Source organism: Rhizobium aethiopicum, assembly GCF_014197535.1.
Taxonomy (GTDB): domain Bacteria; phylum Pseudomonadota; class Alphaproteobacteria; order Rhizobiales; family Rhizobiaceae; genus Rhizobium; species Rhizobium aethiopicum_A.
Genome location: NZ_JACIFV010000019.1, coordinates 1 through 112885 on the forward strand (window position 1 = coordinate 1; position 112885 = coordinate 112885).

General features: G+C 61.1%; 112 protein-coding genes, 1 pseudogene and 1 riboswitch (1 of these 114 cut by a window edge). Of the genes and pseudogenes, 71 read left to right on the forward strand and 42 right to left on the reverse strand.

Annotated features, from left to right (window positions below):
• Positions 1–183: 183 nt before the first annotated feature.
• Positions 184–660 (forward strand): hypothetical protein, encoded by a 477-nt coding sequence (locus GGD53_RS22170; RefSeq protein WP_184459013.1) that lies wholly within the window; start codon positions 184–186, stop codon positions 658–660.
• A gap of 41 nt (positions 661–701) precedes the next feature.
• On the opposite strand, the gene GGD53_RS22175 is transcribed toward GGD53_RS22170, so the two are convergent.
• On the reverse strand, positions 702–1889 hold the full coding sequence (locus GGD53_RS22175; protein ID WP_184459014.1) for an acyl-CoA dehydrogenase: 1188 nt from the start codon (positions 1887–1889) through the stop codon (positions 702–704).
• 168 nt (positions 1890–2057) lie between these two features.
• Here GGD53_RS22175 and GGD53_RS22180 point away from each other — a divergent pair, with 168 nt between their 5' ends.
• Positions 2058–2396 carry a cupin domain-containing protein gene (locus GGD53_RS22180; protein ID WP_184459015.1) on the forward strand — a complete coding sequence of 113 codons (339 nt, stop codon included), beginning with the start codon at positions 2058–2060 and terminating at the stop codon, positions 2394–2396.
• Here GGD53_RS22180 and GGD53_RS22185 read toward each other — a convergent pair whose 3' ends face one another.
• On the reverse strand, positions 2397–3350 hold the full coding sequence (locus tag GGD53_RS22185) for a LysR family transcriptional regulator (RefSeq protein WP_184459016.1): 954 nt from the start codon (positions 3348–3350) through the stop codon (positions 2397–2399).
• A gap of 244 nt (positions 3351–3594) precedes the next feature.
• Here GGD53_RS22185 and GGD53_RS22190 point away from each other — a divergent pair, with 244 nt between their 5' ends.
• The 8 genes from GGD53_RS22190 to mmsB all read left to right on the forward strand — a co-directional run bounded on the left by GGD53_RS22190 (position 3595) and on the right by mmsB (position 11297).
• Positions 3595–3834, forward strand: coding sequence for a hypothetical protein (locus GGD53_RS22190; RefSeq protein WP_184459017.1), 240 nt, complete (start codon positions 3595–3597; stop codon positions 3832–3834).
• Between the two features lie 334 nt (positions 3835–4168).
• Entirely contained in the window at positions 4169–5374 is a 1206-nt protein-coding gene (locus GGD53_RS22195; RefSeq protein WP_184459018.1) for an ABC transporter substrate-binding protein, read from the forward strand.
• Between the two features lie 5 nt (positions 5375–5379).
• The gene (locus tag GGD53_RS22200; RefSeq protein ID WP_184459019.1) at positions 5380–6162 is read left to right on the forward strand and encodes an ABC transporter ATP-binding protein; all 783 of its coding nucleotides are present in this window, start codon (positions 5380–5382) and stop codon (positions 6160–6162) included.
• Positions 6162–6863 carry an ABC transporter ATP-binding protein gene (locus tag GGD53_RS22205; RefSeq protein ID WP_184459020.1) on the forward strand — a complete coding sequence of 234 codons (702 nt, stop codon included), beginning with the start codon at positions 6162–6164 and terminating at the stop codon, positions 6861–6863. Before GGD53_RS22200 ends, GGD53_RS22205 begins: the two co-directional genes overlap by 1 nt.
• A gap of 4 nt (positions 6864–6867) precedes the next feature.
• On the forward strand, positions 6868–7755 hold the full coding sequence (locus GGD53_RS22210; RefSeq protein WP_184459021.1) for a branched-chain amino acid ABC transporter permease: 888 nt from the start codon (positions 6868–6870) through the stop codon (positions 7753–7755).
• 1 nt (position 7756) lies between these two features.
• Complete coding sequence (locus tag GGD53_RS22215) at positions 7757–8746, forward strand: branched-chain amino acid ABC transporter permease (RefSeq protein WP_184459022.1); 990 nt, start codon at positions 7757–7759, stop codon at positions 8744–8746.
• A 64-nt stretch (positions 8747–8810) separates the two neighbouring features.
• On the forward strand, positions 8811–10406 hold the full coding sequence (locus tag GGD53_RS22220) for a GMC family oxidoreductase (RefSeq protein ID WP_184459023.1): 1596 nt from the start codon (positions 8811–8813) through the stop codon (positions 10404–10406).
• Positions 10407–10415: 9 nt separating this feature from the next.
• A complete protein-coding gene (gene mmsB, locus GGD53_RS22225; protein ID WP_184459024.1) occupies positions 10416–11297 on the forward strand; it encodes a 3-hydroxyisobutyrate dehydrogenase in 882 nt (293 codons plus the stop codon).
• 8 nt (positions 11298–11305) lie between these two features.
• Here the strand turns inward: mmsB and GGD53_RS22230 are convergent, their stop codons facing one another.
• The 9 genes from GGD53_RS22230 to GGD53_RS22270 all read right to left on the reverse strand — a co-directional run bounded on the left by GGD53_RS22230 (position 11306) and on the right by GGD53_RS22270 (position 20337).
• Positions 11306–12085: an ABC transporter ATP-binding protein gene (locus GGD53_RS22230; RefSeq protein WP_184459025.1), complete on the reverse strand. Its 780-nt coding sequence runs from the start codon at positions 12083–12085 to the stop codon at positions 11306–11308.
• Between the two features lie 161 nt (positions 12086–12246).
• Positions 12247–13005: a fumarylacetoacetate hydrolase family protein gene (locus GGD53_RS22235; protein WP_184459026.1), complete on the reverse strand. Its 759-nt coding sequence runs from the start codon at positions 13003–13005 to the stop codon at positions 12247–12249.
• Positions 13006–13086: 81 nt separating this feature from the next.
• Positions 13087–14457: an FGGY-family carbohydrate kinase gene (locus GGD53_RS22240; RefSeq protein WP_184459027.1), complete on the reverse strand. Its 1371-nt coding sequence runs from the start codon at positions 14455–14457 to the stop codon at positions 13087–13089.
• Entirely contained in the window at positions 14454–14774 is a 321-nt protein-coding gene (gene rhaM, locus GGD53_RS22245) for an L-rhamnose mutarotase (RefSeq protein ID WP_184459028.1), read from the reverse strand. The genes GGD53_RS22240 and rhaM overlap by 4 nt, the downstream gene beginning before the upstream one ends.
• The gene (locus tag GGD53_RS22250) at positions 14771–15781 is read right to left on the reverse strand and encodes an ABC transporter permease (RefSeq protein ID WP_184459029.1); all 1011 of its coding nucleotides are present in this window, start codon (positions 15779–15781) and stop codon (positions 14771–14773) included. Before GGD53_RS22250 ends, rhaM begins: the two co-directional genes overlap by 4 nt.
• Positions 15778–16779 (reverse strand): ABC transporter permease, encoded by a 1002-nt coding sequence (locus GGD53_RS22255; protein ID WP_184459030.1) that lies wholly within the window; start codon positions 16777–16779, stop codon positions 15778–15780. The genes GGD53_RS22250 and GGD53_RS22255 overlap by 4 nt, the downstream gene beginning before the upstream one ends.
• A 9-nt stretch (positions 16780–16788) precedes the next feature.
• The gene (locus GGD53_RS22260; RefSeq protein ID WP_184459031.1) at positions 16789–18321 is read right to left on the reverse strand and encodes a sugar ABC transporter ATP-binding protein; all 1533 of its coding nucleotides are present in this window, start codon (positions 18319–18321) and stop codon (positions 16789–16791) included.
• 160 nt (positions 18322–18481) lie between these two features.
• Positions 18482–19477: a rhamnose ABC transporter substrate-binding protein gene (rhaS, locus tag GGD53_RS22265; protein ID WP_184459032.1), complete on the reverse strand. Its 996-nt coding sequence runs from the start codon at positions 19475–19477 to the stop codon at positions 18482–18484.
• Positions 19478–19524: 47 nt separating this feature from the next.
• On the reverse strand, positions 19525–20337 hold the full coding sequence (locus tag GGD53_RS22270; RefSeq protein ID WP_085861619.1) for a DeoR/GlpR family DNA-binding transcription regulator: 813 nt from the start codon (positions 20335–20337) through the stop codon (positions 19525–19527).
• Between the two features lie 198 nt (positions 20338–20535).
• On the opposite strand from GGD53_RS22270, the gene GGD53_RS22275 reads away from it, so the two are divergent.
• Together GGD53_RS22275 and rhaI are read left to right on the forward strand one after the other, a co-directional pair.
• Positions 20536–22632 carry a bifunctional rhamnulose-1-phosphate aldolase/short-chain dehydrogenase gene (locus GGD53_RS22275; protein ID WP_184459033.1) on the forward strand — a complete coding sequence of 699 codons (2097 nt, stop codon included), beginning with the start codon at positions 20536–20538 and terminating at the stop codon, positions 22630–22632.
• 212 nt (positions 22633–22844) lie between these two features.
• A complete protein-coding gene (gene rhaI / locus GGD53_RS22280; protein WP_184459034.1) occupies positions 22845–24137 on the forward strand; it encodes an L-rhamnose catabolism isomerase in 1293 nt (430 codons plus the stop codon).
• A gap of 65 nt (positions 24138–24202) precedes the next feature.
• On the opposite strand, the gene GGD53_RS22285 is transcribed toward rhaI, so the two are convergent.
• Positions 24203–24661 (reverse strand): carboxymuconolactone decarboxylase family protein, encoded by a 459-nt coding sequence (locus tag GGD53_RS22285; protein ID WP_184459035.1) that lies wholly within the window; start codon positions 24659–24661, stop codon positions 24203–24205.
• A 108-nt stretch (positions 24662–24769) separates the two neighbouring features.
• On the opposite strand from GGD53_RS22285, the pseudogene GGD53_RS22290 reads away from it, so the two are divergent.
• Positions 24770–25639: pseudogene (locus GGD53_RS22290) on the forward strand (sigma-70 family RNA polymerase sigma factor).
• Positions 25640–25809: 170 nt separating this feature from the next.
• Positions 25810–27018: an amidohydrolase/deacetylase family metallohydrolase gene (locus tag GGD53_RS22295; protein WP_184459115.1), complete on the forward strand. Its 1209-nt coding sequence runs from the start codon at positions 25810–25812 to the stop codon at positions 27016–27018.
• Between the two features lie 21 nt (positions 27019–27039).
• Here the strand turns inward: GGD53_RS22295 and GGD53_RS22300 are convergent, their stop codons facing one another.
• The 3 genes from GGD53_RS22300 to GGD53_RS22310 form a co-directional block, all read right to left on the reverse strand.
• Positions 27040–27879, reverse strand: a complete 840-nt coding sequence (locus GGD53_RS22300; protein WP_184459036.1) for an IclR family transcriptional regulator — start codon at positions 27877–27879, stop codon at positions 27040–27042.
• Between the two features lie 153 nt (positions 27880–28032).
• Entirely contained in the window at positions 28033–28455 is a 423-nt protein-coding gene (locus GGD53_RS22305) for a type II toxin-antitoxin system VapC family toxin (protein ID WP_184459037.1), read from the reverse strand.
• The gene (locus tag GGD53_RS22310; protein WP_184459038.1) at positions 28455–28703 is read right to left on the reverse strand and encodes a type II toxin-antitoxin system Phd/YefM family antitoxin; all 249 of its coding nucleotides are present in this window, start codon (positions 28701–28703) and stop codon (positions 28455–28457) included. The genes GGD53_RS22305 and GGD53_RS22310 overlap by 1 nt, the downstream gene beginning before the upstream one ends.
• A gap of 115 nt (positions 28704–28818) precedes the next feature.
• Here GGD53_RS22310 and GGD53_RS22315 point away from each other — a divergent pair, with 115 nt between their 5' ends.
• Complete coding sequence (locus GGD53_RS22315; RefSeq protein WP_184459039.1) at positions 28819–29676, forward strand: SDR family oxidoreductase; 858 nt, start codon at positions 28819–28821, stop codon at positions 29674–29676.
• Positions 29677–29769: 93 nt separating this feature from the next.
• On the opposite strand, the gene GGD53_RS22320 is transcribed toward GGD53_RS22315, so the two are convergent.
• Entirely contained in the window at positions 29770–33378 is a 3609-nt protein-coding gene (locus GGD53_RS22320) for a hydantoinase B/oxoprolinase family protein (protein WP_184459116.1), read from the reverse strand.
• 85 nt (positions 33379–33463) lie between these two features.
• Between GGD53_RS22320 and GGD53_RS22325 the strand changes: the two genes are divergently transcribed.
• Positions 33464–33991, forward strand: a complete 528-nt coding sequence (locus GGD53_RS22325) for a winged helix DNA-binding protein (RefSeq protein ID WP_184459040.1) — start codon at positions 33464–33466, stop codon at positions 33989–33991.
• 54 nt (positions 33992–34045) lie between these two features.
• Here the strand turns inward: GGD53_RS22325 and GGD53_RS22330 are convergent, their stop codons facing one another.
• Positions 34046–34261, reverse strand: coding sequence for a hypothetical protein (locus tag GGD53_RS22330; protein WP_184459041.1), 216 nt, complete (start codon positions 34259–34261; stop codon positions 34046–34048).
• Between the two features lie 126 nt (positions 34262–34387).
• On the opposite strand from GGD53_RS22330, the gene GGD53_RS22335 reads away from it, so the two are divergent.
• On the forward strand, positions 34388–35011 hold the full coding sequence (locus GGD53_RS22335; protein ID WP_184459042.1) for a TetR/AcrR family transcriptional regulator: 624 nt from the start codon (positions 34388–34390) through the stop codon (positions 35009–35011).
• Between the two features lie 63 nt (positions 35012–35074).
• Entirely contained in the window at positions 35075–35275 is a 201-nt protein-coding gene (locus tag GGD53_RS22340; protein ID WP_184459043.1) for a hypothetical protein, read from the forward strand.
• A gap of 10 nt (positions 35276–35285) precedes the next feature.
• On the opposite strand, the gene GGD53_RS22345 is transcribed toward GGD53_RS22340, so the two are convergent.
• Positions 35286–35813 (reverse strand): A24 family peptidase, encoded by a 528-nt coding sequence (locus GGD53_RS22345; protein WP_184459044.1) that lies wholly within the window; start codon positions 35811–35813, stop codon positions 35286–35288.
• Between the two features lie 261 nt (positions 35814–36074).
• Between GGD53_RS22345 and GGD53_RS22350 the strand changes: the two genes are divergently transcribed.
• From GGD53_RS22350 to GGD53_RS22415, 14 genes are all read left to right on the forward strand, one after another.
• Complete coding sequence (locus tag GGD53_RS22350; protein WP_113543776.1) at positions 36075–36269, forward strand: Flp family type IVb pilin; 195 nt, start codon at positions 36075–36077, stop codon at positions 36267–36269.
• Positions 36270–36368: 99 nt separating this feature from the next.
• Positions 36369–37283, forward strand: coding sequence for a Flp pilus assembly protein CpaB (gene cpaB, locus GGD53_RS22355; RefSeq protein WP_184459045.1), 915 nt, complete (start codon positions 36369–36371; stop codon positions 37281–37283).
• Positions 37284–37338: 55 nt separating this feature from the next.
• Positions 37339–38829, forward strand: a complete 1491-nt coding sequence (locus GGD53_RS22360) for a type II and III secretion system protein family protein (RefSeq protein WP_184459046.1) — start codon at positions 37339–37341, stop codon at positions 38827–38829.
• Entirely contained in the window at positions 38813–39118 is a 306-nt protein-coding gene (locus tag GGD53_RS22365) for a hypothetical protein (RefSeq protein ID WP_184459047.1), read from the forward strand. Before GGD53_RS22360 ends, GGD53_RS22365 begins: the two co-directional genes overlap by 17 nt.
• A 93-nt stretch (positions 39119–39211) precedes the next feature.
• The gene (locus tag GGD53_RS22370; RefSeq protein ID WP_184459048.1) at positions 39212–40816 is read left to right on the forward strand and encodes a TadE/TadG family type IV pilus assembly protein; all 1605 of its coding nucleotides are present in this window, start codon (positions 39212–39214) and stop codon (positions 40814–40816) included.
• A complete protein-coding gene (locus tag GGD53_RS22375) occupies positions 40813–41292 on the forward strand; it encodes a TadE/TadG family type IV pilus assembly protein (protein ID WP_184459049.1) in 480 nt (159 codons plus the stop codon). Before GGD53_RS22370 ends, GGD53_RS22375 begins: the two co-directional genes overlap by 4 nt.
• The gene (locus GGD53_RS22380; RefSeq protein WP_184459050.1) at positions 41286–41906 is read left to right on the forward strand and encodes a TadE/TadG family type IV pilus assembly protein; all 621 of its coding nucleotides are present in this window, start codon (positions 41286–41288) and stop codon (positions 41904–41906) included. Before GGD53_RS22375 ends, GGD53_RS22380 begins: the two co-directional genes overlap by 7 nt.
• A 27-nt stretch (positions 41907–41933) precedes the next feature.
• A complete protein-coding gene (locus GGD53_RS22385) occupies positions 41934–43076 on the forward strand; it encodes a pilus assembly protein (RefSeq protein ID WP_184459051.1) in 1143 nt (380 codons plus the stop codon).
• On the forward strand, positions 43073–43636 hold the full coding sequence (locus tag GGD53_RS22390; protein ID WP_184459052.1) for a L,D-transpeptidase: 564 nt from the start codon (positions 43073–43075) through the stop codon (positions 43634–43636). Before GGD53_RS22385 ends, GGD53_RS22390 begins: the two co-directional genes overlap by 4 nt.
• A gap of 16 nt (positions 43637–43652) precedes the next feature.
• Positions 43653–45101 carry a CpaF family protein gene (locus GGD53_RS22395; protein ID WP_184459053.1) on the forward strand — a complete coding sequence of 483 codons (1449 nt, stop codon included), beginning with the start codon at positions 43653–43655 and terminating at the stop codon, positions 45099–45101.
• Positions 45098–46054 (forward strand): type II secretion system F family protein, encoded by a 957-nt coding sequence (locus tag GGD53_RS22400; RefSeq protein ID WP_184459054.1) that lies wholly within the window; start codon positions 45098–45100, stop codon positions 46052–46054. The genes GGD53_RS22395 and GGD53_RS22400 overlap by 4 nt, the downstream gene beginning before the upstream one ends.
• 7 nt (positions 46055–46061) lie before the next feature.
• Positions 46062–47006, forward strand: a complete 945-nt coding sequence (locus tag GGD53_RS22405) for a type II secretion system F family protein (protein WP_184459055.1) — start codon at positions 46062–46064, stop codon at positions 47004–47006.
• A 15-nt stretch (positions 47007–47021) separates the two neighbouring features.
• Positions 47022–48326, forward strand: a complete 1305-nt coding sequence (locus GGD53_RS22410; RefSeq protein WP_184459056.1) for an AAA family ATPase — start codon at positions 47022–47024, stop codon at positions 48324–48326.
• An 81-nt stretch (positions 48327–48407) separates the two neighbouring features.
• Entirely contained in the window at positions 48408–48977 is a 570-nt protein-coding gene (locus tag GGD53_RS22415; protein WP_184459057.1) for a hypothetical protein, read from the forward strand.
• A 108-nt stretch (positions 48978–49085) separates the two neighbouring features.
• Here GGD53_RS22415 and GGD53_RS22420 read toward each other — a convergent pair whose 3' ends face one another.
• Positions 49086–49607, reverse strand: a complete 522-nt coding sequence (locus GGD53_RS22420) for a tetratricopeptide repeat protein (protein ID WP_097600785.1) — start codon at positions 49605–49607, stop codon at positions 49086–49088.
• Positions 49608–49866: 259 nt separating this feature from the next.
• Here GGD53_RS22420 and GGD53_RS22425 point away from each other — a divergent pair, with 259 nt between their 5' ends.
• Positions 49867–50370, forward strand: a complete 504-nt coding sequence (locus GGD53_RS22425) for a hypothetical protein (protein ID WP_184459117.1) — start codon at positions 49867–49869, stop codon at positions 50368–50370.
• Between the two features lie 39 nt (positions 50371–50409).
• On the opposite strand, the gene GGD53_RS22430 is transcribed toward GGD53_RS22425, so the two are convergent.
• Together GGD53_RS22430 and GGD53_RS22435 are read right to left on the reverse strand one after the other, a co-directional pair.
• Positions 50410–50847, reverse strand: a complete 438-nt coding sequence (locus tag GGD53_RS22430) for a DUF1810 domain-containing protein (RefSeq protein ID WP_184459058.1) — start codon at positions 50845–50847, stop codon at positions 50410–50412.
• 108 nt (positions 50848–50955) lie between these two features.
• The gene (locus GGD53_RS22435) at positions 50956–51234 is read right to left on the reverse strand and encodes a hypothetical protein (RefSeq protein ID WP_184459118.1); all 279 of its coding nucleotides are present in this window, start codon (positions 51232–51234) and stop codon (positions 50956–50958) included.
• Positions 51235–51505: 271 nt separating this feature from the next.
• Between GGD53_RS22435 and GGD53_RS22440 the strand changes: the two genes are divergently transcribed.
• Both GGD53_RS22440 and GGD53_RS22445 read left to right on the forward strand, forming a co-directional pair.
• Positions 51506–52876, forward strand: a complete 1371-nt coding sequence (locus GGD53_RS22440) for an amidase (protein ID WP_184459059.1) — start codon at positions 51506–51508, stop codon at positions 52874–52876.
• Positions 52877–52941: 65 nt separating this feature from the next.
• On the forward strand, positions 52942–53802 hold the full coding sequence (locus GGD53_RS22445) for a TIM barrel protein (RefSeq protein WP_184459060.1): 861 nt from the start codon (positions 52942–52944) through the stop codon (positions 53800–53802).
• Positions 53803–53820: 18 nt separating this feature from the next.
• Here the strand turns inward: GGD53_RS22445 and betC are convergent, their stop codons facing one another.
• Complete coding sequence (betC, locus tag GGD53_RS22450) at positions 53821–55335, reverse strand: choline-sulfatase (RefSeq protein ID WP_184459061.1); 1515 nt, start codon at positions 55333–55335, stop codon at positions 53821–53823.
• A gap of 95 nt (positions 55336–55430) precedes the next feature.
• Between betC and GGD53_RS22455 the strand changes: the two genes are divergently transcribed.
• The 3 genes from GGD53_RS22455 (at position 55431) to GGD53_RS22465 (ending at position 57485) form a co-directional block, all read left to right on the forward strand.
• Positions 55431–56339 carry a choline sulfate utilization transcriptional regulator gene (locus GGD53_RS22455; protein WP_184459062.1) on the forward strand — a complete coding sequence of 303 codons (909 nt, stop codon included), beginning with the start codon at positions 55431–55433 and terminating at the stop codon, positions 56337–56339.
• Positions 56340–56427: 88 nt separating this feature from the next.
• A complete protein-coding gene (locus tag GGD53_RS22460; RefSeq protein WP_184459063.1) occupies positions 56428–56628 on the forward strand; it encodes a hypothetical protein in 201 nt (66 codons plus the stop codon).
• Positions 56629–56690: 62 nt separating this feature from the next.
• Positions 56691–57485: an HpcH/HpaI aldolase family protein gene (locus tag GGD53_RS22465; protein ID WP_184459064.1), complete on the forward strand. Its 795-nt coding sequence runs from the start codon at positions 56691–56693 to the stop codon at positions 57483–57485.
• Positions 57486–57487: 2 nt separating this feature from the next.
• Here GGD53_RS22465 and GGD53_RS22470 read toward each other — a convergent pair whose 3' ends face one another.
• The 12 genes from GGD53_RS22470 to GGD53_RS22525 form a co-directional block, all read right to left on the reverse strand.
• Positions 57488–58165 carry a spermidine synthase gene (locus GGD53_RS22470; RefSeq protein ID WP_184459065.1) on the reverse strand — a complete coding sequence of 226 codons (678 nt, stop codon included), beginning with the start codon at positions 58163–58165 and terminating at the stop codon, positions 57488–57490.
• Between the two features lie 70 nt (positions 58166–58235).
• Positions 58236–59135, reverse strand: a complete 900-nt coding sequence (locus GGD53_RS22475; RefSeq protein ID WP_184459066.1) for an ABC transporter ATP-binding protein — start codon at positions 59133–59135, stop codon at positions 58236–58238.
• Entirely contained in the window at positions 59132–59935 is an 804-nt protein-coding gene (locus GGD53_RS22480; RefSeq protein WP_184459067.1) for an ATP-binding cassette domain-containing protein, read from the reverse strand. Before GGD53_RS22480 ends, GGD53_RS22475 begins: the two co-directional genes overlap by 4 nt.
• Positions 59932–60810, reverse strand: coding sequence for an ABC transporter permease (locus GGD53_RS22485; RefSeq protein WP_184459068.1), 879 nt, complete (start codon positions 60808–60810; stop codon positions 59932–59934). The genes GGD53_RS22480 and GGD53_RS22485 overlap by 4 nt, the downstream gene beginning before the upstream one ends.
• 1 nt (position 60811) lies before the next feature.
• Positions 60812–61789 carry an ABC transporter permease gene (locus tag GGD53_RS22490; protein ID WP_184459069.1) on the reverse strand — a complete coding sequence of 326 codons (978 nt, stop codon included), beginning with the start codon at positions 61787–61789 and terminating at the stop codon, positions 60812–60814.
• Between the two features lie 58 nt (positions 61790–61847).
• A complete protein-coding gene (locus GGD53_RS22495; protein ID WP_184459070.1) occupies positions 61848–63494 on the reverse strand; it encodes an ABC transporter substrate-binding protein in 1647 nt (548 codons plus the stop codon).
• A 43-nt stretch (positions 63495–63537) separates the two neighbouring features.
• Entirely contained in the window at positions 63538–64560 is a 1023-nt protein-coding gene (locus GGD53_RS22500; protein ID WP_184459071.1) for a glycoside hydrolase family 3 protein, read from the reverse strand.
• 24 nt (positions 64561–64584) lie between these two features.
• Positions 64585–65064 (reverse strand): GNAT family N-acetyltransferase, encoded by a 480-nt coding sequence (locus GGD53_RS22505; RefSeq protein ID WP_184459072.1) that lies wholly within the window; start codon positions 65062–65064, stop codon positions 64585–64587.
• Between the two features lie 453 nt (positions 65065–65517).
• Positions 65518–66327 (reverse strand): bifunctional hydroxymethylpyrimidine kinase/phosphomethylpyrimidine kinase, encoded by an 810-nt coding sequence (gene thiD / locus GGD53_RS22510; RefSeq protein ID WP_184459073.1) that lies wholly within the window; start codon positions 66325–66327, stop codon positions 65518–65520.
• Positions 66324–66959 (reverse strand): thiamine phosphate synthase, encoded by a 636-nt coding sequence (gene thiE, locus GGD53_RS22515; protein WP_184459074.1) that lies wholly within the window; start codon positions 66957–66959, stop codon positions 66324–66326. Before thiE ends, thiD begins: the two co-directional genes overlap by 4 nt.
• Positions 66956–67759, reverse strand: a complete 804-nt coding sequence (thiM, locus tag GGD53_RS22520; RefSeq protein ID WP_184459075.1) for a hydroxyethylthiazole kinase — start codon at positions 67757–67759, stop codon at positions 66956–66958. The genes thiE and thiM overlap by 4 nt, the downstream gene beginning before the upstream one ends.
• Before the next feature lie 44 nt (positions 67760–67803).
• A riboswitch (TPP riboswitch) is annotated at positions 67804–67900 on the reverse strand.
• Positions 67901–68029: 129 nt separating this feature from the next.
• Entirely contained in the window at positions 68030–68614 is a 585-nt protein-coding gene (locus tag GGD53_RS22525; RefSeq protein ID WP_184459076.1) for a DUF1349 domain-containing protein, read from the reverse strand.
• A 218-nt stretch (positions 68615–68832) separates the two neighbouring features.
• Here GGD53_RS22525 and GGD53_RS22530 point away from each other — a divergent pair, with 218 nt between their 5' ends.
• From GGD53_RS22530 to aspA, 12 genes are all read left to right on the forward strand, one after another.
• Positions 68833–70359: an ABC transporter substrate-binding protein gene (locus GGD53_RS22530; protein ID WP_184459077.1), complete on the forward strand. Its 1527-nt coding sequence runs from the start codon at positions 68833–68835 to the stop codon at positions 70357–70359.
• Positions 70360–70442: 83 nt separating this feature from the next.
• Positions 70443–71384, forward strand: a complete 942-nt coding sequence (locus GGD53_RS22535; RefSeq protein WP_184459078.1) for an ABC transporter permease — start codon at positions 70443–70445, stop codon at positions 71382–71384.
• The gene (locus tag GGD53_RS22540) at positions 71384–72253 is read left to right on the forward strand and encodes an ABC transporter permease (RefSeq protein ID WP_184459079.1); all 870 of its coding nucleotides are present in this window, start codon (positions 71384–71386) and stop codon (positions 72251–72253) included. Before GGD53_RS22535 ends, GGD53_RS22540 begins: the two co-directional genes overlap by 1 nt.
• A gap of 62 nt (positions 72254–72315) precedes the next feature.
• Entirely contained in the window at positions 72316–72828 is a 513-nt protein-coding gene (locus tag GGD53_RS22545; RefSeq protein ID WP_184459080.1) for a RidA family protein, read from the forward strand.
• A 133-nt stretch (positions 72829–72961) separates the two neighbouring features.
• A complete protein-coding gene (locus tag GGD53_RS22550; protein WP_184459081.1) occupies positions 72962–74158 on the forward strand; it encodes an aminotransferase class V-fold PLP-dependent enzyme in 1197 nt (398 codons plus the stop codon).
• Positions 74159–74192: 34 nt separating this feature from the next.
• Entirely contained in the window at positions 74193–76049 is a 1857-nt protein-coding gene (locus GGD53_RS22555; RefSeq protein ID WP_184459082.1) for an ABC transporter ATP-binding protein, read from the forward strand.
• Between the two features lie 55 nt (positions 76050–76104).
• Positions 76105–76926, forward strand: a complete 822-nt coding sequence (locus GGD53_RS22560; RefSeq protein ID WP_184459083.1) for a bifunctional allantoicase/(S)-ureidoglycine aminohydrolase — start codon at positions 76105–76107, stop codon at positions 76924–76926.
• Positions 76927–77010: 84 nt separating this feature from the next.
• Positions 77011–77730 (forward strand): FadR/GntR family transcriptional regulator, encoded by a 720-nt coding sequence (locus GGD53_RS22565; RefSeq protein WP_184459084.1) that lies wholly within the window; start codon positions 77011–77013, stop codon positions 77728–77730.
• A gap of 47 nt (positions 77731–77777) precedes the next feature.
• Positions 77778–78485, forward strand: coding sequence for a FadR/GntR family transcriptional regulator (locus GGD53_RS22570; RefSeq protein WP_184459085.1), 708 nt, complete (start codon positions 77778–77780; stop codon positions 78483–78485).
• A 224-nt stretch (positions 78486–78709) separates the two neighbouring features.
• A complete protein-coding gene (locus GGD53_RS22575) occupies positions 78710–80182 on the forward strand; it encodes an amino acid permease (RefSeq protein WP_184459086.1) in 1473 nt (490 codons plus the stop codon).
• Positions 80183–80251: 69 nt separating this feature from the next.
• Positions 80252–81355, forward strand: a complete 1104-nt coding sequence (locus GGD53_RS22580; RefSeq protein WP_184459087.1) for an asparaginase — start codon at positions 80252–80254, stop codon at positions 81353–81355.
• A 100-nt stretch (positions 81356–81455) separates the two neighbouring features.
• Positions 81456–82883 (forward strand): aspartate ammonia-lyase, encoded by a 1428-nt coding sequence (gene aspA / locus GGD53_RS22585; protein WP_184459088.1) that lies wholly within the window; start codon positions 81456–81458, stop codon positions 82881–82883.
• A gap of 85 nt (positions 82884–82968) precedes the next feature.
• Here aspA and GGD53_RS22590 read toward each other — a convergent pair whose 3' ends face one another.
• Complete coding sequence (locus tag GGD53_RS22590) at positions 82969–83898, reverse strand: TauD/TfdA dioxygenase family protein (protein ID WP_184459089.1); 930 nt, start codon at positions 83896–83898, stop codon at positions 82969–82971.
• A gap of 302 nt (positions 83899–84200) precedes the next feature.
• On the opposite strand from GGD53_RS22590, the gene GGD53_RS22595 reads away from it, so the two are divergent.
• Entirely contained in the window at positions 84201–84608 is a 408-nt protein-coding gene (locus GGD53_RS22595; protein WP_184459090.1) for a carboxymuconolactone decarboxylase family protein, read from the forward strand.
• A gap of 78 nt (positions 84609–84686) precedes the next feature.
• Here GGD53_RS22595 and GGD53_RS22600 read toward each other — a convergent pair whose 3' ends face one another.
• The 6 genes from GGD53_RS22600 to GGD53_RS22625 form a co-directional block, all read right to left on the reverse strand.
• Entirely contained in the window at positions 84687–86348 is a 1662-nt protein-coding gene (locus GGD53_RS22600) for a GH32 C-terminal domain-containing protein (RefSeq protein ID WP_184459091.1), read from the reverse strand.
• Between the two features lie 111 nt (positions 86349–86459).
• A complete protein-coding gene (locus tag GGD53_RS22605; RefSeq protein ID WP_184459092.1) occupies positions 86460–87821 on the reverse strand; it encodes a NosD domain-containing protein in 1362 nt (453 codons plus the stop codon).
• A 53-nt stretch (positions 87822–87874) separates the two neighbouring features.
• On the reverse strand, positions 87875–89017 hold the full coding sequence (locus tag GGD53_RS22610) for an ABC transporter ATP-binding protein (protein ID WP_184459093.1): 1143 nt from the start codon (positions 89015–89017) through the stop codon (positions 87875–87877).
• Between the two features lie 13 nt (positions 89018–89030).
• A complete protein-coding gene (locus tag GGD53_RS22615; protein ID WP_184459094.1) occupies positions 89031–89867 on the reverse strand; it encodes a carbohydrate ABC transporter permease in 837 nt (278 codons plus the stop codon).
• Positions 89860–90741, reverse strand: coding sequence for a carbohydrate ABC transporter permease (locus GGD53_RS22620; protein ID WP_184459095.1), 882 nt, complete (start codon positions 90739–90741; stop codon positions 89860–89862). The genes GGD53_RS22615 and GGD53_RS22620 overlap by 8 nt, the downstream gene beginning before the upstream one ends.
• A 60-nt stretch (positions 90742–90801) precedes the next feature.
• Positions 90802–92061, reverse strand: a complete 1260-nt coding sequence (locus GGD53_RS22625; protein WP_184459096.1) for an ABC transporter substrate-binding protein — start codon at positions 92059–92061, stop codon at positions 90802–90804.
• Positions 92062–92232: 171 nt separating this feature from the next.
• On the opposite strand from GGD53_RS22625, the gene GGD53_RS22630 reads away from it, so the two are divergent.
• The 18 genes from GGD53_RS22630 (at position 92233) to GGD53_RS22710 (ending at position 109297) form a co-directional block, all read left to right on the forward strand.
• Positions 92233–93258, forward strand: a complete 1026-nt coding sequence (locus tag GGD53_RS22630) for a LacI family DNA-binding transcriptional regulator (protein ID WP_184459097.1) — start codon at positions 92233–92235, stop codon at positions 93256–93258.
• A 522-nt stretch (positions 93259–93780) separates the two neighbouring features.
• Positions 93781–94113, forward strand: a complete 333-nt coding sequence (locus tag GGD53_RS22635; protein ID WP_064695711.1) for a GYD domain-containing protein — start codon at positions 93781–93783, stop codon at positions 94111–94113.
• A gap of 724 nt (positions 94114–94837) precedes the next feature.
• On the forward strand, positions 94838–95581 hold the full coding sequence (locus GGD53_RS22640; RefSeq protein ID WP_184459098.1) for an IclR family transcriptional regulator: 744 nt from the start codon (positions 94838–94840) through the stop codon (positions 95579–95581).
• Positions 95582–95738: 157 nt separating this feature from the next.
• On the forward strand, positions 95739–96281 hold the full coding sequence (locus tag GGD53_RS22645; protein WP_184459099.1) for a glutathione peroxidase: 543 nt from the start codon (positions 95739–95741) through the stop codon (positions 96279–96281).
• 127 nt (positions 96282–96408) lie between these two features.
• On the forward strand, positions 96409–96933 hold the full coding sequence (locus GGD53_RS22650; protein WP_210303310.1) for a carotenoid oxygenase family protein: 525 nt from the start codon (positions 96409–96411) through the stop codon (positions 96931–96933).
• Positions 96930–97211 (forward strand): carotenoid oxygenase family protein, encoded by a 282-nt coding sequence (locus GGD53_RS32195; RefSeq protein ID WP_210303311.1) that lies wholly within the window; start codon positions 96930–96932, stop codon positions 97209–97211. The genes GGD53_RS22650 and GGD53_RS32195 overlap by 4 nt, the downstream gene beginning before the upstream one ends.
• Before the next feature lie 161 nt (positions 97212–97372).
• Positions 97373–98209 (forward strand): VOC family protein, encoded by an 837-nt coding sequence (locus GGD53_RS22655; RefSeq protein ID WP_184459100.1) that lies wholly within the window; start codon positions 97373–97375, stop codon positions 98207–98209.
• Positions 98210–98227: 18 nt separating this feature from the next.
• Complete coding sequence (locus tag GGD53_RS22660; RefSeq protein ID WP_184459101.1) at positions 98228–99079, forward strand: fumarylacetoacetate hydrolase family protein; 852 nt, start codon at positions 98228–98230, stop codon at positions 99077–99079.
• 74 nt (positions 99080–99153) lie between these two features.
• On the forward strand, positions 99154–100788 hold the full coding sequence (locus tag GGD53_RS22665) for a bifunctional 3-(3-hydroxy-phenyl)propionate/3-hydroxycinnamic acid hydroxylase (RefSeq protein WP_432443425.1): 1635 nt from the start codon (positions 99154–99156) through the stop codon (positions 100786–100788).
• Positions 100789–100818: 30 nt separating this feature from the next.
• Complete coding sequence (locus GGD53_RS22670) at positions 100819–102570, forward strand: thiamine pyrophosphate-binding protein (RefSeq protein WP_184459103.1); 1752 nt, start codon at positions 100819–100821, stop codon at positions 102568–102570.
• 2 nt (positions 102571–102572) lie between these two features.
• Positions 102573–103340 carry an SDR family NAD(P)-dependent oxidoreductase gene (locus tag GGD53_RS22675; RefSeq protein ID WP_184459104.1) on the forward strand — a complete coding sequence of 256 codons (768 nt, stop codon included), beginning with the start codon at positions 102573–102575 and terminating at the stop codon, positions 103338–103340.
• Entirely contained in the window at positions 103340–103777 is a 438-nt protein-coding gene (locus GGD53_RS22680; RefSeq protein WP_184459105.1) for a VOC family protein, read from the forward strand. The genes GGD53_RS22675 and GGD53_RS22680 overlap by 1 nt, the downstream gene beginning before the upstream one ends.
• Position 103778: 1 nt before the next feature.
• Entirely contained in the window at positions 103779–104558 is a 780-nt protein-coding gene (locus GGD53_RS22685; protein ID WP_348647446.1) for an SDR family NAD(P)-dependent oxidoreductase, read from the forward strand.
• A gap of 72 nt (positions 104559–104630) precedes the next feature.
• Positions 104631–105944, forward strand: a complete 1314-nt coding sequence (locus GGD53_RS22690) for an ABC transporter substrate-binding protein (RefSeq protein WP_184459106.1) — start codon at positions 104631–104633, stop codon at positions 105942–105944.
• Between the two features lie 72 nt (positions 105945–106016).
• Positions 106017–106748 carry an ABC transporter ATP-binding protein gene (locus GGD53_RS22695; RefSeq protein ID WP_184459107.1) on the forward strand — a complete coding sequence of 244 codons (732 nt, stop codon included), beginning with the start codon at positions 106017–106019 and terminating at the stop codon, positions 106746–106748.
• Positions 106735–107442 carry an ABC transporter ATP-binding protein gene (locus GGD53_RS22700; protein WP_184459108.1) on the forward strand — a complete coding sequence of 236 codons (708 nt, stop codon included), beginning with the start codon at positions 106735–106737 and terminating at the stop codon, positions 107440–107442. Before GGD53_RS22695 ends, GGD53_RS22700 begins: the two co-directional genes overlap by 14 nt.
• Positions 107442–108302 carry a branched-chain amino acid ABC transporter permease gene (locus GGD53_RS22705; RefSeq protein WP_184459109.1) on the forward strand — a complete coding sequence of 287 codons (861 nt, stop codon included), beginning with the start codon at positions 107442–107444 and terminating at the stop codon, positions 108300–108302. The genes GGD53_RS22700 and GGD53_RS22705 overlap by 1 nt, the downstream gene beginning before the upstream one ends.
• Positions 108290–109297, forward strand: coding sequence for a branched-chain amino acid ABC transporter permease (locus tag GGD53_RS22710; RefSeq protein WP_246717857.1), 1008 nt, complete (start codon positions 108290–108292; stop codon positions 109295–109297). Before GGD53_RS22705 ends, GGD53_RS22710 begins: the two co-directional genes overlap by 13 nt.
• A gap of 374 nt (positions 109298–109671) precedes the next feature.
• Here GGD53_RS22710 and GGD53_RS22720 read toward each other — a convergent pair whose 3' ends face one another.
• A complete protein-coding gene (locus tag GGD53_RS22720) occupies positions 109672–110274 on the reverse strand; it encodes a TetR/AcrR family transcriptional regulator (protein WP_184459110.1) in 603 nt (200 codons plus the stop codon).
• A 94-nt stretch (positions 110275–110368) separates the two neighbouring features.
• On the opposite strand from GGD53_RS22720, the gene GGD53_RS22725 reads away from it, so the two are divergent.
• Together GGD53_RS22725 and GGD53_RS22730 are read left to right on the forward strand one after the other, a co-directional pair.
• Positions 110369–111835, forward strand: a complete 1467-nt coding sequence (locus GGD53_RS22725) for a carotenoid oxygenase family protein (RefSeq protein ID WP_184459111.1) — start codon at positions 110369–110371, stop codon at positions 111833–111835.
• Between the two features lie 300 nt (positions 111836–112135).
• Positions 112136–112885, forward strand: partial view of an aldehyde dehydrogenase family protein gene (locus GGD53_RS22730; protein WP_432443149.1) — the 5' portion only. The gene runs 726 nt beyond the window's last position; 750 of the gene's 1476 nt are visible here — the first part of the coding sequence; its start codon is at positions 112136–112138; its stop codon lies beyond the right edge, outside the window.

A 112885-nucleotide genomic window follows, 5' to 3' on the forward strand; every position in this document is an offset into this window, starting at 1 on the left:
CATTCGCGGCGATCCCTCCGACTCGAGATGTGGTAGCTCCAGTCTCCTCGATCCGCTCCGAATGGACAACCTCCCGAAAGCTCACACCTAGAGCCGCTCATCGGACTTCTTCAATCGGAGAAATCAAGCGAGCGGCAGCGCGGGGCTCGGTATCTCGATGAAGCTGACCCGCCGGCCGACCGTATGGCCGATGTCGTTATCAAGCTGGCCGATGACCCGGTGAGCAACTGCCGATGGAGGTTTGTGTCTTATGTGACAAACTCCAGGCTCTATAGCGATGCCATTGCGGATCGTCTCGCCGCTTGCCTCCTGGACCTCGATCTCTACGTGAGAGCGGAAACGATCTTCTGGGCTGTAGTGGCCAATGACAAGAACTTTGCTCACTTTTCGGAAGCAGTGCTCACCGGCGCCGGTACAATGCTGTATAAGTTCAGAAATCCCGAGAGTGCCGGATTTTGGCGGGATTCGGAGCGCAAGCGTGCAACACGAGGTATCGAAATCGCTCAGCGTCTTCGCGCCGGAGAATTGGTTGCGAGCATTCGTGAAAGCATGCCCGAGGAAGACAGTTTCAGTTTCGACAAGCTGGCCTCTCTTAGTCACGCAATAAAACGCGCCCTTGAACGCAGAGCCGCAGAAGCTGGCGCTGCCATCGGCCCATGATGTGAGGCCAGACCAACGAACGATTCACAACTCAACAGACCCTAATTCGCAAAGGCGGCGATGCCGGTGATCGCTCGGCCGATGATCAGCGCATGGATGTCGTGCGTGCCCTCATAGGTGTTGACCACTTCGAGGTTGACGAGATGGCGAGCGATGCCGAATTCGTCGGAGATGCCGTTGCCGCCGAGCATGTCGCGGGCGGCGCGCGCCATATCAAGCGCCTTGCCGCAGCTGTTGCGCTTGAGGATCGAGGTCAGCTCCACCGGCGGATGGCTTTCCTCCTTCATACGGCCGAGCCGCAGGCAGCCCTGAAGGCCGAGCGCGATTTCCGCCGCCATGTCGGCGAGCTTCTTCTGGATCAGCTGGTTGGCGGCGAGCGGCCGGCCGAACTGCTTGCGCTCCAGCGTATATTGCCGGGCTCTGGCATAACAATCCTCGGCGGCACCAAGTGCGCCCCAGGCAATGCCGAAGCGGGCCGAGTTGAGGCAGGTGAACGGCCCCTTGAGGCCGGTGACGCCGGGCAGCAGGTTCTCCTCCGGCACGAAGACCGCGTCCATCACCACTTCGCCCGTTATCGAAGCCCGCAAGCCGACCTTGCCGTGGATGGCTGGCGCCGAAAGCCCCTTCCAGCCCTTTTCGAGAATGAAGCCGCGGATCAGCCCATCCTCGGTCTTTGCCCAGACGACGAAGACATCGGCGATCGGCGCATTCGAGATCCACGTCTTCGAGCCGGTGAGGCTATAGCCGCCGTCGACCTTCCTGGCGCGCGTCGCCATCGAGCCGGGGTCGGAGCCATGATCGGGCTCGGTGAGGCCGAAGCAGCCGATCCATTCGCCGGTCGCCAGCTTCGGCAGGTATTTCAGCTTCTGCGCCTCGGAGCCGAAGGTTTCGATCGGCACCATGACCAGCGAGGACTGCACGCTCATCATCGAACGGTAACCGCTGTCGACCCGTTCGACCTCGCGAGCGATCAGGCCGTAGGCGACATAACCCAGACCGGCGCCGCCATAATCGGGCGAAATCGTCGGGCCGAGCAGGCCGAGTTCGCCCATTTCGCGGAAGATGGCGGGATCGGTCATTTCATTGCGAAAGGCGTCGAGAACACGGGGAGCGAGTTTTTGCTGCGCATAGGCATGGGCGGTATCCTGCACCATGCGCTCCTCGTTGGTCAGCTGCTCCACCAGGCGGAATGGGTCGGCCCAGTCGAAAACCTCGCGCGTATGCTGCATGGCAGCGTCTCCTCATTCAGGCTTGCCTCGCTCAAGGTCGCATAGACCCGCCAGCCGAGCGCGTCAACAACAAGGCGGCCCTGTCGAAAAGACAGGGGCCGCCATCTTTTCAAACGCCCCGGCATGATCCACTTTGCCCGCGTTCGATTCTGGAATGAGGAGGCGGAAATGTCGTCAAGCGATCTGTTCATATCGGCCGAAGACGCCGAGTGGGTCAATCCGGAACCCGGCGTCACCAGGCGCATCATGACCTATCTGCCCGAAATGATGATGGTGGAAGTGGCGTTCGAGAGCGGCGCCGTGGGTGCTGCCCATTCGCATCCGCACATCCAGGCAAGCTATGTTGCCGAAGGCAGCTTCGAGGTGACGATCGATGGTCGCACCGAGGTGCTGCGGCAGGGCGGCAGCTTCATCGTGCCGCCCAATCTCGTCCATGGCGTCAAGGCGCTGGAAAAGGGCCGGCTGATCGATAGCTTCACCCCGCATCGGGCCGAGTTTCTCAAGTAATCAACTTCCGGATTCTAACCGGCGAGGGGAACTGGCGGCGACGATATAGGGCGGCACGAAGCGCGCATCTTCCCCGCGCACGGCCTCGCGCAGGAAGTCGATGACGGCGCGCACGCGCGGCGCCTGTTTCAGGTCGCGATGGCAGGTGATCCAGTACTGACGCTTGAGATCGATCTCCTCGGGCAGCACGCGGACAAGCTCCGGATAACGGCTGGCGAAGAAATAGGGCAGGATGCAGAGACCGAGGCCGTTTCGCGTAGCGGTGAGCTGCGCGAAGATGCTGGAGCTCTGGAATTGCGGCTTGATGCGCGGATGCACATCGCTGAGATAATCCAGGCCCGGCGCGAAGATCATTTCCTCGATATAGCTGACGAAGGGATGTTCAAGCAGATCTTGGCGGCAGGTGATGGCAGGCGCCTTTGCCAGATAGTCCCGCGAGCCGTAGATCTGCAGGTGATAGTCGGTCAGCTTCTCGGCGAAATAAGGCCCGCCCTTCGGCTCGTCGAGCACAACCGAAATATCGGCCTCCTTGCGCGACAGCGACATGATCTGCTGGATCGTCACCAGTTCGAGCGAGAGATGCGGATGCCGGGCCGCGAATCGCGGCAGCACGGGCGCGAAAAAGAAATTGGCAAAACCTTCCGGCGCGCTGAGGCGCACCAGGCCGCGCTGCGCCATCGAACCGTCGGCGAGATCGGCGCGCAGCCGCTCGGTCTCCTGCTCCATCCGCTCGGCCGTCTCGACGAAGCGCGTGCCCATGGCGGTCAGCACGTAACCGCGCGGATTGCGCTCGAACAGCTTCACCTTCAGGGCAAATTCCAACCGGTCGATTCGGCGAGAAACGGTGGCATGGCTGGAGCGCAGCTGGCGGGCGGCCGTCGAGAGCTGGCCGGTGCGGGCGACGGCCAGAAAAAACTGCAGATCATCCCAGGTAAACTGCGGTGGATTGCTCATCGCCATTGCCTTCGTCCAACAACCCCGCAACGAATATCATGACTGGAGATTTAAACAATTCTTTGTTTTTACTTACGTTTTGTTCCGACAAGGATGGGCGGTTTGCGGTTGGCGAGTCCGGAAAGCCTGGGCGGCGATGAACCCGAAGGCGCCGGCAATAAATCCGTTGATGCCCCGCGACAGCGCTTTCAGCCTCCATGCGTGAATGCTACACGGCAGCGTTGTGCTTTTTTGAGGTATTTGGATGAAAAAATTGCTTCGCCTGCTACTGACGGTCGCCCTCGCATTCGTCGTGGTCATCGGCTTTCGTTGGTATCGCTACGTCTCCAACACCGACAGTCCCTATGATGAAGTCGGCATCACGCTCAACACGGCCATGCCAGGCCCGGTCAATGCCTGGGGCTGTGCCAAGCTGAAGGAAACCTTTAGCGGCGCCTTGCCGCCCTCTGGCTGCGCAGCCGACAACGGGACGCAGTGGAAGTAACAGCAGCCTGAACGTGCCGAAATGCGCCTGTGAGACGAACGGACAAAGGAGGATTGTTCGTTCGTCTGATGGCACATGCCTGCACAACCGCAGAAACTGCCCTAGTTCTAGCGCTGAGCGCTGACTCCTGGCGCTTCCTGAGGTTGAGATGGAAATTGTGCAGCTCTCTTTCTGTGCAAAAATGAACAGATACTGTTTGGAATTAGTTGTAAACCACCCGTTGCTTCAGGCGAGAATTTCCATGATCGTAGGACGAGGGGCGGTCGTTCTGAGGAGTGCGACCGGCCAAATCTGAACAGACCCGCAATCTGGCTCATCTCTGGGAGGAGAGAATATGCGTAAGAATCTCATTGCATCAGTTGCATTTCTGCTTGCGAGCAGCACTGCCGTGCTCGCGCAGAGCGCGACCGACGGCAAGGTCAAGATCGGCATCCTGAACGACCAGTCGGGCGTTTATGCCGACTTCGGCGGCAAGTCTTCCGTCGAGGCCGCCAAGATGGCGGTCGAGGATTTCGGCGGCAAGGTGCTGGGTGTGCCGGTCGAGATCGTCGATGCCGACCACCAGAACAAGCCCGATATCGCCTCCAACATCGCCCGCCAATGGTACGACACCGAGCAGGTGGATGCGATCATGGAATTGACGACCTCGTCCGTAGCGCTCGCCGTGCAGGCGATCGCCAAGGAGAAGAAGAAGATCGACATCGTCACCGGTGCGGCGACCACCGATCTCACCGGCAAGGCCTGCTCGCCTTACGGCTTCCACTGGGCGTATGACACGCACGCGCTCGCTGTCGGCACCGGCGGCGCGCTCGTCAAGCAGGGCGGCGACAGCTGGTTCTTCCTGACCGCCGACTATGCCTTCGGTTATTCGCTGGAGCAGCAGACCAGCGAATATGTCAAGGCGAGCGGTGGTACGGTCGTCGGCACCGTCCGCCATCCGCTGTCGACCCAGGACTTCTCATCCTTCCTGCTACAGGCGCAATCATCCGGCGCCAAGGTGATCGGCCTTGCCAATGCCGGCCTCGATACCTCGAACGCCATCAAGCAGGCAGCCGAATTCGGCATCACCCAGGGCGGCCAGCATCTGGCGGCGCTGCTCTTCACGCTCGCCGAAGTTCATGGCCTCGGCCTCGAGGCGGCGCAGGGCCTGACGCTGACGGAGGGCTATTACTGGAACCGCGACGACGAAAGCCGCGCTTTCGCCAAGAAGTTCTTCGACCGCACCGGCAAGATGCCGAACATGGTCCATACCGGCACCTATTCGGCGGTGACGCAATATCTGAAGGCGGTGCAGAAAGCCGGCACCGACGAGACGGAAGCCGTCGCCAAGCAGTTGCATGAGATGCCGGTTGACGACGTGTTCGGCCGCGGCGGCACGGTCGGGCCCAATGGTCGCATGATCCACGACATGTACCTGCTGCAGGTCAAGAAGCCGGCCGACAGTAAGGAGCCATGGGATTACTTCAACGTTCTCGCCACCATTCCCGGCAAGGACGCCTATATCGATCCCGCCAAGAGCGGCTGCGATCTGGTGAAGTAAGCACGATGGCGGTTTCCGCGATTGAAACTCAGGCAAAGCCGCGGGTGGTATTGTCCGCCCGCGGCCTGCGCCGCGATTTCGGCGGCTTCACGGCCGTCAAGGACGTCGATCTCGACGTTCATGACGCCAGCGTGCATGCGCTGATCGGTCCGAACGGCGCCGGCAAGACGACGGTGTTCAACCTTTTGACGAAGTTCCTGCAGCCGACGGCGGGCACGATCACCCTGATGGGCACCGATATCACCGGGACCCCGCCCGACAGGGTGGCGCGCATGGGGCTCGTGCGCTCCTTCCAGATCTCGGCGGTTTTCCCGCATCTCTCCGTCCTCGACAATGTGCGCGTGGCGCTGCAGCGGCCGAACCATCTGTCGACACAGTTCTGGCGGCCGCTGTCGGCGCTCGACCGGCTGAACGAGCGCGCCGAGCAACTGCTAGCGAGCGTCGGCCTTTCCAAGGAGCGCGACCATTTCGCCGCCGATCTTTCCTATGGCCGTAAGCGCGTGCTGGAGATCGCCACGACGCTGGCGCTCGATCCGAAAGTGCTGCTGCTCGACGAGCCGATGGCCGGCATGGGGCATGAGGATGTCGGCGTCGTCTCCGCGATCATCCGTGACGTCGCCCGCGACCGGGCGGTGCTGATGGTCGAGCACAATCTCTCCGTTGTCGCCAATATCTGCCAGCATGTCACCGTTTTGCAGCGCGGCGAGATCCTCGCCGAGGGCGATTATGCCACCGTCAGCCAGGACGAGCGCGTCCGCGTCGCTTACATGGGCACGGAGGAGCATTGATGGCCGCTCTGCTCGAGGTTCAGGGCCTCAACGCCTGGTACGGCGAAAGCCATATATTGCACGGCGTCGACATGCATGTCGGTGAAGGCGAGACGATCACCATTCTCGGCCGCAACGGCGTCGGCAAGACAACGACGCTTCGCACCATCACCGGCATCGTGCGGACCCGCAGGGGCAGGATCAGCTTTGCCGGCAGCGACATGATGCAGGTGCCGCTGCACAAGACGGCGCACCGCGGCATCGGCTTCGTGCCGGAGGAGCGCGGCATCTTTTCCACGCTCACCGTTTCGGAAAACCTGCTGCTGCCGCCTGTGGTGGCGGAGGGCGGCATGACGCTCGACGAGATCTACGAGCTCTTTCCCAATCTCTATGAACGCCGCGGCAGCCCGGGCACCAAACTATCAGGCGGCGAGCAGCAGATGCTGGCGATCGCCCGGATTCTCCGCACCGGTGTGCGGCTGCTCATTCTCGACGAACCGACGGAAGGGCTTGCCCCCGTCATCGTCCAGCGCATCGGCGAGGTGCTGAAGAAACTCAAGGAGCGCGGCATGACGATCCTGCTCGTCGAGCAGAACTTCCGTTTCGCCAGCGGTATTGCCGATCGCTTCTATCTGATGGATCATGGGCAGATGGTGTCGGAATTCCCGGTCGGTGAACTGCCGCAGCGCATGGACACGCTTCACAAGGTTCTGGGAGTGTGACCAGATGACGATGATCTTCGGCGTTAGTTTGCAGAGCCTGTTGAGCCAACTGCTGGTCGGCCTGATCAACGGCTCGTTCTATGCGCTGCTCAGCCTCGGCCTCGCCATCATCTTCGGCCTGCTCCGGGTGATCAACTTCGCCCATGGCGCCCAGTATATGCTCGGCGCTTTCGTCGCCTATCTGCTGTTGACCTATGCCGGCATCGGCTACTGGCCGTCGCTGATCCTGGCGCCTGTCATCGTCGGGCTTGCCGGCGCCGTCATCGAGCGGCTGTTCCTGCGCCGGCTCTACGAGCTCGATCCGCTCTATGGCCTGCTCTTCACCTTCGGGCTGGCGCTCGCCGTCGAAGGCACCTTCCGCTATCTCTACGGCTCATCCGGCCAGCCCTATAAAATGCCGGGTGTCTTCGCTGGCGCGGCCAATCTCGGCTTCATGTTCCTGCCGATCTATCGCGGCTGGGTGGTCGTCGTCTCGCTCGTCGTCTGCCTCGGCACATGGCTGCTGATCGAAAAGACCAAGCTCGGGGCCTATCTCAGGGCCGCGACCGAAAACGCCGTGCTGGTGCAGGTGTTCGGCGTCAACGTGCCGGTGCTGCTGACGCTCACCTACGCGCTCGGCGCCGGGCTTGCCGCCTTTGCCGGCGTGCTCGCGGCGCCGATCTACCAGGTTTCGCCGCTGATGGGCTCGAACATGATCATCGTCGTCTTCGCCGTGGTCGTCGTCGGCGGCATGGGATCGATCATGGGCGCGATCATCACCGGTTATGTGCTCGGCATTGCCGAGGGCCTGACCAAGGTCTTCTATGCGGAGGCCTCCACCACGGTGATCTTTGTCATCATGGCGATCGTGCTTCTCATCAGGCCCGCGGGCCTCTTCGGCCGGGATGCCTGACATGACTGACATCACCGAAACCATCCGAACGGAAAAAAGCCGGACCGCCCTTTCGGTCCAGGCCGGTTTCCTTCTCGTGGGACTGCTGCTTCTGCTCTTGGCGCCGTTCTTCTTCTATCCGATCTTCCTGATGAAGCTGCTCTGCTTCGCGCTGTTTGCCTGCGCCTTCAACCTGCTGCTCGGCTATACCGGCCTGCTTTCCTTCGGCCATGCCACCTTCTTCGGCGGGGCCGCCTATTTCACCGCTTATACGGTGAAGGCATGGGGCCTGCCGCCGGAACTCGGCATTCTGATCGGCGTGGCGGGTGCGGCCTTTCTCGGTCTGGTCATGGGCTTCTTCGCCATCCGCCGCCAGGGCATCTATTTCGCCATGATCACGCTGGCGCTGTCGCAGATGTTCTTCTTCTTCTGCCTGCAGGCGAAGTTTACCGAAGGCGAGGACGGTATCCAGTCGGTGCCGCGCGGCCATCTCTTCGGCTTCATCGATCTGAACAACTCGACAAACATGTATTATTTCGTGCTCGCCGTGTTTATTATCGGCGTGCTGATCATCTGGCGTTTCATCAATTCGCCCTTCGGCATGATCCTGAAATCGATCCGCGAAAACGAGCAGAGGGCGATCTCGCTCGGCTATTCCGTGGCACGCTACAAGCTCGGCGCCTTCGTCATGTCGGCGGCGCTGGCCGGGCTGGCGGGCGCGGTGAAATCGATCGTCTTCCAGTTCGCGACGCTCACCGACGTCGCCTGGCAGATGTCAGGCGAGGTGATCCTGATGACGTTGCTCGGCGGCATCGGCACGCTGATCGGTCCGCTCTTCGGCGCGGGGTTGGTGGTGGCGCTGGAAAACTACCTCGCCACTTCGGAATTTCCGGTGACGATCATCACCGGCATCGTCTTTATGGTCTGCGTGCTGATCTTCCGCCGCGGCATCATCGGCGAGTTCTATGCCTCGCGGCTCGGGCGGAAGCTGGGCTTCGTCTATCGCCGCTAACGGGCGGACCGGTCTCTTCCCGGAAGGGGAGCGGCAAGCATCGGAATTTTCGTGCAGGGCGCACATGGATCGTTACGACTACATCATCATCGGGGCAGGCAGTGCCGGCTGCGTACTCGCCAACCGGTTATCCGCCGACGGCAGGAGCCGGGTGCTGCTGCTCGAAGCCGGCGGCAGCGACAATTACCACTGGATTCATATTCCCGTCGGTTATCTCTATTGCATCAACAATCCGCGCACCGACTGGTGCTTCACCACGGCGCCGGAAGCGGGGCTGAACGGCCGGGCGCTGAGTTATCCGCGCGGCAAGGTGCTCGGCGGCTGCTCGTCGATCAACGGCATGATCTATATGCGCGGCCAGGCGCGCGACTACGACCTCTGGCGGCAGATGGGCTGCACCGGCTGGGGCTGGGATGACATCCTGCCCTTCTTCCGCAAGTCCGAGGATTTCTATCGCGGCGCCGACGACATGCACGGGGCCGGCGGCGAATGGCGCATCGAGAAGGCGCGGGTGCGCTGGGCCGTGCTCGATGCGTTTCAGCAGGCGGCGAGGGAAGCGGGCATTCCGGAGACGGCGGACTTCAACCGCGGCAGCAATGAAGGCTCCGGTTATTTCGACGTCAACCAGCGCTCCGGCATCCGCTGGAACACGTCGAAGGCCTTCCTGCGCCCGGCGATGCGGCGCTCCAACCTGACCGTGCTGACCAAGGCGCAGGTCCGGCGGCTGCTGGTAGAGGAGGGGGCAGTTATCGGCGTCGAATTCCAGCATCAGGGCGCTGCGAAGCGCGCCTATGCGGCGAAAGAAACGGTGCTTTCGGCTGGTTCGATCGGTTCGCCGCATATCCTCGAATTGTCGGGCGTCGGCCGGGGCGAGGTTCTCGGGCAGGCGGGCATCGATGTCGTCGCGGAAGTGAAGGGCGTCGGCGAGAACCTGCAGGACCATCTGCAATTGCGTCTGGCTTACAAGGTGACCGGCGTTCCGACGCTGAACGAGAAGGCGACGAAGTTGATCGGCAAGGCGGCGATCGGGCTCGAATATCTTGTCCGCCGTTCCGGGCCGATGGCGATGGCGCCGAGCCAGCTCGGCATCTTCACCCGCTCAGGCCCGGACCGGGAAACGCCGGATCTGCAGTATCACGTGCAGCCGGTGTCGCTGGAGAAGTTCGGCGATCCCGTCCATCCCTTCCCGGCGATTACCGCCAGCGTCTGCAATCTGCGGCCGGAAAGCCGCGGTTCGGTGCATCTGTCGAGCCCAGATTTTGCCGCCCAGCCGACCATCAGCCCGAAATATCTCTCGACGCCACGCGATCGTGACATAGCTGTCCGTTCAATACGGTTGACGCGCAGGATCGTCGCGCAGCCTTCTTTCGCGAGGTTTCGGCCGGAGGAATTCAAGCCGGGGCCGAGCTATCAGACGGAGGCCGATCTGGAGCGTGCGGCGGGCGATATCGGCACGACGATATTTCATCCGGTCGGCACTTGCCGCATGGGCGCCGACAGGGACAGCGTCGTCGATCCCCGGCTGAAACTCCGGGCGCTCGGCAAGCTCAGGATCGCCGACGCCTCGGTGATGCCGTCGATCACCTCGGGCAACACCAATTCGCCGACGATCATGATCGCCGAAAAGGCGGCGGCGATGATCCTCGAAGACAATCGATAGGAGAAGACCATGGCAAGGATCGCATTCATCGGGCTTGGCAACATGGGCGGGCCGATGGCGGCCAATCTCGTCAAAGCAGGCCACGAGGTCCTTGGCTTCGATCTCGCGGCCTCGGTGCTGAAGGCGGCCGAAGCGAGCGGCGTCAAGCCGGCCAGTCATGCCAGCCAAGCGGTCAAGGACGCCGAGATCATCATCACAATGCTGCCGCAGGGCCGGCATGTGCTGACGGCCTGGACCGATATCCTGCAGACCGCCGCGCAAGGCACGCTCGTCATCGATTGCTCGACAATCGATGTCGAGAGCAGCCGCAAGGCGCATGAGATGGCGAAGGCCGCAGGCTGCCTGCCGCTCGACGCGCCGGTCTCCGGCGGCACGGGCGGGGCGATGGCGGGAACGCTGACCTTCATGGCCGGCGGCTCGGATGAAGCCTTCGCCCGGGCGAAACCGATCCTCGAGGCGATGGGCAAGAAGATCGTCCATTGCGGCGAAGCGGGCGCTGGTCAGGCGGCGAAGATCTGCAACAACATGATCCTCGGCATTTCGATGGTCGGCGTCTGCGAGGCCTTCGTGCTGGCCGAAAAACTCGGCCTCTCGCATCAGGCGCTGTTCGACGTCGCCTCGACGTCATCAGGCCAGTGCTGGTCGATCAATACCTATTGCCCCGTGCCCGGGCCAGTGCCGACCTCGCCGGCGAATAACGAATACAAACCAGGTTTTGCCGCCGCGCTGATGTTGAAGGATCTGAGACTCTCGCAGGAGGCGGCGCTGGCAAGCGGCGCGTCGACGCCGCTCGGCGCGGAGGCCGCCCAGCTTTACGCGCTGTTCGAAAAGCTCGGCAATGGCGGAAGAGATTTTTCCGCCATCATCGAGATGTTCCGCGAGAAGGTGTAGGCGACGACCTACAAGAGATAGCTGACCGGTTCTTTTCGAACCGGGTGCGGGAAGACGCCCATGCCGACGCCGAAAATCGAGTGCAGGGTGTCGGCCTGCATGATCTCGGCGGGCGTGCCTTCGGCGGTGATCCGGCCGCGGTTGAGCGCGACGATCGCGTCGCAGTAGCGGGCGGCGAGATTGATATCGTGCAGCACGATGACGACGGTCAGCCCGCGTTCGTGGCTGAGTTGCTGCACCAGGGAGAGAACGCTCGCCTGGTGGGCGAGGTCGAGCGCCGATGTCGGTTCGTCGAGCAGCAGGCAGCGGGCGTCCTGGGCGAGCATCATGGCGATCCAGGCGCGCTGGCGCTCGCCGCCGGACATGTTGGCGAGGGGGCGATCGGCAAAGTCCTCAAGCTCGGTGCAGGCGATGGCGTCCTCGACCTTGCTGCGGTCCGTTGCGGTGAAGCGGCCGAGCGTGCCGTGCCAGGGAAAACGGCCGAGCGCCACCAGTTCACGCACGGTCATCCCATCGGTCGCCGGGGTAAATTGCGGCATATAGGCGACGTGCCGGGCAAATTCCCGGACGCCCCAGTCGGCCGCCGCCTTGCCGCCGAAGGAGATGGCGCCGGATTGCGGCACGACTTGGCGGGCGATGATCTTCAAAAGCGTGCTCTTTCCCGAACCGTTCGGCCCCACCAGACCGTAGATGCGGCCCTTTTCGAGGATCAGGTCGATGCCGGACAGGATCGGCTTAGGGCCAATGGCATAGATGATGTCAGACAGGGCAAGGAAAGACGACGGCATGGTCTGCTCCAGGTTCGGCGCTGCAGGCCCGGAAGGGCAAGCCCTCCCGTCCACACCCGGTTCCTGCAAAACTAAACCATGATTGTCAACTTACCTTTTTCTGCTGATCAACAAGGCGAGGGCGCGGGTATCGCCGCGGCCGCAGGCAGAAACAACGTCAATCAGGTCTTCGACACCGAAAAAGTCAGCCTGGCGTCGCCGAAGAGGATATCGATTTCGCCGGGTTCGGGCAGTTCGACGGCGCCGCTCAACGTGCCCGTCGTGATCAGCGCGCCTGCCTTCAGCGATGTTTCCGGACGCAAGCCGTCATTGGCGTAGTCCACCAGCCAGGTGAGAACGTCGCCCTTCGGATGCTCTGCCGGGCCATCATAGATGGTGCGGCCGGCATGGGTGACCTTGAGCGGCGTGCCGCCGGCGGTATCGACAAGGCTGTCGTCGAGCTTCGGACCGAGCACATAGCCGCTATTGCCGAGGCGGTCGGCGGCAAAGAGCAGGAAGGAAACGCTGCCGCTTTCCCTGACGGCGCTGACCAGCAGTTCGGCGCCGAGATGGACAGTGGAGATCGCCTCGACCACTTCGGCGCGGCTGTAGGGCCTGCCCGTGCGGATCGGCAGGTCCTTGCCGAGGCGCACGGCGATCTCGGTTTCGAATTTCAAGCCGGGATACCAGGGGATGTCAGCACCGGAGACCGATTCGGCATAGGGATGCAGCGGACCGCTGACGGCCTGGCCTTGCGGCGAGACGGTCACCTTCCATGCATTGCTGGAAATGCCATCGGCCGCGGCGAGGAAATGCTGCGCTTCCATCGCCTGATGGAGGTCGGCCGGCGACAGAAAGGTGCTGGTCGCCTCCTGTGTGCCGGCCTGGCGCAAGCTGTAAAGCCTGGCTGCGAGGGCGCGCGGATCGAATGCTTTTGTCATGCTGTCTCCTCGACCTGATTTTCGAGGTGCCACACTAACCGCAAGCCGGCGGGGAACAAGGGGCGCGCCTGGGAAAAGCTGCTATTCCATCGCCGAGAACCAGCGATCGCGATAGGCCTTCAGCCCGGGGATATCGGTCGGCGGAACATGTGTCTGTGCCCCGGAGACCGGCCGGATGCCGGTCAGAAGGGCGGCCCCCTGGCTGGTGCCGGTCGAGCCTGGAACGGCGATGACATCGCGGCCGGCGAGGGCGGCGAGCAGCTTGAGATAGGTCCCGTTCAGGGCAAAAGGTCCTTCGACGATAACTGGCCCCTTGGCGCCGATCAGTCCGAGGCAGGCTTCGGTCATTAGCGCCAGATAGAGGCAGGCGGCGGCAAAACGCTCCTCGCGACTCGCCTCTTCGGCGCCGATCCAGCGGCTTGCCTTGCTCGGAAAAGGTCCCGAACCGGAGGCGATATTGGCCAACAGCATGATGCCCTTGCCGATGACGGGGCCGATCGCCTGCGCGGCTTTTTCGTCGATAGGGCCGATCTCGGCCGAAAGGATTTCGAATTCCCGCCCGCCCATAAAACGCGAAGAGGGAACGGCGCGGCCATAGGCATCGACATTGGCAAGCGCATCGCGTGTCGGATCGAGGTGGTCGAGATCGCCGCCGACGCCGAAACTGATGACCCAGGTGCCTGTCGAGACGACGGCGAAGGGGGCGTCGCGGTGGACGAGGTGCGGCAGCAGCGAGGCGTTGGAATCGTGGATGCCGCAATAGACGGGCACGGAGATGCCGATATCATCGGCAATATCAGGCAGGACAGGGCCGAGCGCATCGAAGGCGGAACGGATCGGCGCCATCAGATCGCGGATGCCGAGCCTGTCGACGAGCGAGGAATAGCTTGATGTTTTCGGGTTCCAGAGGTCGGTGTGGCAGCCGAGCGAAGTCAGCTCATTGGCGGCGACGCCGGTCAGCCGCGCCGCCCAATATTGCGCGTATGTTACGATGGTCGTGACCTTGGCGAATTCCTCGGGAAAGGCGGTCTTCTGGTAGTGCAGCTGTGCGCCGACGTTGAGACCCATTGCAAGACGCGGCGAGAAGGTTTCCTCGAAGGAGGGGCGCAAGGCGGTATAGGCATCGCGGATCACCTCAGGATATTCGTGCTCGTAGTCGATCACGGGCATGGCGAGCGCGCCATTCCGGTCGAGCAGTGCGGCGGCGGCGCCATGGGTCGTAATCGAAATGGCGTCGAAGCCGGGGTCCCGCGCCAGACTCCTCAGCGCGTCGAGGGCGAAGCACCAGAGCGCCTCGATATCATAATGCGGGTAGGGGCCGGTCTTGACCGTGATGTTCGGCCGTTTCAGGACAGCGATCTCAGCGCCTGTCCCACTGTCGAGCACGACGACCTTGGCGTTGGTCTTGCCGATGTCGAGGACGGCGATGCGGCGATAGGAGCTGGCGTTCATGGCATATGAAAGAGGGTGACGAGGTCGCTCTGGACGGGCGAATTATCCGGATTGGTCGCCATGATGTCGGCCATATGAGCCCACCATTTCTTCATGACCGGATGGTCCGGCAAGCTCGCCATCGTGTGATCGGCAGGCCGCGTCAGCACGCCAAAGAGCGTGTTGGTGTCGCGGTCGAGATGGATGGAATAGTCGCTGGCGCCCGACTGATGCAGGAGATCGACCAGTTCCGGCCAGATCTCGTCATGCCGCTTGCGGTATTCGGCTTCCATGCCGGAATGAAGCTGCATCTTGAAAGCGTATTTTTCCAAGGTCATCGGGAGCTCATGAGCTTGATGCGGCGGGCGACGATCGGGATCGCGATGGTGATAATGAGAAGCAGGCCGATGAAGATCGACATGACGATGCCCGGCACGTTCAAGAGACCGAGGCCGAATGTGACGAGGCCCATGACGAAGGCGGCGATGACGACGCCGCCGATCGTGCCGGAGCCGCCGAGGATCGAGATGCCGCCGAGCACGACCATGGTGACGACTTCGAGTTCCCAGCCCTGAGCGATCGATGGCCGGGTCGAGCCGAGGCGCGAGGTCAGGCAGATGGCGGCAATGCCGCTCATGATGCCGGTCAGCAGGAAGAGAGTGAATTTGACGCGTTCGACCGGGATGCCGGAGAAGCGGGCGGCGAAATCATTGTTGCCGATCGCATAGACCTGACGGCCGAAATTCGTCGCATGCAGCAGGATGGCGAAGAGGATTGCCAGCGCGATGAAGAGCACGAATTCGAACGAAAACACCCAGACGACATAGCCCTGGCCGAAATAGGCAAAGTCGGCCGGATATTTGCCGTAGGCCTGGTCGCCGAGCACGATATAGGAAATGCCGCGGAACAGACTCATTGTGCCGATGGTGACGACGATTGACGGCAGTTTCAGCACCGAGACCAGCACGCCGTTGAAGATGCCGCAGGTTAGGCCGGTGCCGAGGCCGATCAGCACCAGGCCCGGTGTGCCGATGCCGAGCTGGGCTGCCGCGCCCATCGCCGTCGAGGTGAGCGCGATGATGGCGGCGACCGAGAGGTCGATCTCGCCAGAGATGACCAGCAGCGCCATGGCGAAGGCGATCATCGCCTTTTCGGTGAAGTTGAAAGTGGCGTCCGAGAGGTTCCAGGCATCGAGGAAGTAGGGCGAGGCAAGCGAGTTGAAGATGAAGATCAGGACGGCGACACCGACGAGCAGCACCTCCCAGCTCGAAACGATGCGCTTGAAGGGTGTGCCGAGGCGATCGGGAATGACTCGTTTTTCAGGCTGCGTCGAAACGGTGCTCATGCTGCGGCCTCCGTTCTGATTTCGGCTGCGGCGCGGTCGCGCAGGATGATGCGGCCCCGGTTGCGCTCACGCCGGGCGTTGAAGGCAACAGCGAGAATGATGACGGTTCCGGAGATCGCCATCTGCGTGAAGGGTGAGATGCCGATGACCGGCAGGGCGTTCTTGATGACGCCGAGGAAGAGCGCCCCGAGGACGGTGCCGGCGACCGAGCCGACGCCGCCGGCAATCGAGATGCCGCCGATGACGCAGGCTGCAACGCTGTCGAGTTCGAAGCCGTTGGCGATATCGACATAGGCGACGGCGTAGCGCGACACCCAGAGATAGCTGGAAAGGCCGGCGAGCGCGCCCGACAGCACGAAGGCGAGGAATTTCGTCCGGCCGGTATCGATGCCGGCATAGACGGCCGCCGTCGGATTGCCGCCGGTTGCATAGGCCGAGCGGCCGAACTGGCTGTAGCGCAGCAGCATATACATCAGCGCGACGATGATGATCGCAACCCAGCTCAACACCGGCAGGCCGAGGATCGGCGTGCGGGGAACGGCGAGGAAGATGGGTGTCATCTGGTGCGCGTTCACCCAGGCGCCGCCGGAGAGCACGAAGGCCATGCCGCGATAGATAGTAAGGGTGCCGAGGGTGACGACGATCGGCGGGATTTCGAGGCGCCAGACAAGGAAGCCGTTGATGGTGCCGAGGGCCGCGCCGATCACCACCGCCGCAAGAATCAGCACGATGAGCGGCAGGCCCGGAAAGGCGGCATTCATCATCGCGATCGCCATGCCGGTAAAGGCAAGGTTGGCGGCAACCGAAAGATCGATCGATTTCGTCAGAATAACCGTCATCTGGGCAAGCGCCAGGATGATCAGGATCGCGGTGTCGTTGAAGATGCCGGCGAGATTATCCGGTGTGGCGAAATCGGCCGCCCGCGTCGAGAAGACGACGATCATCACCACGATGATGGCGAACAGCAGGGTTTCGCGTTTTTTGATCAGTTTAGCCATGCCATCACCTCATGCATTTCCGGTCGCCGCGCGCACCAGCGCCTCCGGCGAAAGCTGATCGCGCTCGAAGAGCCCGGCCGAGAGGCCTTCCTTCATGACAAGCACACGGTCCGACATGCCGATGATCTCGGGCAGTTCGGAAGAGATCATGATGATGGAAAGGCCCTCTGCGGCAAGCTCGCTGATGAAGCCGTGCACGGCAGCCTTCGAACCGATGTCGATGCCTTTGGTCGGTTCATCGAGAATGATGACCTTGGGCATGGTGGCAAGCCACTTGCCGATGACGACCTTCTGCTGGTTGCCGCCCGAAAGGGTGCCGACCGGCACGGAGAGGGCTGCGGCACGCAGATCCAGCCGCTCGGCATATTTGCGGGCGAGCGCGAATTCCTCCGCCGCCTGCAGGAAGCCCTTGCGCGAGGTGCGCGTCAGCGACGGCAGCGTCATGTTCTGGTAGATCGGCATCGGCAGCGCCAAGCCGTGGCGGCCGCGCTCTTCCGGCACGTAGACGATACCGGCCTTGATGGCATCATGCGGCGAGTTGATCGAAATTTCCCGGCCTTCCAGCGTCAGCCTGCCTGAGAGCGGCCTGGTGATGCCGAAGAGCGATTGCGCGAGTTCCGAACGTCCGGCGCCGATCAGGCCGTAAATGCCGAGAATCTCGCCCTTGCGCAGCGTCAGCGAAATATCACGAAATTCGGTGCGGTGGCTGTATTTTTCGACGTCGAGCACCGGACCGCCGATCGCGACCTCGATCTTCGGAAAGACGTTTTCGACGTCACGGCCGACCATCATGCGGACGATCTCGTCCTGCGGTGTTTCCTTGAGCCGGCCCCGGCCGACGGCGCGGCCGTCGCGGAAGACGACAAAGTCGTCGGCGATCTCGTAAAGCTCGTCGAACTTGTGGCTGATGAACAGGATCGCCTTGCCCTGTTCCTTCAGGCCCTTGATGATGCGGAAGAGATCGTCGATCTCCTTGCGGGAGAGGGCGGCCGTCGGTTCGTCCATGATGACGATGCGGGCCTCGATCGACAAAGCGCGGGCGATCGCCACCAGATGGCGCTGCGCGATGGAGAGGTCCTTCAGCCGGATCGTCGGATCGATATTGCTTTCAAGCGCAGTCAGCAGCGTCTTCGAGCGGCTGTTCATCACCTGCCAGTCGATGGTGCGAAAGCGCGTGCGCGGCGCGTGGCCGAGAAAGATGTTTTCGGCAACCGTCAGCTCGTCGAACAGCACGGTTTCCTGGTGGATGGCGGTGACGCCTGCATCAATTGCCGCCTGGGCGCTGGCGAAGGTTACGGTTCGGCCGTCGACCAGGATTTCGCCTTCGTTCGGCCTGTAGATGCCGGTCAGGATCTTGACCAGCGTCGATTTGCCGGCGCCGTTTTCGCCGATCAGCGCGGTCACCGTGCCGGGGTGAAGCGCGATGCTGACATTGTCGAGCGCTTTCACGCCGGGAAAGATCTGGGAGATGCCGCGCATTTCCAGAATGGCCGGTGCATCGGGCATGGGGCTGACATCGTGCTTTTGCGTTGCGGCGTGCATTATTCGTTTCACCTTGAAAACCCCTCCCCAACCCCTCCCCACAAGGGGGAGGGGCTTGACCCATCGCGATGCCGAGGCTCGCGATGGGCGGGGACGTTGCCTCAGATTATCTCCCCCCTTGTGGGGGAGATGGCCGGCAGGCCAGAGAGGGTCTTAACAATCAGAAGACCTTGGAGAACTGGTCGATGTTCGAAGCATTGTAGACGAAGGGATCGGCCATGGCGGCTTCGCCGTTGTCGCCGACCTTGATCTTGCCCATGCGGCCGGCTTCGATCTCGCTGCCCGGCTTGCCGTCGGTCTCACCCTTGACGAGGCGATAGGCGATCTGGGTTGCAGAGTAGCCGAGGTCGATCGGGTTCCAGATGGCGAATTCCTTCGTGGCGCCCGACTTGATCGCGCCAGCCATTTCGGACGGCAGGCCGAGACCGGTGACGTAGACCTTGCCGACAAGGCCCTTGTCTTCGACGACCTTGGAGGCGGCGAGAACGCCGACCGTCGTCGGAGCGACAATGACCTTGACGTTCGGGTTCGACTTCAGCAGGCCTTCGGCTTCACGATAGGACTTGTCCGAGAGGTCGTCGCCGTAAACCGTGGTGACGAGGTTGAGGCCGGGGAAATCCTTGAGCTGCTTCTTCATCTGGTCGATCCAGATGTTCTGGTTGGTCGAGGTGGTCGTTGCCGACAGGATGGCGAAGTCGCCCTTGCCGCCTTCCAGATGATCCTTGGCGAGCGTCAGGCACATCTTGCCGATCAGCTCGTTGGAGGACGGGTTGAGCTGCAGGATGCGGCCTTCCTTGGCAACGCCGGAATCCCATGAGATCACCTTGATGCCGCGCTGGGTTGCCTTCTTCAGCGCCGGAACGAGCGCGTCGGGATCGTTGGCAGAAACGGCGATGGCATCGACGCCCTGAGCGATCAGCGAGTTGATCACTTCGATCTGGCCTTCGGCCGTCGTCGACGTCGGACCGGTGTAGATCACTTCTACGCCGCCGAGTTCCTTGGCGGCTTCCTGGGCGCCCTTGTTGGCCGCGTCGAAGAAACCGTTGCCGAGCGACTTCACGACGAGGCCGATCTTGATGTCCTTGGCGCTGGCAGTGCCGGCCATCATGGCGATGGCGAGCGCTGCGCCGAGCGCCAGTGTCTTTGCGAGTTTCATGTCACTTTCCTCCCATTAAGATTAGACTTCCACACCTCGGCGGCGCCTCACGCGACCGACGAGGAATCCTCCTTCGCAAGCTGCGCCACCGGGCTGGCGACGACGAGCCGGATGCCGGCATTCTCGACCATGCGAGCTGCCTCTTCCGAAATCCCGTCATCGGTAATGATCGCAGAAACACGGTCGAGCGCGCAGAGAATGAGGCTCGACCGGCGATTGAACTTGCTCGAATCGACCATGACGACGAGTTCGTCGGCCTGGTGCATCAGCTTCTGCTCGCTCTGGATGATGAGGGCGTCTGCCTCCATGATGCCGAGCGGGCCGACGCCCTGCGCGCCGATGAACATGCGCCGCGCATAAAAATTGCGGATCGCGTCATTGTCGAAAGGCGACAGGATGAGGCTCTGTTCGCGATAGATCGCGCCGCCCGGCACCGTCACCGTATTCTTGGAATGCTTCACCAGATGTTCGGCGATGGCAAAAGAGTTGGTCATCACCTGCATGCGGTGGCCGGCCATGTAATGCACCATCTGGAAGGTCGTCGTGCCGCCATTGATGATAATGGCGTCGCCCGCCTCGCAGAGATCGACGGCCGCGCGCGCAATTGCACGCTTTTTATCGATGTTGACTGATTCTGAAACCCGGAAGGGCCGCCCGGCGAGATTGCCGAGCTGCGGCGGATGCACTGCTTCGGCGCCGCCGCGGACGCGGCGGATCTTGCCCTGCACATGGAGGGCCGCAATATCGCGCCGGATCGTCGCTTCAGAAGCTTCCGTCAACTCGGAAATGTCCTGGATCGTCACGACGGACTTTTCCTGAACGGCGCTTAAGATGATGCGATGGCGTTCGCGTTCGTGCATTGGGCTCCTCCTCTTGTCATATTTATTTCGTATCCGTTAAAGGCTGTCAATCACAAACGATCATAAATTTTCATATTGCGCTGCACAATAATCGAATTTGATCGTTTTCGATTGACAAGCGCACTTTTGATGCGCGATACCGTGAGCGAAAGGGTGCTGGGATTGCGGCGCCTTGCAAGCCTATTATGGGAGGATGACATGGCGGCGAACGTCCGGCTTCTGGAAAACCGGTGGGATGATGGTTACGCGGCAGGCCTCGATGAGCCCGGCAAGCTGCTCTATCGCTCCAATCTGCTCGGCGCCGACAAGCGCATCACCAATTACGGCGGCGGCAACACCTCGGCAAAGGTGATGGAAACCGATCCGCTTGATGGCGGCAAGGTCAAGGTTCTCTGGGTCAAGGGTTCGGGCGGCGATGTCGGCACCATCAAGCTCGACGGTTTCGCCACGCTCTACCAGGACAAGCTGGAATCGCTGAAGGGCATCTACAAGGGTATCGAGGACGAAGACCGCATGGTCGGTTTCTTGCCCCACTGCACCTTCAACCTGAATGGTCGCGCTGCTTCGATCGACACGCCGCTACACGGCTTCGTGCCGTTCACCCATGTCGACCACATGCATCCCGACGCGATCATCGCAATCGCCGCCTCGAAGAACTCCAGGGAATTGACCAGGCAGATCTTCGGTGACGAGATCGGCTGGGTGCCCTGGCGCCGTCCGGGCTTCCAGCTCGGCCTCGATCTCGAAGCCTTCGTAAAGGCGCACCCGAACGCCAAGGGCGTCGTGCTCGAAAGCCATGGTCTCTTCACCTGGGCAAACGACGCTAAGGCCTGCTACGAACTGACGCTCGATATCATCAACAAGGCGATCGTCTGGTTTGCTGAGAAGACCGAAGGCAAGACGATTTTCGGCGGTGCGCTGACCCATAGCCTGCCCATCAGCGAGCGCCGCGCCATCGCCGCCCGGCTGATGCCGGAGATCCGCGGCCGCATCGGCAAGCAGGAGCGCAAGCTCGGTCATTTCGACGATCAGGGCGCCGTGCTCGAATTCGTCAATTCCAAGGATCTGCGCCCGCTCGGCGCGCTCGGCACCAGCTGCCCGGACCATTTCCTGCGTACCAAGATCCGCCCGCTGATCGTCGATTTCGACCCGGCCAAGCCGGATGTTGACGCAGTCGTCGCCGGCCTCGATCAGGCGCTGGAGGATTACCGCGCCGATTACGCCCGCTATTACAACGACTGCAAGCATAACAATTCGCCCGCCATGCGCGACGCCAATCCGGTCATCTTCCTCGTTCCCGGCGTCGGCATGCTGTCCTTTGCCCGCGACAAGGCAACGGCCCGCATCGCCAGCGAATTCTACGTCAACGCCATCAACGTCATGCGCGGCGCTTCGACGGTTTCGGAATATCAGGGCCTGCCGGAGCAGGAAGCCTTCGATATCGAATACTGGCTGCTCGAAGAGGCGAAGCTGCAGCGCATGCCGAAGCCGAAGAGCCTTGCCGGCCGCGTCGCCTTCGTTACCGGCGGCGCCGGCGGCATCGGCCGAGCGACGGCCGCCCGCCTCGTCGGCGAGGGCGCCTGCGTGGTGCTTGCCGATATCGATCAGGCAGCACTCGAAAGCACAGAGGCCGATTTCGTCAAGAAATACGGCGCTGACGCCGTACGCAGCGTCCGGCTCGACGTTACCAAGGAAGATGCGGTGATCGCCTCCTTCGCCGAAGCTTCGGTCGAATTCGGCGGCATCGATATCCTCGTCTCAAATGCCGGCATTGCCTCTTCCGCGCCGATCGAAGCCACCGAGCTTTCGACCTGGAACCGCAATATCGATATTCTGGCGACCGGCTATTTCCTGGTTTCGCGGGAAGCCTTCCGTCTGTTCCGCCGTCAGGCGCTCGGCGGCAACATCGTCTTCGTCGCCTCGAAGAACGGTCTCGCCGCTTCGCCGAATGCGTCGGCCTATTGCACGGCAAAGGCCGCCGAAATCCATCTCGCCCGCTGCCTGGCGCTTGAGGGGGCCGATGCCGGCGTCCGCGTCAACACGGTCAACCCGGACGCTGTTCTGCGCGGTTCGAAGATCTGGAGCGGCGAATGGCGCGAGCAGCGCGCCGCCTCTTCGAAGATCGAGGTTGACGATCTCGAGGAACATTACCGCAAGCGTTCGATGCTGAAACTCAATGTGTTTCCGGAGGATATCGCCGAGGCGATCTACTTCCTCGCATCGGACCTGTCGGCCAAATCGACCGGCAACATCATCAACGTCGATGCCGGCAACGTGCAGAGCTTTACGCGGTGATTTTTGACGGGGCGGATGTGTCTGCCCCTCACCCTAACCCTCTCCCCGTTTTGACGGGGAGAGGGACTTGCCCAACGAAATGTTGGAATGGGACGGAGACGGCGCGGCATATTCCCTTCTCCCCGTTTGGACGGGGAGAAGGTGCCGGCAGGCGGATGAGGGGCGGCCCCACGGCAGTTCCAATGTAGAAATTGCAGAACCGGGAGGAAAGAATGGCCGAGTTCAGGATCGCACAGGATCTCATCGCGAGCGAAAACGACAAGCGGGCACCCGCACTGGAAGCCGATTATGAGGCGCTGGGCGCCACACTTGCGCGCCGCGGCGTCGATATCGAAGCCATCACCCGCAAGGTCGCGGAATTCTTCGTCGCCGTTCCCTCCTGGGGTGTCGGTACCGGCGGCACGCGCTTTGCCCGCTTCCCCGGCAGCGGCGAACCGCGCGGCATCTTCGACAAGCTCGACGATTGCGCCGTCATCAACCAGCTGACGCAGGCAACGCCGAACGTCTCGCTGCATATTCCCTGGGACAAGGCGGATGCCAAGGAATTGAAGGCCAAGGGGGATGCGCTCGGCCTTGGCTTCGACGCGATGAATTCGAACACCTTTTCCGATGCGCCCGGCCAGGCTCATTCCTACAAATACGGCTCGCTCAGCCACACCGACGCGGCAACACGTGCGCAGGCGGTCGAGCACAATCTCGAATGCATCGAAATCGGCAAAGCGATCGGCTCCAAGGCGCTGACGGTCTGGATCGGCGACGGCTCGAACTTCCCCGGCCAGAGCAATTTCACGAGGGCATTCGAGCGTTACCTCGCCTCGATGGCTGAGATTTACAAAGCGGTGCCCGACGATTGGAAGCTGTTCTCCGAGCACAAGATGTACGAGCCGGCCTTCTATTCGACGATCGTTCAGGATTGGGGCACCAATTACCTGATCGCCCAGACGCTCGGCCCCAAGGCCCAATGCCTCGTCGACCTCGGCCATCATGCGCCGAACACCAATATCGAGATGATCGTCGCCCGCCTGATCCAGTTCGGCAAGCTCGGCGGCTTCCACTTCAACGATTCGAAATATGGTGACGACGATCTCGATGCTGGCGTCATCGATCCCTACCGGCTGTTCCTGGTTTTCAACGAGCTGGTGGATGCCGAGCAGCGCGGCGTCAACGACTTCAATCCGGCCCATATGATCGACCAGTCGCACAATGTCACCGATCCGATCGAAAGCCTGATCAACAGCGCCAACGAAATCCGCCGCGCCTATGCGCAGGCGCTCCTCGTCGACCGCAAGGCGCTCGAGGGCTATCAGCAGGACAATGACGCGCTGATGGCGTCGGAAACCCTGAAGCGCGCCTATCGCGCCGATGTCGAGCCGATCCTTGCCGAGGCCCGTCGCCGGGCCGGCGGCGCGATCGACCCGATTGCCGCCTACCGCGCCAGCGGCTACCGCAAAAAGGTGGCGGCCGAGCGTCCGGCTTCCGTTGCCGGCGGCGGCGGCATCATCTGAGCTGCCGGGCTGAATAAAAGTGTGGTCGCCGGCAACGTGGGGTGAAACGCTGCCGGCACCGCCGCTCACGGTTTCCAGGCGCCGGCGATCTGACGGGTTGCGATGTTCAACCGGTTCCAGACATTGATATTGGCGATGGCGATGACGAGAGCCGCAAGGCTGCGGCCGTCATAATGCCGGGTCGCCTCGTCCCAGATCTCGTCAGGCACCGGGTCGGCGCGGTCGCTGGTGCGGGTCACCGCCTCGGTCAAGGCGAGGGCGGCGCGTTCAGCCTCGCTATAATAGGGGGCGTCGCGCCAGCCGGCGACGGCAAAGAGCCGCTCATCCGTTTCGCCGTGTTTGCGGGCAATGCGCCAATGACCATCGATGCAGACGCTGCAGCCGTTGATCTGGCTGGCGCGCAGATTGACGAGTTCGAGCAGCTTTGGCGAAAGGCCTGTTTCGGTCGGCACCTTGCTGAGTGCATTGAGCGCCTGCATGGCTTCTGGAAGCACAAGGGCGGGATTTCCCATTCTCTCCTGCATGATATGTCTCCTTGATGCGTTTAGGGTGCGACGATCCGCCGGCGCTGTCACACCGGCCCGGTTTCATTCGTCATTGATTTGACGGAACGCAGCGAAGGAATGTGACGGATGAACGAGAATAATTGGCTGGCCGATCAATTCGAGGCGAACCGGACGCATCTGAAGGCGGCGGCCTATCGCATGCTCGGCTCGCGCAGCGAGGCCGAAGACGCGGTTCAGGAGGCCTGGCTGCGGCTCACCCGCGCGGATAGGACCGACGTCGGCAATCTCGGCGGGTGGCTGACGACGGTGGTGGCGCGCATCTGCCTCGATATGCTGCGTGCCCGCAAGACCCGGCGCGAGGAGCCGCTGGAGACATCAGTTCATGCAGCGATCGCCGATCCGGCCAAGGATCCGGAACGCGACGCCGCCTTCGCCGATTCGGTGGGCGTGGCGCTGCTCGTCGTGTTGCAGACGCTGGCGCCTGCCGAACGGGTTGCCTTCGTGCTGCACGACATGTTCGATCTGCCCTTCGACGAAATTGCGCCGATTATCGGCCGGTCATCCGCCGCCGCCCGTCAGCTCGCGAGCCGTGCCCGCCGCCGGGTGCAGGGCGTGGACGAGACGCCGGATGTCGATCTCGGTGGCAAGTGAACGATTGCGGAGGCCTTTCTGACCGCTTCGCGCAACGGCGATTTGCAGGCGCTGATTGCCGTGCTCGCCCCCGACGTGGTGTTTCGGCTGGATGCGACGGCGGCGCGTTTCGGCGCCTTCGGCGAAAGACGCGGCGCATCCGAAGTGGCAGAGTTGTTCAAGGGCCGGGCGCAGGCGGCAGAGATCGCCATCGTCGAGGGCGAGCTTGGCTTCGTCGTGCGCATCGCCGGTCAGATCCGCGTCGTGGTGGCGTTCACTATCGCCGACGACAAGATTGCGGCAATCGAAGCCATCGCCGATCCAGACCACCTCGAACGGCTTGACTACTCAATCGTGCGGGATTGAAATCGCTGGAAAAATTTGCCGCCCCTTGACGGCGAGCGCGGTTGAGAACGAGCGCGCTGCCGCCGTTGCCGTGCGGCTAGCTGCGCTCATTTCTCTTGACAGGAGTCCCTTCGGCTTTATTCTATTATAAGGATTTATATAGCATAACTATGGAATTTGGAAATATGATCATGTCGGGCGACCAGGCGAAGAAGCCGCTTCTCCTCACCAATGTCAGGCCGATGGCTTTCGGTGCGGGCGCATCCGAGGGGGTGATCGACATTCTCATCAATGCCGACGGCCGCATCGCCGGGATTGGTCCGTCGCTTCCGGCCTCTGAGGATGTGACACGCATCGACGGCAAGGGTGCCTTCATTTCGCCGGGCTGGATCGATCTACACGTCCACATCTGGCATGGCGGCACCGATATCTCCATCCGCCCCTCCGAATGCGGTGTCGAGCGCGGCGTCACCACCCTGGTCGACGCCGGTTCGGCCGGCGAGGCGAATTTCCATGGCTTCCGCGAGTATATCATCGAGCCCTCACGCGAGCGCATCAAGGCCTTCCTGAATCTGGGCTCGATCGGCCTCGTCGCCTGCAACCGTGTGGCCGAACTCAGGGATATCAGGGATATCGATCTCGACCGGATCCTCGAAGTCTTTGCTGAAAACAGCGAGCACATTGTCGGCATCAAGGTGCGCGCCAGCCATGTCATCACCGGCTCCTGGGGTGTCACTCCCGTCAAGCTCGGCAAGAAGATCGCCAAGATCCTGAAAGTGCCGATGATGGTGCATGTCGGCGAACCGCCGGCGCTTTATGACGAAGTGCTCGAAATCCTCGGCCCGGGTGACGTCGTCACCCACTGCTTCAACGGCAAGGCCGGTTCGAGCATCATGGAGGACGAGGATCTCTTCGATCTCGCCGAGCGCTGCGCCTCCGAAGGCATTCGCCTGGACATCGGCCATGGCGGCGCCTCCTTCTCCTTCAAGGTCGCCGAAGCGGCGATCGCGCGCGGGCTTCTGCCGTTCTCGATCTCGACCGACCTGCACGGCCATTCGATGAACTTTCCGGTCTGGGACCTGGCGACGACGATGTCGAAGCTGCTGAGTGTCGGCATGCCCTTCGACAAGGTGGTCGAAGCCGTCACTCATGCGCCGGCCTCGGTCATAAAACTGCCGATGAAAGACCGGCTTGTGGTCGGCGCGCAAGCCGAGTTTACCATTTTCGACCTCGTCGACTCCGAGCTCGAAGGGACGGATTCAAATGGCGATGTCTCCATCCTCAATAAGCTGTTCGAGCCGCGCTATGCGGTGATGGGCGTCGATGCCTTCGCTGCGAGCCGATACGTGCCGCGGGCGCGTAAGCTCGTGCGCCACAGCCACGGTTATTCCTACAGGTAGGATCCGCCGATCCGACAGGTGTCAGCGGTTGCGCCAACCCATCAGTTTTTCGATCCGCTCCGCCGCACTGCGCACATGCGCCGTATAATGGTTCTCATCGGAAAAGGCCTTCTGCTCCGGCAGCACGATCGAAATGGTGGCGACGCACTGGCCGTCGCGATCGCAGATCGGCGAGGCGATGCAGGCGACCGCATAGTCGGATTCTCCGGCCTGGATCGACAGGCGCGCCTCGAAGGCCTTGCCGGCCGCTTCCGACAGGGTGCGCGGATCGATCTCGGCGCGGCCGGTCGGTGACGAGCGGGCGCAGCGTTTGAAAAGCTCGATGCGTTCCTCTTCGGGCAGCTGGCCGACGAGCAGCCGGCCCGATGCCGTCCAGTTAAGCGGCACCCGGGTGCCGACGCGCGACGCCACCTGGAAGTGGCTCGGACCGTCGGCCATGGCAAGCACCAGCATGTAATCGCCGTCACGGCCGCAGACCTGCACGGTTTCGCCGGCCTGGCGACAGAGATCGTGCATTTCGTGGGTGGCGATGCTCATGAAATCCAGCGACCGGGCATAGGCAAGGCCGTAATGATAAAGCCGGGCGCCGAGCCAGATTGAGCCATCCGCTTGGCGCGTCAGCATATTCTTTTCGACGAGGTCGTCGACGATGACGTAGACCGTCGATAACGGCGCCTTCACCGCCTTGGCGATGGCATAGACGCCGGCCGGCGATCCTGTCTCATAGAGATGATCGATCACCTGAAGAGCGCGGTCGATGCCGCTGACGCGGGCGCGGCGCGCGCTCTTGCCGCCGGCTTCGCCGGCAAGGCTCTCATCTTCGGAGTAAACTGCGGGCGATGTCTTTCCGTCCAATTTCATGCACCTCATGAACACTGCAACCATATTACATTACTATGGCACAGCGGTCGCCGTGGCAAATCGCAACATTTTGTAGGTTGATCGTCGGTGCGGTTGTGGCGGCGGTGGAACCAGGAGACTGCGTGATTTCCGCATCCGCCGATACCGCCGACCTCATAACAAGCGGTGACGCGCTCCGATGAGGCTGCAGGCTTTTGCCAGCCCCTTGTCCAGCGTGACGAGCGTGGCGTCGCTATCGATTGCGACGGCGAGATGCAGTGCATCACCGGCACGAAGACCGATATTGAACTGTTCGATCATTCGCGCCGCTTCGATGAAGTGCGCCCGCGATATCGGCAGGCACTCGAAGGTCGTCGAACATAGTTCCTTGAACAGGGCCAAAGCTTTGCTGCGATCGGCCGGATCGATCTGTCCGTTTCTCGCCTTGAGCGCGATGGCGCTCGAAAATTCGGTTATCGTCCAGCTGCTGACGGCGATCTCCTCGGATCGAAGTTCCGCCAGCCATTGCTGCACGTCGTCCGTGCGGGTTTCGACCGTCCAGGCGGCGACGAGGGCTGATGTGTCGATGTAAAGCATCAATAACGATCGGTATCGCGCAGATCGCGAATGAAGGTCGCGGAATCGACCGGCTCGGCCGGTGGCTTCATCGAGGCCGTCAACGCTTTCAGCCGTTCGACATCGATCGGTTGTTTCGGCGTCTTCACCGGCACGAGCTGCGCCACCGGCTTGCCATGCCGCAATATCTCGACGGTTTCGCCGGCCGCCACCCTATTGAGCAACTCGCTCAGGTGGGCTTTCGCTTCTGCCAGGTTGACGCGTGCCATCACATTGTCCTCGTGACCTATTTTCTAGTCATTTTATTCGGAAAGCGATCTGGCCGCAACGCTGTTGGAACAACCGGCCGCAGCCTGAGTTTGTCCCTCAACTCAGGAGGCTATAATGACGCATTATCCAACACCCCCTTTCCCATCCCAGAAACAGCCGATGCCGGGTTTCACGGCCCAGATGGACCCGGTTCCCGATCATGGCGAAAAAACCTATCGCGGATCCGAACGGCTGAAGGGCAAGCGGGCGATCATAACCGGCGGCGATAGCGGCATCGGCCGGGCAGTGGCAATCGCCTATGCCCGCGAAGGCGCCGATCTGTTGATCTCCTACCTCGACGAGGATGAGGATGCCGACGAGACGAAGCGGCTCGTCGAGCAGGCCGGGCGCAGGGCCGTGCTCGTCAGCGGCGATATTCAGGATCCCGCCCATTGCCGGCAGATCGTCGAGACGGCGGTCAAGGAGCTCGGCGGCATCGACATTCTCGTCAATAACGCCGCGCATCAGGCAAGCTTCAAAAGCATCGACGAGATCAGCGATGAGGAGTGGGAGCTGACCTTCAAGGTCAATATTCATGCGATGTTCTATCTGACCAAGGCGGCCGTCGCCCACATGAAGCCCGGCAGCGCCATCATCAATACGGCTTCGATCAATTCGGACAATCCGAACCCGACGCTGCTGGCTTATGCCACGACCAAGGGCGCAATCCAGAATTTCACCGCCGGCCTGGCCCAGCTTCTGGCTGAGAAGGGCATTCGCGCCAATGCCGTGGCGCCGGGGCCGATCTGGACGCCGCTCATTCCCTCGACGCTGCCCGAAGACAGCGTCAGCAATTTCGGCAAGCAGGTGCCGATGAAACGGCCGGGCCAGCCGGCCGAACTGGCCACCGCCTATGTCATGCTGGCCGATCCCCTGTCGAGCTATGTCTCCGGCACGACAATCGCGGTTACAGGCGGCAAACCGATCCTTTAATGCATGTTGCCCGGAATTGGCGGTTCCGAGAGGCATGCATGAAAACAAGGAGCTGAAGCGCGTAATCACGATCTGGTAGGATGCGCGCTTCAGTCACGGCTTGCCGTAGCCGCCGCCGGTCGGCGTCGTGACGATCACGGCCTCGCCGGCGGCGAGCATTGCCTGGTCGCAGCCTTCCAGCCTTTCGATCTTGCCGTCTGCGCGACGGATCTCGGTTTTCCCCAATTGCCCGTCTTCCCCGCTGAACAGGCCGAAAGGCCGGATCGTTCGGTGCGAGGAGAGAATGCTGCAATCCATCGTTTCCAGAAAGCGGATGGTGCGCTCGGTGCCGCCGCCGGAACTGTATTGTCCCTTGCCGCCGGAGCCGCGGCGGATGTGGAAATCCTCCAGCACGACGGGGAAGCGGAATTCCAGCACCTCGGGATCGGTCAGCCGCGAATTGGTCATATGGGTGTGCACGCCGTCGGCGCCGCTGAAGCCGGTGCCGTCGTTGAGCAGGCCGGCGGGGCCGCCGGAGCAGATCGTCTCGTAATATTGGTAGGTGGCGTTGCCGAAGGTCAGGTTGTTCATCGAGCCCTGGGCGGCCGCGAGCGTCCCCAGCGCCCCGAACAACGCATTCGTCACATGCTGGCTGGTCTCGACATTGCCGGCGACGACGGCGGCCGGATAGGCCGGACGCAGCATCGAACCATCGGGCACGATGATCCGGATCGGCCGCAGGCAGCCTGCATTCATTGGAATCGGCTGCTCGACCATGACGCGGAAGACATAGAGCACGGCGGCGCGCGTCACCGGTTCCGGCGCATTGAAATTGGTCGGTTGCTGCGCACTCGTGCCGGTGAAATCGACAGTCGCCTCGCGCGCCTTCCTGTCGACGGTGATCTTCACCTTGATGACGGCGCCCTGATCGGTGGGGTAGGTGAATTCGCTGTCGCTCAAGCGGGCGATCACCCGGCGAACGCTCTCCTCGGCATTGTCCTGGACGTGGCCCATATAAGCTTCGACGACGTCGAGCCCAAAGTGAGAGACCATCTTGCGCAATTCCTGAACGCCCTTTTCGTTGGCGGCGATCTGCGCCTTCACGTCGGCGAGGTTCTGGGCCGGGTTGCGGGCGGGATAGGGATGGTCCCGCAGCATTGCGGCAAATTCGCTCTCACGGAAACGGCCTTTGTCGACCAGCAGGAAATTGTCGATCAGCACGCCTTCTTCATCGACCTTGGTCGCCCGTGGCGTCATCGAACCGGGTGCCTTGCCGCCGATATCGGCATGATGGCCGCGTGAGGCGACGTAAAACAGGATGGTCACGCCGGCGTCGTCGAACACCGGCGTGACGACGGTGATGTCGGGCAGATGCGTGCCGCCGTTGTAAGGTGCATTGAGCGCGAAGACATCGCCCGGTCGAATGCGGCCTTCGTTGAGGCGGATGATGGTTTCGACCGAGCGATCCATCGATCCCAGATGCACCGGCATGTGCGGCGCATTGGCGACGAGGGCGCCGGTGCGGTCGAAGACGGCGCAGGAGAAATCGAGCCGCTCCTTGATATTAACCGAATGGGCGGTGTTCTGCAGCGTCACGCCCATCTGCTCGGCGATCGCCATGAACAGATTGTTGAAGACTTCGAGCATGACGGGGTCGGCGCTGGTGCCGATGGCGGCATTGCGGGAAAGCGCGACCTCGCGGGTGAGAACGATGTGGTCGTGGCCGGTAAGGCGTGCCTGCCAGCCGGCCTCGACGACGATCGTCTGATGCGCTTCGATGATGAGGGCAGGCCCCTTGACGACCGCACCCGGCTTCAGCGCATCACGTCTGAAAATACCGGCCTCGTGCCAGGTTCCGCCGGAATAGAAGCGGGTCGTGCGCAGCGCTTGCGGCGTGAAGGTCGCCGCCTGTCCGTCGATCTCCTCGATATCGGCGCCACCGCCGATGCCCTCGACTTCGATGGAGTCGACGACGACAGGCCGGTCTTCGAAGATGAAACCGAACTGCTTCTTGTGGGCGGCGGCAAAGGCTTGTGTCATCTCCTCCTGTGGCCCGAAGGCGACGGGCAGGGCGGTGTCGGTGCCCTTATATTGCAGGTGGAGCCGGGTAATGACTTCCATGTCGCCGGCTTCGACGCCCTGCAGCATCAGTTCCCCGCACACCTCTTTCTCCAGTTCGGCCCGGATGCTCCCGATCGTCGGCAGGGCGGCTCCGAGTTCCGTCAGCACCGCGCGCTGGCGTGTGGCGCGGATATCGGCGAGCCCCATGCCATAGGCCGAAAGAATGCCGGAGAAGGGGTGGATCAGCACCGTTTTCATGCCGAGGCTGTCGGCGACCAGACAGGCATGCTGGCCGCCGGCGCCGCCGAAGCAGGTGAGCGCGTAGCTCGAAACGTCATAGCCGCGCTGGACGGAGATCTTCTTGATGGCGTTGGCCATGTTCTCGACGGCGATGGCGAGGAAGCCATCGGCGACCTCTTCCGCCGTCCGCCCGCCGCCGATATCCTGCGCCATCTCGGCAAAGGCGGCGCGCACCGCCTCGGCATCGAGCGGTTGGTCCTGCTCCGGCCCGAAGATTGTGGGGAAGAATTCCGGCAGCAGTTTGCCGGTCATGATGTTGGCGTCGGTGACAGCAAGCGGCCCGCCGCGGCGATAGGATTTCGGGCCGGGCGTGGCACCCGCCGATTCCGGGCCGACGCGGAAGCGTGAACCGTCATAGCTCAGGATCGAGCCGCCGCCGGCTGCGACGGTGTGGATCTTCATCATCGGCGCGCGCATGCGCACACCGGCGACCTCGGTCTCGAAAGCGCGTTCCAGTTCCCCGTCATAATGCGAAACATCCGTCGAGGTGCCGCCCATGTCGAAGCCGATCATCCTGTGGAAACCGGCGATGCGCGAGACCTCGACCGCGCCGACCACCCCGCCCGCGGGGCCGGAGAGGATCGCATCCTTTCCCTGGAAGAGATGCGCGTCGGTCAGCCCGCCCGAGGACTGCATGAACATCAGCTTCGGCCCCTTTCCTTCGACGGCGCCGAGCTCGACGGCGACCTGATCGACATAGCGCCGGAGAACCGGGGACAGATAGGCATCGACGACGGCGGTGTCACCGCGGCCGACGAGCTTGATCAGCGGCGAGACGACATGCGACGGCGATATCTGCGTGAAGCCGATGGCGCGGGCGATGGCGGCGGCCTGCTGTTCGTGCTCGGGATAGCGGTAGGCATGCATGAAAACGATGGCGACGGCGCGCAGTCCGCGGGCATAGGCAGCTTCCAGCGCGTGCCGCAGATCATTTTCTGAGAGGGGGCGTTCCACCGTGCCGTCCGCCAGTACGCGCTCGTCGGCCTCGATCACATCGGCGTAAAGCAGTTCCGGTTTGATGATTTTCTTGGCGAAGATATCGGCGCGCGCCTGGTAGCCGATCTCCAGTGCATCGCGGAAGCCCTTTGTCGTCACCAGCAGGGTCGGGTCGCCTTTGCGTTCCAGAAGCGCGTTGGTGGCGACCGTCGTTCCCATCTTTACGGCGCCGATGAGCTCGGAGGGGATCGTCTGGCCGGGCTTGCGGCCGAGCAACTCGCGGACGCCGTGCACCGCAGGGTCGCGATAGGCTTCCGGATTTTCCGAAAGCAGCTTGTGGGCGACGAGCGAACCGTCGGGTCGGCGGGCGACGATATCGGTGAAAGTGCCGCCGCGATCGATCCAAAAATCCCACTGTCCGCTCATCATCCGACCTCCTGTTGAACTGAAAATTTATTGACGATTTATCGATAAAATGTCAACGTTGAGCTGTTAATCGTGGAGGGATGGAATGGCAGATGAGCGCGGGCAGCCGGAAATCGGGCCGATCGTCTCCTCGGCGCATCTCGCCGATGGCGCGCTTCCTGTTCTTTCGGAACTGGAATTTGGGCTCATCCTCGCCGGCAATGCCTTCGACCGCTGGATGGTGCGCTGCATGACGGCTGCGGGCGAGCCCGGTTGCGCGGCGATCGACGTGCTGGTGCTGCATTCGGTGGCGCACCGGCAGCGGCCGAAGCGGCTCGGCGATCTCTGCAGCGTACTCGGCGTTGAAGACACGCATCTGGTGATTTATGCGCTCAAGAAGCTCGAAAAGCGCGGCCTCGTGAAAAGCGCGCGGGCGGGCAAGGAAAAATTGATCACCGCCACCGACAAGGGTTTTGAAACCTGCCTGAAATACCGGGCGGTGCGGGAGGCGCTGCTGGTGGAATCGATGAAGGGGCTCGGGCTCGACGCTGGCGCGACATCGGCGGTGGCAGCAACGCTGAGGGCGCTTTCGGGGCATTATGATCAAGCAGCAAGGGCCGCCGCCTCTTTGTGACGACAGCCCTTGTCGGGGGCAGGGAGAGATCCCCCGGTGTTCAGGCGGCTTTTTTCAGCCGAAGCAGGGCATGGCCGGCAGATTGGCGCGGCTCGCAAGCGCTCCGATCATCTTGCCCACCGGCGTCAGGCGCGGTTGACGTTTGTCGGCGGCCGTCTCCAGGAGTTGCTTGAAGTCTTCAAGCTTCACGCCGTCGGCGCGCAATACCATGGCGATCAGGGGGTCGCGAAGGGCTTCGGATATCGTCAGGTCGTCTCTGGTCTTTCTCATGGCTTGTCCTCCTTTCGTGGGCGGTCGCCCGTGTTCCACATCCGCCGCCAACCCTCTGCGTTGACTTTCGCGGTCTGTGGTGTTACCGGTAAGTAACAATGCTGTTGTTACCGATCGGTCACATTGATGTCAAGGACTTCGTCCGCAAAAAAATCAGAAACTTCGAATGAAATCTCCGCAACCGTTTCAGAAGATCGCATCCCGCCGCGGGAGCGCATCGTCTCGACGGCGGTGGAGCTTTTCCGTGAGCGCGGCATCCGCGGCATCGGGGTCGATGCCATCGCCGACGCCGCCCTGACCAACAAGATGACGCTCTACCGCCATTTCGGCTCGAAGGACGAACTCGTCTGCGAGACGCTGCGGCGCGCTTCCGAAAAGGCCGATGCCATCTGGCGCGATCTGGAGGCCGCTCATCCCGGCGATCCCCGCGCCCAGCTCGACGCCTGGGTGGAGATGCGGGCGCAGTGTCTGAACGGCGAGCCGGCCGGCTGCGATCTCGCCAACGCCGCCATCGAGCTCAAGGGGGAGGGCCATCCCGCCCACGAAATGATCGAACGGCACAAGGCCGAACAGCGCGATCGCCTGGCCGCGCTCTGTTCGGCAGCCGGTGCGCACGAACCTCAACTTCTTGCCGATACGCTGACGCTGCTGCTCGAAGGCGCGCGCGTCAGTCGCCAGGCGATGGGCGCCGCCGGCTGTTGCGGCCATTTCGCCAAGGCCTGCAGAGCAGCGATCGCTTCCTTCACGTAATAGGCCGGAACCTTACCGCCTCCACATCGTTTTTCCATCACCGGACGATGTGGAGACCGGGAGATGAATCACGCCTATCTTAAGCGGCTATATGCCAGACGCGCCGAACTCGAAGCCAAGCTCGAGCTTCACGAGGCCCGCTATTGTTTTGGCGAGGAAGAGGTCGATGACGGCACCGACAGCGACCTGCGTCAGCGATTGAGTGAGGTCTCCGAGGAGATCTCCGCGCTGGAGAACAGGTCGGCCAGAGCCTTTTCGGGGTAGGTCACCGTCGCTACAGGTGCTGCCGGATCGTGGGCAAAGCCAGAGTCAGGAGCGTGGCGAAAACCATGATGACGCCATAAGGTATCTTCCGGCTCGCCCGAATTTCCTCGATACGCATGAAAAAGGCGAGATGCGCGACGGGCAGCGGCACCGGCAGCCGCAGGACCAGAAGCGTCACGATGCCGAGGACCAGCAGCAGCACCGCAAACGACATCATTCCGTGCCAGCCGATAAAAAGGCCGATCGGCAGGAAAAGCTTGGCGTCTCCTGCGCCAAACAGCCGGAACGCCCAGAGCGCCACCCCAAGCATGAACATCAGCAGACCGGCCCCAAGGTCGCCACCAATTCCGCTCGAAGCAAATAATGCAGCGCCGACGTCCTCGGAGCCAAGCATCACGGCCACCGCGCGCAGCGCATAAAGTGTCACGAGCGCAAGCACGAGCGTGTTGGGAATCTTCCATGTGCGGAAATCTGTCCAAGCGGCGCAGAGAAAAAGTAATACTGAAAGAGAATTAATAACAACGACCAGTTCCAGCATGGGCTTCAACCTTTTAGGGCTATCATAATCTACTCTGTATGCTCAGTTTCACTCTATATCGGGGACTTTGCCAGGGTTTTACGACCAGTCACGCGATTTTTCGTCTTAACCATAAAGTATAGATGTCGAATGTTCTCGTATAAAACATTTGACTAAATTAGACTTAACAGATTATTAATATTCCCAGTCGAAGGGGCGGTCTCGACGACACGGCAGCCGGGGGTAATTTCGGCGCACAACTTACCTGGGAGGTAATTCTCGATGAAAGCATTTGTAAATAGCGTACGCGCTTTCGCGCGGGAAGAAGATGGCGTCGCACTGACAGAATACCTTATTCTGCTTGCCTTGCTGGTTGGCGGCGTGATCACGGCGGTGACATTGGCCGGCACCAATCTGGCTGCCGTTTGGACGGCATGGGCAGGGTGGTTCACGGCCGAGCTGGCTGTCCCGGCCTGATATTGGCGTTCGAAGAAGAGAGGGGTTTTTGTTAACCCCTCTCTTCTAAATTAGAAACAATGAATGGATGCACTCCGTCCAGTGTAGCGAGTAACCGCGATGCGTTCTTCAACGATTTTAAGCCTCGTTATTGCATTTGTACTCGCCGCCGCCGCAGTTTTCGGGATGCGCGAGTATCTGTCCGATCAGAAGGCCCGCCTGCTGGCGATGAACGGCATGAAGGCCGAAGAAAGGACACTTGTTGTCGCCGCCACGCCGATGCGCTTCGGCGACCGGATCCGATCCGAAAACCTCAGGGCCATTCCGTGGCCCTCCAATGAAACACCCGCAGGCTCATTCGTCAGCATCGAATTGGTTGTCGGCAACGATGCCCAGCCGCGCTATGCCATGGCGGCGATCGACCCTGGCGAGCCGGTGCTATCCTCGAAAATCACTGGTACCGGCGAACGCGCCACGCTGTCGGCGGCGCTCGACCAGGGCATGAAGGCGGTCTCCATCCGCGTCAACGACGTGCTCGGCGTCGCCGGCTTCGTCAGGCCTTCCGATCGCGTCGATGTGCTTCTGACGCGAGTCGTGCGCGGACCGGCCGGCAACGATCAGACCTTCGTCGACGTGCTGCTGCAAGGCGTCAAGGTGCTTGCGGTGGACCAGACGGCAGACGAACGCAAGGACGAGCCATCCGTCGTCAAGACCGTGACCTTTGAGGTCACGACCGATGAGGCGCAGCGCCTTACCCTTGGCTCCAGTATCGGCACGCTCTCGCTGGCGCTTCGCAATGTTGCCTCTTCCTCTGTCGAGCAGACCCGGCCGATCACCGTCGCCGACCTCGGCGGCGGGCCAATGGCAACAGAACTGGGCAAGGATTTGGAAAAGCAGTTGCCAGAACCTCCAAAACAAGTGCAGATTGTGGAACAAAAGGTTGAGCCGGTGTTGCCGGTTGAGCCGAAGTGGGTGACAGTGGGAGTCTGGAACACGACGAAGCGCGAGGAGCACCGAGTCGGCCTGGTCCAGTGATGTTTATGCGGAATGCCGCAGGTGCGGCGAGCCGAATGAGGGGGCTAAAGCAGGCATGGCGAACGGCAAGAGAAGAATCGCGAGGACAAAAGGCCTTGCGGCACTAGCAGCAGTGTTTTCGGCCTGTGTGTGTTTAGGGCCTGGCTTTGCCGGCTGCGCCAACGCACAGGAAAAGTCCGTCACCTTAGGCGAATCAGTCCAGCATGTGACGTTGCCTCCGAACGAGACACTGACGCTCAACACCGGCCAACCCTTCGGCGATCTCGTCATCGGCAGCGCCGATATGATCGACGTGGTGCCGCTTTCAGACAAGTCGCTGTTCATCCGCGGCAAAAAGACCGGCGCCACCAATATCTCGGTCTATGGCGACGACAAGTCGCTTCTCGGTGTCATCGACATCCGCGTTGCCAGCGATTTCAGCGAAGTCGCCTCCGCCATTCGCTCTGCCGCGCCCTCGGCTCGGGTCAGGGTCATCAACTCCAACGATCGCATTCGCCTGACGGGCTTCGTCCGCGACGGCATCGAACTGCAGCGGGTGATGGAAATCGCCCAGTCCTATTCCGACCAACCGGTGCTGAACCAATTGCGCGTCAGTGACAGCCAGCAGGTGATGCTGGAGGTCCGTGTCATCGAAGCCTCGCGCCAGACGGGTCGTGACCTCGGGATCGGTTGGTCCGGGCAGGGCAGCAACAACCGCATCGGCAAGGCCACGACCAGCCAGGGGATCGCCGTGGATGATAACGGCAATCTGGCCCGTACCCTCCTTGACCCCAAGGGTGCGGCAACGGGGGCGCTGCCCTTCGGCCAGTTGATCGCCAAGGTGCTGGAAATTTCGGGCGGCCACATCGACGTTGTGATCAACGCCCTCGAGCAGAAGGGATTGGTGCGCCGCCTGGCTCAGCCGAACCTCATCGCCATGAGCGGCTCGACCGCCAGCTTCCATGCCGGCGGTGAAGTGCCGATCCTGAAGACGACGAACAACGGCACGACTGTGGCCACCGAGACGGATTATCGCCCCTTCGGTGTGCGGCTGACCTTCAAGCCAGTGGTTCTTGATGATGGCCTCATCAATCTGGAGATCGAGCCTGAGGTTTCCGAGATTGATCCCTCGATCAACGTCAATGGCAATCCGGGATTCATTTCGCGCGCGGCCAGCACCACGGTCGCGCTTCGCGACGGCCAGAGCTTTGCCTTGGCGGGCCTGCTGCAGTCGATCAATGCCAGAGACATCCAGCAATTGCCGGGACTCGGGCAGATACCAGTCCTCGGCGCACTGTTCCGTTCGACGAGTTTCCAGAAGAAGGAATCCGACCTCGTCATCGTCGTCACGCCACACATCGTGCGACCGGCCCGCCCGGGCGAGGACCTCTACAGTCCGCTCGACCAGACGCGTTCGTCCAACGACGTCGAGCTCTTCGCTCTCGGTGTCCTGGAAGTCGACAAGGACATGCTCCGACGCTTTCGCAATGGCGTAGGTGTGACCGGGCCTTACGGTCATCGTCTCGACCTGAACCAGGGAGTCCAAGCCGTTGCTACAAAACGCTAAACGCGTCCTTCTCGTCCTTGCAGCCGCCGGCGTCGCTCCCGGCTGCGCCGACTACATGAACCACCGCGACTCGATCACCTTCGGGGTCGGGAACGCCGTAGAAGCAAACAAGGCCATCCATATTCAGGACCCGTTCCCGCCGGAAGCCCAGCGAACTCAAATCGCAAGCGACGGCAAGGTGATCCGCAGGGTGGTCACTCAATATCAGAACGGCGGGTTAGGCGTTGTTCAGCCGTCGCCGGCCATGGGGGCCAATGGAGCCTCCAACGGGGCGACCGCCAGCCAGTAGCTGGCGAAAGGCATGAACGGCGGCAGTGCGCCGAAGGGGAAAATGCACGAAACGGGGTCATCACGGCGATAGCGCCGTGATGGGGGGACGCCAATGCTCAGCAGGGTTGTCAGACGGTTCTGGAACGATCATCGCGGCTATGTCATCGCCTTGACGCTCATCGCCATGCCAATGCTTCTCGGCTTTTCGCTGCTAATCATCGATGTCGGCCGCAGCAGCAATCTGCATACCGATCTCCAGAACGCGGTCGATGCGATGGCGCTGGCCGGGGCCCGCGAACTCGATGGCCGCGATGATGCCATTACGAGGGCGCAGACGGCGATCGAGAAAATCGCCAATAGCGCGGCTTTTTCCGGCGGCGGAACCGGCATGTCGCTGGGCTCGCATATCAGCGTGACCTATGACGCCGGCAATGATGCCGGGAGCACGGTCACCGTGCTTTTTCTGAAGAGCATCCCGGCCAACGACGATACCCCTATTCCGTCTTCGATGGAAACGACCGTGGCCAGCGAAGCGTCCTATGCCTGGGTCATCGCCAAGCCGCAGGCGATGCAGACGATCTTTCCGATCCCGGTCGGCTTCACCCGCGACACGATCAACATCGCCGCCGACGCCGTGGCGGTATACCACGCCAGCGCCTGCGACGTGACGCCGATCTTTATCTGCAATCCGTTCGAGCCGGTGGGGAACACGAGCGAAAGTGCCAGCGAAACTGCAGCTACGGCCCTGCACACCAACTTTGCGGCCGGCAATCTCTACGGACGACAGATCGAGCTTCACAGCACCGCGGCATCCAATCCCGGTCCCGGCAATTTCGGCTTCCTGCGGACCCCCTTGGGCAATGGTGCGTCCGTGCTGGCGGAGGCTCTTGCCACCGGCAATCCCGGCACCTGCTACACACAGGACAACCTCGATACGGAGACCGGCGCGAAGGCGGGGCCCGTCGAGGACGGGGTGAATACGCGCTTCGGCTTTTACTCCTCATCATTCAACAAGGCGAACGGAGATTATCGTTACCGACCTGCCCAGAACGTGCGCTCCGCGCAATCAATCAGCGGCAAGGGCAAGAAGGGCTGCGATACCTATGATCCAGTCATGGTCGGAGCCGTTGTCGGCGATGCGACCAAGGCTTTGCCGCTCGGCTACGGAGCGGGCATGACTTCGCTTGCCGGCGGCAAGATCAGCAGCGGCAACAATTGGAATTACACGACCTATTGGAATGTCGCGCAGGGCACGGCCGCGCCCTCGGTGAGCACGGTCCTCGGCAACTACTCCAGTTATCCCCCTCAGGCGACTGGAACACCAGCCCAACCCTCCGCTTACGACGTCTATCGCTACGAGCTTGCAAATGCCGCTCTCATCAACCATGCCTCGGCGAATGGTGAGACCGGAACACCGGCAACGGGCGGCCAGTGCTATACCGGCCCGGACCTTTCGAACTATACGGCGGCCGAATATGGTGATCGCCGCGAGATCTTCTCTGCCATTGTCAATTGTGGCTATGAGGCCTCGGTCGGCCATCTCAACGGTCACAAGGCCACGCGCGCCGTCGCCTTTGCGCGCATGTTCCTGACCAAGCCGGCAATAAAGGATTCCGGCGAACGATACCTTTCCCTGGAGATGATCGACATTTCCGGCAAGGGTGGTCGCGGTACGCTGGACGAATTCCTGCGGGAAGAATCGGAGCTGGTCAGATGATGGCGCTCCGCAATTTTATCCTGCATCGGCTTTGCCTCGGCTTCTGGCGGCGGGAGGAGGGCGCAGTGCTTGCCGAGGCGTTGCTCGCGATCCCCTTTGTGACGCTCTTTGCCGCGGGGATACTGGAGTTTGGCAGCATCTTCTGGCAGCGCATGCAGATCGACGCAGGCTTGCGCGATGCGGGGCGTTACCTTTCGCGATGCCGACCGCCGTCGGGAACCTATGTGCCGACATGTAATCAGGTGACTGCGAAAACGATTGCTTTTTACGGAACGCAGACACCCGCGGCAGACGCGGAACCCCGTGTCCCCGACTGGAAGGACCCTTCCGACATCACCATCACGGCACCCGACGCGGACGGGAACATCACCCTTTCCACTGCTCATCTCTATAAGAGCTCGCCGGTGTTCGGCTTTCTCGGGATTGATGCCATCACGATCAATTCCTCCCATGAAGAGAGATACATCGGATGGTGACCTCCAGGAGAATCAAGGCATTCTGGCATGATAGCAGCGGTGTCAGCCTTGTGGAAGCATTGCTGACCTTTCCGATCGTCTTGCTGGTATTCGCCACCTTCATCGAGTTCGGCTATGCCATGTCGCAGTGGAACCAGACTGTAAAGGCGCTGCAATATGGTGCCCGTCTGGCGGCGGTATCCGATCCGCTGACGACGAATTTCAATGCCGTTTTCCCGACCGACGCTGCCGATCCCCTCAACAACGGCAAAGCCACGCCGAACGATGCGACGATATCCTCGACCTGCGCGTATCCTGATAACTGCACGCCGGCATTGAACCGGATCGTCCTGGGAAGCGATGGCGTTTGCGAAGTAGGAACCGATCCTCACCCCGGTATTTGCGACCTCGATTGGCGCATCAAGCGGGAGAATCTGATGGTCACCTATCAGCGATCGGGGCTCGGCTATTGGGGCCGCCCGGACGGGCCCGTGCTGACGATGCGGCTGGAGGTGCATGACGTCACCTTCGATCTGCCGATCCTCGGCGGGCTGTTGGGGCTGAACGAGGTCACCATCCCGGCCCATCCGGTGACGATCACGACGGAAGACCTGAAGACCTGCTCAACCTGCTGACTCCTTGTTACGCGTAGGAAAGCGAAAATGACAGCTCACATGAACATTGCCGCATCCACCAAGATCCTGGTTCTCTCCGACGACGCGGCCGCAGCGAGCTTCATGCTCGATACGTTCGGGTCGCTTTCGCGTTACGATGTCCGCCATCTCTCGCTGAAGGCGCTCGGGGAAAAGGGCCGGCTCGATCCGACGCAGTTCGACCTGATCGTTCTCGACGTCGACAACGGGGAATTGCTGCAGCAGCCGGAGCTCTTCACGTTTCGCACCCGCTATCGCGACATTCCCCTCGTTGTCGTTTCCGAAGACCTGCCGGACGACATGCTGCGGCTGCTCTTCCGCCTGAACGGCAATGACTGGCTGAAGAAGCCGCTTGAGCGCCGCGCTTTGATCGACATGATTTCGACCCATGCGCCAGGCACCGGGGCCAGCGACAGCCGGGTGCATGCTGTGGTCTCAGCCGTCGGTGGCGCGGGCGCCAGCATGATCTCTTCGTCGCTCGCGCATGTGCTGGCCCAGCCGACCAAGAATTCCACGCCACGGATCGACTTGTTCGACACGGATTTTTGCTCGGGATCGCTCGGCTATTATCTCAATCTTGTCAACGACTACGACCTGAAACCGGTCATCGCCAATCCTTCCCGGGTCGATCTCGAATTCATCGATCTCGTCCGAAAGCGGCATCCGGGCGGCTTTTCACTGCTTTCCTTCAAACAGCCGTCAGTCCTTCTGGCGCCGAAGGGCGGTGAACTCGTGCTGCGTATGCTCGACGTGGCCGCCTTTGAGAGCGACCACACGATCGTCGACATCCCCTATTATGACACGCCTTGGAAATACGAGGTGCTCACTTCGGTCAACAGCATCTACATCGTCACCGAAATGACGGTCCCCGCGCTTTCTCAAGCGAAGGATTTGTTTTCCAACCTGGTACGGCTGCGAGGCAGTTCGGATCAGATATTCATCATTATCAACAAATACCGCGCCAAGCTTTTCGGCCTCGGCCTGCGCCGACAACAAACCGAGAAGATATTCAAGGAGATCCCGACGCATGTCATTGCGGATGACTGGGATACTTTGAGCGAGGCGGTCAACCGCGGCGTGCTGCCATTCCAAGTGAATTCCCGCGCGCGCTTCTGCCGCGAGGTCGGTAAACTTGGAGCATTGGTGCGATGAAGGTGATTGACAGCGGGCGCATAAGGTCCTGCGTCGGCCTTGTGGTTCTGGCCGTTCTGGCCGTCGCCGGGGATGCAGCGGCCGCTGGGCTTGTGCCACGAAGCCTTGGGCCGACGACAAGCACTGTGGTGACGGTCGAAAAAAGCTTCGCGGCCGGAACGATCGTCATCATCAGCGCGAACCGAACGCTGGATCTCGTCATCTCCGAAGGACGTGCGATCCGTTACAAGATCGGCGTCGGACGAGACGGATTTCGCTGGAGCGGCACCGTCAAGGTTGGACGCAAGGCAGAGTGGCCCGACTGGCGCCCGCCTGCCGAGATGAAGGCGCGTGCGGCCGGACTCCCGGACTTGGTACCTGCCGGGCCGCTCAATCCGTTGGGCGCTCGCGGGATCTATCTCTTCAAGGGCGGGACTGACACGCTCTACCGCATTCATGGAACGAACGAGCAGTCGACGGTGGGCGATTTCGCCTCATCGGGCTGTTTTCGCATGAGCAATGCCGACGTCATCGATCTCTATGAGAGGGTGAAAGTCGGTTCCACGGTCATTGTAAAATAGTTCAGGGGTGGGAAGCATGGCGAACGGCATCATGGGGCGTTTCTATAAGCATCAACAGGAGCCTGAAAGCCGGGAACATCCGGAGGCGGCCGAGCCGTCTCTCGTTGCAGTTCAGAACATGCCTGCCCAACCGGCTCCTGATAGCGCCGCGGCGGGTGTCGAAGACACTTCGCTCGGGCCGGACCTGGTTTCCGAGCGGGTCAATCTGCACCGCTACCTGCTCGATCGCATTAACCTCGGGATTCTCGACACGCTCGACAACGAGGAGATCGCCACCGAGATCCGGCCGTTGGTCAAGGATTATATCCGGAACAACAACTTTCCGCTGAATGCCAAGGAAATCAATGATCTGATCCGCGATATCACCGACGAGATGCTGGGGCTCGGACCGATCGAGCCGCTACTGGCCGACGACACCATCGCAGATATTCTCATCAACGGCTACAACAGCGTCTATGTCGAGCGGAGCGGCAAGCTCGAGAGCACCGCGGTGCGGTTCAAGGACGAGGACCATCTCCTTCGGGTGATCAACAAGATCGTCTCGGCGGTTGGCCGCCGCGTCGACGAGTCGACGCCGATGGTTGACGCCCGCCTCAAGGATGGCTCGCGTGTCAACGTCGCCATCAGGCCGATCTCGGTCGATGGACCGCTCGTTTCCATTCGTAAATTCACCCGCAAACCGCTGACAATGGAGCGCCTGGTGCAATATGGCGCCATGGCCGATGCGATGCGCATCCTTCTCAGCGCCGCGGTCAAGGGCAAGGTGTCCATGGTCATTTCAGGCGGCACCGGTTCCGGCAAGACCACCTTGCTGAACGCGCTCTCGTCCCAGATTTCTCCAAAGGAGCGCCTGATCACCATCGAGGATGCGGCCGAACTGCAACTGCAGCAGCCCCATGTCGGGCGTTTGGAAACGCGACCGCCGACGCTCGACGGACGCAACGAGATCCGCCAACGCGAACTTCTGAAAAACGCGCTGCGCATGCGTCCTGACCGCATCATCGTCGGCGAAGTCCGCGGCGACGAGGCGTTCGACATGCTGCAGGCGATGAATACCGGTCATGAGGGATCGATGACGACCATTCACGCCAACACGCCCCGCGATGCCGTCGGTCGGCTTGAGCAGATGGTCGGCATGGCCGGGATGCCGATGTCGCAGTTGAGCATTCGCTCGCAGATCTCCTCCGCCATCACCGTCATCGTGCAGGTCCAGCGCCTGAGCGACGGCAGCCGCAAAGTTGTCTCGATTTCCGAGATCACCGGCATGGAGGGCGAAGTCGTACAGATGCAGGAGATTATGAAATTCAAGAAAATCAACACCGATGAAGGTGGGCGGATCCATGGAGAATTCCGCGCCACCGGCATCCGGCCGCGGTTCGTCGAGGAATTTGCCGAACTCGGGATCGAGATCCCTGTGGCGATTTTCGATCCCGGTAAACCGCTGCAAACGGGACCTGTTCAATGACGACCCTCACGCTGCTTTACGCCGCCGTTTTCACCGCGGCCCTTGTCGCTGTCGAAGCGATCATGCGCGGCTACTTCAAGACATCCGAACGCCACCGCGCAGTGAACCATCGGCTGAGCTTGCTCGAGGTCAGCGATGATCATCGTAAAACCTACGGCGACATGCTCAAGGAGCGCGGTGTCGCCGGCAGTTGGCGGCAAACCCCCATAATGCAGCGACTGCTGCGGTTCTATGCCCAGTCGGGAATCAAGTTCGATGCCAGGCGGTTTGCTCTCTTCGCGATCGCCGGCGCACTTGTGACGTGGCTGGTCGTCCAGTTCCTGGTGCCCAGCACTCTGTTTAGAATACCCGTCTTTCTCCTGATCTGCCTCCTCGTCCCCGCGCTCGTCGTTTGGCGCGCCCGCGCGCGCCGCATGAAGAAATTCGAACTGAAGCTTCCTGAAGCGCTCGATGTCGCCAATCGCAGCCTGGCCGCCGGCCACCCGCTGCCCGCGGCGATTGCTTTGGTGGCACGCGAGATGCCTGATCCGATCGGCACCGAGTTCGGCCTCCTCTCGGATGAACTCACCTATGGCGTGACGCTGGACGATGCCCTTGTCAACCTAGCCGACCGGGTCGGCGTCGAGGACCTGAATCTCCTTGCAATATCGTTGAGCGTACAGGCCGGAACCGGCGGCAATCTCGTGGAGATCTTGCAGAACCTTTCGAAAACGCTGCGAGACCGGTCGATGCTGAAGGCAAAGGTCAGGGCGATTTCGTCGGAAGGACGCATCACGGCGATCTTCATGTCGGTCTATCCGTTTTTGCTCTACGCCATGATCAAGGCGTTGTCCCCGACCTACTTCGATCCCGTCTGGGAGAGCGGCCACGGAACCGCCGTGGTGAGCGTGCTGCTTGCCGTCATGGCGATCGGCAATGTCATTCTCTACAAGATGGTCAACTTCGAGTACTGAGGCGGTCATGTCGAGTGAGTATGGAATCTACCTCATCGTCTTCTTTGCCGTGCTGATCTTTTCGGCGGCAGCCTCGGAACTGTTTTTTCGACAGCGCGAGGTCTCGGTTCGAATGTCGAAGAGCTCGGCGGCGGTGGGCGACGAGTTCCACCTCGGCGATACGACCATTGCCGATCTCGGCGAGGCGGAAAACCGCCTGATCCGTCGCTATTTCGAAATTACACGACGTGACACGAATGCGAACTCCACCCAGAACCGGCTGATCAGGGCTGGCTATTTCGCTGCAGGCGCCGTGACCACCTTCCAGGTGCTTCGCGCGGTGATCTGTATCAGCGCGCTGGTCGCGGCGGTCTGGGCCCTGAACCGGGTCGCGCCGAACATGTCGCAGATGGCGACGCTGATCATTGCCATGTTTGCTGCGGGTACGACCTTTATTCTGGTCAACATCTATATCGATCGGCGTGGCGCCGCCAAGGAGAGGGAGTACCGCCGACTCTTTCCCGATTTCATGGATATGCTGATCGTCTGCCTCGATGCGGGGATGAGCATCGAGGCTGCGGCGAACCGGGTTGCCCGTGAATTCGTCGACAAGCAGCAGGACTTCGGCCTGCATCTCTCGATCATGATGCTGGAAGTGCGGGGCGGCCGGCGATTGCGCGAGGCGCTCGCTAACCTTGCCACCCGCCTCAGGATTGACGAGGCCCGGGCCCTTTCCGTTCTGTTCCGCCAATCGGAGGAGCTCGGGACGAGCGTCACGCAGACGCTGCGGGTCTACAGCAAGGAAATGCGCGATCTGCGTATTGTGCGCGCGGAGGAAAAGGCAAACGCCCTGCCCGTCAAGATGCTGCTGCCGCTCGGCGCCTTCCTTTTTCCGGTGAGCCTCATCATCGTTCTCGTCCCCATCGTTATCCGCGTCGTCATGCTTCTCGTCCAGATGAAACCCGGCGGTTGAGCCAAGCGAGGTCGTATGCAGTATTCGCTCGAACAGGATCGTAACGGTGCCATCATTTCTCTCGATCCGCGCATGCCGATGGCACCGGCAAGCATAGAACAAGCGGGATTGGATCAATCGTTCCTGCTTCGGCTGGCCGCAAAATGCGCGGCCGAGCAGGATACGACCACGGCCTCTCATCTCGCTGAGCGCATGAAATTGCCGAAAGTGATCGTCAATATCCTGATCAAGGAACTGGTGAAACTCGCCTATCTCGAGGCTCGCGGCCTGGCGGGTGAGGATGTGAGATCCGATGTCCGATATGCGCTGTCAATGAAGGGGTTCGAATATGCCCATGCGGCGTCGCGTCAAAGCCAATATGTCGGACCGGCGCCGGTGTCGCTCGATGCGTTCTGCCGGCAAATAGGTTTGCAGTCCATCCATCAAGAGCGCGTAACTCCGGAGCGGCTGACCGACAGCCTTGACGGATTGGTGCTCTCGCACACCCTGGTCGAAAAGCTCGGTCCGGCCCTCAATTCCGGTCGCTCCATCCTGCTTTACGGACCGCCCGGCAATGGAAAGACGAGCATCGCCGAGCGGACGTCGCAACTGTTTCGCCAAACGATCTGGGTGCCCTATGCCATCGAGGTCGGCGGCCATGTCATCAGTTTCTATGACGAGGCAGTGCATCACCCTGTATCGGAGGCTGAGACGGACTCCCATCCGAAAGCGGATCAACGATGGATCGAATGCCACCGTCCGGTGATCAAGACGGGCGGGGAATTGACCCTCGATCAGCTTGATCTCACCTTCAACGCCGGGCCAAATGTCTATGAAGCGCCCATACACTTGAAGGCTTCCGGCGGCGTCTTCATCATCGACGACTTCGGGCGTCAGCAAGTGGCGCCGCAGGCGCTCATCAATCGCTGGATTGTGCCGCTCGAGCGCGGATATGACTTCCTGACGCTGCACACCGGCAAGAAGTTCAAGGTTCCCTTTGACGAGCTGGTCGTGTTTTCGACGAATATCGCACCGAAGGACCTCTCCGACGAGGCGGGCTTGCGGCGCCTCAAATACAAGATTTATGTCAACACGCCGTCGCGAGACGAATATATCAGGATTTTCAAATCCTATGCCAGCGGCGCCGGAGTGGTTGTCTGTGATCCAGACCTGAACCTGTTCTACGATCGCAAATACAATGGCGATGTGCTAGCGTCGTGTTATCATCCGAAATATCTTCTCGACTTCGTCGGTTCTTACTGCGAGTTCAACGGCATATCTGGAATCGCGTCGCTCGAGATGCTCGATCGGGCGTGGGAAGGGGTATTTACGTCGGAATGATTGCGAGGCTTGGCGCTGATTACCGCCTGTTCCTGGACATAGTGTCCAACACAGATTTCATGGCTTACGGGGAGTAAAACAATGACCGGCATCCCGAATATCGACGTCGAAGCCGACCGCGCAAAACCAAGCGACATGCGAACACCAGAGCCGAGAGGCTCAAGAAACCCGCTGCTCGTCGGTTTGATCCTCATGCTCCTGCCTGTGAATGCCGGCGTTCTCATCTATACGGCCAAGAACTCGGCCGATGTTCGCGAGAGCCGCGAGACTATCGCCGCGCTCAAAAGGTCCATCGATGGCCTGAGAGGACAAATGGAAAAGCAGTCGGGCAACATTGCCGATAATGCCAAGGCCGACGAAGTCGCACTGATTCGGCAGGAGATGGATAACCTGCAAAAGTCCATCCTGTCGATGAACGAAGGGGTGCGCAACGACATGAGCGGTGCACGCATGGGTTCAGCTTTGGTCCTGAGCGCGCCCGGCAAGGAGCCAGCGCAGTTTTTCGCACCCCGCACTGTGCCTGCGGAAGCTCAAATGTTGGATAGCACTCTTGCGTCCATCGAAGCCGGCGGCATTCCAGTCAATAACCTACCGCGTTACTCACGTACGCTCTCGCCGGAAGGCCAGCTCATCCTTCGGAAGGCACGGTAAGCAGCGACTTCACCGAATTTTCAAAGCAATTGGCGGACGCCGCCAGGGGCGCCGTGCCACTGCTCAGGGCGCCCTCATTTCGCAGATTGCTGATCGTTGAAGGGCCGATCACCGCTGAGCATACTTCACGCTGTTCTTCATCAGTTCGAGATTACGGGCAGTGACTTCGTTTCCGGGGTCGAGCTCATAGGCTTTCAGGAAATACCGTCTGGCAGTCCGCAAGTCACCGCGTAACAGGTGAGAATAGCCGATATTATTGTAGTAAACCGGGGTGTTGCCGATCATCCGCGAGAGTTGCTGATAAGCGCGGTCAGAGGTATCGAAGCGGGCAACCATGTCGGCGGAGGCCGCCAAGCCTAGCCAGGCGGCCGGGTCTTCCGGAAAAACGTCAACCGCTCGCTTGTAGATGGCGTAGGATTTTCCGTAATTCTTTTCCTGAAACTGCAGTTTGCCGTTGGTTATCAGCTCGTCGTTCTTATAGAAGGCGACGGCCGAGTCATCCTGGAGGGTTTTTGCGCTGTCGCCGTAAGCAGCCAGACCATCAACGCCGGATGACTGGCAACCAGCCAATATCGCTCCGGTCGCTAACAAAAAGGCAATGCATTTAGTCCCAGCTCTGATCTGCAACATTGGCAATTTGGTCCCCATCAGACATTCTTACCTAAGACTCGGATGCGTTCGTCGGCATCATCGTGAAAAAAAGCTAACAACTCAAGAATTTAAGCAGATACTCACAAAAAAGGCGACAGAGGCGGCCTTCGCCGGCTTGCGCCGTGGGCGAGAAACCCCAACTATTCGGGGTAGGCATTCATGTGCCCGGTGATTCTCAGAGTAGAAAATTAATCAACGTCGCCTACCCTGCTCGCCAGGTCAAAGGATGGAACGCCGCATGCGGATCGCTATTTTCACGCTGATGCGACTTGGGCCATCGCTGGCCTATGCGATCGCATCGATCTTCCTTCTCAGCATGCCACTCTTGGACAGCCACCCTTCGAGTGCGTCCGTCTGGTGGTTGCACATGACGATACTTCCGGTCATGCGCGAACCCATCTATCTGCTTTTGACGGTACCTGGCATCGGAATTTGGAGCGCCACGGTCCTGTTGATGCTTGCATCGGTTTTTGGGATTCGCGTGGCCCTGCAGCCGCAAAGGCACTACCGGTCGGGCTTCATCCATGCCCATATCGCGCTGATCGCGACCGGTCTGACTGTGGGGCGGGCAGCAGTGGCGCAAGCCGGCCTTGCCGACTTTGCGATCCCTCAGCTTCAGCCAAGCGACTGGTCGTTCCTGCCGCTATCCTACTCGCCGCTTGGGAATGTCCTTTTCATATCGGTGCTTTTGGCTTGCATTTGCTGCCATGTAACAATCATCAAGCGCACAATGTCGGCCTGATAGAAAAACTTGGCGGCGCATATCCTTCACCAACTCCGCTTAGTCCTTGGCGCTGAGGATCTCGATCGTCCGCTCGTCGAATTTTCCTTGATAAAAACGGTCGATCGCCCGGTGGAAGGGCGAGCCGTGATCGCTGATCGCGGCAAACAAGGTCATCGATGAGCGCAGCTTGAGATCATCAGGCGAGCCGAGGATGTCATGAGCCGATCGGCCGTCGATCGATAAAATAGCCTCGACGCAGCGCAGCAGCCGGCTTGAGAGCGTGGGATCGGCGAGATAGGCGGCGGCTTCCCCGGCCGAACGTATGGCATATTTTTCCGCCATTGCAGAAGTGCCGAGACCAGCGATCTGCGGGAAGATGAACCACATCCAATGAGAGGTTTTCCGTCCGGCCTTCAGCTCGGAAAGCGCCTGCTCGTAGACGCCGTTTTGCGCATTGACGAAACGTTCGAGATTGTAATCGATCTTGCCGGCCACGGTTCTTTCCCCTTTTGCTGTCAACGCAGCCTGAGCCAGAAGTCCCATGCCCGGCGAAGAAACCTCTCCCCTGGGCGAACAATGTCGCCCGGGGTAGTCGGCTTTCTGTCAGCAGACCCGTTCAGCATAGGGACTGCTATCACGGCAATGGCCGTAAGGCTGATGGTGCGGCGTGTTATCGCCTGATGTGGCGGCAATGGCCGATGTCGTCACCGGATCCGTCTCGCTGGACGAATATGCGGCAAAACCAACAAAGCTCAAGACAACCAACGCTGCGACCACGACGATGCGCTCGAAACCGGAAAGCTTCTGAGCACTGACATGTTCCACATAGTCGCGCTCGCCTGGACCGGCAGTTTCGTCCTCTTTCACGTGGAGAGTCACCATGTCCTGACGACGGCTTAAATTTTCACAATCTGTCATTTTTATTACTCCTGGAACACATTGCGAGCTGGTCGAAGAGTAAACTCTCACCCTCGTGCCGAACCGGCTCGCCATGCGTGCATGCATGTGTGTCTTCAATCGGGGCAATTGAAGGGGCGATATTCAAACTCAGTGTTCAAAAATTCGTACCAATAAATGCAAATGATCGTGAGGCTCTGGCCCACTCGGATGATCCGGGTTAGTCCTTGGCGGCATCTCTCATCAGGACCGTCCCATGAGCAAATCCTTCGGTGCGATGTCTGTCGCCCAACTTTCCGTCCTCATCCAGGGCGGCGCCGCCGATCCGGTCGATGTGGCCGAGACGGTATTCGAATCCATCGCGGATTTTGCCGACAAGGCGGTATTCACCACACTGCTCGAAGGCCGGGCGATGGAGGAGGCGCGCGCCTCCTCCAAACGTTTGCGGGAAGGGCGCTCGCTCGGTTTGCTGGACGGCATTCCGATCGCCTGGAAGGATCTTTTCGACATCGAGGGCCTGCCAACGACGGCAGGGTCCGTCGTCCTGGCCGCCGACGCGCCCGCCATTCGCGATGCGGCGGTCGTCGGTCTCCTCAGTCAGGCTGGCATGGTCGCCATCGGCCGCACCAATATGAGCGAATTTGCCTTTTCCGGCCTTGGCATCAATCCGCATTACGGCACGCCGGTCAATCCGCGCGGTGCTGATCTCCCGCGCATCCCCGGCGGCTCCTCCTCCGGCGCCGGTGTTGCCGTCGCAGCCGGGCTGGTGCCGGTGGCGATGGGCACGGATACCGGCGGGTCGGTGCGCATTCCCGCCGCCTTCAACGGGATCGTCGGCTACAAGGCGACATCCGGCCGTCATGCGATGGACGGCGTCTATCCGCTGGCAAAGAGCCTCGATTCGCTGGGACCGCTCTGCCGCAGCGTCAGGGATGCCGTCTGGATCGATGCGGCGATGCGCGGCCTGACCGCGCCCGATGTCGCCGAGCGGCCGCTGCTGGGGCTGGAATTGCTCGTGCCCGAAAATGTCGTTTTCGATTCGGCGGAACCGGGCGTCGTCGCTGCTTTCGAGATGGCTTTGGAACGTCTTCAAAGCGCCGGCGCCTCTGTTTCCCGCACCGTCGTTCCCGCCTTCAGCGAAATCTTCGATCTGATGACCAGGTATGGTCCACTGGTGACGGCGGAGGCTTTCGCCCTTCACCAGGAGCGATTGGCGGGACCGGACGCAGACAGTATGGACCATCGCGTCGTCATGCGCACCCGCTTGGGAAGCAGGACGACGGCGCCCGATTACATCGCGATGCTGCAGGCGCGCAGCCGCCTGATCGCCGATACCGACCTCCTCGTTGGCAATCGTCTGATCGCCTTTCCCACGGTCGCCCATGTCGCTCCGCCGATCGCGCCGCTGGAAGAGGATGACGAACTCTTCTTCGCTGCGAATAACAAGACGCTGCGCAATACCGCGCTCGGCAATTTCCTCGACTGGTGCGGCGTTTCCATCCCCTGCGGCACGGGCGCAGCAGGCATGCCGGTCGGTCTGCTGCTTTCGGCGACCGCAGGTCGCGACGAGGCGCTGCTGGGAGCAGCACTTGCGGCCGAGGCGGCGGTCCGCGGCGATTTCGTCTGAAATTGGCAATTGACCGCCAGGTGTTTATTGCCATTGATGGACGAGGAAATCCTGGAGGAAAGCACGTGCAAGTCTTGCAGAACGGACGCTTCGCGGTTTCGACCTGGTCGCTGCATCGGCTGCTCGGCGCCGTTTATGGCTATAGCCCCGACCCCGGCAAGAGCGCGGCGCCGAAAGAGCCCTACGGCCCCGGCGGTGCAGCACTGATCGACGTGCCGGCGGCGCTCGCTGCGCGCGATATCCACCGGCTGGAAGTCTGTTCCTTCCATCTGCCGAGCCTTGATGCCGCTTACCTAACTGAACTCAGCGAGGCGATGGCATCGTCGAACGTGCTGTTCCAGACGCTGCTCGTCGAAGACGGCGATCCAAGCCATCCCGAAACGGCCGAGCGCGATGTCAGATGGATGGCAGAGTGGATCGATATCGCGGCGACACTCGGGGCGCAAAGGATGCGCGTCATCGCCGGCAAGCAGAAGCCGACGCCGGAAAACCTTGCCCGCGCCGCCGGTCATCTTAGCTGGCTGGCCGACAAGGCGGAAGGCAGTAATGTGCGTATCATCGTCGAAAACTGGTTCGATCTGCTGCCGTCGCCTGTCGAGATGAACTGGCTGCTGGACCGGCTGGACGGCAAGGTCGGGCTCAACGGCGATCTCGGCAACTGGGCGGCGCCAGAAAAATATCGGGGCCTCGCCGATATCATGCGCCGGGCGGAAATCTGCCACGCCAAGGCGGACTATAACGCTGCGGGTCTCGATGCCGAGGATTACCGCAAGTGCCTGGAGATGTGCGAGCAGGCCGGCTACGACGGTCCCTTCACGCTGATTTACGACTCGCCGTTCTTCGCCGATGAATGGGACGGCATCCTGCTTCAAAAACAATTCATCGAGGGTTTCCTGCGCGAGGCGCCGGCGCGCAGGACGGCTTGAATCCCAAGGACTTCGCGCTCATTCCTGACGCGGGAATCTCTGGCTTTCCTCCAGCACGTTCAGATCCATGTGATTGCGCATGTAGCGCTCCGAGGCTTTCTGCAGCGGCTGATAATCCCAGGGATAATAGGCGCCGTTGCGAAGCGCTGCGTAGACCACCCAGCGGCGCGCTTGGCTTTCGCGCACGGCCGCGTCGAAATCGGAAAGGTTCCAGCGCCGGCTGGCCTGTTCGACCAGCCGCGCCAAAGTGCCGGCATGCGCCGAGTCGGCCGCCAGGTTGTCGAGTTCTTGCGGATCGGCCTCGAGGTCGAACAGCATCGGCGGGTCCTTCTCGCAGAGCGAGAGCTTGTAGCGCCCGTCCCTGAGGCAGACGAGCGGCGCTTCCGAACCTTCCGCGGCATATTCCATCGGTACGGGGCCGCGGCCACCGCCGCCCTCGGCAAGCGCTGCGAGATCCCAGCCCTCGGTCCACGGTTTCAGCGAGGCGATATCGATCCCGACGAGGCCGGCAAGCGTCGGTGTCACGTCGAGGGTGGAGACGGGCCGGTCGATCCGTTTCGGCTTCCAGCCCGGCGCCGCGATCATCAGCGGAACGCGAGCCGAACCTTCGAAGAAGTTCATCTTGAACCAGAGACCGCGATCGCCGAGCATGTCGCCATGGTCGGACACGAAGAGGATGATCGTGTTGTCGGCCATGCGGCCGCGTTCCAGCACGTCGAGAATCTCGCCGATCTTTTCATCGACATAGGAGATATTGGCGAAATAGCCGCGTCTTGCCCGCCGGACCTCTTCGCGGCTGATGTCGAAAGCATCGTGGTCGCAGGCTTTCATCAGACGCTGCGAATGCGGATCCTGCTGTTCATAGGCGATCGGCGCAACCGCCGGGTCGAGGGCAGGGCAGTCCTCATAGAGATCCCAGAATTTGCGGCGCGCGACATAGGGGTCGTGCGGATGGGTGAAGCTGACGGTCAGGCACCAGGGGCGCTCGTCATGGCCACGCGAGAGGTCGTAGAGTTTCCGCGTGGCGTGATAGGCGACCTCGTCGTCATATTCCATCTGGTTGGTGATTTCGGCCACGCCGGCGCCGGTGACCGAGCCGAGATTGTGGTACCACCAGTCGATGCGCTCGCCTGGCTTGGTGTAGTCGGGTGTCCAGCCGAAATCGGCCGGATAGATATCCGTCGTCAGGCGCTCTTCGAAGCCATGCAACTGGTCGGGACCGACGAAATGCATCTTGCCTGATAGCGCCGTCTGGTATCCGGCCGCGCGCAAATGGTGGGCATAGGTCGGGATATCGGAGGCAAATTCGGCCGCATTGTCATAGACGCGCGTCCGGCTCGGCAATTGCCCGGACATGAAGGAGGCCCGCGCCGGCGCGCAGAGGGGGCTTGCCGTATAGGTATTGGCAAAACGCACCGAGCGCTTGGCCAGCGATTTCAGATGCGGCGCGTGAAGAAAGTCGGCAGGGCCATCGGGAAACAAGGTCCCGTTCAGCTGATCCACCATCAGGATGAGGATATTCGAGCGCGCCATGTGAATTGCCTTTTGCTATTTGAAGATTTTATTGAAGCGTCTAATATCGCCCCTGTAAAGGCAGCTTTTTTCGATATATGACCAAAAGGATTTTTATGTCAGGACGGACGCCTGAGCTCGGATGGATGCGGCTCTTCGTCGAGGTAGCGCGGCTCGGGAGCCTTTCCGCGGCGGCAGCGCTTTTCGGGTTGAGCCAGCCAGCCGTCAGCTACCAAATCCGCCGGCTGGAAGAGCAGTTCGGCGTCAGCCTGCTGCGCCGCCAACATCGGGGCGTCGAACTGACCGCGGAGGGAGAGCGGCTTCTTGAGGTGACCGCAAAAGCGGTCGGCGACATCGACGCACTCGCCCGCAGTTTCCGCGCCGAAGCTCAAAGGCCGGTTGTCAGGCTCAGGACCGACTATGCTTTCTCGGCACTTTGGCTGATCCCGCGCATGGATGGTTTTCGCCTTCTGCACCCGGACACGGATATGCAGATCGTCGCGACGCAGCGGCTTGCAGCCGGATTTCGCGACGAGGCCGATGTTGCGGTGGTTTTTGGCACGCGCGGGGAATTCGGCGCCGTTGGTACGCTACTATTGCCAGAACGGATCGTGCCCGTTTGCACGCGCGGGTTCCTCGATCGCAACGGCCCCTTCGATGATCCGAGACAGCTTGCCAAGGCGAGGCTCATTCATCTCGACGCGCCGCTGCCATCGCCCTGGTTCGACTGGCGCACATATTTTGCCGAATTCTCCGTCCCGCGCGACATCAATGCCGGCCGCGGCGATATCAGTTTCAATACATACTCCCTGGTCATCCAGGCCGCTCTCAGTGAGCAGGGTGTGGCGATCGGCTGGATGGGGCTGGTCGATACGCTTCTTTCGGCGCACATGCTTGTCGAAGCCGGCCCGCCGCTGGAGGCGCCCGACCGCGGTTATTGGCTGGTGCCACCACGCTCCCCGAACCTCCACAGCGAGAGGCTCAGCGCTTGGCTATCGGATGAGGTGAAGAGAAATGGTGAGTAGCGGTTGCATTTCTCCTCGGGAGAAGCCTTGTCATCGGCAATGGCGATCGACATTGTGGGATCGAATCCAAGAAGAAGGTGGCTGAAACATGCGAATGATCGGATATGTCATCGGACTGCTTATGGTTCTGTTCGGGCTGATCTGGATCGGGCAGGGAAGCGGCTATTTTCCCTATCCGGCGTCCAGTTTCATGATCGCCCAAAAGATCTGGATGCTCTGGGGCGCCATATTGGCGGCAGCGGGCATCGTCGTGATCGTCATCATCTCGCGGCGGCGTCGCAGAGGATGAATTACTGCTGCCATTTGGCAGCAGTCCGGCCGGAGGCGGCCTGTCGAAATGAGGAGAATGGCATGAGCGCAGCTGAAATCGATGGCTTTGCGGACCGGATCAGGAAGCACCAGGGCGGCATGATCTCCGCCTGGGTCGGCATCCCCGACGCCATGCTCGTCAACCATCTGGCGCAGGAAGCTTTCGATGCCGTCGTGCTGGATATGCAGCACGGCATGTGGGATATGCAGTCGGCGGCAAACGCCGTCGCTCAGACGCGTCTTGCCGGCAAGCCGGCCATCGCCCGCATTCCCGTCGGCGATTTCGCCTCCGCCTCGCGGCTGCTCGATGCCGGCGCCTCCGGCATCATCGCGCCGATGATCAATTCGGCCGAGGATGCGCGCGCTCTGGTCCGGACGACGAAATATCCGCCCCTCGGCGAGCGCAGCTGGGGGCCGTCCTTGGCGCTGAACCATACCGGCCTCTCTGCCGACGCCTACCTCAAGAACGCCAACGAACTCACCGTCGCCATCGCCATGGTCGAAACCCGCGCCGCTCTCGACGCGATCGACGGCATTCTCGGCGTTACCGGCATCGACGGCATTTTCGTCGGCCCCGCGGACCTTTCGATTGCGCTGTCGAACGGCGATCAGGTGGCGCCGAACGCCGCCGAGATCGACAGCGCCATGCAGCATGCCGTTTCGCGCTGCCGCGCCCACGGAAAGTTCGCCTGTGCCTATGCCGGCGACGGCGAGCGGGCCGGCGAGCTGCTGAAGTTCGGCTTCGATCTGGTCATTGCCGGCGCCGAGACCGTGCAACTGCGCGCCGGCGCCCGCCGGGCCATCAACGCAGCGCGCAGGATCGCTTCCGGCGGCTGAGCTCAGCAGGCCGGTTTGACCGCCAGCCAGATGACGTGGCGGGCGCCGCGTTTGCGGTTGGCGCGGGTATTGACGACGTCGACGGAAAAACCGCTGTCCTTGAGCCGCCGCGTGAAATCGGAATCGGGGCCGGACGACCAGACGGCGAGCACGCCGCCGGGGCGAAGCGCGTCGCGGGCGGCGCGAAGGCCGTTAAAATCGTAGAGGCGATCATTGGATTTGCGGGTCAGCCCGTCCGGGCCGTTATCGACATCGAGCAGGATGGCATCATAGGCAGCTTTGCCGGCACGGATTGCTTCACCGACATCGCCTTGGTGGATGAGGACGCGCGGGTCGTCCAGACAGCCCTTGAAAACCTCGGCCATGGGTCCGCGCGCCCAGGCGACGACGGCGGGTACGAGTTCGGCGACGGTGACGCCGGCATCTTCGGGAAGGACGGCGAGGGCGGCCCGTAGCGTAAAGCCCATGCCGAGGCCGCCGATCAAGATCCTCGGCTTCGGATGCGCCTTGATCCGCTCCCACGAGAGGGTCGCCAGCGCTTCCTCCGAGCCGCTGAGGCGGCTGTTCATCAACTCGTTGGCGCCGAGCATGATCGAGAATTCGCTGCCGCGCCGCTTCAGCCTGAGTTCGCCGTCTTCGCCGGGAATGGTCGCGGAATCGAGCTGGATCCAGGGCAGCATGACGGTTTCGTCTCACATGAAAGGAACCGTCCCTTAGCATAGGGCGAAGGGTGAGGCCAGCAAGGCGGCCTCAGATCATCCGCGCGAAATGATCCGGCTCCACTTCGACGATCTCGTCCTGCGGTGCGGCGGAACGACGGCGGATATCGTCGACCTTGTCGGGCATCAAGCGCGCCTTCGGATCGTCGAAGCGGACATCGGGATCGGGGACGGCCGAAAGCAGCAGCCTGATATAGGGGTGCACCGGATTGTCGATCACCGCAGCGGTGCTGCCCCATTCGACGATCTGGCCGGCATACATCACGGCAATGTCCTCGGCGACATAGCGAGCGGTGGCAATGTCATGCGTGATGTAGAGCAGCCCGAGATTCATCTCCTGCTTCATTTCGTTCAACAGATTCAAGACGCCAAGCCGCACGGAGACGTCAAGCATCGAGGTCGGTTCGTCCGCCACGATCACCGCCGGTCTGACGGCCAAGGCACGGGCGATGTTGACACGCTGCCGCTGGCCGCCGGAGAGTTCGTGCGGATATCTCGGCGCGACGAGATCCGGATCGAGCCTGACGCGCTGCAACAGTTCGCGGACGGTCACGTCGACTGCTGCGCCTTTGATCTCCGGTCGATGCAGCTTCAGCGGCCGCCGGAGGTGGTGGGCGATGGTGTGGGCAGGGTTCAGCGAGGCGAAGGGATCCTGGAAGATCATCTGCACCGATCGGCGATAGTGGGCGATCTCGTCGGATTTCGCCGCCTCGACGGGGCGGCCCTTGTAAAGGATCTGCCCTGATGTCGGCTGATACTCGCGCATCGCCATGCGCGCGCAGGTGGTCTTGCCGCTGCCGGATTCGCCGACGAGCGCCAGTGCCCGGCCGGCATGCAGCGAAAAGGAGATCGAGCGGGCGGCATGGACGGCGGATGTGCCGTGGCCGAAGGTCTTGCTCACCTTGTCGAGGGCGAGGATGGCATCGCTCATAGCAGCGCACCTCCATGAAGCGAGGGGAAGGAGGCCCAGAGCTTTTTCGTGTAGGCGTGCTGCGGCGTCTTGTAGATTGCGCCGGCATCGTTCTGCTCGACAAGCTTGCCTGCGAGCATGATGCCGATGCGGTCGCAGAACTGCACCATCAGCCCGAGATCGTGAGTGATGAACAGAACAGAGAAGCCGAAGCTGCGGCGCAGCTCATTGATGCGCTGCAGGATCTCGCGCTGGACGACGACGTCGAGCGCCGTCGTCGGCTCGTCCATGACGACCAATTTCGGATCGAGCGCCATGCAGATGGCGATGACGATGCGCTGGCGCATGCCGCCGGAAAACTGGTGCGGATAGTCGCGCATGCGGTCCGGTGCGATGTCGACCAGTTTCAGCATCTCGGCGGTGCGCTCGCGCGCTTGCGCGCGGCTCATGTTCTTATGGGTTCGCAGCACGTCATAAAACTGGGCCTCGACGCGCAGCACGGGATTCAGCGAATTCATGGCGCTCTGGAAGACCATGGCAACCTCGCGCCAGCGGAACGCGGCAAGCGTCTGTCGGTCCAAGCCGAGCACGTCGCGGCCGTCGAGCAGGATGCGGCTTTCCTTGCGGATCAGCGCCGGCGGCTTGTGCAGGCGGCTGATGGCGAAGGCGATGGTGCTCTTGCCGCAGCCGGATTCGCCGGCAAGGCCGAAGACTTCGCCCGGTGCGACGTCGAAGCTGACATCGTCGACGGCGCGGAAATCCTTCTCCTCGCCGATATAGTCGATGGTGAGGTTCCTCACCGAAAGCAGCGGCTGCGTCACAGGCGGCCCTCCCCGGAACGGACGAGCAGCGACCAGCGCTTCAGATGATTGCCGGTGCGCAAACGCGGATTGGCGATCTCGTCAACGGCGAAATTTAGCAGCGACATGCCGATGCCGAGGAAGGCGAGCGCGAAGCACGGGGTGAGGATATCCCACCAGGCGCCGACCGAAAGGGCGGAGGCCTTCTGGGCATTGTAGAGCATGGTGCCCCAGGAGATCGCTTTGGGATCGCCGAGCCCCAAGAATTCCAGCGTCGCCTCGGTGATGATGGCGAAGATGACGCTGCCGATGAAATTGATGCCGACGATGGATATCACGTTGGGGAAGATCTCGAATGTCATGATGCGCCATTGCGGCTCGCCCATCATTTCGGCGGATTTGACGAAATCCTTGTGCTTGACGGAAAGCGTCTCGGCGCGGGTGACGCGCGCGCCCCAGGCCCAGGAAGTGGCGCCGAGGATGAGGGCGATGACGACGGGGCTTGCCTGACCGATGAAGGCCGCGAGCACGAGCAGCAGCGGCAGGTTGGGAACAACCAGCACCATATTGGTGAAGAAGCTGATGACTTCGTCGGTCTTGCCGCCGCGATAGCCGGCGATAATGCCGAGCGCGGTGCCGGCGAGGGTGATCAGCAGCCCGGCGCCGAAGCCGACGGCAAGTGAGGTGCGGGCGCCGTAGAGCAGCCGGGCGAAGACATCCTGGCCGATGCGGGTGGTGCCGAGCAGATGGTCGAGCGACGGCGGCTGGTGCGGCCTGCCGGTGCGGGCGGCGGGATCGTATTGCGTCAGCAGCGGCGCTGCGATCGCGACGACGACGATGAAAGCGATGATGATGAGGCCGACAAGAGCCTTGCGGTTTCGAAGCAGGCTTTTCATCTCACGCTCCCTTCAGCCGCGGGTCGAGCAAGATATAGCTGACGTCGACGATGAAATTGGCGATCAGCATGGTCGCGGTCATGATCAAGAGTTGGCCCTGGATGACGGGATAATCGCGGGCGAGGATCGCCTGATAGAGAATGTTGCCGAGGCCGGGATAGTTGTAGACGACTTCGGTCACCAGCGAACCGCCGAGGATGGTGCCGATGGCGATCGCCAGGCTGGAAACGGTCGGCAGCAGAGCGTTGCGCGCCGCATACCACAGCATCACGTGCCGGTCGGAAAGGCCCTTGGCGCGGGCCATGACAATATAGTCTTCGCCGAGCAGATTGATCATGTTGTTGCGCATAGTGACGGTGAAGCCGCCGATCAGCACTGTGCAGAGCGTCACCATCGGCAGGATGCCGTGATAGGCGACGCTGCCGATGTATTGCAGGCTGAAGGCCGGATCGAGCGAAGGATCGGCGGCATAGCCGTTGGGGAACCAGCCGAGCGTGAAACCGAAAATGAAGAGCACGATCAGCGACGTCACCACAGCCGGCACCGAGGTCGCGAAGATCGCCCCGACCGAGACGACGACATCGAACCTGCTGCCGCGGCGCCAGGCGGCGACGATGCCGAGCAAGGTGCCGAGCGCGAAGCTGATGATGGTGGCCGTTCCCATCAGGCCAACGGTCCAGACGAGGGCATGACCGAGCACCGAGGTCACCGGCAGCGGGAAATATTTGATCGAGCGGCCGAGATCGCCGGTGAAGATGCTGCCAAGATAGGTCAGATATTGCTGCCAGAGCGGGCCGTCGACGAAGCCGAAGGTGAGCTTCAGCGCCTGCAGACTTTCCGGCGGCAGTTCGGCGCCGGCGCTCGAAAACATGATCTGCACCGGATCGCCCGGCATCAGCCGGGGCAGGAAGAAATTGATCGTCGCTGCCGCGATGAAGGCCGCCATATAGAAGACGAGGCGGCGAAGCAGAAAAGCCATGGGAACTCCGTCGTGACGGAAGCGGCGTTTTCGACGCCGCTTCCGGAGATCATGATGCTTACTTCACAGGTTCCAGGGCGAGCAGGTTCAAGAGGCGTGCCGGATTGGTGCGCGAGATGGACGGATTGACGAAGGGGTTCTCCTTGGTCGACCAGCCGGTGAAACGCTTGGTGTTGTACTGATACCAGTTCGGATTGTTGAACACCGGAATGACAGGCATGTTTTCGGCGACGATGCGCTGCGCCTTGTTCATCGCTTCCTTCTGCTTGGCAAGGTCGGCGGTATGGGTGAACTCGCCAACAAGCTTCTCCACATCGGGATTGAACCAGCGCTGCGCGGTGAAGCGGGTCTTGCCCTTGTCCGAGGCGCTGAAGGCGCGCTTGTAGGGATAGTAGGGCGAGGCCGATGCCGGCAGGCTGTTGATCGCCGCATCGAACTTGCCGCTGATGAGGTTGCCGGTCCAGACGGCCTCCTCGGGCGTTTCGATCTTGGCGTTGATGCCGACCGCCTGCATGCCTTCGACGGCGATGTTGACCGTGTCGACCCAGTCCGTCCAGGAGTTCGGGACGATGATGGAGAAGGAGATCTTGCTGCCGTCGGGATTGTCGCGGAAGCCGTCGCCGTCCTTGTCCTTGTAGCCGGCCTCGTCGAGCAGCGCCTTGGCGGCGTCGGCGTCATAGGTCGCGTATTTGCCGAAGTCGGCCTTGACGGACGGATCCGCCCAGCTCTTGTAGAGCTCGCCCATCAGGCCGGGGTCTTCGTTGAGCGTCGGGTAGCCGTAGCCGGCGACGTCGATCATGGTCTTGCGGTCGAGCGCCATGCCGACGGCACGGCGGAACTTCACGTCGTTGAAGGCCTTCTTGTTGTTCTCGTTTGCAGTTTCGAGGTTGAACAGGAAGGCGACCATGCTGCTCGGCGAATACCAGTAGTGAAAGTGCGCCGGATCCTTGGAGACATAGACATTGTCGATGTCGGGAATGAAGGAGACACCCCAGTCGAGCGTGCCGTCGGCGGTTGCCGTCAGGATCTGGTTGTTGTCGGCAAGCTGAGGGAAGCGAATGCAATCAACCTTCAGATGAGCGTTGTCCCAGTAATTCGGGTTGCGGCACTGGTCATAGGTCTGGCCGGTGAAGCGCGGTACCTCAGTCAGCGGACCGCTGCCGACCGGGGTCTCGTTGGCGAAGGTGACGGGATCGGCGACGTCCTTCCAGATGTGCTCGGGAACGATCGGCAGCTGCGAGATCTGCTCGGCGGCAAGCGAACTCGGATTGGCGAGCGTGAAGCGCACCGTCTGGCCGTCGACGGCTTGCACGTCGGTAACGAAGGTCCAGATGCTGACGAAGTCGAGCGCCGGGAACTTCTTCAGGTAATCATAGGTGAACTTGACGTCGGCTGCGGTCAACGGCTTGCCGTCCGACCATTTGAGGTTCGGGCGCAGCTTGAAATCGATACTCTTCAGGTCGTCGGAGAGCTTGAAGCTTTCGGCCAGGCGATAGACCGGCTTGTTGCTGTCGAAGCGGTTGAAAATAACCAGCGGCTCGTAGATGAAGTCGAGTGTCGACTGACGCGCCGAGGTCTGGTTGAACGGGTTGAAGTTGCGAACCCAGGTGGTCGCCGGTTCGATGTTCGCGGTCAGGACGGTCTGCGCCATCGCAGATCCGGAAAGCAACGTCAGTGCTGCGGCTGCAAGAAGATATTTTTTCATGTTCTATTCCCCTTTTCTTATGCGGTGAGAAATAATCTGCCGGTCAGGAGACCGGCACGCTTGCAAACATGTCTTCGACTTCGGCATGGACGGCGCGGAAATCGATCTTCAGATTGCCGAGGCGGGCCTTTCCGGCAGCGATCCGCTTCAGGGCAGTATCCGTCAGCGGGCGCGCGGCCTTGGCGGCGGCTTCGCTTTCCCTGACGTCGCCGTGGCTGTGGAGGGCGATGTCGAAGCCTGCGTCGAGCACTTGGGCAACGCGCTCCGGCAGCGTGCCCGAGAGCGACTCCATGAAAATGCAGTCGGAGATCAGCACGCCGTCATAGCCCATGTCGTTGCGGATCACGTCGTGCATGACAGGCGAGATCGACGCCGGCAGCTCGGCGTCGTAGGCCGAATAGACGACATGGGCGACCATGGCCCAGGGCGTATCCTTCAACGCCAGGAAAGGCTTGAAATCGGTGGCGATGAGCGTCTGGCGGCTGGCGTCGACCACCGGGCGCTCCTTGTGGGAGTCGAGCGTCGCGCGGCCATGGCCGGGAATGTGCTTCATGACGGGCATGTTGCCGGTCTCGAGCAGTCCGTCGACGACCTCGCGGCCGAGGGCGGCGATGAAATCCGGATCGGGGCCGAAGGAGCGGGCGCCGATGACCGCGCTCGTCGTCTCGAAGACGAGATCGAGAACGGGCGAGCAGCCGCTCGAAAGACCGAGTTCCGTCATCATCGCGCCCATGGCCTGAGAGGACAGGCGCAGTGCTTTTTTGCCGAGATCGAAATCGCGGTGAGCAAGCTCGGCGAACTGGCCGAAGCTGCGGAAGAGCGGCCAGGGACCGGCGTCGAGATGCTGGACGCGGCCGCCTTCCTGATCGGTGAAGACGGGCGCATCGTCACGGCCGACGGCTTCGCGGAAGCGTTCGATCAACCGTTTCGTCTGCTCCGGCTCGCGCTGATTGCGCCGGCCGACGAAGAGGCCGAGCGGATTGGTCTCGCGGAAGAGAGCGAATTCATCATCCGAAATCGTGGGGTGGGGAAGGCCGACGAAAAGGGCGAGCGGGGTCGAGGACAATTCTGGAGCTCCGGGATCAGATGGTCATTTCGGCGCGCTTCTCAGCAGGCCTTCGTAAATACCCCTGTCGGGGGCGGGGATGACGATTGCGCCCGCCGTCCTGGCGTAGAAATCGACGGGGCCGGCATCGCCGATGAAGGCATAGGCGTGGCCTGTTGTTTTCATGGTCTGCAGGCAGGCGGAAAACAGCGCGAGCCCGATACCCTTGCCGCGCGCTTCAGGACCGACGCCGGTCGGGCCGAAGAAGCCGCGGGCCGTCGTGTCGTAACAGGCAAAGCCGAGCAGCTTGCCGCCTTCGACGGCGATCAGACAGGCGACGGGCTGGCGGGAGAAGGCGACGGAAACCTCGCTCGCCCAGTTCTCGCTGAATTGTTCGCGAACCCAGTTGACGATGAGGTGCAGTTCCGGAGGAAGAGCCGGACGGATGGAGACGCCGACATGATCGGCTTTCTGCTTCAGGTCAGCGAGCTCAGTGGAATATAAGCTTACAAGCAGGTCTGGCACCTGTCATCCTCCCGGTATTCCGTTATTGCGGAATGTATCCCCTTTTAGTGTTATAGACTTGGCCATATAACGACACTTGTCAACAAGGTTTTTGAATTCGATTAGGAACCGTCTGTTGCGGTGACGCGGGCTTCAACGCAGGGCGGGCGCCGAACGTTTCAAGGCGCTGACAAAGTCTCTTTCGTCTGAAAAGACCCGTCCCCAACCCCTCCCCACAAGGGGGAGGGGCTAACGCGCCGCGCCAACTGCAGCAGACATCAGCCTCTGCGGATGAGACGGCGAAATGGAAAACAATGGGTGCGGCATTCAAGCCCCTCCCCCTTGTGGGGAGGGGTTGGGGAGGGGTCTTGGATGGTGGCTCGGCCCGGTCGGCGGCAGCCCGAGGAGTGGCAACGGCGATGTCAGGGGCCGAATGTGATCTTAGTGCCTCGCAAATGCCCGCCTAACGAACCTTCAGTCGCCGTCTTTCCAAAGCGCGTGGAAATGCTGCACCGGACCGTGGCCGGAGCCGACGCTGAGCTTTCCGGCGGCCGCGACTGCATCAGCGAGATAATCCTTCGCGATGGCGACCGCCTGTTGCGCCGAGGCGCCTTTGGCGAGCTCGGCCGCCAGCGCGCTGGAGAGCGTGCAGCCTGTGCCATGGGTGTTTTTTGTCGGCACGCGTCGGGCTTCGAACCAGTGCAGGCCGTCGGCCGTGGCAAGCACGTCCGGGCTTTCGTTGCTGTCGAGATGGCCGCCCTTGACCAGAACGGCAGCGGGACCGAGCGCGCGCAACTGTTCGGCCTGGGCCGCCATCTCATCGCGACTGGTCGCAACCGGCTGGTGCAACAGGGCCGCGGCTTCGGGCAGGTTCGGGGTCAGAAGCGTTGCGAGCGGCAGCAACCGGCGGGTCAACACGTCCACCGCCTCCGGCGCGAGCAGGGCAGCGCCCCCCTTGGCGATCATGACGGGATCGATGACGATGGGAATGCCGCGCCGGTCAGCAAGGGCTGCGGCGACGGCCTCCGCAATCCCGGCATTGGCGATCATGCCGATCTTGACGGCGTCGACGCGTACATCGGCAAAGACGGCATTGATCTGGTCGGCGACGAATTGCGGCGGCACCAGATGCACGCCGCTGACGCCTTGCGTGTTCTGTGCCGTCAGCGCCGTCAGCACCGCCATGCCATAGACGCCGCGGGCGGAAAAAGCCTTGAGATCGGCCTGGATGCCGGCGCCGCCGGATGGATCGGAGCCGGCGATGGAGAGAACATTGCGGATCATGGGCGGACCTTTCGGATGTTTGCGGCGATGCGGCGCGTGGCCGCCTCGGGGTCTGGCGTGCCGCAGATGGCGGAGACGACGGCAAGCCCCCTGGCGCCGGCTGTGAACACCTGCGCCACATGCTCGGCCTTGAGGCCGCCGATGGCGACCGACGGCACCGGTGAGGATTTCACCAGCATCGCAAGGCCATCGAAACCGAGCGGCTGCTTGTGGTCGGCCTTGGTCGGTGTCGCAAAGACCGGTCCGACGCCGGTATAATCGACGAGACGGGGATCGACGGCGCCGGCAAGCTGGGCGGTCTCGACCGAGAGGCCGAGGATCATGTCCGAGCCGATCATCGTCCGTGCCGTGCGCGCATCCATGTCCTCCTGGCCGATATGCAGGCCGTCCGCGCCGATGGCGATCGCCGCCTCGACATCGTCATTGACGATAAGCAGCGCGCCGGTTCCCGCAAGCGCCTGTTTCAAGGCTCGGCCGGTCTCGATCATTCTGGTCGTGCCCGCATGTTTGTCGCGCAGTTGCACCATCGTCGCGCCGCCGGCAACGGCAAGGCGCGCGGTCTCGATCATGCCGATCTCGGCGCAGAGATCGGGATCGAGAACGAGATAGAGCGAAAGGTCGAAGTGCTTCATGCGACCGATACCCTTGCCCTGGCATCGAGCGTTTCGGCGTCGATCGCAGCCAGCGCATCGAGGAAGCGCCAGGAGAAGGAGCCCGGGCCGGCGGCACCCAGCGCCGCATCTTCGCCGGCGACGGCGAAGGTCGCAAGCGCGGCGACAGTCGCGCCGAAGATATCCTCGGGCGCGGTCGCGGCAAAGGCGCCGACGAGGCAGGTAAGCGAGCAACCGAGCGCGGTGACCTGCGGCATCAGGGCCGATCCGCCCGCAACGCGCACGGCTCTTTTCCCATCGGTGACGAAATCCACCGCGCCGGTGATGGCAACGATGGCTTGCTGCCGCTCCGCCAGCCGCCGTGCCGAATCCTCCGCCTGTTCGACCGGGTCGCGGCTGTCGACGCCCTGACCGCGGCTCTCTCCGCCGGCAAGCGCGATGATCTCGGACGCGTTGCCGCGGATGATCGTCGGCTTGAGCGCCAGGAGATCGGCGACCGCTGCGCGGCGGAAGGCCGTCGCGTAATGCGCGACCGGATCGAGCACCCATGGCTTGCCGGCTGCGTTGGCGGCCTTCGCCGCCGTCTGCATGCCTTCGATCCATTGCGTCGAAAGCGTGCCGATGTTGATGGTCAATGCATTCGCGATGCCGGCGAATTCACCGGCTTCTTCAGCGGCATGCACCATGGCGGGCGAAGCACCCGACGCAAGCAGAACATTGGCCGCGATGTTCATGGCGACATAATTGGTGATGCACTGGACGAGCGGCGGCTTTTCGCGCATCGCCTTCAGCATGGCTCCCGACGTGATCTTGCTTTGCATGGCGCCCCTTTCAGGCGGGGGCGGCGCGGGGGGCGCCCCTCACGGCGAGGCCCCGAGCGACTCCCTCCGCCGGCATTATCCGGTTCAGGTTCGAAGGGTTCTTCTCAGCCCGTCTTTCGACGAACGCCCCTGTCTCTCAATCGTGCTCTTTTTCGCAGAGAAGGGCGCGGCTGTCACTCCGAAAATGAATGTCGGTACTCCTTGCGGCAGCGCATTAGGCTTGAACGTCGCTGCTCGTGCTTCCGGGTATGCTATCCCGATCGCATCCGGCTAACTCAAATCATGAAGCTCCGTCGTAATCGCATCCGCAATCGAAAACTCCGAAAACCGCACAATCAGCCCACTACGCTCCGGCGTGCAGGCAGCCGGCCCAACCTCGTAGCGGTCAGCAGCCTGGAAGGGCGCCAGCCGCAATAGTGGCCAGCGGCGGCCGTCGCGGGAGGCCTGGATGCGCATGGCGCCATTGGCGACGGTGACGCGGATGCGGAAATCCTCGAGTTTCTTGAAGGGCTGCGATACTGACCAGTCGGACCGGCCGTCGGTGACGACGGTGCTGAGGAAGGCTTCGCCGTCGGTGAATTCGACGCCGGTCTTTACCCAGCGTTTCTCGTCGATGCGGACCATCAGGCCGGCCTGGTCATAGAGCGTGCGGAATTCGCCCTCGACGCGGATCTGTGCGGTGAAGCTGTCGCCGGTGGGGAAGGCGAGGAAGTGGCCGCTGTCGCGGGTGAAGCCGTAATAGGTTTCGCGCCAGAAATCGGTCTTCTCGCCTGTCGTCATCGTCAGGCCGGTTCCGTCGGCGTGCCAGCTGGCCGGCTCATTCAGCCATCGTCCCTGGTTGAAGTCGATGCTCATTCGATCCTCCCTTTATTGACGTCCTGACGCTGCCGATTCTTCATATCGGCATAATGCGCGACCTTCGCGCAGGCGACCAGTCTCGGCCGGCGATGTTGTGCTTCCGGCCTCTGTCGCGGACATAATCCGCGGCTTCGGCTTGACACGATAGTTCCAACTCTTATTCTGTTACAAAAAGATGAATTACATAATTGTGGAACTGAATCGGGAGCCCTCAAATGAAAACACTAGTCGCATTCCTGCTCGGCACCGCGCTTGTCGCCCTGCCTTCGACCCTCCTTGCCCAGGAGAAGGGCGGCGTCATCAATGTCGCCACCATCGGCGAGCCGCCGACGCTCGATCCGATGTCGTCGACGGCCGATCTCGTCGGCATCGTCACGCAGCATATTTTCGAAACGCTCTACACTTTCGACAAGAGCTGGAACGTCACGCCGCTTCTGGCCGAGAGCTTGCCCGAGATCAGCGCCGACGGCAAAACCTATACGATCAAGCTCAGGACCGGCATCAAGTTCCACGACAATACAGACATGACCTCGGAGGATGTCGTCGCCTCGCTTAGCCGCTGGATGAAGATCGCCTCGCGCGGCAAGCAGGTGGCCGGCTTCATCGACAAGATCACGGCTGGCGATTCTTCGACCGTCACCATCACCCTGAAGCAGCCCTATGCGCCGCTGACCTCGCTGCTCGCCTTCAACAATTCGGCGGCGATCATCATCCCTTCCGAAAAGCAGGACGAGCCGATGAAGGAATTCATCGGCACCGGTCCCTATATGCTGAAGGAGCGCAAGGCCGACCAGTATATCCAGCTCGTCCGCTTCGACGGCTACAAGTCCCGCGAGGGCGACAGCAATGGTTATGGCGGCGCCCGCCATCAATATCTCGATGAAATCCGCTTCGTGCCGGTGCCGGATCCGAACACCCGGGTCGAGGCCGCCATCTCGGGTCAGTATGATTATGTCGACTCGATCCCGGTCGAATCCTACGACAAGCTGAAGGCTTCGACGGCCTCGCAGCCGGTGATGCTGAAGCCCTTCGGTTATCCGGTCTTCGTCTTCAACACGAAGGAAGGTGTTGCCGGAAATGTCGAAGTTCGCAAGGCGATCCGCCAAGCGCTCAGCATGGAAGACATGCTGGCGGCCGCCTTCGGCAGCAAGGATTTCTATGCGCTCGATGGCGCCATCTATCCCAAGACCTTTGCCTGGTCGACCGATGCCGGCGTCGAGGGCGCCTATAATGTCGCCGATCCGGAAGGGGCGGCGGCTGCCGCCAAGAAGGCGGGATACAATGGCGAGCCGATCCGCATCCTGACCAGCCGTCAATACGAGTTCCACTACAAGATGGCGCAGGTCGCCGCCGAATATCTGAAGCTTGCCGGCTTCACCGTCGATATGCAGGTGGTGGACTGGGCAACGCTGACGCAGCGCCGCACCGATCCGAAGCTCTGGGATATCTACATCACCCACAGCCCCTTCCTTCCCGAGCCGGCGCTCATCGGGTCGCTCTCGACGAGTTCGCCCGGCTGGTGGGACACGCCGGCCCGCAAGGCGGCCGTCGATGCCTTCACCTCCGAGGTCGATCCGAAGAAGCGCGTCGCGCTCTGGGCCGATGTTCAGAAGGCCGTCTATGCCGACGCGCCCTTCATGAAGATCGGCGATTTCAACGCCGTCTCGGCAAAATCGGTCAAGCTCGAAGGCGTCGATCCGGCTCCGTGGCCATATTTCTGGAACGCCTCGATCAAGAAGTAAGCATCACCGCCGGTACCGGTCCTCCGGGACGGGTACCGGTTTTCTTTTCTGCCGCATCTGCAAGGGCTTGAAGGCCGGCATTCATGATACGCTACATCCTCCAGCGCCTATTCGGCATGATCGTCGTGATGTTTCTGGTCGTCACCATCGTCTTCGTCATCGTGCGCGTGACGCCGGGTGATCCGGCCGCAGTCATGCTCGGGCCGGACGCGACGACGCAGGATATTGCCGACCTCAGAAGCCGGCTCGGCCTCGACCAATCGCTCGGGCTGCAATATCTCTATTATATCGGCCAGCTGCTGAAGGGCGATCTCGGCCAATCGATCTTCCTCAACATGCCGGTCACATCGGCGCTAATCGACCGGGCCGAGCCGACCTTCTTCCTGACGCTGTTCTCGCTTGCCATCGCCAGCATCATCGCCCTGCCGATCGGCATCTATGCCGCCTATCGGCGCGGTTCCTTCGTCGACCAGGCGGCAACGACGCTCGCCATGTTTGCCGCCAGCATTCCAAGCTTCTGGCTCGGTCTCATTTTGATGCAGTTCTTCGCGGTCCGGCTCAATCTCTTCCCGGTCTCCGGTTATGGCGGCCCGGGCTCGACCTTCATCGACCGGATGTATCACCTGACGCTGCCGGCCTTTGCGCTTGGCATCGTCTCCTCGGCGCTGATCCTGCGCTTCACCCGGGCCTCGATGCTCGATGTGCTCGGCGACGATTATATCCGCACGGCGCGCGCCAAGGGGCTGATCGAGCGCAAGGTCATCCTCAAGCACGCGTTGAAGAATGCGCTGATCCCGATCCTGACGGTGCTCGGCCTGACGGCGGCGGTGCTGATTTCGGGCGCCGTCGTCACCGAAACCGTCTTCGGCCTGCCGGGTGTCGGCAATCTCGTCGTTTCGGCGGTGCTGCGCCGCGATTATCCCGTCATCCAGGGGGCGCTGCTCGTCATCGCCGCGCTCTACGTGCTGATCAATTTTGCAATCGACATGCTCTACCTGCTCGTCGATCCGAGGGTGCGCTACTGATGGCCGATATCGCAATCAAACCCGTAGAAAGCGAAGGCAGCAAATTCGTCCGCCGTCTGATGAAGCGCAGGACGGTGGCCTTCGGCCTGCTGATCCTGACCATCTTCGTGCTGCTGGCGGCCTTCGCGCCTGTGGTTGCGCCCTTTTCGCCATCGAAGCTTTCCATCGTCAACCGGCTGAAGCCGCCGAGCGGCACCTTCTTCTTCGGCACGGACGAGTTCGGCCGTGACGTCTTCTCGCGCACGATTTTCGCCGGCCGCCTGTCGCTGCTCGTTGGCGCCGCCGTCGTCGCCTTGTCGGCCGCTATCGGCGTCACGCTCGGCCTGCTTGCGGGCTTCTTCCACAAGCTCGATACACCGATCGCCCGGCTGATCGATGCGATGATGGCCTTCCCGGATATCCTGCTTGCCATCGCCCTCGTCGCCGCCCTCGGCCCGTCCTTGACGACCGTCATCATCGCGTTGTCGATCGTCTATGCGCCGCGCCTTGCGCGTATCGTCCGCGCCTCGACGCTTGTCATTCGCGAGCTTCCCTATGTCGAGGCGGCGAGAGCGCTTGGGATTTCAACCTTCCACATCATGACGCGGCACGTGCTGCGCAATTTGCTGTCGCCGATCCTGGTGCAAGCCACCTTCCTCTTTGCCAGCGCGATGCTTGCCGAAGCTGGTCTCTCTTTCCTCGGTCTCGGCGTCAGCCCCGACGTCCCGACCTGGGGAACGATGATCGCCGCCGGCCGGCAATATATCGGCCAGGCCGACTGGATGACGCTTTTCCCCGGCGTGGCGATCGTTCTCTCGGTGCTGTCACTGCAGATGGTCGGTGACGGCCTGAGGGACATGCTCGACCCGAGACTGCGCAAGGACCTTTAATCCGTCGACCAGCGGCCGGCCAATCCAAATCCGCCAATCGAAATTCGCCAATTCAAATTTGCATGACAGGAGTTCGCGTGAATCAGTTCCCCGCCGCCGCCGGCAAGGTCGAGAACTCGCCTTACCAACGGTTAGCCGCTCTCGGCATAACGCTGCCGCCACCACCGCCACCGATCGCCAATTTCGTGACGCATGTGATAGAAGGCAACATGCTCTATCTTTCCGGCCAAGGGCCACGCGAGGCCGATGGCTTCCTGCATGCCGGCAAGGTCGGCGGCGGCGTCAATGTCGAGGAGGCTTACCGGCATGCGCGGCTGACCGGCATCAATCTGCTTGCCGTCATGCATGAGGCGCTCGGCGATCTCTCGCGCGTCAGGCGGGTGGTCAAGCTGCTCGGCATGGTCAACGCCGTACCCGAGTTCGAGGACCATCCGAGCGTCATCAACGGCTGCTCGGATCTGTTGATCGCCGTCTTCGGAGCGGCCGGCGAACATGCCCGCTCGGCTGTCGGCTTCGGCTCGCTGCCCGGCAACATCACCGTCGAGATCGAGGCGATCGTCGCCCTGCATGGCTGACGAGATGTTTCATCTTTGGAGTGGTCTCGGATGAGCTTTTTCTATTTTAACCCGCCTCCTTCCTCCGGCTCCTCGACACTGCCGGATGACCGCGCCATGTTCTGCTCTTCGCCCCAGACTTCCGGAGATATTCATGCCCGATGATATCAGACCTTCGCTCGGCCTTCGTCCCGTCATCAATGTGTCCGGCACGATGACCAGCCTTGGCGCTTCGATCGTCGTTCCCGAGGCGACCGCCGCGATGGCGTCGATCCTGCCGCACTTCGTCGAGATCAACGACCTGCAGCGCAAGGCGAGCAGAGTCATCGCCCGGCTGACCGGCGGCGAGGCAGGCTTCATCACCGCCTCCTGCTCGGCCGGCATTTCACTCGCCGTCGCCGGAGCAATCACCGGCGATAACCTGCTTGCGATCGAAAAACTGCCGGACGCCGTACCTGAGAAGAACGAAGTGCTGGTGCAGATGGGCCATGTGGTGAGCTATGGTGCGCCCGTCGACCAGGCGATCCGGCTTGCCGGCGGCAAGGTGGTGCTGATCGGCCAGGCGACCTCGACGCATCGTTTCCACATGGAAAGGGCGATTACCGACAAGACGGCGGCTGCCGTCTATGTCGTTTCCCATCATGTCGTCGATTATGGTCTTCTGAACCTCAAGGAATTCGTCGAGATCGCCCATGCCAAGGGCGTGCCCGTCATCGTCGATGCGGCCTCGGAATATGACCTCAGGATTTTCCTGGAGCAGGGGGCCGATATCGCGCTTTATTCCGGCCACAAATTTCTCGGCGGCCCGACCTCGGGCATCGTCGCCGGCAGCAAGGATCTGGTGCGCTATGCCTTCCTGCAGAATATGGGCATCGGCCGCGGCATGAAGGTCGGCAAGGAGAGCATTTTCGGAGTGATGGCGGCGCTGGAAGCCTGGGAAAGCCGCGACCATGCCGGCATCCGGGAACGCGAGACCGGTTATCTCAATCTCTGGAAGAAGACTCTCGATGGTCGTCCCGGCGTTACCGCGCTGATCGAACCCGACCCGACCAACAATCCGCTCGACCGGCTGCGCCTCATCGTCGATCCCGAAGAGGCGCATATCACCGCCTGGGATCTGGCCGATGGGCTGGCGAGGGGCAATCCGCCGATCATCGTGCGCGATCACGAGGTCGAGCACCGCTATTTCTATCTCGATCCGTGCAACCTGCATCCGGGCCAGGAGGTGATCGTCGCAAACCGGCTTGCTGAGGAGCTCGACAAGGCGCGGGCCTCCAACGAGATCATCGCAACCCCGATCGAAAACCGCAGCAGGCACCGCTTCGACGGATTGCTGCGCTGGCCGGATTGATCCGCCGTTCTCATCCGCCGCAAGAGGAGCCGACATGGCCAACGCCCAAGCCCAGCCGATCGAGACATTGAGCCCCGTTCTTTCCGTCGACGGGCTGACCACATCCTTCCTGGTCGACGGCGCCTGGAAACCGGTCGTGCGCGATGTCTCCTTCACCGTCGCGCCCGGTGAGACCGTGGCGATCGTCGGCGAATCCGGCTCCGGCAAGAGCGTGACGTCTCTGTCGATCATGCGGCTGTTGCAGGCGGAAACGAGCCGCATCGAAGGCCGCGTCATGCTCGGCGGCCGCGATCTGCTTGCCTTGCCCGAACAGGCCATGCGGCAGGTGCGCGGCAACGAAGTGGCGATGATCTTCCAGGAGCCGATGACCTCGCTCAATCCGCTCTTCACCATCGGCGATCAGATCTCCGAAGCGCTGCTTTGCCATTCCGATATGAGCCGGGCCGACGCCAAGGCCGAAACGATCAGGCTCTTGGAGAAGGTCCGCATCCCCTCGGCCGCCTCGCGCTTCGACGAATATCCGCATCGCTTCTCCGGCGGCATGCGCCAGCGGGTGATGATCGCCATGGCGCTTGCCAGCCGGCCGAAACTCTTGATCGCCGACGAGCCGACGACGGCGCTCGACGTGACGATCCAGGGGCAGATCCTCGATCTCATCAAGGTGCTGCAGGAGGAGGAGGGAACCTCGGTTCTCTTCATCACCCATGACATGGGCGTCGTCGCCGAGATCGCCGACAGGACGGTGGTGATGTATCGCGGCGAACAGGTCGAGAGCGGCGCCACCGCCGATATCTTTCACCGCGGCAGACATCCCTACACAAGGGCGCTGCTGTCAGCCGTGCCGGTGCTCGGCTCGATGCAGGGCCGGCAGAGGCCGCTGCGTTTTCCCATGGTCAACACCGCGACAGGCGAATCGGACATTCCCGCCGAGGCCGCCGATACGGTGGCCGTGACGCCGGTCCTGCAGGTGAAGAACCTCACCAAGCGCTTCGACATCCATTCCGGCCTGTTCGGCCGGCTGACGAGCCGCGTGCACGCGGTCGAAAACGTCTCTTTCGATCTCCATGCCGGCGAGACGCTGTCGCTTGTCGGTGAATCCGGCTGCGGCAAATCGACGACAGGGCGGGCCATCATGCGTCTGATAGAGCCGCAGGCCGGTTCGGTGCTCGTCGAGGGCAGGGAGGTGCTCGGCCTCGGCAGGAAGGAGCTGCGCGAGATGCGCAAATCCGTACAGATGATTTTCCAGGATCCCTTCGCCAGCCTCAATCCGCGCATGACGGTGGGTGCTGCGATCGCCGAACCCTATCTCGAGCACAGGATGGGTAGTGCGAGAAACGCCAGGGACGTCGTCGCCGACTTGCTTGTCAAGGTTGGCCTCTCCCCGGATATGGCCGCGCGTTATCCGCATGAATTTTCCGGCGGCCAGCGCCAGCGCATCTGCATCGCCCGGGCGCTCGCCCTGCAGCCGAAGGTCATCGTTGCCGACGAAAGCGTTTCGGCGCTCGACGTCTCGATCAAGGCGCAGGTCATCAACCTGATGCTCGACCTGCAGCAGAGCCTCACCCTCGCTTTTCTGTTCATCTCCCATGATATGGCGGTGGTCGAGCGCGTCAGCCACCGCGTGGCAGTGATGTATCTCGGCGAGATCGTCGAGATCGGCCCGCGCGCCGCCATCTTCGAAAATCCGCAGCATCCCTATACGAAGAAACTCATCGCCGCGGTGCCGGTGCCCGATCCCGACCGCCGCCACGAAAAGCGCCTGTTGGCGAACGACGAGATCAAAAGCCCGATGCGCCCGGTCGACTATAACCCTCCGAAAGCCTCCTATCGCGAGGTCGGGCCGGGCCATCTGGTCATGGCCGATCGCACGTCCGGCTTGGGAGTTGCCTAACGGATCAGCGGCGCATAAAGCAGATGCAGAGACAAATGCTTGGAAAGCCGCGCCCATGAACAAGACGGATTATTATTCGACGCTCGGCGGATTGCCGCCGCAGAGCCAGCTGCTTTCGGGCCGGGCCGTTTTCACCACGGCTTACGCGGTCATCCCCCGCGGTGTCATGAGCGATATTGTCACGAGCCTCCTTCCGCATTGGACGGGGACGCGGGCATGGGTTCTCTCCCGGCCGCTTTCGGGCTTCTCCGAGACCTTCTCGCAATATGTGATGGAGGTTCAGCCGGGCGGCGGAAGCGACCGTCCGGAGCCGGACAAGCGGGCGGAAGCGGTGCTGTTCGTTGTCGAAGGCGGCATGACGGTGGAGCTCGAGGGCGTCAGCCACGCCCTGCGCGCCGGCTCCTTTGTTTACATTCCGGCGGGTTCGGCCTGGCGCCTCAAAAACGATGGTTCGGCTCCTGCCATCTTCCACTGGGTCCGAAAGGCGTTTCAGGAAGTCGAGGGACTGGAGCCGCCGCCGGCGATCGCCACGCATGAGGACGACCATCCGATCCGCGCCATGCCCGACACCGACGGGCGCTGGGGCACGACCCGCTTCATCGATCCGGCCGATGTGCGCTACGACATGCACGTCAACATCGTAACGCTGGAGCCGGGTGCGGTGATCCCGTTCATGGAAACGCATGTGATGGAGCATGGTCTCTATGTGCTGGAGGGCAAGGCGGTCTATCGCCTGAATCAGGATTGGGTCGAGGTCGAGGCCGGCGATTTCATGTGGCTGCGCGCCTTCTGCCCGCAGGCCTGCTACGCCGGCGGCCCCGGCCGGTTCCGCTACCTGCTCTACAAGGACGTCAACCGTCATATGAAGCTCTGGTAGTCGCTTTTCGCGACGCGCGCGGACGCTTCCGATCAGCCTGTTCGGTTGCTTGACAGCTCCCAGGATTGCCCGCATCGTCCTTCGATGCGGGATATGGATTCATGGCTGTCGGAGAAGAATGAGATAGGCCGAAGAAACGCTGCCGAAGCGGTCTTCGAAGATATCCGCACGGCCATTGTCGATCGGAAACTGGCGCTCGGGATCCGTCTTCCTTCGGAAGTGCAGCTCGCCGAACGTTACGGCATCAGCCGGGCGATCGTGCGTGAAGCGCTGCGTTCGCTGCAGACGCTGGGATTCACGCAGACCAGGACCGGCCGGGGCACTTTTGTCGTTTCGGAAAGCCCTGCGCGGCAACTCGACGGCGGCACCTATTCCGCCCGCGATCTGATGGAGGCGCGCCCGTGTATCGAGATTCCGGCTGCCGGTTGGGCGGCATTGCGGCGCTCGGACGAGCAGCTGACCCAACTGACATCCTTGTGCGAGCGGATGGACGAGGAAGAGGATGTCCGGGAATGGGTGCGGATGGATGCCGCCTTTCACGGAGAAATCGCGGAGGCTTCCGGCAATGCGATCTTCCGCAAAGTCGTCGCCGATGTTCGCGGCGCGCTTTCGACGCAATCCGAACTCGTCGAGCATGTTCGCGGCCGGCGCAAAGCGTCGAACGCCGAGCATCGCCGAATTCTGGAGGCAGTTGCCGCGGGCAGCGAGCAGGATGCGCGCGCGGCCATGGCGGAGCACCTGCTGGAGGTCGAGCGGTCCATCATCGGGATTGCCGATAACAGACGAACTGCCTGGAAGGCATGATTTCAAATACGCGCCGGATATCCCGCGCGGCCAATCGAATGCAAGCGATGAACGATCTAGAAAACTGGCTGTCCGATCCCGCGACCCTCAGTCGCAAAAGCGCCTCGGAACTGGTCTTCGAGGAATTGCGCAGCCTCATCCTTTCAGGCCGTTTTGCTGCCGGTTCGAAGCTGCCGTCAGAATCAAAGCTGGCAGGAAAATACGGCGTCAGCCGCCCGATTGTGCGGGAAGCGCTGCGCTCGCTGCAGATTTTGGGGCTGACGGAGACGCGAACGGGCAGCGGCACATATGTGCTCGCGGCTGCCGGCGACGGAAATATCAGTTATGGCGATTACTCGGCGCGTGATCTGATGGAGGCGCGGCCTTACGTCGAAGTATCGGCCGCCGGCTGGGCGGCGCTGCGTCGAAGCAATGACGAACTGTCCCGGTTGCTCGGACTTTGCGACGAGATGGAGCAGGAGGAAAATACCGAGGCCTGGGTCCGGCTGGATTCGCAGTTTCATGGGCTCATCGCTGCGGCATCGAAGAACGCTGTCTTCCGCGATATCGTCGACGAGGTTCGCGAGGCGATGGCGCAGCAATCCGGGCTGCTGACGGTATTAGGGCCGCGGCGCCAGGAGTCGAACGACGAGCACCGGGCAATTGTCGAAGCCATTCTTGCAGGCTCGGAGATCGAAGCCCGGGCCGCGATGGAGGTCCATCTGAAAAAGGTCGAGGCGGCGGTCAATCGCATCCTCGGCGCCGAACGGCGTTAAGCAGCCGCGCGCGTCCTCCAACACCGTGCGTCCGGGCATCGGCAGCTGCCCGATGGGCAAACCGGCGTCCATATATGCACACTATTGGACGAAAGACCCTTGACCGTGGCGCGGATCCTCAGCTATTTCACAAACCTGTCAGACCGCATAGCAGATTAACATCTTATGGGGACTGCGCGGAGGAGCGGCCGGGGAGGCTGCCGAACCCACGATAGGGAGGAGAAATGACAGTCATGGAATCCACTAGAACCGGGGCCGATGGCCAAATCTTCGCTGAGGAGGATCTCGGCTACAAGAAGGCGCTGAAGCCGCGTCAGATCCAGATGATCGCCATCGGCGGCGCCATCGGCACCGGCCTGTTTCTCGGCGCGGGTGGGCGGCTTGCCGCCGCGGGTCCGGCGCTTGTACTCGTCTATGCCTTGTGCGGCTTTTTTGCATTCCTCGTTCTCAGGGCTCTCGGCGAACTGATCGTGCATCGCCCGACCTCGGGTTCGTTCGTCTCCTATGCCCGTGAATTTTACGGTGAAAAGCTCGCCTTCGCGGTCGGCTGGCTGTACTGGCTGACCTGGGCAATGACGGCGGTCGCCGATGTCACCGCGGTGGCTCTCTACATGAATTTCTTCAAGGCCTATGTCCCATGGATCGCCATGATCGATCAGTGGGTATTTGCGCTGACGGCGCTGATCCTCGTTCTCGCCATGAACCTTCTGTCGGTGAAGGTCTTCGGCGAGCTGGAATTCTGGTTCAGCCTCGTCAAGGTTCTCGCTCTCGTCGTCTTCCTGATCGTCGGGGTCTATTTCGTCGTCTCCGGCACGCCGATCGACGGCCACGTTCCGGGGCTGAATACGATCACCGACTTCGGCGGCATGTTTCCGAGCGGGATCCTGCCGGCGCTGGTCGTGATCCAGGGCGTGGTTTTCGCCTATGCCTCGATCGAGCTGATCGGCACCGCCGCGGGCGAAACCGAAAATGCCCGCAAGGTCATGCCCCGCGCAATCCGCACCGTCGTGCTGCGCCTGGTGGTCTTCTATGTCGGCTCGGTTCTGCTGCTGTCGCTGCTGCTGCCCTATACCGCCTATAAGGGCGGCGAGAGCCCCTTCGTCACCTTCTTCGGCAAGATCGGCGTCCAGGGCGCCGACGTCGTCATGAACCTCGTCGTGCTGACCGCGGTGCTGTCGTCGCTCAATGCGGGCCTCTATTCGACTGGCCGCATCCTGCATTCCATGGCGATCTCAGGCTCGGCGCCGGCGGCGCTGGCGAAAATGAACAGATCCGGCGTGCCCTATGGCGGCATTGCGGTGACCGCTGTCGTGACCGCCTTCGGCGTCGTGCTGAACGCCGTCGTTCCGGCAGCAGCCTTCGAGATCGGCTTGAATGTCGCCGCGCTCGGCATCATCGCTGCATGGGGCGTCATCGTCCTCTGCCAGCTCAAGCTGTGGTACCTGTCACGTCAGGGTAAGCTGGCGCGGCCCGAATTCCGGATGTTCGGCGCGCCTTACACCGGCGTGCTGACGCTGGGCTTCCTGGCGGTCGTCGTGATCCTGATGGCCCTCGATTATCCGGTCGGCACCTACACGGTCGCATCTCTGCTGCTGATCATTCCGGCGCTGGTGGTCGGCTGGCTTCTGATGCGGGAGCGCATCCACCTGATTGCGGCCGAACAAGGCGACGATCGCGGCGGTTTCGATCTGGCTTGACCCGCGCGACAGCAAGGCTTTCCCCGGCGCGCCGAAGGCCGCCGGGAAACCGCATCAATGGAGAGAGAAATGATCCCGAGTGAGGATTTCGTCGTCACCGATCGTGGCGGCATCGTCGAGAACCGTCACCGCGTTCATGCGGCGGTCGTCGATGCAAAGGGCAGGTTGCTCTATGCGCTGGGAGATCCGACGCGCCTGACGCTTGCCCGGTCTGCCGCCAAGCCGGCCCAGGCGCTTGCCATCCTCGAGACGAATGGGGTCGAGCGCTACGGCTTCGATGATGCGGATCTCGCGCTGATGTGCGCGTCCCACAGCAGCGAAGAGCGCCATATCGCGCAGACGCGGACCATGCTGTCGAAGATCCAGGCCGAGGAGGCCGACCTTCGTTGCGGCGGCCATCCGTCCTTGTCGGAAAGCGTGAACCGTTCCTGGATCAAGCAGGACTATACACCGACGGCTGTCTGCAGCAACTGTTCGGGAAAACACGTCGGGATGATTGCCGGCGCGCGGGCCATCGGAGCGGGGGCGGAGAACTATCACCTGCCGGACCATCCGATGCAGCTGATCGTGAAGCGGACGGTCGCCGAGCTCTGCGATCTGGATCCACAGGACGTCGAATGGGGGATCGACGGATGCAATCTGCCGACGCCCGCTTTTCCCCTGGATCGTCTGGCGCGCCTCTACGCCAAGCTTGCTTCGGCCGCGGATCGGGGCGAGGGGCATGAGGATTTGTCGACGCGAGACGCAGCTCTGGCTCGCATTTTCCAGGCGATGGCGCGCTATCCCGAACTGGTCGCGGGCGAGGGGCGCTACTGCACGGTTTTGATGCGCGCATTCGACGGCGCGATGATCGGCAAGCTCGGCGCCGATGCCAGCTATGCAATCGGTGTGCGTGTCTCCGATGATACCAGGCGACTGGGAGCGGATGGGGCGCTCGGCATCTCGGTCAAGATCGAGGACGGCAACATCGAAATCCTCTACGCCGTCTTGACGGAAATCCTCGAACAGCTTGGCATCGGTTCGCCGGAATGCCGCAATCCGCTTGCGGAGTTTCATCATCCCAAGCGCGTGAACACGATGGGGGTGACGACGGGCGGCGTATCCTTTCCGTTCAAGCTGCGCGGATCGAAGCCGGACGGAGAGCATTCCAGTCCTGCGGCTTTGACCCGATGACACATTCGGATGTGGCAATTTTTGCCGCGTCTTAGCCCATCAGCTCTCCGGCCTGCTGCCGCAATTCAGGCCCGCAGCGCCGTCTCTCGAAAGTTCAGCCATGACTATCTCCGATATTGCGAAGATCCGCGTCGAGCATGACCTGATCGGCGATCGCGACGTGCCGGCCTCGGCCTATTACGGCGTGCATACGCTGCGAGCGGTCGAAAATTTTCCTATCACCGGTCAGACTCTGCGTGAATCGGCGGACCTGATTGCGTCGCTCGCTGCGATCAAGCAGGCGGCGGCCCAGGCCAATGCAAGCCTCGGCCTTCTCGATCGGACACGCGCCGACGCCATCATCGCGGCCTGTGTCGAGATCCGCGACGGCGCGCTGCACGACCACTTCGTCGTCGATCTGATCCAGGGCGGCGCCGGCACCTCGACCAACATGAACGCCAACGAGGTGATTGCGAACCGGGCCCTCGAAATCATGGGATATAACAGGGGCGATTATCAGCAGCTGCATCCGAACGAGCATGTTAATCTCTCGCAATCCACAAATGACGTCTATCCGACGGCGCTGAAGCTCGCCGCCTGGATCGGCGTTCACCGTTTGGTCGACGCTATGGCCGTCCTGCGCGGGTCATTCGAGGCCAAGGCGATCGAGTTCGCCGACGTCCTCAAGATGGGCCGCACCCAATTGCAGGACGCCGTGCCGATGACGCTGGGGCAGGAATTCGGAACCTACGCGCTGATGCTCGCGGAGGATGAGGCGCGTCTCCTAGAAGCCGTTTCACTGATCCGCGAGATCAATCTTGGCGCCACGGCCATCGGCACCGGCATCACGGCCCACCCCCAATATGCTGCGCTGGTGCGCGAGCGCCTGTCTGAGATCGTCGGCGTCGATCTGGTGACGTCGCCGGATCTGGTGGAGGCGACGCAGGATTGCGGATCCTTCGTGCAGCTTTCGGGCGTGCTCAAACGCGTCGCGGTCAAGCTGTCCAAAACCTGCAACGACCTGCGGCTGCTGTCTTCGGGGCCGCGCGCCGGGCTGAACGAGATCAATCTGCCGGCGCGGCAGGCGGGTTCGTCGATCATGCCCGGCAAGGTCAACCCGGTCATCCCCGAGGTCGTCAACCAGGTCGCCTTCGAAGTGATTGGCAACGACGTGACGATCACCATGGCCGCCGAGGCCGGCCAGCTTCAGCTGAACGCTTTCGAGCCGGTGATCTTCTACAGCCTCTATCGCAGTCTCAGTCACCTGACCAATGCCTGCCTGACGCTCGAGGCGAACTGCATTCAAGGCATTACCGCTAATCGTGACCGGCTGCGCCAGACGGTCGAGCAGTCCATCGGCATCGTGACGGCATTGAACCCCTATATCGGCTATCGCAATGCCACGGAGGTTGCGCTGGAAGCGCATCATTCGGGACGCGGGGTCTACGAAATCCTGCTCGAACGCGGCCTAATGCAGAAGGAGCATCTCGATGCGGTCCTGCGCCCGGAAACGCTGACCCGGCCGAGTGAGAAGCTTTCCTTCTCGTAAGGCATGGGGCTTATCTGCCGTTGCGAAGACCGGCCGATGAAGCTCTGGTCGCTTCATGGGCCGGGCAACACTCATATGTGCGCGGTCACGCCGCCCTTGCTTGCGGCTTGGCAGCCTTGACATGGGTTATGCTGCGGCGGCCATCGATGCTGACGGGAACATCGCCGTCAACCGTGGCGCGGCGTACGACCCGGTGCTGGTCACCATAATCATTGACGGCATAGTGCTGGGTGGCGCGATTGTCCCAGATCGCCACATCCCCGGCTCTCCAGCGCCAGCGCACGGTATTTTCCGGGGCGGTGACGTAGGACTGGAACACCTCGTAGAGTTTTACGGAGTCGCTCTTCGACAGGCCGACAAGGCGCTGAACGAAGTTGCCGAGCAGCAGCGATCTTTCGCCGGTTTCCGGATGGACACGCACGACCGGATGCTCGGTTTCGTAGATCGTCGAGGTGAAAACCTCTTCGAAATGCTTCTTCTCTTCGGCGGTGGCGCGCGGGCGCACGGCGGCATAATCATAGGCATTGCTGTGAATGGCCCATAGATTGTCCGCCAGCAATTTGAGCGGCGCCGGCAGGCTTTCATAGGCGGCATGGGTGTTGGACCAGATCGTGTCGCCGCCGGCCGCCGGGATGACGATGCCGCGCAGTACGGAGAACTTGGGATAGGCGTCGACGAAGGTGACGTCGGTGTGCCACTGGTCCGCTCTGCCGCCGCCGCGGCTGGAATCGAGATTGAGAATGGAAGCCGTGCCGGCGACCGGTCCCTGGGTTGGATGCGGCACAAGATCGCCGAGGCGGTGTGCGAAGGCTTCCTGTTCGGAATCGTCAAGATGTCCCTGATCGCGGAAGAAGATGACCTTGTGTCTCAGCAGAAGCTGGTTGATGGCTGCCACCGTTGCATCCGAAAGATCTCCGCCAAGGCGGATACCCTTGATTTCGGCTCCGACACGGCCGGTCAGTGGGACGACATCGGACCCGGGAATGATCTGATTGACGAGAACCGGATTGCTCATGGAAATCTCCTGTTGATATTGGAAGAAGTCGGCAGGTCACTTGCGACCGAAGACGGATTCATCGGGCGTTCGAAATCTCATCGCTGAAAGTCGACAGGGCTATGGAACCGTATAATCTACAAAATCTGTAGACAATAATTTCTAATTTTCCCTGTTTTCCTGAAATAGGCGTCTTCGATTTCCTCGGCGGCGGGGAGGCTGGCGACCGTTGCCATTTCTTCGTATCTTGCGCCGGCGGCATGGGATCACCGGGCAAATCTCATGCTCGAGGCCGTGCATCGGAACATCGGAAAGGAAAATCGATGGCAACAGTCAAACTCCTGTCGGATGAAGAGGCCGCAGCCATTCCGGCGGTGCAATCCGTGTTCGATGACATCAGGGCGACACGCAAGACCGATTTCATCAACAATTTCTGGCGTGCTCTCGCAAATGATCCCGCAAATCTCACGCGGGTGTGGGAGACGCTCAAATCGGTCATGACGGTCGAAGGCGCCATCGATCCGTTGACGCGGGAGATGATCTATATCGCCGTGTCGACGGCCAATGCCTGCCAGTACTGCATTCAATCCCACACCGCAGCTGCCCGGGCGCGCGGCATGACCGATGCCCAACATGGCGAACTCCTGACGATCATCGGGCTTGCCGCGCAGACAAATCATCTCGCTCTCGCCATGCAGGTTCCCTCAGATCCGGAATTCGAGGTGCGATAGGAAGCGACGCGCGTGATTTCGCGGCTGCGGCATCGACGTACAGAATCTGCCTCTTAGAGCGCCTTCAGCACGATGCGATTACCCCTCGCTGAAAACGCTCACATGTGCCTTTGACAGGATAACAAGATCGTCCGGTCTGACGTTGAGATAGTTGCGCCGCGTGCCGCAGACGGCTCCTCCGTCAGCAAAAATCTCTACGATGCCCTTGTCGTGGATGACTCTCAGATCCGTCGTACCGGCAATCGCCGCGGCGTAACGGATCGATCCGTCGTCTTGTGGCAACTGCACGGAGACACTTTGATCTTCCACGACGATGGAAAATGACAATTGTCCGGCTTCGGTCGCGGTGATCCTTGTTCCGTCGAGCATCCCGTTCAATCGGATATCGATCGACGCGTCGTCCAGAACGTATCTGCCGGGCTCTGCGGAAGACAGAGGCGCATGAGTGAGGGCCTCCTCCACTTCGTCAGCGGGTCTCATACATATCCTGTTACGCGCATCCAGCGATAGCTGGCGGGGCAAGGACAACTCGCCGGAATACGGCGATCCGGCAGGCTTGCGGAACTCCCAATTGAAGAGCCACGCAAAGGCAATCTGCCTGCCACCCGTCGCGAAGCTCTGCATCGCATAAAAGTCGCTGCCGAAATCGAGGAGTTGCAGGGCATCGGAGTCCGGAATGAAGCGGTCATCGACGAAATCTCCGACAAGCCCATAGAGGAGGTTGTGGCGCCCGCTGTCAGGATCACAGTGTCCGACAAGTCCCATGATCAGCACCCATTTGCCGTCGATGGAAAAAAAATCGGGGCATTCAACTGCTCTGGCGCCCTGCTCGCGGAAGAAGGGCGGTGCACGGTACAGCGGTCCCAGGTATTTCCACTCAAGCAGATCCTCCGAGCCGTAAAGCAAGACTGCCGGGTCGTCATGAATAGAAGCGCCGAGCACCATACGATAAGCGCCGGAGGCCTTATCCCACCACACCTTTGGATCGCGGAAATCGTGCTCGACTCCTTCGGGGCGCTGCTCGAGCACGATCGAGATGCTTTCCGCCTTGATCATCCGCCGGTCCGGGCGGGCGATCTTCTGTATTTCGCGATAACCTTTGAAAAGGTCATAGGCAGGCAGGCGTTCCGTATAGAAGAACATCAGGCTGCCATCCCTGTCCTGAAATGCATTGCCGGAGAATGCGCCTCCGGTCGCACCGAGACGCCAGAGGTTCTGCTCCGGATGGAGAAAAACCGGCATGTGTGTCCAGGTGAACAGGTCAGGGCTGGTAGCATGCCCCCAGTGCATCGGCCCCCAGTCGCCGCCGCATGGATGGAATTGATAAAACAGGTGCCAGCAGTCGCCGATCCTGCAAAGACCCACGGGATCGTTCATCCAGTTGCGACAAGGAGAAAAATGAAGTCGAGGCCGCTGAGGATCGCTTCGCAGCCATGAGCCAATTTCCTTTCCTGCGCGAATGAGAATTTCATCCGTGCTGAATTCCCATAGCTTTATGCCGGCCTTCGCAACGGTTGCCGGATCGTAGGAGTAGGTCCAAAGGAATGCGTCCGGCCAGTCCCATTCAACGACAACGCTGCCGGCCTCGCGGTGGTGATAGGAATAGTATGATGGATGAGCTTCGAAAGCGGGTACATGCCAGAGGGTCTCACCATATTGTGAAATGGTGACGGCCCCGGGGCCAACTGCCCAGAATTCCAAACGCTCGCCCGAAGCAAAAGAGACAGTCGCTTTAGCCATTTGGAGACGCAATCTGAGTGAGGAACGGCCGGTCCGTAGACTGGCCCAAGTTTTTCTCGGGAAGAGGACTTGTGGTCCCACGACCGGCGGGAGAGGCTTGGCGGCTGCGGTCTATTGCCCAGGAGCCGGAGTGCCCCTGAATGCATTTACCGTTCGGTCCATCACCACTTGTTCGGCATTTCCGGAGTCCAGGACTGTATTCCGTACGGATGCCTTTTGCACCAACACGGTCGTTACGTCGAGCGATGTCGAATTCCCGATTGAAAGCAATGCGCTCACCTGTGTTGAAAAACAGGCGCTGTTTGGCGTATCGCTTCCGTCTTTTTGAGGTATTTCGGTGGTGGCCACAATGTGGTTGTTGGCTATGTAGTTTCCACTGCCGGAAACTACATTGATTATGACAGGCTTTGCTGCGGGAGGCTTGATATATTGAGTGTCAATGGTGTGCGAAATATGGTTCGCGATCAGCGAATTGTTGCTGCCGTCAATCTGCAGAAGTCCAAACAGATCATCCAAGCCATTGTCGTACTTCTGCATCGGCGCCCATGGCTCGCGATCTCGCAGAAAGTGATTTGAGGAGACCAAATTCTCGCAGCAGTTAGCAGCAAACACCAACATTCCGGGATAGAAGGAATGGAACCTATTTCCCGTGACCGAGGAACGCACCACGCCGGAGAAATGGACACTGCTTGCTCCTCGAGGAAATACGTTGTTCGAGGATACCAGAATGCCCGCGTAATTCTCGGCGTAAATTGAGTGTCCCCTATATCCGGCGCCGACAAAATTATTTGCTATTCTTGAGGCCTGCCCCATACCTTTCAGCTCGATACAGTTGCCGCACTCTGCGATGAAATTATTGTCTATCGCGAGCGCATCTGCATCATGAACAGTGACTCCATGCTCCAGGTAGATAAGGCCCATCCCGGTTATTCGAAATGAGTCATTGGCGCTGCCTACATAGATTCCCGTTTTGCCATTCCGGTATGTGTTTTCTGCGTCGTCTTGCCCCGAACCATCATCGATGAAGTGCAAGCCATCGATGCAAAAGTCAGCAAACTCCACAGAGCTTATACGAGGATTTCCGTTGCGCTTGACATAAAACGCGGCACCAGCAGCCTCACCGTCTGCGGCCTCTGGAGAAATGTCCACAAGGATCCGACTTCCGCCAGGCCACACCTCGTGCCAGTGGGCCAACTCGCCTACGGGTGTGTTGAAGCGGATGCTTGAAGACGTAAAACCATGACCAGAGCCAACGATTTTCAGATAGCTCACGTCTATAACGACTTGAGTGACGAGACGATAATCGCCTGGTGGTATGTAGATAACCGATCCAGGTTTTCCGCCGTCATTTACATCGACCACCGCTTGCCTGTTCTTGATATCCGCAATGATGTTATTGATAACAGCGCCAATATCCTCACGAGGATTGCCTGTTGGATACTTCGTGACGTCGTAACAGTTTTCGCTAACCATTGTCATGTCTCCTCGGACAACGAGGGTTAATCTTGTTTTTTTTGGCTGTGCCTTCACCAGATGCTGGTGCGGGTGCCCGGGTCAAAGAAGTGAAGTTCTTCGGCATCGACAGCGATGCGCGCGATGTCACCTGCTCGCACTGTGCTCTTTGGAGAAAAGCGGGCTACCGCAGCTTTTTCGTCGCCGATGTCAGCGATGGCGTCCGGGTCGCCAGCGTCCACCCATGGTGCATCGATATTCAGATGCACCATGGATTCAGAACCCAGTGCCTCAACAAGAGTGACCGGGGCCGAGATCTCGGCCGAAGAAGGCCGGATTGAAGCGTCGTTCATGTGCTCCGGCCGGATGCCGAGGAGGATTTGACGGTGAGACGCACCGTTGAGCGAGGGACGGCATTCGAAAACCCGGTCAGGAATTTCGAAACTGTTGCTGCCCAGGGTCACCGTCCTTCCATTCAGGACGGCCTCGTACAAGTTCATCGAGGGCGATCCGATAAAGGCCGCAACAAAGACGTTGTCAGGGCGACTGTACAGGTTCTGCGGTGTGTCGACTTGCTGCAGCACGCCGCCCTTCATGACAGCGACACGGTCACCCATCGTCATTGCCTCGACCTGATCGTGAGTGACGTAGATCGTGGTGACGTTGAGTTTTCTCTGGAGGCTGGCAATCTCGGCGCGCATCTGCACACGCAGTTTTGCATCGAGATTGGACAGCGGTTCATCCATCAGGAAGGCGGACGGCTGGCGGACGATCGCCCGACCCATGGCGACGCGCTGCCGCTGGCCGCCCGAGAGCAGCGCCGGTTTGCGGTCGAGCAGAGCCGTCAGTTCGAGGATGCGCGCGGCCTCATCCACGCGGCTGGCAATGTCGGATTTCGGCAACCCCGCCATCAGCAATGGAAAGGCGATGTTTTCGCGCACGGTCTTGTGCGGGTACAGCGCGTAAGACTGAAAGACCATGGCGATGTCGCGATCCTTGGGATCGACATGGTTGACGACCCTGTCCCCGATCCTGAGTTCGCCGCTCGAAATGCTCTCAAGGCCGGCGATCATCCGAAGCGCCGTCGATTTCCCACAACCCGAGGGACCGACAAACACCATGAACTCACCATCCCTGATGTTGAAACTCAGGTCGTGTAGCGCATGAAAGCTGTTGCCGTAGATCTTGTTGACGTTGCGCAGTTCTATACCGGCCATGTCTTAGCCTCCCTCATCCTTTTACAGCGCCGAAAGTCAGGCCGCCGACGATCTGCTTTTGAAGTGCGAGTGTTACGATGATGACGGGCAGTGAATAGAGCACGGCTGCCGCCGTCATCGCTCCCCAGGCAAGGCCATAGACGGAGTTGTATTCAGCAATGACGATCGGTGCCGTTTTGGTCGACTCTGACGTCAGCAGCAGTGCGTAGAGGAACTCGTTCCAGCTCGTGATGAAGGTAAAGAGCGCGGTGACGGCGATTCCGCCCGTCATGATCGGAAGAATGACCTTCAGAAAGGCCTGGAAACGGGTGCAGCCGTCCATGCGCGCCGCCTCTTCCAGATCCTTCGGAACACCTTCGAAGAAGGCGGCCATGAGAAGAAGCGCCAGAGGTACCGCGGCTGATGTGTGGGCGAGCACCAGACCGGGAATTGTATCCAGCAGACCGAGCGACTTCAGAAGCTGGAACAATGGCACGCCGAGCGACACCGAGGGCACCATGCGCGTGACCAGCGCGAAAAGCAGGAACAGGGTGGTGATCCGGCGCCGGTAGTGGGTCGCGACATAAGCGGCCGGAACCGCCACAGCGAGGGAAAGGGTGGTTGTCAGCACCGCCACCACCAGCGAGCTTGCGAAGGCCCGCGGCAGGGTCGACGATTGCAGGACATCGCGAAAATTCTCGAAAGAGATCACGACGGGAAAGAAGCTCGGGGGAATCTGCTGGACATCCGCTGCCGGCTTGATCGACGTCATAAGCAGATAAACGTAAGGCAGCGCATAGGACATGACGAGGACGAGCGCGGCGGCATTGATGACGATGCCGTTGAGATTGAGACGGCGCGCACTACGCATGGACCGGCCTCCATATCTTCCAATAGGCAGCGGCGGCCAGAAGCATCATGACGATCAGAAACAGCGTGCCGGAGGCCGAGGCCTCGCCGAGATCGCCGAAGCGCACCATGCGCTGATAGATGTTCATCGAAAACACCTCAGAAGCGTGGTTGGGGCCACCTTGCGTCTGGATCCAGATGAGGTCGAAGGTCTTGGCCGCATCCACCCCACGCACGATGACGACGACGGCGATCACCGGGCGCATCAGCGGCAGCGTGACATGCCAGAAGCGCTTGAACGCGTTCGCGCCGTCGATCCGCGCCGCCTCGAGCAGGTCTTTGGGAATGTTTGTCAATCCGGCATAGGAGACGAGGGCGACAAAGGATGTCGTCAGCCAGATATCGGCGAAAGAGACGGAATAGATGACGATATCTTCGTCGGACAACCAGGCAATCGCATCGGAATCGCTGATGACGCCCAGATGGACGAGCCCGTAGTTCAGGATGCCGATGTTCCCGACCAGGAGAAAGCGCCATAAGAGGCCGGCGACTATGGGCGGTACCATCAATGGCAGCGTGAAGATCGTGCGGTGCCAGCGCGACTGACCGGGGAGCGCCGTGAACAGCAGCGCGGCGCAGAAACCGAAGGTAAATTCGAAGAACAGCGCAAAGATCGAATACTGGATTGTTCTGAATGCGCTTTCGGCGACGCGCTTCGAAGTTAGCGCGTCGATATAGTTCTTGAGCCCGATCCACTCTCGTATGTGGGGAGTAATGGTGTCGACCTTAAAAAAGGAATCGAACACCAAAAGCCCTACTGGGTATGCGACCAGCAAGCCAAGGATGGCGAGGGCTGGCGCAAGCATGCACAGCACGAATCGGTCTTCACCCGACATGGCGCTCTCCGAAAGCTGATGATGCGAGGAGGACCACCCGTCCTCCTCGCCGCCGAGGGACTAGTCGAGGATGTCTTCGATCGTTTCCTTGGCGTCCGTCAGGACCTTGCCGACATCCGCTTTGCACGTCAGGGCCTGCTGCACGGCTGGAAGAACCGCTTCGTCGACAATTTCCTGATATTTTTCGTTCATCGGACGGCCTTGCGTCGCAGGAGCACTCAACGTCTCAAGCAGCGGCGTGAAATGCTCATAACCGGGCTTGCTGGCATAGCCGTTATAGGCCGAGTTCGTCGCAGCCAATCCAAGCGGCGCTTCGATACCCAGGGCATTGTTGGCGATCGCGAAGGCTATGAACTTCTTGGCCGCGTCCTTGTGCTGGGAGGTCGACGGAACGACATTGTACCAAGGACCCGGAATTGCCGCGATTCCTGCATCGCCTGCGAGCATCGGGACGACGCCGACCTTTCCGCTGACCTTGGAATCGGCGGGCGTCATCTTGTAGGCGTGCGCCCAGAATTTCATCATCGCCGTCTTGCCTTGATAGAACAGGTTCTGAGCCTCGCCCCAGCCGATTTCGTTCACGTTTTCGGGCACGGAATGATCGATGCAGTGCGGCGCGATGTAGAATTCGAGCGCCTTCCTATGCGCTTCGTTGTCGATGATCACCTTCCCATCCTTGTCGAGGATCACACCTGGCGAGCCCGCCTGAAGCACATGCGCCATCCATTCTTCGGAGAAGCTGCCGATGGTGTCGGTGCCCCAAAAGTCGGTCTTGCCGTCACCATCTGTGTCTCGGGTGAAGAATGTTGCGATGTCGCGCCATTGCTGCCAAGTCTTCGGCGGGGCGAGGGGATAACCATATTTTGCCTGGAACGCTTTCTGTTCCTCCGGCTTGTCGAAGAGATCCTTGCGATAAAAAACAATTTCGGCATTGGCCCAAGCAGGCATGCCGATCAGTTTGTCACCGATCTTCGCGTCGGCAAGCAAGGCAGGCGGCAGGTCCTTGCGAACCGCATCGGTGAAAAGCGGCGCGAGATCTTCGACATGGCTTGCGAATTTTGCGTTCCACACGACGTCGATCGTTACCACATCGAACGCCGATGAGCCGGAGGCGATTTCGGCCGAAAACTTGTCGAAGACGCCCTGATAGGGAACGACGGTGAAGTCCACCTTGATACCGGTCTCGGCGGTGAACTTCTCTGCGGCTGCCTTCTGCAGCATTTCGCCGCCGCCTTCCACGAGGATATTGATGGTTTCGGCCTTGGCGGAGGCCGCAATGCAAACGAGCGCGAGCGCGCTGGCGCCAAGCAGTTTCTTCATGAATTCCTCCCTTGTTCCGCCGGAAGCACTTGCCTCAGGCTGTTCCATTGATGCAACCATAGGCGCGCTATGACGACGTTGTCAATTCAATTGTCGACGTTGTCAGAAAAATATGTCGACGTTGTCATGTCTGTGGTTTACAACAGACCCGCATCAGGAGAATTGGCGGACATGGTGAGCATCGTCAGCGTCGCGAAAGCGGCCGGGGTTTCGAATAAAACAGTCTCTCGCGTCATCAATGGCGAGCCCTACGTGACTGAGGAAACCCGGGAGAGGGTGGAAAAAGCCATTCGCGACCTCGGCTATATCCCGAATATGGCGGCGCGCCTCATACGATCCAGCCGCTCCAACACCTTCGGGATTATCACCGATTATGTTTCCACGACGCCTTATTCGGTTGATATTGTCCGCGGAATTCAGGATTGGGCCAATGCGAATGGGAAAACCATCCTGATAGCCAACACCGGTGGTTCTTCCGAGCGAGAGGTGGAAATCTGGAAAATGTTCCAGTCCCATCGCATCGATGGAGTCCTGTATGTAACCATGTACCGCCGCATCGTGGATCCGGAGACCGGCGATGTCAGCATTCCGACAGTGATGATAAATTGTCGGCCGCAAACAAGGGAGCTCCTGCCGTCTATCGAGCCCGATGATTATCAGGGCGCGCAAGATCTTACCCGCTACCTCCTTGAACGGGGTCATCGCAGAATCGGTTACATCCGGCTCAATCCGATCCTATTGGGAGCCGAACTGCGCCTGGAGGCATTTCGCCGAACGACAAGCGAATTCGGTCTAACAGAGAACGACCTCTCTATCAGCCTTGGCATGGACGGACCTGTTGGGGCAGAAAACAACTACGTCTTTGCGGCAGCGACCGAAATGCTCAAACAAGACGACCGTCCGACCGCGATCATGAGCGGCAACGACGAAATGGCGATTCAAATCTACATTGCCGCCATGGCACTGGGATTGCGGATTCCACAAGACGTCAGCATCGTCGGCTTTGACGATTTTCGAACAGTCACTATGGCGCTGAAGCCGGAGCTGACCACGGCCGCGTTACCCTATTACGATCTCGGCCGAGAGGGTGCGAAGTGGCTGAACGATTTGATAGCGGGCGAGAAGATTTATCCGGCCAGTCGGGTTGTCTCTTGCAAGCTGGTTGAACGTAGCTCTGTCGCCTTCGGCCCTCGTTAGGCGTCGAGAAGCTCAACTGCGTGAGTCGAATGATCACGTCTGATTTGAGCGTCGCCACAGCCGCACGGCGGGGGTGGGAAGTGGCTTCGGCTCAGCGGCGCAGGGCGCGCCAGCATTTGCTCTGATGACGTTTGACGCGACGCTTTCTCGAAGCCGCCTGAGAAAAGGAATGTGTATCCTTCATATTGGCGCCGGGGAAGGATCGCATTGGAGCGACCGCAGAGGTTGTTGGCACCGACCTTGCCATCGCGGCGGTCGAACGGGCGGAGTAGCGGACTGGAGCGCAAGAGTTATCCGCATCGCGCCACCGAAAGAGAAGATTCGCGCCTGACCTTCGGCAGTTTCGCCCACGTCCTTGTCGTCGGCATCGAGGTTCGACGAAGGAGAGGGCGCTTCTTGCAGACAGGGCGCGCCCCACGCCGGGGTTTACTCCGGTTTACCTAATCGCGGTGAACGCCTGGATGTGAGATACTGAATATGCGGCAGATCACCCGATCTGCCGATTGTTGAGGAGGATGTCCTATGCCACTGTTCATAATCACAGGGTGCTATTCAGCCGCGGCAGCGAAGGGAATGATCGCCGATCCATCGGACCGGGAAGCGGCGGCCCGTGCCATCATGGAAGCAGCAGGCGGGAAACAGCATTCTTTCTACGTCACGACCGGCGAAACCGACTGGATGGTAATCGCAGAATTCCCCGATGGTGTTGACCTGATCCCCGCGCTTCTTGTCGTCGGCGCATCGGGAGCAGTATCGAATATCAAAACCGTGCGAGCGTACACGGGTGCGGAATTCAAGGCCGCCCAAGAAAAGGCGGGCAAAATCGCATCCGCCTACAAAGCCCCGGCAAAATAAGCAGGCCACTCGTTGAATTACCTTTGGCAGCGGATGTGCGATCCGCTGCCGGTTCGTTCCGGCATCGCCTGACAGGCGGAGAGGTCAGGCATTCGGGCAGGAGAGTGCGTAAATCTCCCACGCCATCAAACGCCGGGAGAGTGACATTCCAACTTTGCAGAAACAGGACACTTTAACTTTGCGCTACAGGCTAATCTGGCGTAATCGATCGACTGGAAGTGGCTGTGTGCCAACGAACGGAAAAATCACCTATGCCAAGCACATAGCTGTTTCCGGCGAGGGATCTCCGGTTCGATTCCTTTCAACTGTACACTTCCCAAATTTTGTAGTTCCAGAGTTCGACCGGTGTCGGTCCGATAGTCGGTAGCGTTAGTTCTAAGTAGATGGATCGCGCGGTGTCTGCTTGCCACAGTACCTCAAGAAGTCGCCGAGCATGCCGAACGACTGGTTGATTGGATTTCAATGTTGGGCGCATCCTAAGTCAGCGGTCGTAAGATTCCTCAGATTTCCAACTAAAAGTTTCGCAAGTCGGCAAATCCGATCGGGCGCCTGTGAGAAATTGGCATGCCCAAATGCAAAATGCCGATCATGTCGTGATTGCACGCGCGTGGCACATTCAATATCAGCTTTTTGACGGCGGTCCCTCTGGATTGACTTATGGTGACCTCGAGTGGCAATTTTAGTTCTCTGACCTATCGTGATTTCAGTGATTTTGAGGAAAGTGATGGCTGGGCTTGATCGGTTTATCGAAATTCTGAGACTGTTCGACGAAGGCAAGCCAGATTGGACTATTCAGGAAATGGCGGATGCCGCGAAGGTGCCAGCTAGCACCGTCTACCGCACGGTTCGCGAATTGGTGGGGCAGGGTTTTCTCGATCCTTCAATCGAGGCAAATTATCGGCTGGGCGCCGCCTTCATCGAGTTCGATCGACGCCTGCGTCTTTGCGATCCGCTGATCCGCGAAGGTGAACCAGTTCTACGGGACGTCCTTGACGCGGCTCCCATCCCCCATGTCGTCGTGCTGGCACGGCTTTACCGTGACCAAGTGATCTGCGTCGCCGACGGCCGCACGCCGGGGGTAGATATTGCAACCAGCTATGAGCGCGGCCGGCCGATGCCCCTGTTGCGCGGTGCAACGTCCAAGGTGATCCTGGCGCAATTGCCCCGCGCCAGGCTCGGCAGGATCCTCAAGAACGAGGACGGTATTGGGGCAGCGTTGGACGACATCGCGACCGAACTCGTCGGCATTCGTCGACAGGGTTATGCAATTACGCGCGGTGAGGTCGATCACGGGCTCGTCGGCATCTCCGTGCCGCTATCCTGCCCCGAAGCGGCGATCAATGCGAGCATAAGTGTGATCGTCCGGGGCGCCGACAGCAGCGAAGCCATCGAGCGCCGACTGATCATGACACTTACGCCCGCCGCTGGCATGCTTGTCGGAAAGCTGCTGCCAAGACGAAACGCTTAATCTTATCTTGCAAATAACTGGTAATCTCAGCTACTTGATAGTTCACATTTATCGAAATATAATAATGTCATGAGGGTGATAGTTGGGCGGCCGTGGCCGCAACGGTCGCCGACCTGAAGTGAAAACGGACCGACCACGAACCCACCTGGAGCCTCCCATGACCGATATCCAATCCATTCCCCTCACCCGCATCGACGGCACGCCGACCCAGCTCGCCGACTACGACGGCAAGGTGCTGCTGATCGTCAATGTCGCCTCGAAATGCGGGCTGACGCCGCAATATGAGGGGCTGGAGGCGCTCTATCGCGCCAAGAACGGCGATGGCCTGGAAATCCTCGGTTTTCCGGCCAACAATTTCAAAGGGCAGGAGCCGGGCACCGAGGAAGAGATCGCCGCCTTCTGCTCGCTCACCTATGACGTCACCTTCCCGATGTTCTCGAAGGTTTCCGTCAAGGGCGACGACCAGCATCCACTCTACAAGGCGCTGACCAAGGCGCAGCCAGAGCCAGCAGGGGCAGAGGCCTTCCGCAAGCGCATGATCGATTCGGGGCTCGGCCCGGAAAAGCCGGAAGATGTGCTGTGGAACTTCGAGAAATTCCTCGTCTCGCGCGATGGCCAGGTGATCGGCCGCTATTCGCCGAACATGCCGGTGACAGATCCAGTGATCGCTCAGGACATCGATAAGGCGCTGGCCGGCTGAACGGTCTGAGCGCGCTTTTCCCTGACCAGATCAATCGACGCTCGGCCCGCCGCCGATACCTACCGACAGCCTGGATAATAGAGGCAAAGGCCCGAGGGAGGTCTGGATCCGCGGACCCTATGCGGCGATGATCCATGATTTCGCGGTGACGGAAAATTATGTGATCTTTCCGCTGATGCCGCTGACCGCCGACATCGACCAGATCAAGAGCGGCGGCCGGCATTTCCAGTGGCAGCCCGGGCTCGACCAGCTGTTCGGCGTGCTGCCGCGCAATGGCGAGGCGGCGGACGTCCGCTGGTTCACGGCGCCCAACGGCTTCCAGGGCCACACGCTCAACGCCTTTGACGACGGCCGCGGCCGGATCTATGTCGACATGCCGGTGACGTCGGGCAATATCTTCTACTTCTTCCCCCAGGCAGATGGACGCGTGCCGCTGCCGGAGACGCTGCAGATGACGCGCTGGACGTTTGACATGAACAAGACTGGCAACAGTCTCGAAGCCAGCCCGCTGACGGACTTCATGTGCGAGTTCCCGCGCGGCGACGACCGCTACATGGGCAAGCCCTACCGGCACGGTTTCGTCATCGGGTTCGATCCGACCCGACCATATGATTTCGAGAAGCTCGGCCCCCCCCGCCCTTCCAATTCATGAATATTCTGGCCCATGTCGATGTCACGACACGGAAGTCGAAGATCTTGTTCGGCGATCCCACAACCTCGTTTCAGGAGCTGATCTTCGTGCCGAAGTCGAAAGATGCCGCGGAAGGCGAGGGCTATGTGATCGCACTGGCCAATCTTCTTGCCGAAATGGCGACGGATCTTGTGGTCCTCGATGCCCAGCATCTCGACGAAGGACCGATCGCGACAGTGAAGCTGCCGTTCCGGCTGCGCATGTCGCTGCATGGCAACTGGGTTCCCGCTGCCGCCTGACGATGCCTACGGAGCAGACAACCGGCCCGGACATCGTTCCGGGCCGGTTGCTTTTTGTGCGATGGTTTGTGATTCTGCAATGAAAAATGAAAAAGCGACGTAAAACATATTGCATAATTATCAAAAAATGATAAAAAGGAAAAAACCAAATGGAGGAGGCGATGGCCCTTACTGCCGTCCGCGCGGGTGCTTATCTGCACCATGTCGCATTCGAAAGTTCTAATCCCCAACGCTTGGCCGAGTTCTATGCTGATGCCATGGACATGCAGCTGACCGCGTCCGGTGACGAGTGGATCTGCGAGGGACCGCAGCGCCGTTACGTCGTCCAGGCCGGCGAGGACAAGAAGCTCGCCTATGCCGGGCTTGCCTGCCGTGACCAAGATGGCGTGGCGGAGCTCAAGGCGCGCGCCATGAGTGAAGGTCTTAAAATCCTGCCGTCACCTTCACCCTTCTTCGAGGATGGCGCCTTTGCGGTGAAAGACCCTGACGGCCATCTTATATCCTTCGGGCTCGCCAAGCCCCAGGCCGCGGACTTCAAAGGCATCCGTGGTCCGACGCAGCATCTCACCTTTGCGTCGCTCGATGTCGAGGCGTTCCGTGATTTTTATCACGGCAAGCTCGGCTTCGCCCTGTCCGACCGCGTGCTGCACAAGGATGGGACGCTGGCGACGTGTTTTACCCGCTCCAACCACGAGCACCATACGATTGCCTGCTTCAAGTCCGACCGGACCGGCGTCGATCACCATTCGTATGAGGCGGGAGAATGGGACACAATCCGCGACTGGTGCGATCACCTCGCCAAGCGCAACATCCCGATCATGTGGGGTCCTGGCCGGCACGGACCAGGCAACAACCTGTTCATCTTTATCGAGGACCCCGACAAGAACTGGATCGAGATTTCCGCCGAGCTGGAAGTCATCCATGACCGCCCCGTCAAGGACTGGCCGCATGAGGCCCGCACCTTGAACCTCTGGGGCAAGGCGATTCTTCGTTCGTGATCGAGGCGGGACATCCCAATGCAGTTTCTAAGCTATACGCGTCTTGGCATCCCCGGTTTCGGGGTTCGGGTGGAAAACGGGATTGTCGACCTGACAGGCAAAATTAGGCCGGGCGTGACCAATCTCAGGCAAGCAATCCACGATAATTGCCTGGAGGAAGCGGCGGACTTTGCCGCCGGCCGTTATGCGGAATTCACAGAGGCCGACGTCACCCTGTTGCCCGTGATCCCCGATCCCGGAAAGATACTCTGCGTCGGGCTCAATTACGAAACCCACAGAGCCGAGACCAAGCGGCCGGATGCCAAATATCCGACCATCTTCACCCGCTTTGCCGATACGCAGGTCGCGCATCGCCAGCCTCTCCTCAAACCGCGTGTCTCCGACAGTCTCGATTTCGAGGCTGAGCTCGCGGTCGTCATCGGCCGCGGCGGGCGCTACATCGCCCAGAGTGCCGCAATGGACCATGTGGCGGGCTATGCCTGCTACAACGATGCTACTGTGCGTGACTGGCAGCGTCACACGTTTCAGTTCACGCCCGGCAAGAATTTTCCCTCAACCGGTGCCTTCGGCCCGCAATTGGTGACGCCCGACGAAGTCGGGGACTACATGAAGCTCCGGATCCTCGGCCGGCTCAACGGCGAGGTGATGCAGGAGGCGACGCTTGCCGACCTCATCTTCCCCATCGCGACGCTGATTTCCTACTGCTCGCAGTTCACGCCACTTCAGCCCGGCGACGTGATCCTGACCGGAACCCCCGGTGGGGTCGGCGATCGCCGCGAGCCGCCGCTTTACATGAAGGCGGGCGACATCTTCGAGGTGGAGATTCCCGGCGTCGGACGGCTGACGAATCCGATTGTGGTCGAGCCTTGAAAGCCCGGCACGATAAAGGGCGGCCGGACAGCCCGTGAGAGAAGCATGCAGCAGGAGAGGAGAAGCAGATGGAGATGAGGGAGGACGGATTGCACGCCGATGTCGTGATTGTCGGCGCCGGCCCGACGGGTCTGACGCTTGCCAACCTTCTCGGCGGCATGAACGTTTCCGTCGTTCTGATCGAACGAAACATGACGACGGTACAGGAACCCCGCGCCGTCTCCATCGACGACGAATCAATGCGCACGATGCAGGCCATCGGTCTCTCCGACGATGTGGAGCGCATCGTGGCACGCGGCTACGGCTCGCGATACCTTTCGCCATCGCGCCGCAACTTCCTGACCGTCGAGCCGACCTCGCGGGACTATGGCTTCGACAAGCGCAATGCCTTCCAGCAACCGGAACTCGAACAGGTTCTCAGGAACGGCTTAGGTCGTTTCCCCCATATCCGCCAGATGTTCGGGTGGGAGATGCAGAATTTCAGCCAACATGCGGCATCCGTCACGGTCGATATTCGCGAAAGCGGCGGTCGCGAGGCGAAAATCACCGGTCGGTTCATGGTCGCCTGCGACGGGGGACGATCATCGACACGAAGCGGTCTCGGCCTGGAGCTTGCCGGCTCCACATTCGCTGAGCGTTGGTTGATCGTCGACCTCGTCAGGACCGAAAACCGCTTCCGCCACACCGAGGTCCATTGCGATCCCGCTCGGCCCTGCATTTCTCTGCCGGGGCCTGACAATATCCGGCGCTACGAGTTCATGCTGCAAAAGGGCGAGGACGAGGAGATTGCGAATGACGAGGCGTTCGTACGCAACCTCCTCTCACGGGTCGGTCCGGACCGCAATGCCGAATTCCGTCGAGTGCGGGTCTATACGTTCCATGCCAGAATGGCGACGAGCTGGCGGCGGGGCAACATCTTCCTCGCCGGCGATGCCGCGCATCTGACCCCGCCTTTCGCCGGCCAGGGAATGAACAGCGGCCTGCGCGACGCCCAGAACCTCGGCTGGAAGCTGGCCGAAGCCGTCGCCGGAAAGGTCGACGACGCTTTTCTCGACAGCTACGAGATCGAACGCAAGCCGCATGCCTGGGAGATGATCAATCTTGCGCTGCGCATGGGCCAGGTGATGATGCCGGAAAATAGCGTCAAGGCGGCACTCACGCGGGCTGCCTTCGGCGCGCTCGGCCTCTATCCGCCCGCCCGTGACTATTTTGCCCAGATGCGCTACAAGCCCAAACCTCGCTTCCGGCAGGGGCTGCTGTTTCCCGATGGAAAGCCGGAGAGCCAGACCATGGTCGGCCGGCTCATCCCCCAGCCTGTCGTCGAGGGCACCGATCGCGTCCGCTCCCTGCTCGATGGGCTGCTGCCCGACCAGCCGGCGGTGGTTGTCTTTGACGAGTTCCCGGACCGGGTCGTGCCGGCGGCCGCCCTGTCGAAACTCGCAGGCGCCGGTGCCGTCGTCGTCGGTCTGACGCCGGAATGGATGAACCCGGTCGATGGCGCCTTCCCGGTCTATCGCGAGGTCTCGCGGCTGTTCAGTACACCGCAGCTCGAAAACTATCTCGGACATGCCTTTTTGCTGCGGCGCGACCGCTACATCGCCTCAATTGTGCCAGTTGCCGCACTCGAGAGCTTACTGCCCGCCATTGCCGCGATTGCGACGCCGCGTCCGGCACCCAACCCGAACCCGGCACTGGCCGAGGCTTCATGATGGAATAAAGGGCCGCGGAGGAGGGCCGGAATGAACATGGAAATCCAGAGTGACAAGATCACGCTGAATGGCGGCCAGGCCCTGGTGCGTATCCTCAAATCCTGCGGCATTGAGAATGTCTATGGCGTCGTGGGCGGTGCATTCGGGCCATTCCTGGCGGCGCTCAGCAAGGATAATTCCATGCGCTATGTAGGTGCGCGTCATGAGGCTGCCGGCGCCTTCATGGCGGCGGCGGAATTCTACTCCACCGGCCGCATCGCCGTGTGCCTGGGCGAACAGGGTCCAGGTGGGCTCAACCTGCTTTCGGGGCTCGGCGTTGCCTACAACAACAATCTCGCGCTCCTTGCGATTACCACCAACATTTCGCTGATCAGCGCTTATCCGCATGAGGGCAAGCTGATGGATGCCGACCACAAGCGGCTGTTCGAGGGACTCACCGGCTGGAACGCGACGATCAACGATGTCTCACGCCTGCCCGCGCTGGTACGGCGCGCACTGCGTAATGCGTTGACCGGCTGCCCGACGCCCGTTCATCTTGACATACCGATGGACGTGCTGGTCGAAGATCATCACTTCGACATCGCTGAGCTCGACATGCCGCTGTCGCGCTTCCTGCCTGCGGGAAGGCGGCCGGCAGACGCTGCCTCTGTGATGGAAGCGGCGCGCTTGCTCGCGACAGCTGAACGCCCGCTGGTAATCGCCGGCGCAGGCGTCTCGCATTCCGGCGGACAGCCGGAGCTGATGGCGGTGACCGAACTGCTCGGCGCGGCAGCCACCTCTACCATGACCGGCGCCGGCTCCGTCCCGAGTACCTATGCGGGCTTCGTCGGCTGTGGCGGTGTGATCGGCGGACCGGTCATCGCCCAGGCGATGCGCGAGGCCGACGTGGTGCTCGCGGTCGGCTGCAAATTCTCCTCCTATCTCTGGGAGACGAGCCGGCCGGTCGTGAAGGGCTGGCCGCGGCAGCAGTTGATCCAGATCGACATCGATCCGGTACGGCTCGGCCAGGCGGCGCCGCTCGCGCTTGGACTGCTGGGTGACGCCCGAGTGGTACTCACGCAGCTACGCGAAGCGCTCGAAAGACAGAAAATATCCAGCGCACCCAAGCCATGGGTCGCGGGCCTGTCGGATGCCTTCCGGACGTATCTCGACGCGCTTGGCCGCGCGCAGGCGCATATGGATGGCGGGGCAATCCATCCGGCGGCATTGGCCAGGACTATTGGGGGCTTGCTAGGCGAGAACGGGCTTGTGGTCCTCGACGGTGGTCACACATGCTTCTGGGGCAACGCGCTGACACCCGCGGCCAAAACCCGTACGCGCTTCAACGATGCGTGCATGGCCCAGCTCGGCTTCGGTCTGCCCTTCGCCATCGCGCTCAAGCATCTCCATCCGCAGGAGCTGGTGGTCAACATTACCGGCGACGGCTCCTTCGGCTTCACGCTCTCAGAGCTCGATACGGCGCGGCGCCACGGCCTGCCCGTCATCAGCATCATCCACAACAACGCCGGCTGGGGCATCATCGACTTCGGCCAGAAGCTGGGCGGTTACCAGATCGGTGGCGAGCTGTCCGGCACCGACTATGCCGAGATCGCCAAGGGGTTTGGCTGCTTCGGCGAGGTCGTCACCGATCTCGATGAATTCCCGGCGGCATTCGCGCGCGCCGTGGCGTCAAACCTGCCGGCGGTCCTCGATGTCAGGGTCGGATTTGTTCCGCATCCGCAGATGCCGGCCTTCGGCCGGATCGGCCTGGCGCAGCCGCGCCATCGCGGCGAAGGAGCGTGACCATGCGGCTGGACGGCAAAACCGCCATGATCGTCGGCGCCGGCTCGGGCATCGGAGCGGCGACGGCGCGTCTCTTCGCCGGGCTCGGCGCTCGGTGCCTGCTGATCGGGCCGGATGCCGAACCACTCGAAGAGATCGCGAGCGCGACCGATGCCGAGGCCATGACTGCTGATGCCTCCCAACCGGCAGACATGGCCAAAGCGGTCGCGCTCGTGAACCGACACCACGGCGCGGTCGATATCCTCGTCAATTGCGCCGGTGGCGGTGGCAACGCGCCGCTCGGCGATTTATCCGACGCCGAATGGTCGAAAGCGCTCTCCACCAATCTCGAGACGGCGCGGATCTCCGCCGCTGCTTGCCTTCCGGACCTGATCAGAACGCGCGGATCGATCGTCTTTGTCGCCTCGCTCGCCGGGCTCAGGGCCGTGCCCGGCGCGACGGGCTATATCGCTGCGAAACATGCTGTGGTCGGCCTCATGAAGGCGATCGCGGCGGACTATGGCCCATCGGGCGTCCGCGTCAACGCGGTGTGCCCGGGCCTGGTGCGGACAGCGATGGCCGATGCCGTGATGGATCACTTCGCCGGCGAAAACGGGCTCGACCGTGTCGGGATGTATGCGCGCGCCACCGGGAGATACCCGCTGCGGCGACCGGGCGAGCCGGACGAGATCGCGCGCGCCATCGCCTTTCTGGCGAGCGACTGGGCATCGTTCATCACCGGGGAATGCCTGGTGGCGGACGGCGGCGGATCGGTCGTGGACGTGTTTTGATGGCCGACGACGGCCGGATTTCGAGGAGACGCAGCGTGTTCGCAAGGAATGTGGTTCACACGGGATATCTGGTCGGCGACATCGAGCGCTCGCTGCGCTTCTACGAGAAGTTCGGCTTTGGCATCCATATCCGCATGCCGATGGGCGATGCCGAGCAGAACAAGATCGGCGAGGTCGTCTTCCTTGCACTGCCCGGTGATGGGCCGCGTCTGGAGCTTCAGCAACTATTCGCGCGGCCCGTGCCCGATGCCGGCAATGCGCGTGGTCATATCGGGATCACCATCGACGACATGGATATCGCGCTGGCCGCGTTGGTGCGTGAAGGCATTACTCCGGAAACCCCGCCCTTCCGTCCGGTGAAGGACGGCGCGACGATCTGCTTCTTCCGCGATCCCGACGGCCATCTCGTTGAACTGCTCGCCGGTCTGGAATTGTGAGATGACGATGACTCGGCCGCAACTGCTTCAGGGCAAAGTCATCGCCGTCACCGGCGCATCGAGCGGCATCGGTCGGGCGATCGCGATCGCAGCGGCGGAAGCCGGTGCGCGGATGGTTCTGGTGTCCGATGTCAGCGAAACACCGCGCGAAGGCGGACCGGCCACCGCCGAGCTAATCACCGGGCTCGGCTTTGCAGCTCGCTTCGTCCGCTGCGACGTGAGCCGCCAGCAGGATGCCCAGGCGCTGGCTACCGCGACGGATGAATTCGGCGGCCTCGACGGCATTGCCTGCAACGCCGGCATCGCGCTCGACGAGGATATGCTGACAGTGAGCGAGGTCGACTATCGCCGGATTACCGCTGTCAATCTCGACGGCGCCTTCTTTACGGCACAGGCGGCCGCGCAATCCATGGTCAGGCGGGGAGGGGGCGGCTCGATCGTCTTCACATCGAGTATGGGTGGCCTCCGTGGTTCGGCGATCACCACGGTCTATTCGTCCACGAAAGGAGCGGTTGTTCTGATGGCCGCTTCCATGGCCGACGCACTTGGACCCAAGGGTATCCGCGTCAACGCCGTCTGCCCTGGTGTGATCGATACCCAGCTTACCCAGATGGCGGGTGAAGCCAAACAGATCAAATCCATGGCGAACCGATCGGCGCTCAAGCGCCTCGGCCGCCCCGACGAGGTCGCTGCCGCGGCCATCTGGTTGCTGTCGAGCCAGGCATCCTACGTCACCGGCATAGCTTTACCGGTGGATGGAGGAACGACCGCAATTCTTTGAGGACGCCGTGCGGCGCTCCGCCCAGCCGACATGCATCGATGACACCGAAGCCGAACCGAAGAGGAGAACGTTATGGCAGAGGCAATGAAGGGGAGAGGCGTCAGTCGGCGCCAGCTTATTAAGAATACGGCCCTTGTTGGCGGCGCTGCAGCGCTCGGCCTGCCAATGCCGAGCATTTTGCGCGCGCAGGAAACGGCGATCAAGATCGGCTACATCACCTCTATCTCAGGTCCGCGCGCCACCTTCAGCGAGCCGGCCGAGTATAATGTCAACAAGATCAAGGCCCTGTTCAAGGATGGGCTGGAGATCGGCGGCAAGAAATACCCGATCGAAATCCTGATGCGCGACCAGCAGTCGAACCCTACGCGCGCCGGGGAAGTCGGCCGCGACCTCATCACCCAGGACAAGGTAGACATCCTGCTCGCTGATGACGGCGACTCCCATTTCGCCGCCGGCGAGATCGCCGACCAGCAGGGCGTGCCATTCGTCTCCACGATCAATCAGTGGGAGCCGTTCATTTTCGCCCGCAATTCCACGCCGGACAAGGGCTATCCCTGGTCGTTCATGTTCGCCTTCGGCGCGACTGACGTGGCCAAGACCTATGTCGGCCTCTGGGACTCGCTGCCGACAAACAAGAAGATCGGCCTGCTGTTTCTCGACATCCCTCCGGGTCATGCCTTCGGCAGCACGGAGAACGGCATTCCCGCCTTCCTGAAGCAGAAGGGCTACAACGTCGTCGATGGCGGCTTCGTCCGCTTCGACAGCGACGACTTTTCAAGCCAGATCGCCATGTTCAAGGAAGCCAGTTGCGACATTGTCGCCGGCTTCCTTCTCGACTCGCATTTCCAGACTTTCTGGGGCCAGGCTGTGCAGTCCGGCTTTATGCCGAAGGTAGTCACCTTCGCCGGTCCGTTCCTATTCCCGACAAGCCTTGTGGCACTCGGCGATCAGGGCGACGGCATGTCGGGCGAAGTCTGGTGGACACCGGATGTGCCGTTCAAATCGAGCCTCACCGGGCAGACGGCGCGCGAGATTGCCAATGACTGGGAAAACGAGACCGGCTTGCAGTGGACGCAGCCGCTCGGCTACATGCACGCGCTCTATGAAGTCGGCGTGGCCGCACTGCGTCATGCCAAGGACCCGCGTGACAAGGAAGGGATCCGCGAGGGCATTCGGCAGATGGCACTGGATACCGTGGTCGGCCCGGTCAATTTCCGCGACTCCAAGATCAAGAGCGTAGCGGTGACCGAAGTGGCCATGGGCCAATGGCGCAAGACCGCCGAGGGGTCCAAGTTCCCCTACGAGTTCGACACCGTCTATGCCGATCCGGTCCTCGCACCCAATCTCAAGCCGAACGCCAAGATGCGGCTTCTCGGTGAAGGCTGACTCCGCGCTGAAACTCTTCTCGGGGCGCGCAACGCGCGCGGCTCGCACACTCTGACCTCAACGGATTGTCCCATGTCCGAAATATTGAACGTACAGAATCTCAGGAAGAGCTATGGCTCGATCACTGTGGTCGATGACCTTTCCTTCAAGGTCGAGAAGGGCGAATGCCTCGGCGTGATCGGCCCGAATGGCGCGGGCAAGACCTCGCTTTTCAACGTTATCGACGGCGGTGTGGTCGTCGATGGCGGCAGGATCACGCTTGACGGCGAGGATGTGACGCGGCTGCCGCGGCACAAGCGTGCGCACAAGGGCATCGCCCGCGCCTATCAGGTGCCGCAGCCCTTTCCCGACCTCACCGTCTTCGAGAATGTACTCGTTGCCTCGACCTTCGCGGCCGGCCTGTCCGGCCACGAGGCGGAAGTCGGGGCTCTCGACGTGATCCGCCGGGTCGGCCTCAACGAGCGGCGCCGGGATCGCGCCGGCAGCCTCAGGCTGCTCGACCGCAAGCGGCTCGAGCTTGCCAAGGCACTTGCGGCGTCGCCAAAGCTGTTGCTGTTGGATGAGGTGGCCGGCGGCCTGACCGAGGCGGAGGTCGATGTGCTCGTCGAACTCGTGAAATCGCTGAAGCCGCATTATGCGATTATCTGGATCGAGCATGTCGCCCATGCGCTGGCCGCCACGGCGGACCGGCTGATGGCACTCCACTACGGGCGCAAGCTGATCGAAGGCACGCCCGACCAGGTTCTGAAAAGCCCTGAAGTCAGGGCCATCTATCTCGGGATTGTCGACGATGCAACTGCTTGAAACCACCGGGCTCGAAGCCTTTTACGGAGATTTCCAGGCTCTCTTCGGCCTTGAAATCAGCGTCGGTGAGGGCGAGACCGTCGCCATGATCGGCGCCAACGGTGCCGGCAAGAGTACTTTCCTGCAGGCGCTGGCCGGTCTCAACGACCAGAAGAAGGGTGCCATCCGCTTCGCCGGCCAAGACGTTACCCGGCTTCGCGCGGATCTCGTCTCACGTCTCGGCATCGGGCTCGTGCCCGAGGGGCGGATGATGTTCCCGAGCCTCACGGTCGAGGAAAACCTGCTTATGGGTCTCTGCACCGATCGTAAGGGACCCTGGACGCTGAAGAAAGTCTACGAGCTCTTTCCGGAGCTGCTCGAGATCCGCACCCGCTCTTCCGTCCGCATCTCCGGCGGGCAGCAACAGATGGTAGCGATCGGCCGGGCACTGCTCACCAATCCAAAACTGCTGCTCTGCGACGAGATATCGCTCGGACTTGCACCAAAAGTGACCAACGGCATCTATGCCTGCTTTTCCGAGATCAAAGCCACCGGCATGGCGATCCTACTCGTCGAGCAGGACATCGTGCGCGCCATTAAGGCGGCGGACCGGTTCTACTGCTTACTCGAAGGCAAGATCAGCCTTGGCGGCAACCCTCGAGATTACGGCATCGAGGAGATATCACGGTCCTATTTCGGAATTGGAGCGCACTGATGGCCTGGCTTGAAACCATCATCAATGGCCTACTTGTCGGCAGCCTCTACGCGCTCTTCGGCCTCGGCGCGGCGCTCACCTTCGGCATCGCCAAGATCGTCAATGTCGCCCATGGCGAGTTCATCGTGCTGGCAGGTTTCATCGGCATATTCCTGGTCTCGGTGATCCCGATCCATCCGCTCCTGATCCTGCCGATTGTGATCGTCATCGTCTTTGCGCTGGGCTACGGTCTGCAGACGGTGCTGCTCAATCGCGTCGTTGGCAAGGACCCGTTGCCGCCGATGCTGCTGACTTTCGGCCTCTCTATCGTCATCAAGAATGCGATGGTCGAATTTCTCGGCGCGACGCCACGCTCCATCAACATGGGCGGACTGCGCTTCAAGGGCATGGATGTCTTCGGCCTGAAGCTCGGCGTCCTGCCGGTCGTGATCTTCGCGATCTCTGTCTGCCTGTTCATTGCCCTGCATTTCTGGCTCAATCACACGCGCTACGGGCGGATTTTGCGCGCGACGGGCGACGAGCAGAAGATTGTTCAGCTCTTCGGCGTCAATTACAAGCGCGCCTTCGGCGTCGCCACCGGGCTCGCGCTCTCGATGTCCGCCGCCGCCGGCATGATGCTCGCCATGCGCTCGACAATCACGCCCTTTACCGGCGGCGACCGGCTTCTCATCGCCTTCGAGGTGGTGATCGTCGGCGGGCTAGGCTCGATGTGGGGCGCGCTGATCGGCGGCTTCGTTCTCGGTGTCACCCATCTCATGGGCCTGCGCTTCGATCCCAATAGCGGCCTGCTCTACGCGCACATCATGTTCTTCATCATCCTGACAATTATGCCGAGGGGGATTTCCGGATGGCGACAGTGACTTCCACCCGCGCAGCCATGTCGGACCAAGAGCGACCCTACCGGCTGATGGTGGTCTTCGTGATCCTGGCCCTGGCTGCCGCCGTTGCGCCCTTCCTGTTCGGTGAAGGCCTCATCCGGCTCGCCGGCGAAATCCTGCTCGTCTTCGCGATGGCGCAGATGTGGAACCTCCTGGCGGGCTATGTCGGGCTGCTGTCGATCGGCCATCAGGTCTTCGTTGGCGCCGGCGCTTATGGCATGTTCACGCTCTCGATCCATGCCGGCGTCAATCCTTACGTCGCCATTGCGCTCGCGCCGCTCGTCTCGGGCGTGCTGGCGGCGGTGATCGCGCCGATCCTGTTCCGCCTGCGGGATGCCTATTTCACCATCGGCATGTGGGTCTTTTCCGAGATCGTCTCGATCCTCGTCGGCAAGTCGTCCTGGCTCGGACAGCAGAACGGCCTGACGTTGACGGCGTTGCGCGACATGGATCCGGCCTGGATATCGCCGATCGGCTTCTGGTGGTCGGCGTTCGCCGCCCTCGGCAGTCTCGCCTTGCTGATCTGGCTGATGCGCTCACGGCTCGGCCTGGCGCTGATGGCGGTGCGTGACAATGACACCGCCGCGTCGAGCCTCGGTATCGACGTCTGGTGGAGCCGCTTCATCGCCTTCGTCGTCTCGGCGGCGGGAACCGGACTGTGCGGTGCGATCTATTTCCTCGGGCCGGCCCATGTCCTGCCGGCCTCGGGCTTCGATCCCAACTGGGTCGTCACCGTGCTCTTCATCTGCGTGGTCGGTGGACTTGGCACGATCGAAGGCCCGATCGTCGGCACCATCGTCTATTTCGCGCTGCGGCAGCTCTTCGCCGACAGCGGCAACTGGTACCTGATCCTGATGGGCTCGGTCGCCGTCGTCACGATGCTCGTTGCGCGCAACGGAATCTGGGGAACATTGCACCGGAAATATGGGGTGTCGGTGATCGGCATTACGCGGCAGCCGCCCGAAAATGATAACTGACGGGCGCACTCGACCGCTTCGTCGAGATCCTCAGGCTGTTCGACGAACGCAAGTCCGACTGGACCATCCACGAAGCAACTGAGCTCCGAGCTTGCAAACCTACGCGAGCTCAGTATTTGCGAAACTCGCGGTGAAGTCGACCAAGATCTCGTTGGGATTTCCGCGCTGCTTCGGAATGTGTCGCTCGGAATCGGCGCTTCGGGGTCGGTCATCGTGGGGGCTCGCATGCTGAACGATGAGCTGCGCGCAAAGATCTATGCAGCGGTAACTGCGACTGGCCGGATGATCGAAAGCTTCATGCCTGAAGTCTGACGCCTCAGCCTCGCCGAGGTTGGACGAACCCTCGTGTCGCTCAGGACGGAGATTGTGCCGGCTCAGGGGCGGTGGCTCTTGAGAAAAATAGCGCAGGCCGGCCTGACATTCTCCATGATCTCGGCGTCGGTGACGTTGCTGCGAATTCCCCACAGGCACTGTTCCACCAGGCGTGCTTCGCACAGGGATTTGAACCGCCACGCTTCCGACACGGGGTCATCGATCGTAAGTTCACCTGTCTCCGCTGACTGCTGCAGGGTCGACGCAATAACGCCTATCACGCTTTTCGGGCCGTTGTCGTAAAAGATCTTGCCGAGTTCGGGAAACCGTCCTGCTTCCGCTATCACGAGACGGTTGACCGACATGATCTCGTTCGAGAGCAGGAAGCGCAGGTAGCGGCGGGCTAGGGCCATGAGCCGCGCCTCGACGCTGGCTGGCACCTCCTCAAGGGCGATGAATTCCTCCCAACGCTGCTGCCCCGCGCTGACGACGAAGGCCGCGAAGACTTCCTCCTTGGAGGAGAAATAGCCGTAAAGCGTACCTTTTGACCCGCCTACAGCAGCAGCAATTGTCGCCATGGATACGGATCCATAGCCTTGCGAGAGAAACAGTTCTCCCGCGATGCTGATGATTTCGTTTTTCTTTTTTTCGGTCTTTACGCGCATGGCGCTTTATAACCGTAACGAGCTGTACTGTTAAGTTTGACCGAACGCAATTTCCATAATAGTACTCACGTGTACGATTATGAGGAGGTAGACGATGTGCAAGCTTTTCCCAAAATCTGCGGAATTCACCGGAGGTCTCTACAAACCGGCGCGGTTTGAGGGTGAGGTCTACGACCTTGAAGTCGACGGAGACGTACCGGAGCAGATCGACGGGACCTTCTTCCAGGTGGCGCCAGACCCGCAATATCCGCCGATGCTCGGGGAAGACATCTTCTTCAATGGCGATGGTGCCATCAGCGCTTTTTCGTTCAAGAACGGTCATGTCGACTTTAAGCGACGATATGTGATGACGGAGCGTCTGAAGGCGCAACGCGCGGCCCGGGCATCGCTGCACGGCATTTACCGTAATCCGTATACGAACGATCCCAGTGTTCGCGACCTGAACAACAGTACGGCGAACACCAACGTCGTCGTGCATGGCGGCAAGCTTCTGGCACTGAAAGAAGACAGTGCACCCTATGCGCTCGATCCCATAACGATGGAAACGATTGGGCTCTGGGACTTCAACGGGCAATTGACCAGCGCGACCTTTACCGCGCACCCGAAGATCGATCCTGCTACCGGAGCCCTCCTCTGTTTCGGGTACGAGGCCAGAGGTGAGGCGACACCCGACATCGTCTATTACGAGATCGATTCCTCCGGTCGGAAGAAGCGCGAGATATGGATCGTCGCGCCCTATGCGGCGATGATTCATGATTTCGCGGTGACCGAAAACTACGTTATCTTCCCGTTGATGCCTTTGACCTCAGATCTTGATCGCATGAAGAATGGCGGGCGTCATTTCGAATGGCAACCGGGGCTCGATCAGCTGTTCGGCGTGCTTCGCCGGGATGGCGATGGCCGGGACGTCCGCTGGTTCAAGGCGCCGAACGGCTTCCAGGGGCATACGCTCAACGCTTTCGATGACCGTGGCCGGATCTTTATCGACATGCCGATCACCAGCGGCAACATCTTCTATTTCTTCCCTCAGGAAGACGGCACTGTACCGCCACCGGAAACGCTGGCCTCCAACATGATGCGTCTGACAATCGATATGAATTCCACCGGGAACGGTCTGGAAATGACGCCCTTGACGCAGTTTCCCTGCGAATTCCCGCGGAGCGATGACCGCTACATGGGCCGGCATTACAGCCATGGATTTGTCATCGCCATGGACCCGAGCAAGCCTTTCAATGAAGAGCAGATCGGGCCACGTCCGTTTCAGTTCTTCAATCAGCTGGCGCATATCAATGTCGCGACGGGCCGGATCAAAACCTGGTTTGCGGACGACCAGTCGTGCTTCCAGGAGCCGATCTTCGTTCCGAAAAGTGCCGATGCGGCGGAAGGGGAGGGTTATGTCATTGCCCTTCGCAATCGACTGCTGGAGCAGTCTACCGACCTGTTGATCCTCGACGCGCAGCACCTGGACGATGGCCCAATCGCAACCGTCAAGCTTCCGATCCGACTGCGCATGTCACTGCATGGAAACTGGGTACCAAACTCCGTTTTGCAGGCTAGCTAGCATCCGCATCACTCCGATTTTGCTCCCGTTGAGGCGGGTGACGGCAGGCGACTTGATGATTTGAAACCTCGCAGACGAAGTCTGCGAGCCTAGTGTCTGTATTATTGAATTAAAGAATAACGTAACAGCACTGTTGATCAAAGATTATCATTTTATGATAATGTCGTCTTGACGATCTGTAATTTTGTAGAGTAGGCTTTTGTAAGTAAGGAGGCCCGTCAGTTGCATTGCCGGATCCGAGCCGAGCGATATTCGGTGACGGAGCGGGCGATGACAGACGCCGCGAGAGGAGAGCAAGCCGTGCAACAGTCAGTCGATCATTCCGTCTTTGTCCCGCGACCCTACGAAGGGTTCACCGGGCAGTTCATCGCCGGTCGTTGGCTGGCCGGCACGGCGGGTAGTGCCGTCCTCGACCGAAATCCCTATGATGATTCCGTTCTTGCAGAGCTCGCCCAGGCTAGCGTGAGCGATCTTGATCAGGCTTTCGATGCGGCCAAACGCGCGCAGGTCGAATGGTCGTCCGTGCTGCCGTCGGAGCGCGCCGTGCTGTTCTCCCGGGCCGTCGCCATCCTGGATGCACGCAGGGAAGAAATCATCCAATGGCTGGTCCACGAATCCGGCAGCACGCGTATCAAGGCCGGCATCGAATGGGGTGCGGTACGTGCCGGCATGCTGGAGGCGGCCACCATGCCGACAGCAGCCCAGGGATACATCATTCCTGTCGACAAACCCGGCAAGGAAGCACGGGTCTACAAGAAGCCTGTCGGTGTTGTCGGTGTCATCAGCCCGTGGAATTTTCCGCTGCATCTCTCCAACCGATCGGTGGCACCGGCGCTGGCGCTCGGCAATGCAGTCGTGTTGAAGCCATCGAATGACACGCCTGTCACGGGTGGGCTGCTGCTGGCAAAGATCTACGAAGAGGCTGGCCTTCCCGCGGGTGTTCTCAATGTCGTGGTGGGCAGTTCCGACGTGATCGGAGACGCATTTTCGCGCCATCCCGTGCCGCGCGTGCTGACCTTTACAGGTTCCACGCCGGTCGGGCGCCACATT

Excerpts from the sequence above, each read along its gene's own strand:
- GGD53_RS22170 (WP_184459013.1), top strand. The coding sequence starts at position 184 with ATGGCCGATGTCGTTATCAAGCTGGCCGATGACCCGGTGAGCAACTGC.
- GGD53_RS22175 (WP_184459014.1), bottom strand. The coding sequence starts at position 1,889 with ATGCAGCATACGCGCGAGGTTTTCGACTGGGCCGACCCATTCCGCCTG.
- GGD53_RS22180 (WP_184459015.1), top strand. The coding sequence starts at position 2,058 with ATGTCGTCAAGCGATCTGTTCATATCGGCCGAAGACGCCGAGTGGGTC.
- GGD53_RS22185 (WP_184459016.1), bottom strand. The coding sequence starts at position 3,350 with ATGAGCAATCCACCGCAGTTTACCTGGGATGATCTGCAGTTTTTTCTG.
- GGD53_RS22190 (WP_184459017.1), top strand. The coding sequence starts at position 3,595 with ATGAAAAAATTGCTTCGCCTGCTACTGACGGTCGCCCTCGCATTCGTC.
- GGD53_RS22195 (WP_184459018.1), top strand. The coding sequence starts at position 4,169 with ATGCGTAAGAATCTCATTGCATCAGTTGCATTTCTGCTTGCGAGCAGC.
- GGD53_RS22200 (WP_184459019.1), top strand. The coding sequence starts at position 5,380 with ATGGCGGTTTCCGCGATTGAAACTCAGGCAAAGCCGCGGGTGGTATTG.
- GGD53_RS22205 (WP_184459020.1), top strand. The coding sequence starts at position 6,162 with ATGGCCGCTCTGCTCGAGGTTCAGGGCCTCAACGCCTGGTACGGCGAA.
- GGD53_RS22210 (WP_184459021.1), top strand. The coding sequence starts at position 6,868 with ATGACGATGATCTTCGGCGTTAGTTTGCAGAGCCTGTTGAGCCAACTG.
- GGD53_RS22215 (WP_184459022.1), top strand. The coding sequence starts at position 7,757 with ATGACTGACATCACCGAAACCATCCGAACGGAAAAAAGCCGGACCGCC.
- GGD53_RS22220 (WP_184459023.1), top strand. The coding sequence starts at position 8,811 with ATGGATCGTTACGACTACATCATCATCGGGGCAGGCAGTGCCGGCTGC.
- mmsB (WP_184459024.1), top strand. The coding sequence starts at position 10,416 with ATGGCAAGGATCGCATTCATCGGGCTTGGCAACATGGGCGGGCCGATG.
- GGD53_RS22230 (WP_184459025.1), bottom strand. The coding sequence starts at position 12,085 with ATGCCGTCGTCTTTCCTTGCCCTGTCTGACATCATCTATGCCATTGGC.
- GGD53_RS22235 (WP_184459026.1), bottom strand. The coding sequence starts at position 13,005 with ATGACAAAAGCATTCGATCCGCGCGCCCTCGCAGCCAGGCTTTACAGC.
- GGD53_RS22240 (WP_184459027.1), bottom strand. The coding sequence starts at position 14,457 with ATGAACGCCAGCTCCTATCGCCGCATCGCCGTCCTCGACATCGGCAAG.
- rhaM (WP_184459028.1), bottom strand. The coding sequence starts at position 14,774 with ATGACCTTGGAAAAATACGCTTTCAAGATGCAGCTTCATTCCGGCATG.
- GGD53_RS22250 (WP_184459029.1), bottom strand. The coding sequence starts at position 15,781 with ATGAGCACCGTTTCGACGCAGCCTGAAAAACGAGTCATTCCCGATCGC.
- GGD53_RS22255 (WP_184459030.1), bottom strand. The coding sequence starts at position 16,779 with ATGGCTAAACTGATCAAAAAACGCGAAACCCTGCTGTTCGCCATCATC.
- GGD53_RS22260 (WP_184459031.1), bottom strand. The coding sequence starts at position 18,321 with ATGCACGCCGCAACGCAAAAGCACGATGTCAGCCCCATGCCCGATGCA.
- rhaS (WP_184459032.1), bottom strand. The coding sequence starts at position 19,477 with ATGAAACTCGCAAAGACACTGGCGCTCGGCGCAGCGCTCGCCATCGCC.
- GGD53_RS22270 (WP_085861619.1), bottom strand. The coding sequence starts at position 20,337 with ATGCACGAACGCGAACGCCATCGCATCATCTTAAGCGCCGTTCAGGAA.
- GGD53_RS22275 (WP_184459033.1), top strand. The coding sequence starts at position 20,536 with ATGGCGGCGAACGTCCGGCTTCTGGAAAACCGGTGGGATGATGGTTAC.
- rhaI (WP_184459034.1), top strand. The coding sequence starts at position 22,845 with ATGGCCGAGTTCAGGATCGCACAGGATCTCATCGCGAGCGAAAACGAC.
- GGD53_RS22285 (WP_184459035.1), bottom strand. The coding sequence starts at position 24,661 with ATGCAGGAGAGAATGGGAAATCCCGCCCTTGTGCTTCCAGAAGCCATG.
- GGD53_RS22295 (WP_184459115.1), top strand. The coding sequence starts at position 25,810 with ATGTCGGGCGACCAGGCGAAGAAGCCGCTTCTCCTCACCAATGTCAGG.
- GGD53_RS22300 (WP_184459036.1), bottom strand. The coding sequence starts at position 27,879 with ATGAAATTGGACGGAAAGACATCGCCCGCAGTTTACTCCGAAGATGAG.
- GGD53_RS22305 (WP_184459037.1), bottom strand. The coding sequence starts at position 28,455 with ATGCTTTACATCGACACATCAGCCCTCGTCGCCGCCTGGACGGTCGAA.
- GGD53_RS22310 (WP_184459038.1), bottom strand. The coding sequence starts at position 28,703 with ATGGCACGCGTCAACCTGGCAGAAGCGAAAGCCCACCTGAGCGAGTTG.
- GGD53_RS22315 (WP_184459039.1), top strand. The coding sequence starts at position 28,819 with ATGACGCATTATCCAACACCCCCTTTCCCATCCCAGAAACAGCCGATG.
- GGD53_RS22320 (WP_184459116.1), bottom strand. The coding sequence starts at position 33,378 with ATGAGCGGACAGTGGGATTTTTGGATCGATCGCGGCGGCACTTTCACC.
- GGD53_RS22325 (WP_184459040.1), top strand. The coding sequence starts at position 33,464 with ATGGCAGATGAGCGCGGGCAGCCGGAAATCGGGCCGATCGTCTCCTCG.
- GGD53_RS22330 (WP_184459041.1), bottom strand. The coding sequence starts at position 34,261 with ATGAGAAAGACCAGAGACGACCTGACGATATCCGAAGCCCTTCGCGAC.
- GGD53_RS22335 (WP_184459042.1), top strand. The coding sequence starts at position 34,388 with ATGTCAAGGACTTCGTCCGCAAAAAAATCAGAAACTTCGAATGAAATC.
- GGD53_RS22340 (WP_184459043.1), top strand. The coding sequence starts at position 35,075 with ATGAATCACGCCTATCTTAAGCGGCTATATGCCAGACGCGCCGAACTC.
- GGD53_RS22345 (WP_184459044.1), bottom strand. The coding sequence starts at position 35,813 with ATGCTGGAACTGGTCGTTGTTATTAATTCTCTTTCAGTATTACTTTTT.
- GGD53_RS22350 (WP_113543776.1), top strand. The coding sequence starts at position 36,075 with ATGAAAGCATTTGTAAATAGCGTACGCGCTTTCGCGCGGGAAGAAGAT.
- cpaB (WP_184459045.1), top strand. The coding sequence starts at position 36,369 with ATGCGTTCTTCAACGATTTTAAGCCTCGTTATTGCATTTGTACTCGCC.
- GGD53_RS22360 (WP_184459046.1), top strand. The coding sequence starts at position 37,339 with ATGGCGAACGGCAAGAGAAGAATCGCGAGGACAAAAGGCCTTGCGGCA.
- GGD53_RS22370 (WP_184459048.1), top strand. The coding sequence starts at position 39,212 with ATGCTCAGCAGGGTTGTCAGACGGTTCTGGAACGATCATCGCGGCTAT.
- GGD53_RS22375 (WP_184459049.1), top strand. The coding sequence starts at position 40,813 with ATGATGGCGCTCCGCAATTTTATCCTGCATCGGCTTTGCCTCGGCTTC.
- GGD53_RS22380 (WP_184459050.1), top strand. The coding sequence starts at position 41,286 with ATGGTGACCTCCAGGAGAATCAAGGCATTCTGGCATGATAGCAGCGGT.
- GGD53_RS22385 (WP_184459051.1), top strand. The coding sequence starts at position 41,934 with ATGACAGCTCACATGAACATTGCCGCATCCACCAAGATCCTGGTTCTC.
- GGD53_RS22390 (WP_184459052.1), top strand. The coding sequence starts at position 43,073 with ATGAAGGTGATTGACAGCGGGCGCATAAGGTCCTGCGTCGGCCTTGTG.
- GGD53_RS22395 (WP_184459053.1), top strand. The coding sequence starts at position 43,653 with ATGGCGAACGGCATCATGGGGCGTTTCTATAAGCATCAACAGGAGCCT.
- GGD53_RS22400 (WP_184459054.1), top strand. The coding sequence starts at position 45,098 with ATGACGACCCTCACGCTGCTTTACGCCGCCGTTTTCACCGCGGCCCTT.
- GGD53_RS22405 (WP_184459055.1), top strand. The coding sequence starts at position 46,062 with ATGTCGAGTGAGTATGGAATCTACCTCATCGTCTTCTTTGCCGTGCTG.
- GGD53_RS22410 (WP_184459056.1), top strand. The coding sequence starts at position 47,022 with ATGCAGTATTCGCTCGAACAGGATCGTAACGGTGCCATCATTTCTCTC.
- GGD53_RS22415 (WP_184459057.1), top strand. The coding sequence starts at position 48,408 with ATGACCGGCATCCCGAATATCGACGTCGAAGCCGACCGCGCAAAACCA.
- GGD53_RS22420 (WP_097600785.1), bottom strand. The coding sequence starts at position 49,607 with ATGTTGCAGATCAGAGCTGGGACTAAATGCATTGCCTTTTTGTTAGCG.
- GGD53_RS22425 (WP_184459117.1), top strand. The coding sequence starts at position 49,867 with ATGCGGATCGCTATTTTCACGCTGATGCGACTTGGGCCATCGCTGGCC.
- GGD53_RS22435 (WP_184459118.1), bottom strand. The coding sequence starts at position 51,234 with ATGGTGACTCTCCACGTGAAAGAGGACGAAACTGCCGGTCCAGGCGAG.
- GGD53_RS22440 (WP_184459059.1), top strand. The coding sequence starts at position 51,506 with ATGAGCAAATCCTTCGGTGCGATGTCTGTCGCCCAACTTTCCGTCCTC.
- betC (WP_184459061.1), bottom strand. The coding sequence starts at position 55,335 with ATGGCGCGCTCGAATATCCTCATCCTGATGGTGGATCAGCTGAACGGG.
- GGD53_RS22455 (WP_184459062.1), top strand. The coding sequence starts at position 55,431 with ATGTCAGGACGGACGCCTGAGCTCGGATGGATGCGGCTCTTCGTCGAG.
- GGD53_RS22460 (WP_184459063.1), top strand. The coding sequence starts at position 56,428 with ATGCGAATGATCGGATATGTCATCGGACTGCTTATGGTTCTGTTCGGG.
- GGD53_RS22465 (WP_184459064.1), top strand. The coding sequence starts at position 56,691 with ATGAGCGCAGCTGAAATCGATGGCTTTGCGGACCGGATCAGGAAGCAC.
- GGD53_RS22470 (WP_184459065.1), bottom strand. The coding sequence starts at position 58,165 with ATGCTGCCCTGGATCCAGCTCGATTCCGCGACCATTCCCGGCGAAGAC.
- GGD53_RS22475 (WP_184459066.1), bottom strand. The coding sequence starts at position 59,135 with ATGAGCGATGCCATCCTCGCCCTCGACAAGGTGAGCAAGACCTTCGGC.
- GGD53_RS22485 (WP_184459068.1), bottom strand. The coding sequence starts at position 60,810 with ATGAAAAGCCTGCTTCGAAACCGCAAGGCTCTTGTCGGCCTCATCATC.
- GGD53_RS22490 (WP_184459069.1), bottom strand. The coding sequence starts at position 61,789 with ATGGCTTTTCTGCTTCGCCGCCTCGTCTTCTATATGGCGGCCTTCATC.
- GGD53_RS22495 (WP_184459070.1), bottom strand. The coding sequence starts at position 63,494 with ATGAAAAAATATCTTCTTGCAGCCGCAGCACTGACGTTGCTTTCCGGA.
- thiD (WP_184459073.1), bottom strand. The coding sequence starts at position 66,327 with ATGATCCGCAATGTTCTCTCCATCGCCGGCTCCGATCCATCCGGCGGC.
- thiE (WP_184459074.1), bottom strand. The coding sequence starts at position 66,959 with ATGAAGCACTTCGACCTTTCGCTCTATCTCGTTCTCGATCCCGATCTC.
- thiM (WP_184459075.1), bottom strand. The coding sequence starts at position 67,759 with ATGCAAAGCAAGATCACGTCGGGAGCCATGCTGAAGGCGATGCGCGAA.
- GGD53_RS22525 (WP_184459076.1), bottom strand. The coding sequence starts at position 68,614 with ATGAGCATCGACTTCAACCAGGGACGATGGCTGAATGAGCCGGCCAGC.
- GGD53_RS22530 (WP_184459077.1), top strand. The coding sequence starts at position 68,833 with ATGAAAACACTAGTCGCATTCCTGCTCGGCACCGCGCTTGTCGCCCTG.
- GGD53_RS22535 (WP_184459078.1), top strand. The coding sequence starts at position 70,443 with ATGATACGCTACATCCTCCAGCGCCTATTCGGCATGATCGTCGTGATG.
- GGD53_RS22540 (WP_184459079.1), top strand. The coding sequence starts at position 71,384 with ATGGCCGATATCGCAATCAAACCCGTAGAAAGCGAAGGCAGCAAATTC.
- GGD53_RS22545 (WP_184459080.1), top strand. The coding sequence starts at position 72,316 with ATGACAGGAGTTCGCGTGAATCAGTTCCCCGCCGCCGCCGGCAAGGTC.
- GGD53_RS22550 (WP_184459081.1), top strand. The coding sequence starts at position 72,962 with ATGCCCGATGATATCAGACCTTCGCTCGGCCTTCGTCCCGTCATCAAT.
- GGD53_RS22555 (WP_184459082.1), top strand. The coding sequence starts at position 74,193 with ATGGCCAACGCCCAAGCCCAGCCGATCGAGACATTGAGCCCCGTTCTT.
- GGD53_RS22560 (WP_184459083.1), top strand. The coding sequence starts at position 76,105 with ATGAACAAGACGGATTATTATTCGACGCTCGGCGGATTGCCGCCGCAG.
- GGD53_RS22565 (WP_184459084.1), top strand. The coding sequence starts at position 77,011 with ATGCGGGATATGGATTCATGGCTGTCGGAGAAGAATGAGATAGGCCGA.
- GGD53_RS22570 (WP_184459085.1), top strand. The coding sequence starts at position 77,778 with ATGAACGATCTAGAAAACTGGCTGTCCGATCCCGCGACCCTCAGTCGC.
- GGD53_RS22575 (WP_184459086.1), top strand. The coding sequence starts at position 78,710 with ATGACAGTCATGGAATCCACTAGAACCGGGGCCGATGGCCAAATCTTC.
- GGD53_RS22580 (WP_184459087.1), top strand. The coding sequence starts at position 80,252 with ATGATCCCGAGTGAGGATTTCGTCGTCACCGATCGTGGCGGCATCGTC.
- aspA (WP_184459088.1), top strand. The coding sequence starts at position 81,456 with ATGACTATCTCCGATATTGCGAAGATCCGCGTCGAGCATGACCTGATC.
- GGD53_RS22590 (WP_184459089.1), bottom strand. The coding sequence starts at position 83,898 with ATGAGCAATCCGGTTCTCGTCAATCAGATCATTCCCGGGTCCGATGTC.
- GGD53_RS22595 (WP_184459090.1), top strand. The coding sequence starts at position 84,201 with ATGGCAACAGTCAAACTCCTGTCGGATGAAGAGGCCGCAGCCATTCCG.
- GGD53_RS22600 (WP_184459091.1), bottom strand. The coding sequence starts at position 86,348 with ATGGCTAAAGCGACTGTCTCTTTTGCTTCGGGCGAGCGTTTGGAATTC.
- GGD53_RS22605 (WP_184459092.1), bottom strand. The coding sequence starts at position 87,821 with ATGGTTAGCGAAAACTGTTACGACGTCACGAAGTATCCAACAGGCAAT.
- GGD53_RS22610 (WP_184459093.1), bottom strand. The coding sequence starts at position 89,017 with ATGGCCGGTATAGAACTGCGCAACGTCAACAAGATCTACGGCAACAGC.
- GGD53_RS22615 (WP_184459094.1), bottom strand. The coding sequence starts at position 89,867 with ATGCGTAGTGCGCGCCGTCTCAATCTCAACGGCATCGTCATCAATGCC.
- GGD53_RS22620 (WP_184459095.1), bottom strand. The coding sequence starts at position 90,741 with ATGTCGGGTGAAGACCGATTCGTGCTGTGCATGCTTGCGCCAGCCCTC.
- GGD53_RS22625 (WP_184459096.1), bottom strand. The coding sequence starts at position 92,061 with ATGAAGAAACTGCTTGGCGCCAGCGCGCTCGCGCTCGTTTGCATTGCG.
- GGD53_RS22630 (WP_184459097.1), top strand. The coding sequence starts at position 92,233 with ATGGTGAGCATCGTCAGCGTCGCGAAAGCGGCCGGGGTTTCGAATAAA.
- GGD53_RS22635 (WP_064695711.1), top strand. The coding sequence starts at position 93,781 with ATGCCACTGTTCATAATCACAGGGTGCTATTCAGCCGCGGCAGCGAAG.
- GGD53_RS22640 (WP_184459098.1), top strand. The coding sequence starts at position 94,838 with ATGGCTGGGCTTGATCGGTTTATCGAAATTCTGAGACTGTTCGACGAA.
- GGD53_RS22645 (WP_184459099.1), top strand. The coding sequence starts at position 95,739 with ATGACCGATATCCAATCCATTCCCCTCACCCGCATCGACGGCACGCCG.
- GGD53_RS22650 (WP_210303310.1), top strand. The coding sequence starts at position 96,409 with ATGATCCATGATTTCGCGGTGACGGAAAATTATGTGATCTTTCCGCTG.
- GGD53_RS32195 (WP_210303311.1), top strand. The coding sequence starts at position 96,930 with ATGAATATTCTGGCCCATGTCGATGTCACGACACGGAAGTCGAAGATC.
- GGD53_RS22655 (WP_184459100.1), top strand. The coding sequence starts at position 97,373 with ATGGCCCTTACTGCCGTCCGCGCGGGTGCTTATCTGCACCATGTCGCA.
- GGD53_RS22660 (WP_184459101.1), top strand. The coding sequence starts at position 98,228 with ATGCAGTTTCTAAGCTATACGCGTCTTGGCATCCCCGGTTTCGGGGTT.
- GGD53_RS22665 (WP_432443425.1), top strand. The coding sequence starts at position 99,154 with ATGAGGGAGGACGGATTGCACGCCGATGTCGTGATTGTCGGCGCCGGC.
- GGD53_RS22670 (WP_184459103.1), top strand. The coding sequence starts at position 100,819 with ATGAACATGGAAATCCAGAGTGACAAGATCACGCTGAATGGCGGCCAG.
- GGD53_RS22675 (WP_184459104.1), top strand. The coding sequence starts at position 102,573 with ATGCGGCTGGACGGCAAAACCGCCATGATCGTCGGCGCCGGCTCGGGC.
- GGD53_RS22680 (WP_184459105.1), top strand. The coding sequence starts at position 103,340 with ATGGCCGACGACGGCCGGATTTCGAGGAGACGCAGCGTGTTCGCAAGG.
- GGD53_RS22685 (WP_348647446.1), top strand. The coding sequence starts at position 103,779 with ATGACGATGACTCGGCCGCAACTGCTTCAGGGCAAAGTCATCGCCGTC.
- GGD53_RS22690 (WP_184459106.1), top strand. The coding sequence starts at position 104,631 with ATGGCAGAGGCAATGAAGGGGAGAGGCGTCAGTCGGCGCCAGCTTATT.
- GGD53_RS22695 (WP_184459107.1), top strand. The coding sequence starts at position 106,017 with ATGTCCGAAATATTGAACGTACAGAATCTCAGGAAGAGCTATGGCTCG.
- GGD53_RS22700 (WP_184459108.1), top strand. The coding sequence starts at position 106,735 with ATGCAACTGCTTGAAACCACCGGGCTCGAAGCCTTTTACGGAGATTTC.
- GGD53_RS22705 (WP_184459109.1), top strand. The coding sequence starts at position 107,442 with ATGGCCTGGCTTGAAACCATCATCAATGGCCTACTTGTCGGCAGCCTC.
- GGD53_RS22710 (WP_246717857.1), top strand. The coding sequence starts at position 108,290 with ATGGCGACAGTGACTTCCACCCGCGCAGCCATGTCGGACCAAGAGCGA.
- GGD53_RS22720 (WP_184459110.1), bottom strand. The coding sequence starts at position 110,274 with ATGCGCGTAAAGACCGAAAAAAAGAAAAACGAAATCATCAGCATCGCG.
- GGD53_RS22725 (WP_184459111.1), top strand. The coding sequence starts at position 110,369 with ATGTGCAAGCTTTTCCCAAAATCTGCGGAATTCACCGGAGGTCTCTAC.